Source organism: Nonlabens tegetincola, from assembly GCF_002954355.1.
In the GTDB taxonomy this organism is placed as follows: Bacteria; Bacteroidota; Bacteroidia; order Flavobacteriales; family Flavobacteriaceae; genus Nonlabens; species Nonlabens tegetincola.
In genome coordinates this window covers 173,015-288,357 of sequence record NZ_MQVV01000010.1, presented here as the reverse complement: position 1 = coordinate 288,357, position 115,343 = coordinate 173,015, and the positions used below count along the sequence as shown (strand labels likewise).

The following is a 115,343-nucleotide window of genomic DNA, read 5'->3' as shown; positions in this document are numbered from 1 at the left end:
TAAAGATCTCTTCGGTCAGAAATCAACGCTACTGTATAAAATTTCAGAGGCTAGAGAAGACAAGTACAAGTTTGCCAAAACCGTAAATGTATTATCACAATACGTTACTAAAGGATCGGTAGAGAAGAAGCATTACAAGATCAAATTGGCCTTTATCTTTCTAGGTTGCGGTATGCTACTAGCCTTAATTCCTTTATTGTGGAGTTATCTTAACAGGTTAGAGTCGCAACGAAAATGATAGTAAAAGAAACGTCATTAAAGGATTGTAAAGTTATCGAGCCAGCTGTGTATGGTGACCAGCGTGGTAAATTTGTTGTTGCTTTTGATAGTCTCGCTTTCGCGAAAGCGTTACCTCAATCCAACCCGTTTATTGTAATTAATGAGAGTACCTCAACCTATGGCGTTATTCGAGGTTTACACTTACAAAAAGGAGATGCTGCACAGGCAAAACTAGTACGTTGTGTGCAAGGTGAGATATTAGACGTTGCTGTAGATTTTAGGGTAGATTCTCCAACCTATTTGAAACATTTTGCAATCAAATTGAGTGCAGAAAACAACAAGCAATTATATGTCCCTAGAGGCTTTTTACATGGTTTCTCGGTACTTTCATCAACTGCGATTGTGAACTATCAAATTGACAATACTTATCAACCTGAAACCGAACTTGCAGTAAGATACGATGATCCACAGCTTGCTATTGATTGGCAAATACCAGAAAAGGATGTCGTCCTTTCTGAAAAAGATAGTGCTGCTCCATATCTATCTCAATTATGATAAAAGTTCTAATCACTGGTGCAAATGGGATGTTGGGAACAGCCATAAGTAAGCGGTTGACCAGTGTTGAATTGTTCACTTTCACAAGCAAAGAACTAAATATAACTTGTGCACACAAAGTACAAGAAAAGGTTGCAACCCTAAGACCTGACTATATTATTAACTGTGCTGCCTACACAGCTGTAGATCTAGCTGAAGAACAACGGGAAAAAGCCTTCAAAATAAACGCAACTGCAGTAGAAAAATTAGCCCAAATCGCAGCCCAGTATGATGCTACATTAATTCATTTTTCTACTGATTATGTTTTTGATGGGACCTCTAATATTCCTTATCAACCACATGATATCACAAACCCGATCAATGAATATGGTGCTAGTAAGCTCGCTGGTGAAAAAGCGATTGAAATGCTAGCTTCTAAGTATTATATATTTAGAATTTCATGGTTGTATGCGCCTTTTGGTAAAAACTTTTTTACATGGCTTACGACTACCGATCAACAGCAATTAAATATCGTAACTAGTCAAGTAGGATCACCTACAAGTGCCTTGAGTGTTGCCAATTTTATACATCATGTTATTAAACAAGATCCTTTACAGTATGGCTTGTATCATTATGTGGATCAAGGAAAGGTGAGTTGGTATGAGTTTGCTTTAAAAATAAATGAACTGGCAGAACTTAAAAAAGGTATTCATGCCGTAGACCACTACCCTACTGCTGCGCGACGACCTGCATTTAGCGTGATGGACACCTCAAAGACAGAAGAGGTATTCAAATACCTACTATCTCCTTATCAAATCGAATTAGAAAAGGTAATTGAACGCCTATAACGCAGTTATAGCAGTTAGATACTTATTGCCTATTCGTTCTAATGAAAAGTCCTGTGCTCTTTTAATAATTAAGTCTGAATCATAATTCTGTGGCGAGTTTACGACCTTAATTATTGAATCGGCCATTGATCGTGGATTTTTTATAGCACAAAGTTCTCCAATAGAATCGTTATTTATAATAAATTCTGGGCCAGCACACCTAGTGCTGATTACAGGCTTCCCATAGGACATTGCTTCTATAATTACATTCCCAAAAGCTTCATTATGCGAACTCAAAACTAACGCAATACAATTTGCGTAGTAATCATCTAGATCCTCAAGAAAACCTAAAAATTCGACGCTATAGCTAATTTTTAATTCATTTGTTAATTGAATAAGTTCATCCTTTAATATACCATCGCCTGCAATTTTAAGCTTCACATTCAAATCGTCTTTAATAAGCGCAAATGACTTGAGTAAAGTGGGATAATCTTTTTGAGACTCTAGTCGTCCTACGGCTAGTAAGTAACGTTCACCTGCGGAATTGTTAATTTTTACTGTTTTTGATTCATAAATCGGGTTTCCAATGACTTCAATTTTTGAACTTATAGTTTTATGAAAATTAATCATTGAAGTTTTAGTGCCATCTGAGTTTGCAATGAGCAAGTGACTTCTATTAAAAGCCCATTTGAGCAGAATACTTAATTTTCCAGGATGCGTCTCATTAGCAAGTTCTCCTGCTTGCCTGATGATCAACTTACTTTTTGACTGGCAAATAAAGTGAGAAATATTACCAAAAACATTGGCCTCTAGAACAGCGGTAATAAAATAATGAGGCTTAAACCTTATCAATTCAAAACATATAATGAATGGCATTATACACAATCTTAAAAAGAGATTCAGCAGCTTTGATTGAGATGGCTTTTTATTGAACATTCTAATAACTGTCAAATGTTCATTTTGAATATCTTGGTAAGCAGTTCCATAAGCGGTAATTAAACGTACGTCGTAATTATTTTCAATCAAATAAGACGCTAATTTTATAAAAACCTTTTCGGCACCGCCGCCTTCAAGTGTAGGAGTATAAAGCAAAAATTTATTCTTCATATAAATTTGAAGGGTTCAGAATAATTCAAATATAACTTCATAAAAGATAGATTAAAGACTGAAGTACTGCTATTTTTGTTTGAATAAGTTCTATTAAGATAATGAAACAGCTTATCAATCGGTTTATTGCCTCTAACCAAATTACTCTAATTGTTTTGAGATTAGCTGGTGTAAGTCTTTTGTTTCTGGCGACATTAATAATGACCAATTACTATCCTCAGAATTTAGTTGGTGAATTTGAGTTATCTAGAACTATTTTGCTGTTAACAGGAGCAATTGTTGTTGCGGGAACAGATCGATCTATAATCCAGTTTGCTGGTAGGTTAGAAAGTGCTGGCAGGTTTGATACTTTTCTGGGTGTTTATTTAAATAGCCTTAAATTAATAGGTCTTCTCTGTTTGCTTATTCTACTAGTTTATGTCTTAATTCCAGTTGAATACTATCAAAATTTCTTTTCAGATTCTATCATCTTTAAAATTATCATAAGCCTGTTTTTCTATGCTGGAGCCACCTTAAACACTGAAGTGTTTAGAGTTTTTGAGTTAAACATGTGGGCAGAATTGTATCGTGGTATCTTTAAATACATACTATTATTTTGTGCTGCTATATATTTGATGAATAGTTCAAATCAAGCATTTATTATAGATGTCTTTTTATTTTCGTTTGTGATTTTATTTATTGTTTCTACCTTTCAAATAGTACCTAAAATTAAAAATCAATCTTGGAAAACATCCTTTAAGACTCTAGATATTTATAAAGTTTCAATGCCCATGGCCCTTACAGGATTGGGGTTCTTTTTATTACTGTCGATTGATGTTATCTTATTAAAATATTTTGAAGGTAATGAAGCCGTCGCGGTTTATGCACAACCTGTTAAGATTATCAGCTTAATAGCGATGATTCAAACTACTCTACAAGCTTCTATTTCAAAACAACTAGCCACATGTTTTTTTAAAAAAGACTATAGAGCTTTAGACCAATTAATTAAAAAAACAACTCGAACCATTGCGATTATAAGTTTGCCATTAGTAATCGTTCTACTATTCATACCAAAGTTTCTTCTATCTTTATTCGGGTCAGATTATATTGAAGGTTCATATGCATTAATGATTTTATTAGTTGGTTGTATCGTAAATGCATTATGTGGTTGTACCAGTATTTATATGAATATGACTAATAAGCAGTCTCAATTTAGAAATATTATATTTATTACCATTTTTATAAATATTATCCTTAACCTCATACTTATACCAATTTATGGTATTATTGGTGCCGCAATCGCTAGCTCTATCTGCTTAATTTTTTGGAATTTGGTTATTGTATTTTATGTTTATAAGCGAGATAATATAGTTCTTGCAATTCATTAATCATCTAGTTTGAAAAGAAGTAAGCTTACCTTTTTATTTATTGCTATCGTTACAATTTTAGTTGGAATGATTGCTAGCTTCATTCTACCTGATAGATTTATGTTTGATGCTTATACCATAGGCTTAGATAGGTATAATGAAAAAGGATGGTTGGGTAGCTATCCTTTTTCTATGATGATTTATCATATAACAGGTGTAGGTAGACTACCATTTCCTATGGTTGCTTTAATTCAATTGCCTATCATTTTTTTGATGTTTAAACATTTGAAAATACCCAGAAGCTTTCATCAATTCAATTTAAAAAACGCGATTATTTGGCTGGGTTTACTTATGTTCGGTATATATGTAGGTTTCCCTTCTAAAGAATTTATTACTGCTATCTACATCTATTTATTGAGTCTTGTTCTTATCTCAAGACTCAACCTATTTTTAAAAATCGCTTTAACATTTTTACTTCTTGCGTTTTTTGGTTGGTTTTACAGACAATACTTTTTGCTCATACCGTTTCTAGCATTAGTCATTTACGGCCTGAGCTATATAAAAATTAAAAATAGAGTTCTTACTGTGCTTGTAGTAGGTATTTTAACTGCCTGTTTTATGTCCTTAAGTTATGGACTCGTTAAGGGTGAGTTTATGTCGCAAGGCTCTAGAGAAGCTCTTAATAAACGAAGAGTTGAAAGAGGTGATTCAAATGCTGCCACAATGATTGTTTCACCTGTAGAAACAGATACCTTTCATGGTGAAGCATTTGGAATAGTCTATGGTTTTTTCACAGTAAACCTTCCTGTCACCGGACTTAGATTCATTTTAAAACCTCATGTAATTGCATTTGTAATATGGCAATTAGGCCTATTTATTTACTTATTATATCTGTACAGTATTGTTTTAAAAAACAAGGAGAAATACCTTCACGAGCAATGGGTTTTTCACTTACTATTCGCTTATTTTGTTATACAAGGTGTATTTGAACCCGATTTAGGAAGTGCTGTAAAACATAAACTTGGCGTTTTTCCATGGATATGGCTAGCGTTTTATTATAACAAAGGACTTATAAAACGACCTACAAAAATTAAACGATATGTTTTCAAATTGGCTAAAAACAACTAGGTCTTGGTATCTTAATAATTATGAGTTATTAATAGGAATTCTAGCTAGTATACTAGTGTTTAGGAAACCTGGGACTATTGCTATCATTCTTTTTATAGTAAGTCACCTGTTAATCGCAAGATCTTTTAAATTTTCTAAAAATTCATTTTGGAAAATTGGTTTGATCGCCTTACCATTTCTACTGGATGTACTATTCCTGTGGAACAATGTTGAACTATCAGAAGGATTTAAACACATGGAAAAACGAATGAGTATGTTGTTATTTCCTGTTGTTCTTATAGGGTCACCTATTAAAATCAATTTTAAAAAAGTACTTACCTACTACTCCATATTATTCACATGTTTACTAGTCGTTCTATTAATAAGATTCCTAATTATTGAGCCCGAACTCGTTTCAAAATATTTGAAAGGTATTCACCTATGGGAAATGGGTTATTCTTTTGCAAATAGCACCGGTGTTCATGCGCCAGCTCTCAACTTGCATGTGGCTTTTCTAGTAGTTGTAAACACCTATCTCGCTATAAGATACTTGATCGAATCTAGCTGGAAAATCCTTAATTATAGGACTCTATTATTTTTAATTTCTGTATTTCTGCTTCTTATTATCAATACTAGGCTTGCCGTCGCAAATGCATTTATCGGTATATTTTTAGTTTTGTTTTTAGAATTGTTTAAAAAGGTATCACGCAAGAAACTGGTAACTGTCACAGCCAGTACACTGGCAGTATTGATTTTAATGGTGTTCGCTTTCGCGAAAGCGTTTCCTTACATCACAAAAAAGTATACCACCGTCACCTTTGCTCACATGGATAAAGTAGGTAAACTTGATGATTTTGAAAACCCAGAAGGTGAGGTATTCAATAGTTTTGTAACTCGTGTAAGTATTTGGAAAACAGCCTGGGAAAGAGCTCAACAAGATATTTGGATAGGTGTAGGCGCTGCAGATGGCAAGGACGAGCTTAATCAGGCCTACCTGGATACTAATCAGCAGTTTCTAGCCAAGTATAAATTTCCTACTCACAACCAGTACTTAGATTTCTTACTCAAATTTGGTTTATTAGGATTGCTTGCGGTGCTTCTTTATGTACTTAATATTTTGTGGCTAGGCTGGAGATTACAGCACAGCGTTGTTCTGTTTTTCTTTGTATTGTTCTTCACCTCAAATCTTACCGATGATTTTTTAATCCGTTATGATGGTATCACCTTCAGCGCCTTGTGGATAAGTATTTTTAGTGCGCTGTTTATTAAGAACGACTGTAGTACAAGTCAATCAATTGAGAAAAGTTCTTAGTTGAATTGAAAACCTCATCAACGCGTTTACTACCATTTTTCCCCATTTGCAACCTCAAATCTTTGTCAAATAGCTGTGTAATAGCTTGAACGGCTTGTGCAGCGTCATCAATTAAAAACCCTGTTTGAGATGGTAGTACTATGTCTCTATTTCCTATCACATTGGTAGCCACCACGGGCTTTTCAAAAACCATAGCCTCAAGTACAGCAATAGGTAATCCTTCCCAAAGTGAGGTTTGTAAATAAACATCCAATCTATTAAGATGCTCTAGACCTTCTTTCCTATTCATGAACCAACCTGTTACTGTGATATTGGGAGCTGTAATTTGATCCTTGAGAATACCATCTCCTATCCAGACGAATTGTACATCGGGTAATTGAATAGCAATTTCATTAAACAATTTAGGATTGCGAGCGTGTGTAATCCTACCTAAAATACCTACAGTAAACTTTGAGGTTGGTTGGGTATTCAAAAAGGTTTTTATCTTGTTGTATGGGACACCATTTCTAATAAGCTCTACCCTATCATGTAGTTTTTTTGCTTCATCAAATTCTGTATCACCACAAGCTATGGTTGTAAAGCCATAAAAGGAAGCCATTCTTTTTTCAATAGCCTTAAAAACCGCAGCTTTACTGCTTGAAATATCCTTGCGTAAAAAACTATAACCATGTGGCGTGTAAAATAGTTGACCTTGAGAACTCGCGATTTTTGCTGCAACCTTACCTAGAACACCAGCTTTTGAGCTATGAAGATGAATAACATCTGGTTGTTCCTTTTTAAAAATTCTAGAAAGCGCCATTATACTTTTATAGTCGTTAATCGGCGAGATATTTTCATTCATGGGAACTTTAAGAAGCCTGACATTGGAATGAAAATCTTTTTGGACATTTTCAGGGATTATTTCTGCACGTTGATCATTATAAATAATAGTAGTTTGTACTCGATCACTAGGACCAAAAACCTGAGTCAAATCACAGAAATAGCTATAAACTCCACCACCTAAGGCTTCAATTACGTGAAAAACTTTAAGTTTCCTATTGTTCATAGGTTACAAAGGTAAGAGGTAATCTTGCTTGTAGTATCTTTTTTGTTCATATTCGCAATAAAGTAAACACATTGAAAACCTATCCCAATAAAAGTATTTTACAACGTATACATTTACTTTTTACCTATACTTTATTTGCTCTTCCTATTTTACCAAAAATCGTGAGTAATATAACCATAGGGATATTTGTAGGTTTATCATTATTAATAAGCTTAACTAACAAGCAAAAGGTTTTTCGAGTTAATTACTTTATAGCAACTGCTGCTATATATTTTGTTTTGTTGACTAGTCTTTTTTATAGCTCAAACAGCGAGTATGCCCTTAAAAAATTAGGGACGCTTACGCCTTTATTATTACTTCCTTTAAGCTTTGCTGTTGTCCCTTCTGTGGTGATTGAATACTTACGTAATCACCTGAAAGACTTTTTGAAAGTTTATGTAGCTTCCATAATCGTACTAGTTCTTATAAGCTTGTTCATGATGCTCTCCAATTATGATCTTGATATAATTTTACAGGGAAAAAGATCCTTTCTACATCAACTAGGGTTGTGGAATAATATTGATAGTTTGTACTTATCCTATCACCTATCCATAGCAACGCTTGTCACAGGTTATTTGTTTTTTATATCTAAAAAAAGCTGGAAAGCACTAGGTGGTTCACTAGTATTTATATTCTTATTCAGCGTTTTGCTTTACTTTTCCTTTAAAGCTAGTATCATGGCGTTTTTACTAGGTATTGCCATGTTAACGATTCTTATAAATCAACGCAAGTTGTGGATTCTTTTTAGCGGATTATTCGTCTGTATTTTAGGACTCATCGTCTTTGTACCTTCTATAAATAGCAGGTTCTCTGAACTGCTCATAGTAAAAAACCCTGAACATAAAACCCTAGAATCTGTTACTATTAGAAATACGATTAATGAATGTAGTTTTGAAATAATGCCGCATGCTAGTTTATTTGGTTATGGAATTGGTGATAGCAAGCAGGAATTATTGGATTGTTTTGCCAGTAAGGAAAGTGCCTTGTTTGATCTCTCTTATAACACACATAATCAATATTTAAGCTTAATACTAGCAGTAGGTTTCATAGGTCTATTGGTCTTCTTTTTATCCTATGGCTATTTAGGGATTCAATCGTTGAATAAAAAGAATTATCTAGCTGTTGCCCTATTATTCTTATTTGCCGTGTGGATGCTGGCAGAAAATATTCTAGAACGACAAGAAGGAGTTTTTTACTTTTCTTTATTCCTTAATTTTTTATTTGTCTTAAATTTCAATGCGTCAACATCGGCAGGCTCCTTAGTATTGTCACATGAAAAAGTGATTGATACCTTTGAGAAGGATAATAGATAAGTTCGCTTTCGCGAAAGCGTAATCACTAACAAACCATGCAAGAACAAGAATTACTAGCCTTACTAGCCCTTAAAAAAGCTCCACTTGTAGGAGATATAATGGCTAAAAAACTGCTAAGGGAATTTGGTAGTGCTCAGGATGTATTTGCACAAAAAGTTAAGGATATTGCTGCCATTGATGGTCTAGGAGATAAAAAGGCCAGTTTTATAAAACATAAAGAGACTTTATTTGATAAAGCAAAAAAGGAATTAGAATTTATCCATGCCAATCAAATCAAATGCAAAGTATACAATCAGGATGATTATCCAGAACGTTTGAAATACTGTATTGATAGCCCGATTGTTTTTTTTGAAAAAGGTACTATTGATTATTCAAATCCCTATTTTCTAAGCATTGTAGGTACTAGACAAATTACCACAACTGGTGCTGCTTTTTTGGAAAAATTCATGAATGAAATTGCGCCACTTAATCCAGTAATAGTAAGTGGTTATGCCTATGGAGTTGACATTCTAGCACATAAAATGGCTATAGAATTAGGTTTACAAACCATCGCAGTTATGGCTCATGGTCTCAATCAAACCTACCCTAAGAATCACAGTGCGCACAATGAGGACCTCATGAAAAATGGCGGATTTATTACCGATTTTTGGCATACTGATACTTTTGATCGTAAAAACTTTTTAGGACGTAATAGAATTATCGCTGGTATGAGCGAGGCCACAGTTGTTATTGAAAGTGCCTCAAAAGGTGGTTCACTAGTAACAGCAGATCTTGCAAATGGTTACAACCGCGAGGTTTTTGCAGTACCTGGTAGAGTCAACGACAAATACAGTATAGGTTGCAATGAACTTATCAAACAAGCTAAAGCACACATGCTTACTAAAACTGCCGATATTCCTTACATTTTAGGATGGAAGGAACGTGACATCGCGGTACAAAAGCAATTGTTTGTAGAGCTTAACGAGATTGAAAAAAGAGTCTTTCAATTTCTTAAAAAACGAGATAAGGAATTACTAGATATCATTGCGCTAGAAATGGAACTACCCGTTCACCAATTAGCCTCAGTTCTTATGTCTATGGAACTTAAAGGTGTGGTGCAACCATTACCTGGTAAACTGTTTACCCTAGCCTAAGGAAAAATATACCTATCTAGGTGATAAAAGTCACATAGTTCAAGGTGCGTACTAGATTACTTTTGTAATATGAATTTAGCAGAAATTATTAAGCAAGCCGCGTCAAACGCCATTTCCTACTTAGAGTATCGCAAACTTGTCGAAGACCACGTAATTAATCAAACTAATACAGGAGATCAAATAACTGAAGCTCTTGCGGAGTATACGAGATTGAATCATCAAAGAATGCGACGACTGGATAAAACCTTGAAACTGTTACCAGAAAGTCAAGAATTTCTTGAAAATTTTGATAAAGACGTGTACTTCCTTGTTATTACAGAAAGCTGGTGTGGTGATGCTGCTCATGCCATGCCCATGATAAATAAAGTTGCAGTAGCTGCACAAATCAATTACAAGGTTGTTTTAAGAGATAAAAATCCAAAATTGATGGATGAGTTCCTTACTAATGGGAATCGAGCAATTGCCAAGCTTATTTTAATTGATGCCAAAACAAATTTGCCAGTAGCAACTTGGGGTCCACGACCTACAAAAGCCACAGCACTGGTTGCTGCAGAAAAAGCTGCAAAAGGTTCATTATCACCAGAATTTAAGCAAGAACTACAAACCTGGTACAACAAAGACAAAGGAAAAGATATCGAGAATGATCTCGTGGAGATGTTGCGAATGGTTTGAATTACTTATTCAAACCATTCCTCAGCACCTCTTTAATCCCTTCTAAATTATCGGTAAATTCCATCATTTGAGATAGGATTTGAGCCATGGATTGGTCATTCCCTAGTCCCTTAAGTTTGTTGTTCTTTAAAAAGGTTTCCTTAATGCTATTCCATCGATCATGCTCTTCACTAGAAAGGGTACTTGTAAGTTCTTTATACTTTAACAAATTGGCCTCGGCGGCAGTAGTGAGTGTTTGGGATTCACTTTCATAATGTGACAGCAACAATGTGGTAAGTTCTTTATCATCCATGATAGGAACAATTTTGGCCACTAGTTTATTCATGTCTCTATAAGAACCTTGTAGTTTAAAACTAGGTTCTGTGCGGTAAGCATCGTCCATCGCAGCACTAGAAATGTAGGTTTCATTTACCTTGAGAACCGTATCTCTTATACGAACCACCTTTTCCAAAACAGCTTCATAATCGGCTAATTCTTGACTGCTGTGATTGCCTTTAAGTTCATTATCTGCCGCGCCATTCTCTACTCTATCTAATAAAGCATAAACATCATCAAAATGTTTGTTGCTTAATTGTTGTAGTACTGGATTACTAGTAAGCGCATTCTCAATCAATGATAATTCAAACAAATGAGCCGTATCTCCTATGATATCACCTAGGTTATAGATATCTGCACGGTTTGCGAGCATGTCTGGTATTTGGAATTTGTCACCACTCTCCGTATATGGGTTACCAGCCATAATCACACAAAACTTATTACTACTTAAGTCATAGGTTTTGGGTTTGCCGTTAAACACACCTTCTATTTTTCTTGTACCATCAGCCAGGCTTATGAATTTTTGCAGGAATTCTGGATTACAATGCTGGATATCGTCTAGGTATAACATCACATTATCGCCCATTTCAAAAGCTAGGTTAAGCTTTTTAAGTTCTTCTCTAGTTGCCGCATTGGTTGCCGCTTCTGGATCCACATTAGTTACTTCATGACCTATCGCTGGTCCATTAATTTTCATGAAAATTAATCCCAATCGATTTGCCACATATTCCATAAGTGTGGTTTTACCGTATCCTGGCGGCGATATGAGTAGCAGCATTCCCATGCGATCAGTACGTTTTGAATCACCTACTGTCCCTAATTGTTTGGATAAATTATCTCCTATTAATGGAAAATAAACCTGATTGATCAATTTATTACGCACAAAACTGCTAAGTACTCTTGGTTTAAATTCTTCTAGTCTTAGTTGGCTTTTTAGGTCCTCGGTTACTTGATGCTTTGTTTTTTTAAACATCTCATAAGCTGGTACTTTATACTTAACATAATCATCTAATAAGGCTACAAATCTGTGGTAATTAAACTCAAATTCTCCATCGATAATAGTACTATGCGTGCCTTTGAGATTAGTTATGGTTTGGGTAGCATTTATGCTGTTTACCACCTCAGCGCTTGACCCATAGAGCATGTGTGCCACACATTCTTCAATGTGGTATTGTAAAGATTGTGGTTGTTCCGCTTTCGCGAAAGCGGAAACCCAATGACGCACCGTGTCAACTTTATCCTTTTGAGTATCACACTCATCTAGCGCTCTATTGAATTGTGTGTAGGCATTTTGAGATTGCAGTGTTTTTTCAAATGAATTTTGTAGATCTATAGCATTTTGACTCACAACAAAATGATCATTGTCCTTGAGCTCATAAAATAAATAGGTCGCCATTTGCTTTATGTGCTCGTTAAAATCACTTTGCTTTTCGATAATTGTTATAGCCGTTTGATTGCTATTTGTAATTTCAATTATGAGTTGATCTATAACAAAAATGTGGTTATCACTATTAGGAAATACTTGCAATACGTGACCAGCACGTTTAATAATCTGGTTGTATTTATTTTTAATCTCCTGACTTAGCTGCTGCCAGAAAAGTTGAGCATGAGCTCTTACTTTGGGCGTAAATCTTAACAACTCAAGATCATGATGTTTTTGAACCAAGACATTTAAAATGGCTGCGGCATCATGGTCGTGTACACCTTTTACATAACCACCTGCATAATTTTGACTAGCAATTTGTTGAACCTGTTGTAACAAATCGGCTTCACTAGACTGCGCAAGTTGTTCTGTATCTTGTGATTGAAATATGGTATAAGCTAGATAGCTGGATCTATAAACATCGTGGTTTTCTGAAACTAGTTCTTGATCCCATAGTGAACGAGATTGCTCTAGAATTTCGTTATTTAATTTTTGGTAAAAATCTGTTCCTGTAAGATGGTAATACAGTGAATCATTTTTATAAACTATGGTAAGGTCTAACTGTTGTTTGTTTACACCAAATTTATGTTGACCTAGTTTAATGATGTTCTCACCATCTTCATAAAGCTCCTGCTTGTCCTTGAGTTTTCTCAAGGCATCTTCTCTTGACGATTTTAATGCAGTTTCTAGTGATTCTGCTTTACCAGCATCATCTAGTTCTTGTAACTGTTTAATGATGTCACGAACTTTATTGATCATTAAATCACTAGCAAAGTATCCATTAATTTCAATCGTACTGGCTAGTGATTGTGCTCGTTTTTGAGCTCCTTTAATGATTCGATTTGCGGCATTTTGTAATGAAATTGCCTTTTTATTACGAGCTTCAACCAGACTGTTTTTACGTGAGTCAAAAGCTGCATAAACTTCTTCACGTTTTTCAATGATAGTAGTGATATACTCATCAAAGTCGGCAAATTTCCCTTCTAATTCCTCAAGAGTGATCGAAATTTTGGTTAGGAATTCATCACATTTCTCTGGAGTATCGGCAATATCAAGGTAGTTGATAATACTTTGATCTACTAACTTAAGTTGAGCAGCAAAGTCTGCCTGAGCTTCCTTCTTACCTACTGCTTTTATTTTGTTTTTAAGAGCAGCCTTAAGTTGGTTTATTGTAGCGAATATCAATGAAATATTTTCAATGATTTTAGTAGAATGTGAAGTGTCTTCTATTTTTAAATTAGAAACAATGTCAATGAGCAGTTCTAGATCTTCGGCAATTTGATTTACCTCTTTTTCCAGCTGTTTAATATCAATAACCTTGTCTACTTTTTCTAGCTGCTCCTGTTTTTCTTCAACCGCTTGGTGGTAGGGTGACAATGCTGTATCCTGCAGTAAAAAAGTAACCGCTCTACGTGAGATTAGTTCATTTTGTTCTACAATTTGCTGTTCCTTTTCCTCTATAAAAGCATCGTCGGTATACCTTATTTCATTAAGGCTTATGACTTCACCTCGTAAGGTTCTAAGTTGTGTAAGCAGGTGTACAAAGTCCTGAATACTTTTAAAAGAAGTGCTTTTAATTTTATTAAAAAGCTCTTCAGATTTTTTACTGATTGACTGGGTTTCCTTGGCAGCTTGCTTGCGCAATTGTTTAACCTTTTCAAATTCGTCAACAGCAGCATTGGCTGCTTTGTTAATTTCTTTAAGCGGTATTGAAAGCTGCTGGGTTTCTTCCTCATTTAACCAATAATAGGCGTCAATAACATCTTTTGATGCCCGTGCGATATCGTCATAAAGGCCTTCATAGCTATCCTCTTTATTGAGAAGAGTGATGAGCTCATTCGACTCGGCCATGGCCTTTACAATGTCTTTATTGCCTATTTTAAAGAGTAAGGTATCTTGATGTTCAGATGGCAGCACGTCACCTTTTAAAAAGGGTGTTTGCCATATTTGCATCATGTGATGTTTTGTTTGCTCATCCTCGGTTCTAAAATAAGCAAGTTCACCACCTTCTAACAATGTAAACCCATTACAAATAATAGGAGTTTGCACTTGTTGCTCTATGACATTATAGGCCATTAAAACATAAATACCTTTCTCCTGATTATAGAAAATATATAAGTGGTCTTCACCATTAGGTGACGCCACTCGTTGCTGAAATTTAAGGCTACCTACATCGCCTGGGAATACATTATACTCACCTGTTTGTAGGTAATAACCACTAGGGAAAATAATCCCTTGATCATCGGGTAGTAACACCGCAGCTTGTGAAATACTATCAATTTTCTCTACTGATTGTATTTTATGATTGTAAACGAAATATCTAGGTTGTTCTTGAAAGGGTTTTATTTCAAGAATAATGAGGTTTCCTAGGTCGGCAAATCTGTATTGTCCATCATCTAGTGTTTGATCACGATGTTCTACTGGCTCGTTATAAATCCCTAAACCATCGCTAGTGTTATCTTCTACTTTAATGGTTAAATCACCACCTATAGTTTCAACAAAAACCTTGTCTTTTATAGATACATGAGCATGCTCGCCATAACGTTGATCATCGCGACCTGCTTGTACCCATTGAAAACCGTATTGTGATGGAAATTTGTATTCATGCTCGCTACGGTTATCCACATATTCTAAATGTTCACCATTAATGAGCCATTTAAAGGTTTTAATATCTGTTACCGAATCACTAAGCTGAAAAACCATGTGCAAGTAGTTACCCATAATGGCAAACTTTGTAAACACGGTATTTCTATAATACTTGTATAGATTTTCAAAATCAGTCTTAAAAACAGCATCATCTAAAAGCTGCAGACCTATCTCGCTTGCGCGAAAACTCACCTCTCCATCTACCTTTTCAAAAGTATAAATACTAAATACATCACTCAACTGAATTTGAGTACGCAACCCAAAATGTACATTATATCCAAAAATACAAGTGTTACCTAATGCAATGATGTCCTGCGCAATACAGTTGTTTTCTGTATTAATGCGGTCGTTTGCTATAAGTCTGGTTTCTAGTGATCCAAAAACTTTTTTACGAGCTTCATTAAGTCGAGACAAACGTTGCTGCAAATCGGATTTTTGTTTTTGCAGCCTACTTTGAATAATCTCGTAGGTTCCTGAGTCTAGTTGTGTGGTATCTTTTGGTGTAGTCGCCATGAATGTTAAGTCTGTAGAATGGTAAAAATGAATATAGAGTGAAAAACTGCGCTAAGGATAGTAACGACATCCTTTTGACAACTCATAGGTATTATAACCTATGAGTTTTTCAAAAGATATAGTGGATAGCCTGCCGCTGCTCTTGCGAGCAGCGGAGCGCCCTATCACAACTTTTAAATATTCCCTAACTTCTTATTAGACAATCCCATCCCTTTTGCCAGGTTCATAAGGTTACCCAGCATGGTTTTTTCGTCGCCATCGTTTGACTTGCCTTGTAAGTTGCTCAACAAGTTTGCGATGGTGAGGTTCTTAATATCCTCTGAACTGATGTTGTATTTATCTGTAAACTCTTTAACCTTATCTAGTAGATTTCCTTTTACATCATCACTACCTAGAATCGCATCCTTAACTTCAGTTACGGTTTCGGAATGACTTACTAAACGGTCGTAACCTTTAGCCTTTGTAATCTGTCCAATGATTTGGTCAAAGAACATGGTTTCACCACCTACTATATCAATGTTTGCAGCCTTAAGGGCATCACCTATTACTTTGGCTTGAGCATCGGCAATATCTTTTTGAATATTGATTTGCGCTAGGTCTACTTGAAGTTCTTTATCTAGTCGTAGTTTGAACTCTTCGTGTTCTTTACCTACACCATCTAATTTCTTCATAGCTTCTGCTTTTTCTTCTATTCCAGCAGCATCAGCAAGGGCTTTTTCTTTAATCACCTCAGCTTCGGCAAGACCGTCTTTACGTTTTGCTTCAGCCTTGGCCTGGATTCCAGCGGCTTCGGCAAGAGCTTTTTTCTCGATTACCACTGCATCAACAATACCTTGTCGCTCACTCGCATCAGCTTTAGCATGCATTACTTGTGCTTCAGAAAGGCCTACTGTTGCTTCTTCTTTAGCTTGAGCTTCGGCAAGTATTTTACGTGCTTGTGCTTCTTTCTCACTAGCTTCTTTATGAGCTTGTGCCTCGATATTGATTTCTTCGGCTTTTTGTTTTGCTGCTTCTTTTTGAGCTTCGGCAGCTTTTATTGTTTTAATGAGATCTTCTTGAGCGGCAGCCTCGGCATTAGTGATGGTTACTTGTTTGATACGGTCTGCAGTTTTGAAAGCTTCAATGTCTTTCATGTTTTCCTGCTCTTCAACCACGCCTTTTTCAAGCATAACGCGGTCGCGTATTACATCCTGAATGTTCTTTTTCTCTACCTCAACTACTTTTTCTTTTTCGATTTGGGCTAGCGTCACAACTCTTTCACGCTCTGTAGCCTCAAGTAAGCGATCTTTTTCTACACGTTCTGCCTCTACAGCATCGGTACGTTGCTTGTTCTTCTCTGCAACGATGATCTGGCGTTGCATGTTTTCTTCGGCAACTTTTACTTTCTCTTCTGTAGCAATGCGAGCTGTTTCTGATTTCAGACGTTCTTCTTCTGCTACTTTTAATGTTTCTGCTTCTTCACGAGATTTGATATTTGCTATCTCACGCTTTTGTTGCTCTTCTTTTTCAGCTAATTGCTTATCCAACTCAAGAATTGCTTCACGAGCCTCTACATCTTGCTTACGGATGGTTTTTTCTTCATCACGTTTGATGAGGTTAGCCTTGATGTTTTGCGCAGCCGTTAAGTCGGTAATTTTCTTAATCCCTTCTGCGTCTAAAATATTGTCTGGCTTTAAATGGCTGACAGCGGTTTGTTCTAGATAATCAATAGCACAATCTTCTAGTGTATACCCATTTAAATCTGTACCGATAATGTCTACAATCTCATCGCGAAATTCTCTACGAGCTTCATATAGCTGGATAAAATCAAACTTTTTACCGACTGTTTTAAGCGCTTCAGAAAATTTTGCTTCAAAAAGATCTTCTAAGGTTTCAATGCGTGATGCACGTTGAACACCTATGGTTTGAGCTACTTTTTTAATGTAGTCCACTTCATTGTTTACACGTACAAAGAATGCTACCTTAATATCGGCACGTAGGTTGTCTTTACAGATAAGTCCTTCTACATTCATACGCTCGATCTGGATTTTCTTTACCGAAATGTCCATGACCTCTACACGGTGAAATACTGGGACAACAAAAAGACCTTTGTCTGTTGCTACTTTGGTACCACCGAAACCGGTGCGCACTAGCGCCTCACCTTGATGTACCTTTTTGTAAAAAAGGGCTATGATTAAAAAATAAATTACAATAATGGCTACTATGCCTACCACTACTGCAATTGCTATGGCTCCTGTATTCATGCGTTTTTAAATTTTTAGTTAGTTAAATTAATTGTTATTGAAGGTTTATTAAAGAGTACCTAAGTGTAACTGTCACTTTTGATACGTTTGTTATTCTTTACTCACGTAATAGTAATTTTTATCCTGGGATTGCTTGATTATGAGCACGCTTTCGCGAAAGCTTAATAGCGAACCATCTAAAGATTTCACATAGATACTCATTGGGTTTCCATCTACGACCACCTCAGCATTACCTAATTTTTCACCTGAAATACTGCTAAGTAAAGTTGCAGTACGTCCCAAAAAATCTACTGGTACGTCACCATTTTTATTAAGTTTTGCAAAGAAGCTTTTAAATGGTGTAGTAAATAATTTATTAAGGAATAAGCTAGGAATAAGTAAGGCTAGCATAAATAAGAAACCAATCGTATTATTTTCAGTACCTGTAATATCTGTTGCTAGTAGGGTACATATCCACCATACAAATATCCATGAGGTGAAAGTGAACATAAATGGTAATCCTACAAAATTGAAATAAATCAAAACAATTTGCCACCATTTAAGACGTCTGGTTCCTTTGTTAACGACGTGTTCCTTTTGCACCTCGGAACTTGCAACATCACCAAACTCGATATTTCCTGGATCTACAGTATCAATATCTAGATCCATATCAGCATCCACATCTATGTCAATATCTACGTCTAAATCAAAGTCTACACCGCTTATTGCAGTAAGAATCCAATAGATAGCTAGTAGTATAATTAAAACCGTAAGGATGCTGTTTACATCGGAAAATATGAGATCTAGGAAATTATTCAAGTTATTGGTTTTTGTTGGTTACAATTTTTAATTAGTTAGAAAATCAAAGATGTTACTTAATGCTCCTGTACTGGCTTTATAAAACTCAGTATACTTGCAGCGTTTACACGCTACATAACTGAATTTTTTATTTTGAACGTCAAAGATTTTGGACAAGGTACCACCTGTAGCGCGCATTTCACCTGTTTCATATTGATGATGACCGCACTTTGCACAGCTATAATTCAAATTTTTCATAATGGAATTCTGATTGAAGTGACTAAGGATATAGCCACTCATTCATTTTAAGAATTAAGTTGCTTTTTAAGACGCTCTAATTCATCATCTATTTGCGCATCGGTAGAGCTAGCTGCCTCATCAAGTTCTTGATCGATACTTTTACCTTGATCTGCCATTTCACCATAAGCTTCAGCTAGTGCCTCTTCTTGAGCGACTTTTTCTTTCATGCGTTCTAGCATACTTACTGTACCAGCACTATCAAGCTCGGCCATTTGCTTGTTCACATTTTTTGTGGCGTCACTTACTTTTACTCTTGCTTTAAGAGTTTTGAGTTCATTTTCCCATTTTGTAATGTTACCCTTAATCGTGTCGATAGAAGATTTAAGCTTTTCAACATTTTTCTCATACTTTTCAGTTTCCTCCTGAGTTTGATTGATTTTTGCTTGAGTCTCTTCCTTTTTAAGTAGGGCTTCTTTGGCCAATCGATCCGCTTCATCTGTAGAGATGTCTCCTTTTTGAGCTTTTTTAAGGATTAAAACCGCTTTTTGCTCATAGTCTTTAGCCTTTTCTTGATAAGCATTTAAATCATTTTTTGATCTTATTGCCAATGCTTTAACTTGTGCCATAGCTTCGACACTTTTATTAAGATCTTCTTTCATATCCCTGATCCCTTGTTCGGTCATGGTAATAGGATCCTCAAGATTATCAACGGCTTTATTTGCGTGTGCTTCTCCTATTTTAAATAGTCTTCTAAAAATATTCATAACAATGTTTTTTAATACTTTGAAAAAGTAATTATCTGGTCGCTGTATTCACTTAACAGTAAGCTGAGTGAGTTAAGCGATCCTTCTAACTCATTCAGGTCTAAATTTTCAATTTGTAAGGTGTCTCTAAAAATCACCTTGGTACCAGTTTCGTCTAGCACAAAAGCACCATGAATAATATCGCGATTTTTTTGTAGTAAACTTTTAAAAACCTCATCTCTATGGTTATTTATTTTAAAAATGTATTGCTCCATTATAAGAATAGGTGGTGCAATACCCATGATAAGATTTTTGATACCTACATCTTCTTTTTCAATTACAAGAATTCCAGAAGATGGATTCTCTCGAGTAATATCAAAATCTAGTTGTTGAAGGTATTCTTTGATTTTTTGGTAATGGTCGTTCATTTTTCTTTTGGTCTATTTTAATTTAAAGTAATTCTTCTTTTAATTACCGCATAAAAAAACACTGTTTTGAATAACGATAATATTACAAAAAAAGACCTTGTCATGCTAGAAAAATTCTAGCGGCCAGTTCGATTACAAATACTACTAGGTTAATCATGGTTATAGTTTTTGGTTAAACAATTTTTAAAGAAAGGAACTGGGCTGGTTAGACCCTTAATAATTCCTTTCATAGCAATTTTTACTCAAAATATTAGCTTAATTGATTGGTAATTGCTAATTTTGATAGCGTAAAGATACAATAAAAATTTAATCTTGCAAATAAAATTAGCAATTTATGTCTTTTTTCGGTAAAAACATTAAAAAAATTAGAGGAGTCAAGAGCTTAAGTCAACAAGCATTTGCAGACCTATTTAACTTAAAAAGAGGCACTTTAGGTGCCTATGAAGAAGGTAGAAGCGAACCGAAAATTGAAACAATAATTAAGGTTGCTAATTATTTTAGCATTTCTATAGATGATTTACTTACCTCAGAATTAACAGTGAATCAATTATTAAGATTCAATGACAATATTACTCTAGACCCAGAAGATCTAGAAAAGGAACACTTTGCCACTGTACCTTGTATTACCGCAAAAAACTATCAGGATTACATAGCTCATTTTGATAATGAGTTTTTTGTAAAAGACATGCCTAGTTTATCTCTTCCTATAAATACTGAAAAAACATTTAGAGGCTTTACTGTAAACAATCTAGAAATGACCAGTCATGATAAGGGATTTTATCCAAAGGATATTGTAATTGGTGAATTAGTACCCCATAAGGTGATCCAGAAACTAAATAACGGTACTGTTGTTTTTGCCTTGATCAATGATCACATTATCTTACGTAGACTATACACAACTGAAAACGGAATAGTTTTAAGAGCAGATCATAAAAATATTGATGATATTAAAGTTACCATGAAAGAAATTAAACAATTGTGGCGAGTGCGTTATGTATTTTTTAGACGTGTGCCTGAATTAACCGATAGTTTTGAGGATAAACTTGCCTTAATTGAAGCTCAATTAAAAGCCATTAAAAATCATGATTCTCTTTAAATGAGAAGGGTTTAACACTTAATCTTTAAACTATAACAGTATAAAAGCGTCTATAACCACGTAGAATTGTATCTTTGTATTTTAAAATTAAAAGCAATGTTAGCTAGTATTTTCTTAGGAATGTTTGGACCATGGCAGTTCGTATTAATTGCGCTGGTTGTTTTATTAATTTTTGGTGGTAAAAAAATACCTGAATTAATGAGAGGTCTAGGTGGTGGAATTAAGGAGTTTAAAGACGCTACAAAAGATGATGAAAAAAAAGAAGATAATAATAACAGCCTTAACAGCTAGTTCTATCCTTCTTATAAAATAAAAAAACCGCTTAGAAAGTTTCTAAGCGGTTTTTTTAATCTTTACCATTAGTGCCTATTCGCTAGGAGCGGCTACAAAACTAGCACTCCTTAAAATAGCTTCTATCTCAAAAAGGTAATTGCGCTTATCTGCATTTGGTGCGCTCACATAACCTTCTAAAATAAGCCAGTTGTCACGTTCTTTATTATACACTGCGTAGTTTATGAACGGTCCTGCCATAAACATATTTTTCACTTCCCAAGTACCTCTAGTTTCAAAGGCAAAAGCACCAGCCACCTCGCTTTCAAATAACGACGGAGTGAATATAGGTTCCGTTTGAAAAACACCACCTTCATCCACTGGAATTTTTAAACCGCCTATACTGTCACGAACCTTTATAATTTGTGATACAGTATTTGAATCACGAGTGATTAATGATCGGTCAACCTCGTAAATCATAAGGTCCATTGTGCCTTCGGGAATATTACGACGCAACCATACAAAATCAGGGTCATTTACCGCTGCATATCTATAAGCTCTAGGCACAGTAAGATCAATACCAAAACGCTTTTTAATTCGGTCTACATTAAGCGCTACCTTATCCATTAAACCTTTTTTGTAGCTAACCTCACTTTTAGTAAATAGTTTAATGATATCATTTTGATTATCGTAAACAGCTTGTGCCACAGCATCAGGATTTGGACCACTTACAATAATTCCCAATTGAGGATTTGCATACGGGTTTTCCTTAACACTTACTTTTACACTATCGGATTTCTTGATCTGTAAAAAATTACGTGATTTTTGAATAGCGCCTTTAAAACTCCTAGGTTTTACGTGATTCAAAGTAAATAGAGGTTCATCTCTTACAATACCTACGACAGATTGTGCTAGCACATTGCGTATTGTATCACCTACTTGTCCATCCCAATCTTCATTTTCAATAACAACCATTATTTTATTGAGTTGGCCCATACTATCTTGAACAGTAACAGGTTGATCGTCACAAGACAGTAGTAATAATGCAGTACATATAGTGAATATAAATTTTTTCATCGGGAGTAGGTTTTTGATTATTTCAACTTAAGAACCATACCTGGTTTTAAGTTCTCGGTTTTATCTGGATTAAGCTTCTTCAAATTGCGTACCGAAGTACCATATTTTCTAGCAATTGTCCACAAACTATCTCCACTTTTCACTTTATGAGTAGTCGAGGTATTGTTCTGAGAGACCGGTATAGTAGCAACTGGTCGTCTAGGATGGATATATAATTTTTGTCCTATCCGTAATTTAGAAGATCTTAAATTATTCCATCTTTTCAATTTACTCACACTCACACCATACTTATTGGCAATTTTACCTAGGTAATCGCCACTTTTGACTCGATAAACCACACGACTTTCTGCCTTTAGTAATTCAGGTAATGGTTTTTCTCTTTTATCAAATTCCGCTTTCGCGAAAGCGTAAACACTATCCTCATTACTCACAAATTTAGACATCGCTTTAAGTGGTAATCTTAAATAATACTTACGTCCTTCAACCACGGGAATGAGATCCAATTTATAGCTAGGATTGTGAAATTGAACTACTTCAATATCTTGATCTGTGAACTGTGCCACGTGTTCTAGAGCAATCATCTTTTTAACCTGAACAGAATCTGTAACTATAGATCTGTGTTCATTTTGTAATGGTTTAAAACCGTGCTCGCTGGCATAGGTAAACAGATATAACATCGCTTGAAATGCTGGAACATATCCAGCTGTTTCACGTGGAAGATAGGGACGTAAATTCCAGTAATTTCTATATCCGCCGCTACGTCTTATTGCCTTGTTAACATTACCTGGTCCAGAATTATAGGCAGCCAAAGCTAAGTCCCAGTCACCATAGATATTATACAAGCTACGTAAAAATTTACAAGCTGCAACGGTAGCTTTTTCTGGATCCATGCGCTCATCAACGTAACTATTTACCTCAAGTCCATAATTGCGCCCTGTAGCAAACATAAATTGCCACATTCCAGTAGCTCCTACTCTACTTTTTGCCTTGGCATCTAGTGCACTTTCTACCACTGCAAGGTACTTCATCTCCAATGGTATGTCATATTGATCCAGCTGCTCCTCAAACATAGGAAAGTAATAGTCGCTTAAAGTCATTAATCGCTCCAGATAAACTCGTCTATAACTAAGCTTTTTATTGATAAGCTTTTCCAGTATAGGATTATATTCTATGTTAAAAGGTGTTGTAGCATTAATGCGTTTTAATCTTGCTTTTAGAGTGTCGGTAGGTACTACTTGTTTAACGATAGCTGCATCATCCAGATTTACAAAATCATCATACATATAATCGTACAAATCATTGTTGTACAATTCTTCTAATAAATTCTCATCAAACTCATCTACCTCAGGATATTCCTTTAATCCAGATCCATCTTCTACCTCAAGAATAGGAATAACAGTATTGGTTACTGTGGTTGATTCTACTTTAAGAGAGTCTGTTTTAAGGGAATCTTTTACGCTTTGTTTTTGTTTGTATTCTTCATAGGTAAACACCTTGCTTTTCACAGCAACCGAATCTGGTTGCTGTGCATGTAAAATAACCATCCCTATGATGGATAAACAAGTTCCTAATATTCTAGATCGCATATAGATTTTAATTCAAGATTCTTGCCACAGTCACTAGTCTACTATAGCAGCGATACCAGGTAATGTTTTACCTTCTAGTAATTCTAACATAGCGCCACCACCTGTTGATACATAACTCACCTTATCGGCATAGCCAAATTGTTTAACTGCAGCAACAGAATCACCACCACCAACAAGAGAAAATGCACCGTTTTTAGTAGCTACTGCAATAGCATCACCTAGTGCTTTGGTCCCTTGAGCAAAGGCTTGCATTTCAAATACTCCAGCAGGACCGTTCCACAATATAGTTTGTGCTTTCTGTATTAAATCATGGAATTGCTGTTGTGTTTTTTCACCTATGTCTAATCCCATCCAACCATCGGGTATTTGATCAATGGCAGCCTCTTTTCTATTAGCTGTTTCACTGAAATCGTCAGCCATTAAAACATCCACTGGTAAATGAATTTGTGTATTGTGTTCTTGTGCTTTTTTAAGAATTTCAAGAGCTAGTTCTTGCTTATCGTCCTCAACCAATGAATTTCCAATTTTTCCTCCTTGGGCTTTTATAAAGGTATAAGCCATTCCACCAGCGATTATCAAATGATCTACTTTTTGTAAAATATTTTCTATCACTGTAATTTTTGAAGACACCTTGGCACCGCCTAATATTGCTAGCAATGGTCTTTCTGGGGTTTCTAATACTTTATTGAGGTTTTCAATTTCACGATTCATTAAAAAACCAAAGCATTTCTCCTCAAAAAACTGTGCAATTATAGCGGTACTAGCATGTGCTCTATGAGCTGTTCCAAATGCATCGTTAATGTACACATCGCCTAATTGAGATAGCGCTTTCGCGAAAGCGGAATCACCAGCTTTCTCCTCGTCATGATATCTCAAATTTTCTAATAAAAGAACCTCGCCGCTTTGAAGGTCTTGAGCAGCTTGAATAGCACTTTGCCCTACACAATCCTCGGCAAATTTGACCTGGACTCCCAAAATGTCGCTAGCTTTTTCTACAACATGTTTTAAAGAAAATTCATTCTCATTATTTTTAGGACGTCCTAGGTGTGACATTAAAATCACAGCACCGTCATTTTCTAGCACATGAATAATAGTGTCTTTTGCTGCCTCAATACGAGTGGTATCGGTTACATTAAGATTGTCGTCTAACGGAACATTGAAATCTACTCTTACTAGAGCCTTTTTGTCTTTGAAATTGATATCGTTAATTGTCATATTCGATGGTAAGTATGTTGTAAAAAAACAAATATAAAGGGATAATCTGAGAGATAAATTTATAGATGCCGTTAAACTTTATATTTGCATTATGAGGAAGGAATCTATCCTAGGACTAGAGCACATTAAAAAGCATTTATTAAGTACTGTTGAAAACGGGCGTATTGCTCATGCACAGTTATTTGTAGGGCCATCAGGCAGCGGTACCCTACCACTAGCGATCTTTTATGCTAGAGCCATATTATGTCAAAAAAATCCTGATAGTTGCCATATTCAAATGGATCAACTAGCTCATCCAGATTTGCATTTTTCATTTCCTAGCGCAAGTACCAAAGAAACTGGTAGTAAGGCCACTAGTGATGATTATTTAAAATCATTTAGATCATTTGTAAAAGAACATCCTTATGGCAATATAAGTGCCTGGGCAAAATACGTTGATCTTGAGAAGAAAAATATTGAGATTAAGGTAGGTGAAGGCGAACTTATAATGAAAAAGTTGAGTCTTAAATCCTATGAAGGTGGTTATAAGGTGTTAATCATGTGGCAAGCAGACAGAATGAATTCTGAAGCTGCAAATAAATTATTGAAGCTAATAGAGGAACCTCCTAAAAATACAGTAATCCTGCTGGTTGCAGAAAATACTGATCGCATGCTTAACACTATAATAAGCAGGTGTCAGGTAATTGAAGTTCCAAAATTGCCAGTATCTGTAATCACTACTGGCTTACAACTACAGAATTCTTTAAACGAAAATGAATCTACAGCTATTGCTAGACAAGCAAATGGTGATTTCTTTAAAGCACTTGAATTAGCATCTAATATTTCAGAGGACAATGAATTTGAAGAGCTTTTGATTAAATGGGTAAGAACCGCTTACCAAGCAAAGACCAAACCTAGCGCTATCACAGAACTGATAAATTGGGCTACTGCAATTTCCTCTTTAAATAGAGAAAAGCAACAACGCTTTTTAAATTATGCTATTGAATTTTTTAGACAAGCGATGCTTTTAAATTATAAGGCAGATCGTATCGTGTATTTGAATCCAAAAACTGGATTTGACCTTAAGAAATTTGCTCCTTTTATTACTGGAAACAGAATGATTGCGGTCCAAGAACAAATTGAAACTTCACTTTATCATATTCAAAGAAATGGAAATGGAAAGGTTATTCTTACGGATCTTGCTATAGGTATGACGCGTATTTTACACGGCCCTTCTTAATATTTTGTTAACGACACAGTTTAAGTCTTTTGTTTTCACAAGATTAAAATTACTTATACTTGCAAAAAGAATATTATTTGATTGGACAACACAGGAATAGTTTTACTACTGATTTTTATACTCGTAACTTTTTGTATTTCTGCATATGAAAAAGTCTACAGATGGGAAGAAACTTTGCTTGACTTTCTCAATATGTACTCTAAATATTTTGGAGAACTATTAGTAAAGGTAATTACCATCTTTATATTACTGGCCGAGGTGTTAATTGCTACCTTAGCCCTATTTGCTCTTTATAAAATTTACTCTTCTGGTACTCTAGATTTTGCAAAATATACTTTCATAGGATCATCATTAGTATTTATTATCCTACTAATAGGATTAAGAATCATTAGAGATTACGAAGGCGCTTCTAGAACAGCCATTTACTTTGGGATAACGAGTTTAGGCCTATTATGGGTTTCATTAGCATAAACTATGCTAAAATTAAAAATCATAAATAGACTTTATTGAAAACGGCTTTGAATTAAGCGATTTAAGAAACTTTATTTCCTTCACATGCCATGGGTAAGGTAACTTAAAAAAGGCTCTGTAAAATGTGCTTATTTGAATTTTTTAAGTATAAATTGATGTGAAGAGGCTTGCTTTGTAATTAAACAGGACAAATTAGAAATAAATCCTACCAGTGTACCTGAAATAAAAGGTATAGGCCATTTTTTATATCTAGCAGATAATATTGAAACGTAAAAACTATCCCACCACATAGGAATTGTATTTACTAATCGGAATTTGCTTTTAAATAATATTTCTACAGAATGTTTTGAAAAATGGAAAGTGTGACGAGGAACATCGTAAGCTGCCCAATGTTCCTTAAAAACCCTAGCATCTAAACATTGATAATTAGGTAAAGCCAAAATTAAAATTCCATCAGGTTTTAATAATCTTACTAATTCTAATATCTGTTGTGACAAATTGGGAACATGTTCTAGAACATGATACATGGTAATTACATCAAAATAATTTTCTTCATAAATTGAACTATCAGGTTGTAATTCTAAACTAAAATTTTGTTTCGCAAAATCTCTAGCCTTTTTAGAAGGTTCAACGCCACAAGCAGAGATGTTATTATCAATTAATGATTGAACCAATTCACCAGAGCCTGCACCTACATCACAAACTTTAATGTTTGTAGAAGAGCCAAAATGTTCATTAATAACGTTGGTTATTAATCGAGTTTTTGTTTGAATATTTCTTCTCTTAACGACATTATAAATCTTGGAAAAAAAGGATTCTTTATTATTACCATGAGAATAATAATCTTCAGATTCATAATATTTCGACAACTCTTTAGGTTGAGGTACCGTTTTTAAAATACCAGTGGTATCATCTTTAAAAAGTTCAAATTTTTCTTTAGAAAAGAAATAATCCTTAGTTCTTAAAACTGATTTATTGAAGTTAAAATCTATCATGTTTCACGTGAAACTATCTTCCCATATGTACTAACAGCACAGAAATATCACTAGGTGATACACCCGAAATACGAGAAGCCTGGGATACAGTAACAGGTTTAATTTTAGTCAATTTCTCTTTAGCCTCGTAACTCAAAGATTTAATTTGAGAGTAATCATAGTTTTCAGGAATTCTTATATTTTCCAATCTATGAAGCTTGTCTGCATTGTTTTTTTCCTTCTCTATGTAACCAGCATATTTAACGTGAACTTCCACTTGTTCAAGAACATCCTTATTAATATCGTTTTTTTCAATAAAGCTAGCAACCTCATTAACACGCAACATATCACTTAAATCAATTTGAGGTCTAGAAAAAACTTTATATAACTTCCCATTTTGCTTCACTGGCGCAGAACCTTTCTCCACCAGAATTTCGTTCATTTCTTGAAAGTTATAACTGGTGTTTTCAAGAAAATCAATCATTTGTTTAGACTTCGCTTGCTTCTCTTCTACCCTACGCATTGCATCGTCCTTAACTATTCCAAGTTTATAAGCAAGAGGAGTTAAACGTAAATCTGCATTATCCTGGCGTAATAGTGTTCTATATTCAGCTCTTGAAGTAAACATCCTATAAGGTTCTTCAGTTCCTTTTGTGATCAGATCATCTACTAAAACACCTATATACGCCTCGTCACGATTAAGCACAAACGCCTCTTCCTCACGAATCTTTAAAACCGCATTAATACCAGCCATTAATCCTTGGCTTGCAGCTTCTTCATAACCGGTGGTTCCATTAATTTGACCAGCAAAGTATAGATTATTTACGATTTTGGTTTCCAAGGTATGTTTTAATTGAGTAGGTGGAAAGTAATCATACTCAATTGCATATCCTGGTCTAAAGAACTTAACATTTTCAAAACCTGCAACTGAACGCAGCGCTTTAAACTGAACATCTTCAGGTAAACTGGTACTGAAACCATTTACATAGACCTCAACCGTATCCCAACCTTCTGGCTCAACAAAAATTTGATGTCTGTCCTTATCGGCAAAACGATCAATTTTATCTTCAATAGATGGACAATAACGAGGACCTATACTTTGAATTCTACCATTGAACATAGGACTACGATCAAAACCTTCACGTAACAAATTATGAACCTCTGGACTTGTATAAGTCATATAACAATCCCTTTGTTTAGTCAAAGGTGTAGTCTTATCTGAGTAACTAAAAGTACCTGTAATGTCATCACCTGGATGAACTATCATTTTTGAGTAATCCAGACTACGCCCATCAACACGAGGTGGAGTTCCTGTTTTCATCCTACCTGCTTCAAAACCTAGATCAACCAAATCCTGTGTTATTCCAGTAGCAGCCCGTTCACCTGCACGACCACCTCCAAATTGTTTTTCACCTATATGAATTAAACCATTTAAAAAGGTTCCATTAGTTAATACCACACTTTTTGATCGCAACTCGAGACCTAAAGAGGTTCTAACACCAACCACTTTATCTCCTTCTATAATAAGACCCGATACCATTTCTTGGTAAAAGTCTAGATTAGGAATAGCTTCCAATTGTAATCTCCATTCTTCTGCAAAACGCATTCTATCGTTCTGAGTTCTCGGCGACCACATTGCAGGTCCTTTAGATTGATTAAGCATTTTAAACTGTATAGCACTTTTATCGCTAACGATACCACTTAAACCACCTAAAGCATCAATTTCTCTAACAATTTGACCTTTTGCGATACCACCCATAGCAGGGTTGCAAGACATCTGCCCTATTGTTTGAAGATTCATGGTTACAAGTAAAGTACTTGCTCCCATATTTGCGGCAGCAGCTGCGGCCTCGCTTCCAGCGTGTCCAGCACCTACAACTATTACATCATATTCTTGTCCTAACATAACATCAATGTTTCACGTGAAACATATTCATTTTTTCTTCTTCTTTTGAACGCATCAAATCAATTTCCTGCGGTGACTTATCCTTGTAACCACATAAATGCAGAATTCCATGAACCAAAACGCGGTGCAATTCTTGCTCAAAGTTCACATTAAAAACTTGAGCATTATCGGCAACTCGATCAGTGCTTATGTATATTTCACCTGATAATCTATTTTCCTCACAATAATCAAAAGTTATTATATCGGTAAAAGTATCATGATCCAGGTATTGCTTGTTCATTTCATGCAGATAATCATCGCTACAAAAAACAAAATCAATTTTATCTAACGCTTTGTTTTCAGAAGCGATAACGGCTGAGAGCCATTTATTATACACTACGTTATTCAAAGGTTCAAAATCATTCTGATAGTGAAAACTAATCATTCTTAAAATACTCTTTAACTCGGTTCTTAAAAAGCGGCTGCAAAGGTAATACTTGTCTGTTTAATATCTCCTTATTATTGAAATAGTTGCTGGCATCTGGAAGCTTATTATTAGTCTCATTATTAAAACTATTACGATTTGTAGTACTCTTACGTTCTTCTTGTTTTCCTTGTAATAATCCAGCATCCTTTAATTTTAATAAGTCGTGCTGAATTCGTAGCATAAGATCCTCGACCTCTCTATCAAAACCCTGATCCAACAGCTTACGCTCGACCGCTTTCATATTATCGGTAATGGATTCTACCTTGGATTTAATACCACTATTTTCAATCATGTTTTCTAATTGATCCCTAAGCTCCTTTTGCTTTTTATATATGTCATAAATGCGTTCTGCTTCAGACTCAGACTCCCGATAACCAGATTCGCCCGTATTTGAATCTTTACCAGATTGACCGGAAGCACCACCAGATCCATTACCTGACGAACCACCTGTTCCGCCAGATTCACCACTTTGACCGTCCTCACCACCATTACCAGACTGACCATTTTCACCTTGCTCACCACCACTACCAGATTGACCGCTTTGACCGCTTTGACCATTTTCACCAGCATTGCCCGATTGACCTTGCTGACCTTGTTGTCCTTGTTGACCTTGTTTTCCTAATTTATCTCCTTTACCTTTTCTACTTAAGCTTTCTTGTTTCTGTATAATGTCCTGAAGTTGAAAACCAGCACCGCCTTCACCAGGACTTGGTTGTCCAGGACCACTTGATCCAGAAGCATTCATATTATCCATGGCATCACTTAACATAGCGCTTAATTTATTGGCACCTGAAAACGCCTCTTGTTGCGCCATTAAACTGCGCTCTATTTTGAACTCTGCCAATTGCTCCATACTTGTATCTATACCATAATGAATATCGGTGATAACAGAATTTATTTCTTCACCAACCTTCGGATTACGGCTACTTAAAGCAAACAAAGAATCATCTACATGCTCAAAGGTGTATTCTAACTTTTTTTGCATGATTAATTTTTTTCCAAAGCTTGGGCTATTTCTATTTATCAATGAAACTTGGTCCATTAAAGCTTCCTGCTCCAGACTATAACCTATCAAATTATCTAGAATTTGTCTTAAGGTTTCCGCATCCTCCATCATTTGATCCTTTTCCATGCTGCGCATTTGATTGCCCATTTGTTGAGATAGTCGTTTCATCTTATCTGCAGCACTACGTTGTTTGGATGATGCCTTTTGAGACTCTTTAGATTCAATATTTTCTTTAGCATCGTTTTGATCCTGCTCGATCTCATCAGCTTGTGGTGGATCAAACTCTAACTTATGTGGACGTTTAAGATTAGTATTTTCCTTCTCAAGTTCCTCGAGTTCCTTTCTCCATTCTTGGAATTCTTTATTTAAACTATCTTGTTCTTGTTCTGAAGATTCAACATCTGCAGCCTTCTTCTGCTTTAAGGCTATTTGAGATAAATCTTTGGCTAATTGCTTGAATTTCTCCTTGACATAAAATCTTTTAGTTAACTCTAATAATTGTTCAAGACTACGTTGCTGTTGTTTTGAGTTGCGTTGTGCCTTATCTAATTGTTCCTTTAGCTCAGCAGGCGGCATCTTGTCCTTGTACTCTTGGATCTTTTTTAAGAGTTCTTCATTCTTCTTAATTTGATCGGCACTTTGTTCCATTCTTTCTTTTAGCGCCTCCTTTTCTTCTGATTCTTCTCTTATGGATTTTTCCAAATTGTTTTTTAATCGATCCAACTGTCTATTCATTAACTGTTCCTGCTTCTGCTGCTTATCTAAGACCTGTTCTAGTTTTTTGCGGTCATTGAAATCTAGATCTTTCTTTTCAACCGCTTCACGACTTAATTCCTTGAGTTTTTCCTGCTGTTTTTCCTGATCCATTAAGGATTTCTCTATACTTTCTAACGATTCCTTTTGCTCTTGTAATTCACGTTGTTCCTGTTCATTATTGGTTATTTTTCGATAACCATAGACCTGAGACTTAACGCTTTTAAAGTTATTTACCACGTCATTATCAAAAGCTTCAAAATAATATTCATAACGTTTACCTTCTAATAGTTCAAGACCTTGAGGAAAGGTATATAAAAACGTTTCATAGGATCCTCTATCTTTACTTATCACTAATTTCTTAACGGTTGCGGGATCATCTTGAATATAGTAGTTCAATACTATCTTTTTAATGCCGTAGTCGTCCACAACCTGACCTTTATAATATCTTATTTGTTCATTTAAAGAATCGACCTTTTCTTCCACCTTCAATTCAGGATATTCATCCTTTACAACATCGATTTTAAAATTGAGTGTTTCGTAATTTTTAGTATTAGAATTAGAGGTGGAAATAGCATATGAAGTAGGTTGTGATATCGCTTTCGCGAAAGCGAACTGATTATCCTGCTTTTTAAAACTATAAGTATCATCACCATTAATGAAGTCTACTACTTGAGTATTACTGGTATTCAAGATCCATTGCACGCGAGTACCTTCTGGTAAAAGAGCGTTTCCTGTACCCTTAATAGTTTCAGAAGTGCGACCTATGTGTGAAGGAAACCTGCACACCATATTGAATTGATCTATAGATGGTACAGCACCTACCTTGAGTTGATAACTAGGGCTTGCAACCTCATTTGCATTAAAGAAAAAATCAATGTCACTACTAGGTCTTTTAAAAACGTAACTGTAGTTACCGTTTTTATCTTGATTCATAAAATAATTTTGACCCTTATAGCTTATGGAAACAGATTCAGGTAATTTCTTACCTACAACTTGAACATTAATTTTATAATCTTGATTTTGTAATGTACTTAAATCATCATTAAGTAATTTAAATGAATAAGGAGCAGGTGGAATATATTCGTTATTAAAATCGGCTACACGTGATGCGCTTTTTGTAATCACCTCATCATTACCGGTAAAGAAAAGTCCTACAATTATAACAAGCGGAATAGCTAAATATTTTAAATACTTGGAGTTCTTTTTATAATCAATGGCAAGTGAAAAAGGTATAGGTTTAAGTTCTTCACTTTTTTGATTAATACTTGCCCACGTCAATTCATCGTCACCTCCATTTTTATGTAATTGTAAAACATTTACAAGTTTATCAGATACCTCAGGGAAATGAGTTCCTATAATGGTACTTGCATCCCTAAAATCAATTCCTTTAAAAAGCTTGAATAAACGAGCTAAAGGAATACCTACAAACTTGAACAATAAAAAAGATTGTACAATTACAAATAGAATAAACAATATGGTGCGTCCTACAGTACTAAGCCATAAAAAATGCTCGATTACCACAGTAAATAGAAAATACAACAAACTAAGAGCAGCAAAAAGAATGACTCCTCTAATCAATTCATTACGATAGTACTTACTAATAAATTGAGTTAATTTCTTTTGTATTATTTGAAAGTTAGTCATAGCACCTTTTCATCATCTAGACTTGTAAAGATAGGAATAAGCCTTAAATTGTTCATATCCATTTAATAAGTGGACTTACTAGCGTATTTCATACATAAATAGTGCCCAAATATTGACCTATTGTAAAAATTAAAGTTTGTTATAACTTTAGGCAAACTCAACCCTACTAGAATGAAAGACTTAAAATACCTAGCTGCCTATCTAATTCCTGTTTTCTGTGTGCTAGGAATATTTCTAAAAGGATATTGGTTATTTGTAACACCGATTGTTGTTTTTGGAATAGTGCCTTTGCTGGAATTATGGATGCCATCATTAAAAAATAATTTATCAGACAGTGAAAAAGAATCTAAAACTGCTAATAGGTTTTTTGATTTGTTATTATGGCTTAATGTTCCTATCGTATTTGGTACGCTAGTGTATGCTTTTTATACCTTCAATAATTCTTTTTTAACTACTTATGAGGTAGTTGGATTAATATTATCTTGTGGTATTGTAGCAGGAAGTAATGGGATTAATGTTGCTCATGAATTAGGTCATAGACAAGAAAGTTGGGAACGCTTTCTAGGTAAGATATTGCTGTTACCTAGTCTTTATATGCATTTTTATATAGAGCACAATCATCACCATCATTTGCAAGCTGCTACACCCGAAGATCCTGCAACAGCTAGATATAATGAAAATTTATACAAATTTTGGTTGAGATCGGTAACTCAACAATATATAAGTGCATGGCGCATACAACGTAAACTAAGGCAGGTAAATAATTACTCCATTTTTTCAGTAAAAAACGATATGCTATGGTATACCTTAATTCAAATGAGTTATTTGGTAACTGTAGGTATTGTATTTTCCTGGTCCACTACCCTACTAGCAATTGCAATTGCAATAGTAGGTTTTTCATTATTGGAAATAATAAATTATCTAGAACATTATGGATTAAGAAGAGTAAGAAAAAAATCAGGAAGGTATGAGGTTGTTAGAGAGATACATAGTTGGAATAGCAATCACGCATTAGGTAGAATATTACTATACGAATTAACAAGACATAGTGATCATCATTATAGAGCGAGTAAAAAGTATCAAGTATTAGATTATCACGATATAAGTCCACAATTACCTTATGGATATCCTACTATGATGGTAATAGCAACAATTCCACCGTTATGGTTTTCTATAGTTAATAAACATGTTCCACATGAAATGGTTAAACTGGCCACACAGTAATTTACCTAAAACCTAACTATTTACTCTCTTTAGACTAACTATCTTTGCAGCCTATAAAACTGCATACAAAATGAGTCAAGAAGTTAGAGTAAGATTTGCCCCTAGCCCGACTGGACCACTTCACATAGGTGGAGTGAGAACCGCATTATTCAATTACTTATTTGCAAAAAAACATAAAGGAACATTTATCCTAAGGATTGAGGATACCGATCAAAACAGATATGTTCCAGGAGCAGAACAGTACATCATAGATGCTTTAAACTGGTGTGGGATTCCATTTGATGAAGGAATAGGAAAAGAAGGTAACTTTGGTCCATATAGACAAAGTGAAAGAAAAGAATCCTATAAACAATACGCTCTAGAACTTATTGAAAAAGGAGCTGCTTATTATGCATTTGACACAGCGCAAGAATTGAATGAAGCACGCGCTACCGCAGAGTCTCAAAAGAAGAACTTCATCTACAATCACAGAACTCGAGATCAATTTACCAACTCACTTACACTTACACCAGAAGAAGTACAACAACGACTAGATAACGGTGAGGACTATGTAATAAGGTTTAAACCACAAATAAAAAACCTTGGTTTATTTGATGAGATACGTAAAGGAATCCAAATAGATACCAGTCTATTAGACGATAAAATTTTATTTAAAAGTGATGGTATGCCTACTTATCACCTAGCCAATGTTGTGGATGATCACAACATGCAAATCACACATGTGATACGCGGTGAAGAATGGTTACCTAGTATGGCATTACACGTATTGCTGTATGAAAGCTTTGGATGGCAAATTCCATCTTTTGCTCATTTACCTCTCATACTTAAACCAACTGGTAAAGGGAAGTTAAGTAAACGAGATGGAGCAAAATTCGGTTTTCCTGTATTTCCTTTAGAATGGCATGATGATAAGGAAAATGAAACTTTCAATGGATACCGAGAAGATGGTTACCTGCCTAGCGCGGTTATAAATATGCTAGCCTTTTTAGGTTGGAATCCTGGAACCGAACAAGAATTATTTAAGCTAGATGAACTTATAGAACAATTTGATCTTTCTCAAGTAAATAGTTCAGGCGCCAAGTTTGATCCAGATAAGGCTAAATGGTTCCAGCAACAATATTTTGTTGAACAAGATGATGCTGTTATAGGTGCCGCTTTCGCGAAAGCGTTACAATCAAAAAATATTAACTATGGATCACAGGATTACGTTAATCTAGTAGTTGGTCTAGTGAAAGAAAGAGCAGTGTTTTTAGATGATCTATTTGAACTTGCAGGGTTCTTTTTTGAAGCGCCGAAAGAATTTGATGAGAAAAATGCTAGAAAAGCTTGGAAAGAATCTACTAGCGATTTAATGAATCAGTTAATTGAGGTCATTGAAAAAACTGATGATGATACCGCATCTGGATTGAGTGATTCAATTAAAGGATGGATGAAGAGCAACGAACTAGGATTTGGTAAAATAATGATGCCTATGCGACTTTCTTTAGTAGGTAGTCTAATGGGTCCAGATGTTTTTGAAATAGCCTCTATGATAGGTAAAAATGAAACAATTTCTAGGCTAAAAACTGCTATATCTATATTAGAATAAAAAAGATAAATAATATTTATTATTGATTAAAACGATACTTATTTAAATAAGTATCGTTTTTTCTTATAAATAATTTTAAAAGTAAAATCGCAGTCCAAAAGTGTAAAAACGGGCCTTACCTTCTAAATCATTACCAAGATTATCTTGTCCTGATAAATTGTTGAGAAAACCATAATGATAATGTGCCATTAATCTAACATGGGTAACTCCAGTAGAAAATCCAATTACTCCATTAATGTTAAATGGATTATTTTTTTGAAATTCAGACACGGTGATGGTATTAGATAAAGATCCTATCTGGGAATTTTCAAAAGCAGATTCATCTTTCAATTTATAATCGCCATTAAATAGTAACGATGGACCTAATTCAATAGAAAAATGATTGCTCTGTGCTATTTTCCAGGCAAAAAGAAAATTAAGCTCTGCTCCTAATTGAGAAAATTCAATTTCTTGATTCGTCAAAAGTTCTTTAGTTGAAAAGTTATGATTGTAAACACCTAATGAATAAATAAAATCAAAATCATCTCTTATTTGACCACGTGTTTCAAGAACGAATTTGTATCCTAAATTACTATCTACCGATAGATCATCAATGTCCAAACGGTAAGAAGTAGCCTCTACTCCTATCCCTAGATAATTTATAGGTGTGTATCGCTGTGCTTGAATGTAATATCCAGATATAAAAACCAAAAAAAGGAGAATGTATTTCATAATTGTAACAAAGAACATAAACATACTACCTATAATATAGATATGTTACTATTTGAGTAATTTTTATAAGGCAATTGCCCTTTAAAATTCTCAAGATAAGCACTTACCTTTACATAACCATTTACTTTATACAAAATGATAACACTACCATTAATTCCCATTGTTCCTATCGTTATAGGAGTTATCGCTCTTATTATTTTATTGAGCGCTTTTTTTACAGTTAAACAACAAACAGCAGCCGTAATTGAACGTTTTGGTAAATTTACTAGCATGCGTCATTCTGGATTACAATTAAAAATTCCAGTGATCGATCGTGTAGCTGGAAGGATTAATTTACGTATTCAACAACTAGATGTAGTTGTCGAAACCAAAACCAAAGATGATGTTTTTGTTAGACTAAAAGTATCAGTTCAATTTCAAGTAATTAGAGATAAGGTTTATGATGCGTTTTATAGACTTCAAAATCCTCATGATCAAATTACATCATACGTTTTTGACGTGGTACGTGCCGAAGTTCCAAAAATGAAATTAGACTACGTTTTTGAAAAGAAGGATGATATAGCAATTGCGGTAAAAAGAGAACTTAATGAGGCTATGCTGGATTATGGATACGACATTATTAAAACACTTGTAACTGATATCGATCCAGATATTCAAGTTAAAGCCGCTATGAACCGTATTAATGCCTCGGAACGTGAAAAGGTAGCTGCCGAATACGAAGCGGAAGCAGAGCGTATTAAAATCGTTGCTAAAGCACGTGCGGAAGCTGAATCAAAAAGATTACAAGGTCAAGGTATCGCAGATCAACGAAGAGAAATCGCTAGAGGACTTGAAGAATCTGTTGATGTATTGAATAACGTAGGGATTAATTCACAAGAAGCCAGTGCGTTAATAGTCGTAACTCAACATTATGATACGTTACAATCTATAGGTGAAGAGACAAATTCTAATCTTATTTTGTTACCTAATTCACCACAGGCAGGAAGCGACATGCTTAACAACATGATTGCTAGCTTTACTGCAAGCGCCCAAATTGGTGAGCAAATGAAAAAACAAAGCTCTAAAAAAAATAAAGACTCTAAAGAAACAGACTCTTTAGAATAGAGTTATTGGATTGAAAAATAAAAGCGAGACTACTTAGTCTCGCTTTTTTCTTTTCTTGTTATTTCTCTTATCCATAAAAAAAGACAAAAGAAAAATAGTATGACATTAAAAATTCCACTTACTAGATATATATTTTCTGATTCATGATGTCTCACGTAGATCAGATAAAAATAGTAAGAGGAACTTATAAGTGTTATTAGTGTAAGAATGAAGTAAATGATACTTCCTATTTTCATTTAACGACTTAAAAATTTATTTACAATTTTTAAAACTACCGCTTTTTTTGCAATTGACGATATCATATTAGTAACAATTGAAACTGCACTCAATTCTTCCTTAACTTCATTTATTTTTAACTTCATCGTTTCTTCATGAATTTGTTTTTGTAACGATAGAACGTTAAGCTCCTTATTTATCTCGTCAAAATTATTGTAAACCTTCATGAATATTTAATTAAAAAATTTCTTACTTGTACGTTGTATAACATTAGTTTCAATTTTCTTCTTAGTTAACAATAGAACTAATAAAAAGATGATGAAGTAGAAGATTCCTACAGCAAAAAAGCCCATTGCGTAACTTTCCCATATTTCACCTAGTAAAAAGGCTACTGCTGTGCTTAAAAAGATCGCTGATAATGTTATAAATAGAATACTTAAAAGCTTGTGAACACTGCTACTTAAAAACAACGTAAGACCTTTGAATAATCGTAAACGATGAAATTCAATTGTAGTTTCAATATAGCTTTTACTGGCCTCTTGAAATTCCTGTATTTGGTCTGTAATAGAACTCAAAATCTAGTTTTTATACAGTCGCTTTAGCTTTTTTTACCGCTCCGCTTACCGATTTAGGTTTTTGTAATTTGGCGTTTTGTGTACGCAGTTGTTCTAGTTTTTCTTCTAGTGCGACAATAGCATCATCTGCTTTATAACTAGCTGTAGATAGTGCTTCTTCTATCCTTTCACCTACTGTTCCACGAACTTCTGAAGTTTTTGCTGCTACTTGTTCATAGGTTCTTTGAGCACTTTCTGTAAAAGTATCTTTTGCTTTAATAGCTTCTTTTTTAATTTTTTACGTGTTTTTTTACCGCTTTCTGGTGCGTATAAAATTCCTGCGATTGCTCCTAGAGCAGCTCCTGCTGCAAGTGCTATAATCGTATTTCCTGTCTTTGCCATAGTAATATTTTTTTTGATTTGTTTGTTATTACAAATGTACCTTACTCCTACAGCTTACAGCGTTAATAGATATATAAGCATTTTGATTAATTCAATGAAAAAGCATAAAATCTATATAATATTTATCAATTTTTGTTAAAATCATACAATTTATAACCAAAAAAGCCATCCATTACTGAATGACTTTTTAGCGATTATGCTTTTATGTTGTATGTTTTCGCGACTGCAGACATGAATCATGAAGTTCATGTCAAAGGAAGCAAATTATAAGAAAAACTATTGATCAATTTTTGCCCATGTATCTCTTAGAGTTACTGTTCTATTGAAAATTCGATTCTCTGAAGTACTATCCCTATCAACTGAGAAATAACCCATACGCTGGAATTGTACCGTTTTCCCTACTTCTAAGTCTTTTAAAGCTGGTTCACCAAACGCTGTGATAGTTTTTAATGATTCTTTATTTACGAATTGCATGAAATCCACATCCTTATCTGCGTCTGGCTGTGCAACATTAAACAGTCTATCGTATAATCTTACCTCAACTGGTACAGCATGGGCTGCACTTACCCAATGTAAGGTTCCTTTAACGCGACGCATACTGGCCTCAGTGCCACTACCACTTTTTGATTCTGGATCGTAGGTTGCATGTATTTCAGTGATGACACCATTTTCATCTTTTACACAACCTTCACCCTTAATAATATAGGCATTTTTAAGTCTTACTTCTTTTCCATTCTTTAATCTAAAGAATTTCTTATTAGCTTCTTCCCTATAATCTTCACGTTCTATATAAAGTACTTTTGAGAAAGGTACTTCTCTATATCCTCTAGATGCATCTTCCTGACTATTTTCGGCTTGTAAGATTTCTTCTTTACCTTCAGGATAATTAGTAATTACTAATTTAACTGGATCTAGAACTGCCATCACTCGGTCAGCTTCTTTATTTAGATAATCTCTTACGAAATACTCTAAATGGTTCATGTCAACTAGATTATCACGTTTTGCAATACCTATAGAATCTGCAAAATTACGGATTGCTTGAGCAGGATAACCTCTTCTTCTCATTCCAGAAATGGTGGTCATTCTAGGATCATCCCAACCTGAAACAATTCCATCATCAACGAGTTTTTGAAGTTTGCGTTTTGAAGTTACTGTATGAGAGACGTTACGACGGGCAAATTCACGTTGTTTAGGGCGTATCTTATCCTTATCTACTATTTGGTCAAGAAACCAATTATAAAGCTCTCTATGAGGTAAAAATTCAAGAGTACAGAATGAGTGAGTTATTTGTTCTAAATAATCACTTTCTCCATGTGTCCAATCATACATGGGATAAATTTTCCAATCATTACCTGTTCTATGATGTGGTTTGTTCACAACGCGATACATGATAGGATCTCTCATAAGCATGTTTGAAGATGCCATATCAATCTTAGCTCTTAGTACATGCTCAGACTCGCCAAATTCACCATTTTTCATAGATTCAAATAACTTCAGATTATCATCTATACTACGGTTTCTATAAGGACTATTAGTTCCAGGTTGTGTAGGTGTACCTTTTTGTTCAGCAATTTGTTCACTTGATTGAGAATCAACATAAGCTTTACCTTCCTTTATAAGCTGTATAGCCCAATCATAAAGTTGTTGGAAGTAGTCAGATGCGTAACATAGGTTATCCCATTTATAACCTAACCATTCAATATCCTTTTGAATAGCTTCAACAAACTTAGATTCTTCTTTAGCAGGATTTGTATCATCAAATCTTAAGTTTACTGGTTTGTTATACTTCTCTCCTAACCCAAAATTTAAGCAAATTGCACTAGCATGTCCTATGTGCAAGAATCCATTAGGCTCTGGTGGAAATCTAAATCTTAAATGATCTGGATTTAATCCGTTTTCAAGATCTGCTTCAATTATCTCTTCTATAAAGTTAGCTGGCTTTTTATCGCTCATCCCTATGTTATTTTATAAGCAAAGTTAAGATTTATAGATAAGTAATGGTATGTATCTTTGCCCTATGCATAAAATTAAATTGAATAACGTTAGAGTTTTTACTAACCATGGCTGTCTAGACGAGGAAGAACGTATAGGTAGCGATTATAGAGTGGATCTAGAAATAAGTGCCGATTTAACTAAAAGTGCGCAAACCGATCACCTTAAAGATACAGTAGATTATGTTTCCCTTAATAGAATTATTAAGGAGGAAATGGCAATAAGATCTAAATTACTGGAGCAAGTTGCAAAACGTATACTAGATAGAATTTTTAAAGAAGAACCACTAGTTCAACAAGCTACTGTACAAGTAGCTAAAATAAATCCTCCTATAGGTGGAGACGTTGAAAGTGTAATCATTGAAATGTCAGAAAGTAGATAAAGAATAACAGCTTTTTAGATTTTATCGATTGATATCCTAAAAACTGTTCTTTTTTACTATTTTTGCCGTCCACAAGGTGCCATGGCCGAGTGGCTAGGCTTGGGTCTGCAAAACCTACTACAGCGGTTCGAATCCGCTTGGCACCTCAAAAATCCTCAGTAATTACTGGGGATTTTTTTATTGAATACGTTTTGCGATAAAGTGACCTAATGCCAGTCCGATTACTATCGTTAATACAATATTTAAAACATTTGGAGTTGGATGAACACCTTCATAACAGTATTTAATTAAAAAGGGTCTTTCGTCCGATTGTGTGTGGTACACACAAGAGTCAGGAACAAAAATTATAAATAAAATAAATTGTAAAAAACCAATTGCAAGAACTCCTAATACGTAAGCAATCCATCTCATTTTAATGTGGTAATTCTGGTAATTGATTTTCTATTATAACTGTGGTTTGAGGAAATACACCTTTAATAATCAATACTGCTCCACATATTAACATGACAATAGCGATTAGTCTTTTTAACCAAAATATTCTAAGTGGAGTTAAGTATCTATTTAAACTTTTTGCTAATACTATCTTACATAAATCTACAATGAAATAAGTAAGTAAAACAGTACTGAAAAATACCAGTATACGATTTTCATCATTCTCTAGTTGAGGACTAAATACTACAATCAATCCCAACCAGAAACCTAAAACGCCAATATTGATAAAATTGAGTAAAAATCCTTTGATAAACAGGGAATAATAATTGTTCTTCTGTACGATTAAAACTCCTTTATCTACTTCTTTAAGGTATGTTTTCTTGGTTTTTATAAAGGAAATTACTCCATAAATGCATAAAATACTACCACCAAAAATGTATAATGCAGGATCATCCTTTAATTTTTCTAAAATACTAGAGGTCATAAAATAGGCGACTAGAAGAAAAATGATATCCGCTAGTATGACTCCTATATCAAGAGCTAGAGCAGCTCTAAAACCCTTTATGGCGCTTGTTTCTAATAAGGCAAAAAACACTGGCCCTATTAAAAAAGCCATACCAAAACCTAATGGGATAGCACTATATATATCTTCTAGCATATAACAAATCAGTTATAGCTCAAAAATAATAGATAACCTAAGGCTTATCAAATGATAGTTAAGAAAACTAAAGTTTAATGAACGATATAACGTCGTTATTCCACAATTTCAATACGACCTCCAAATACAGTTTTCTTATTAATATTATTTGGATTACCGTATATCATTACATCGCCACCGGCATTAATTCTAATTTTCACGTAATTACTCGCATACACTTCAACCTCACCACCAGCTTGTATTTTAACTCGAGAATCATCAGTTTTTAAACCTGCATTTTCAACTATTCCACCTGTATTAACAACAATATTTTGGTTTTTTGCTGCTCCTGTTAAAGAAACAATACCACCAGTTACTGCTCTTATATCCAAATGCTCAATCGCAACACCAGCTTCTACCCTAGCTCCTTCTTGCACTTTGATTTCAAGATTGTTTTGAGTCATTAATTCATTAACTACGATGACTGATCCTTCATTACCATCAATAGTTTGTAGATCTTTATAATAAACGTGTATAAAGGTATTTTGACCATCAAAAATTCGTTCCGTTTTCATTCTGATTTTAAGAGTTTTATTTTTTAAAACAAACTCTACGTCCTGGGCATCCTCGCCTGTTATGACTAGTTTATTAACATCAGATTTCACTAAATTGACTTTGACTAAGTCAAATGTTTTTATTGTATCAAAATTTCCCATGTCTTCCTCAATAGGATTTTGGGCTACTATTATTACCGAGAAGAGTACAATTAAACTGCTTACTATAAATTTCATGATTGTTATTTTATATACAGACAATCAAAAAATAAATATGTTACAGTTTGTATAAATAGAAACAGCAGCCTAAAAGACTGCTGTTTCATTAACCAACCAAAAAACTTATGAAAATTACTCTTAATAACCTTCAACTATATCTTTCCAAAACCCGTGCCAAACTATTATGCGTGCATAATTAATTTTAAAAGAAAATCCCGCATCCTGAAGAGGATAACGGGATTTTACTAACCAACCAAAAAACTTTCTTAATTGAAAATATTCTATTTCATAAAACCATGAAAATGTTGTAACTAAGTAACCACTCTCAATTACAATACAAATATCTACCAGTTCCAGATTACTTTTAAAATTGAATTATACTGACTAGTAATATTAGATTAAATACAATTAATATCGATTAAATACATAATTAAATGCATTTTAATTAATGACGGTTGCCTTTCCAGGTGCCTCCATAACGGTAATTAATATCAGATTGATGATGTTGTGTACAAGACTTACAACAAAAAACCCATTGATTACTTCCTGAAAATTGAATACGATACATCACATTGTCATCTTTTTGACAAGTATGACAAATTTTCGTTTTCATTAGGATTCTACCTGTTCTTTACTGCCAACCATCCAAAAATCTAATTGTTTCTTGACTAAATCGGCGTTTTTGACTTTAACATAAACCTCGTCACCTAGTGTATAGGTATTTTTAGTACGTCTACCTACAACAGCAAAATCTTCCTCAACAAATTCATAACTATCGTCGTCTAGATCACCTAACCTAATCATACCTTCACACTTGTTTTCAATAATCTCCACATATATACCCCAATCGGTCACACCAGAAATAACTCCTAAAAACTCTTCATCTTCATGGTTTTTCATGTATTTGACCTGCATGTATTTGATACTATCTCTTTCTGCTTTTGAAGCAAGCATTTCCATGTTAGAAGAATGATCACATTTTACTTCATACACTTCTTCATCGGCACTTTTTCCACCATCTAGATAATGTTGTAAAAGTCTGTGAACCATAACATCTGGATAACGTCTTATAGGACTCGTAAAATGAGAATAATAATCAAAGGCTAGTCCATAGTGACCAATATTATCAGTAGAGTAAACAGCTTTTGACATAGACCGTATAGCTAGGGTATCAACCATGTTTTGCTCCTTAGCACCTTTAACATCATGTAATAGTTTATTAAGTGATGAGGTTACTCTATTACGATCTCTTAAGTCTAATTGATGACCAAATTTCTTTACTACGCCTGCAAGGGCATTAAGCTTTTCATCATTAGGTTCATCATGTATTCTATAAACAAAGGTCTTTTTATCGCCGTTTTTTGCGGTACGCTTTCCTACAAATTCTGCTACCTTTTTATTGGCTAATAACATAAATTCTTCAATTAATTTATTAGCGTCTTTAGAGGTTTTAAAAAACACACCTACTGGCTCATCGTTTTCATTGAGATCAAATTTAACCTCAGTCTTATCAAAACTCAATGCTCCAGATTGCATGCGCTTTGCTCGCATGATTTTAGCAAGTTCATCAAGTTTAAGAGTGGCTTGAACAATAAGAGTAGGTATTTTTGTACGCTTTCGCGAAAGCGAGATATCTTCAGGTATTTCATCCTGTTGCGTTTCAATGATATGTTGCGCTTCTTCATAAGCAAATCGCTGATCGCTGTGAATAACTGTTCTACCGAACCATTGATTGTGGATAACTGCTTTATCGTCTAATTCAAATACTGCAGAAAAACATAGTTTGTCCTCATGAGGATTTAAGGAACACACACCATTTGATAATACTTCAGGTAACATGGGTACTACTCTATCTACTAGATATACTGATGTGGCACGTTCATAGGCTTCATCATCGAGAACAGTTCCTGGTTTAACGTAGTGAGAAACATCGGCAATATGGATTCCTATTTCATAATTACCGTTTTCTAAGACTTTAAATGATAAGGCATCGTCAAAATCCTTTGCATCTTTAGGGTCTATCGTAAAGGTGAGATCCTCGCGCATGTCACGACGCTTGTTAATTTCTTGCTTACTTATGGTTTTATCCAACTGTTCAGTGAACTTTTCAACCTCGATAGGAAACTCATAAGGAAGACCGTATTGCGCTAGAATGGCATGAATCTCAGTATCATGCTCACCTGGATCACCTAGAATATCCTTTACTTTACCATTAGGTGAATCTTGTTTATCGTTCCATTCTAAGAACTCGACTAGTACAACTTGACCATCCTTGGCACCATTAATATTGCTTTTAGAAATAAAGAAGTCTGTAGTTATTTTTGGGTTTGCAATATTTACAAATGCAAATTTTTCATGAACTTCAATAGTTCCCACAAATTCTGTTTTATTGCGCTGTAGTACCTTAGTAACCTCACCTTCTGGTTGTTGTCCTCGTCTACGGTGATAGACATAGACTTCAACTTGATCACCATCAAGTGCCTGACCGATGGATCTTTTAGGAATCATTATGTCTTCTTGTAATTCTTCGGTTATAACATAACCGGTGCCGCGAGAGCTTACATCGAGAATTCCCGTGTAATAATCAATTGCTTTAATGATCTTGAATTTACCACGATCAACTTCTTCAATCTTGTCTTTAGCTTTTAATTGATGTAGTTTTTTAATTACCTGATTGCGGCCACTAGAATCTTTTATTCCTAGTTTGGCGCATATCTGTTTGTAATTAAATAGTTTATTGGGTTCGTTTTTTAAAATATTGAGAACACTTTGACTTAAGTTTTGAAACTTGGTCTTTGATTTTCGTGATTTCTTTTTCTTCATATATAAACAAAGTTACTCTTTATACAACTCAATCATAATTGCTTTACAAATAATTAATATTGAACAAATTATAAATAAATCTTAAAAATTCCTTAATAAAAGTGTAACTTTAAATGAATTTAGACGTTATATAAACATAGTTTAAACCAAACAATGTCTCTCAAACATAAGAAGTTTACGATCTATTTTTTTCTAGGAATATTACTAGTAGCTGCTATAGTATGTGCTATTCTCATTTTTATTGCTCTTGATGCTAGTAATGCCACTACGGCATTTTAAGAGATACCTTTCTTTTTTTCTGCTTTCTTAAATTTTTAAAGTTTTACTTCTTCTAGTTGTTATTAACATATATTATATCATAGATTTTTCTTTTAAAATTTTTAAATAAAAAATAGTGATTAATATAGCTTGTGAATAGCGGTAAAATTTAGGTAATCGTTTTTTGTTATTTCAAAAAAGAAGAAACTTTCAGCAGTTATAAACAAGTTATAAGAGAATTAAATTTCTATTTTTAAACCAATTAAACTGTTTTACTCACAGTTGTTCACAACCATTATTCACAATGAATTGTATATTATTTACATTAAATTAATCTGTTAATAACGTCAATTTTACATTTAACAACTAAATTGAAAAAACTAATAAGAAAATGATGTTGTTTCAGTATCCTGTATATATGCACAAGCATTTGACAAATCCTAAATAATTTCATTAAAAACTATTAACAGGTTATTATTGATTTATAAAAGTCAAAAATTACTAGGTGTTAATAACCTCATTTAACTTACTGCTTTTTTACCTTTGTTACTTAATATTTAGTCACATGAACATCTCTATAGGAAACGATCACGCAGGACCTGCATATAAAAATGCCATAGTAGGTTACTTAAAAGAAAATGGTTATGAAATCACTAATCATGGTACTGATAGTTTTGATAGTGTTGATTATCCAGATTTTGCCCATAAAGTAGCGCAAGATATCGTATCTGGTAAAGCCTCAAAAGGAATAGTTATTTGTGGTAGTGCACAAGGTGTATCAATGACTGTTAATAAGTATAAAGAAGTACGTGGCGCTGTGTGCTGGAGTAAAGAAATTGCTCAATTATCACGAGAGCACAACGATGCAAATATCATCTGTATTCCAGCTCGTTTCACTTCAATACCACAAGCAATAGCCTTAGTAAAGACGTTTCTTGAAACTGATTTTGAAGGTGGACGTCACAAACGTAGGGTTGATAAAATAGCTTGTTCATAACCTATTTTATCATCGGCTATATTTAAATTATCTACTACGAGAAGGAAGGTTGATTGGTATGAGTAGAATAAATAGTAAACTTTATTTTGAATTAGGTGAACAGTTACCTAAACAATATCCAGAACTTAATTTTGATAACCATTGTTACTGGCGTATTGCATTAGACAATGTTTTACAAGGAAAATGGCGTGATAAAATACCAGCACCTGCTTATAAACATCTCACTGACGATCAATTCGATTACGTAATTCATTTATTGAAAAGTTATAGTAGGGATCAACGACTACTTTTACAACATAACGAAAACTCGTTACGTTACAGAGGTAAAATCAAATAATGATTAAGAATTAAATTTCTCTTGTATACAATACTAGGGATACTGTAGAAATATGAAAAAAGAAGCTACTATTATAATTCACCAACTGCGCACGGCAGTACATCCAGAGAAAAAACTCATGGAAATATGGAGAGAGCTAGACAGTTATGAAGATAAGGAGAAAGAACAAGTATTAAATGATCTGGATAGTCATCGACAAGAAATAATGGCAAATGGTGATGAATCATTTGGTGAAATGCTAGAGAAAATAATTACCGATATCAGGATAGGTGTAAAACCACCTAAACCTAAAATTGTACCTAAACAATTTTAAAAAACATGCAAGTACGTATAAAAACCTTTGATGAATTAAATACGATAGAACTGTACCAAATTTTACGGTTACGTTCTCAGGTTTTTGTTGTAGAACAGGATTGTGTTTATCAAGATATCGACAATAAGGATCAACTTGCAATTCACGTTATAGGTTATCATGATGAATCAATTGTAGCTTATACTAGAATTTTTAAACCAGGTGATTATTTTAAACAATCAAGCATTGGTAGAGTAGTTGTTAATCCAGAATTTAGAGGTAAATCTTATGGGAAATTAATAATGAAAGCAAGTATGGATTATATTCATAAAAAATCCTGGTCTACCATTATAATAAGCGCTCAATGCTATCTAGATAAATTTTATAAAGAATTAGGTTTTGAATCCACTGGTGAAGAATATTTAGAGGATGGAATTCCACATCAAAAAATGAAAATAATCTTGTAGAAGTAAATAAAAAAAGCCCTTTTTTAAAAAGGGCTTTTTATGTTAGTGATCATCATGATCATCGTGGTGTTCCATAGTTCCAAAAGGTTTTAAAATAACACCTATACTAAAAATAAAACCATCAGTAGGAGCATAGATTTCATTAAAGCTAGGGATACCGTTTGAATTCACATTTAAAGTAGGAGTAAAACGAGATTGTCTACGATCCGTAAAGTTTTCAAAATTGGTAAATAAATGACCCCATTTGAAGTTTTTCATAACCAGAAGTCCCATTGTAACATAATCAGTAGTTTCAAACCCATTAGAAAGTAATTGATTACCTGTGTAATAAGCTTCATAACCTATACGCCATTCTTCATTTTCATACATTAAAACTGTACCAGCATTATGTCTTGCAGTAAGTGGTTTTTGAGGATTGCCATCAAGAAAATTAAGCTGTGTATCTATGAATGCATAATTTAAAAACCATTTAAAATCTTTATAAGTAAACTTCATATTTGTTTCTGCTCCACGACTTAACGTTATATCATCTGCATTTTGATAAGAATAAGTATCCATACCTGTTGAGGTTAATAACAATCCGTTGTCAATAGCAGTAGCATAAAACAATTGATTTATAGAAAAATTAATCTGTTCAGTAATAGGAGTGGTATAATTAAAATCCAGATTAATTCCGTAAGATGTTTCTGCATCTAATTCATCTTTGTTAATACCTGAGATACCGCTAAAATTAAGCATCTCACCTTCTTCTGTAAATAAATCTGGAATTTTATAACCCAATCCACCACCTAAACGACTGGTAAAAGTTCCTGGGCCTTTATATAGAAGGGAAACTCTAGGTAAAGCAAATAAACCCCAATCCATTGCATAGTCTGTTCTTAATCCTGTTTCTAATATCCATCTATCACTTAAGTCTGTTACATTGTTGATAAATGCACCTACTGTAGTATCCTTTTGATCTCTATCATTTATACTGGTTTCATCAAAATTGGTGGTATATAAATTTGCTCCTAGAACCCAATCTGACTTTAAGCCTGAACGCTTGTAATTAACTTCTGTAAATGAGTTTACTTGTTCACCGGTAAAAAGAATATTAGGAGTTTGAAGTTCCCTATTAAAATATGAAATGCTGTTTTTAAATTGTAAGCTACTATTTTCATTTAATTGCTGATCATAGCTTATTTGAGAGCTTATCCTGCTCGATGTATTTACTTGGGTGTACCTATTACTTTTTTTATCGATAGCGTCCAGAAATCCACCTGTACGATCGTCAAACGTGGTATTGATTCCTACCCATAAGGTACTGCTCTCACTTGGATAGTAAAAAAGTCTAGGGTTTAAGGTTATGGACTTAGTTTCTGGTAGGTTTGAGAATTCATCTCCATCTGGATCATATGCTTCTTGCAAATTAGCCGAGGCATACAAGGTAGTTCCCCATTTTTCATTACGATCACTATAAAAAACATTGGCAGTTGCACCAAGAGCTTGGGTACCTTGAATCATGATGTCCATATCCTTTTCCTCACCTGGAGTTTTTGATTGAATATTGACTAGACCTGCAATAGCTCCTGCACCGTATAAAGTAGACGAACTACCTTTAATAATCTCAAATTGTTTGATATCAACTGGCGGTATTTGCATAATACTTAAACCACCAGCAAATCCATTGTATAGGGGAAAACCATCCTTTAAAAGCTGCGTGTACCTACCATCTAGACCTTGAATTCTTATAGATTGATTTGCACTACTTTGAGAGGTTTGTTGCATTTGGATACCTGTACTTTCTCTTAATACCATTGAAATATTAGTACTGTTCATCGCATTTTTTTCTACTAATTCCTCACCACCTATAAATTCGATTCTAGTAGGAGTACGTTTAAAGGTTCGCGTACTACGTGTAGACTGAATAACCACCTCGTTTAATTGAGCTTTACTTTCTTCTAGAACTACACGATATTCTAATTGAGATGGTAAATTAATTGTGATAATTTGCGTTTTATGCCCTACGTAACTTATGCTTAATTCATAGGTTCCATCTTCTAAATTTTCCAGGGTTGCAACACCATTTATATCTGTCATAGAACCTTTTTTAAGACTTTTGATAAAAATATTGGCACCTAATAAAGGTTCTTGATCCAATTGGGATACAACGGTTACGGTAATTGTGTTTTGAGAATTTTGTGATTGCGCTTTCGCGAAAGCGTAAACACCTAATAGCAGTATAATACTGCACAAATATTTATTCATGTTTATGAGTGTATTTAAGTTAAAATAAAGGCGATTTATAGCCTGAAGTTGGATTTAACTTAATACTCTTGGAGGATCAATTTCTGAATCTGGATAAATAATAGAATAAGGTGATTTGTAGTGATTATCACCTAAAATAGTTTTATCCGAAAATAGAAACTGGGTTATATAAGGTAATTCAAATACTAATTGAACAGAACAACAATTACAAATACAAAAAGGGGAACACAAATCTTCATGATTATCCTCGCAGCCATCGTCGTCACTAGCAATTTCAATGTGGTCATCATGTTCTACACCATCACCACAAGGCATTATATTTAATGCTAGGAAGTACATGGAAAATAGAATAAAAAACCACTTCATTTGTCAAAGGTAAGCATTACTTTGTTGCTCTAGTCAATCTATCGTTTAGAGATTTCCCTATTCCTGAATCAGGGAATTTTTGGGCAACAATGATATCTAGATTTAATGCATCTAATTCATGAAGGCTGGCATACAATAAACTAGCAGCTTCTTTAATATCGCTGGTTGAGGTAAGGTATTTAACGGTATGGGCAAGTTGCTCATCATCGATTTTCTCGTGTAATAAAATACCTATTTTTAAATTCCTATTTGCTTGAAGGTAGTCTGATACATTTTCTACTAGCACTGTTTTGGTCCTAGGAGCGTAATGTTTTTCTACCATACCAGGAGCAATAGGTGTATTTTTTTCCTGATTATTAATGTTCACCTTACCAATAACCTCTTCTATTTCTTCTTGAGAAATAGAACCTAATCTATAGATGACTGGTTCCTCATTTTCAAAACCTACTATTGTCGATTCTATACCATTTTTACAAGGTCCACCATCTAGTACTAGCTCTAGTTTATCATTAAAATAATCCTTCACATGTTGGGCAGTGGTAGGACTTATTCTACTAAAAGGATTTGCACTAGGCGCTGCAAGTGGAAATTCTAATTGTGCTAGCAATTCTAGAGTCACTGAATGATCTGGCATCCTAATTCCTACACTGTTTTTATTTGCGGTTATTAGATTAGGGACTTTCTCATTTTTTGGTAAAATGAGAGTAAGTGATCCAGGCCAGAATTTCTGAGCAAGTTTTTGAGCTTTTTCTGGAAAATCAGTAGTAAGTTCTCTTACTTGTCTAACATCGTAAATATGCACAATTAAGGGATTGAATAAAGGTCGTTGCTTCATTTCAAAAATTCCCTTTATGGCTTTTTCACTATATATATTACCTGCCAGACCGTAAACAGTTTCAGTTGGAATGGCGACTAGTTTATCTTGATTAAGTAGGTCTACTGCCCTTGATATATTTGAAGACACTTCGGTCATTGGATTCTTTTACAAATTTTAGGCAAATATCGGAGTAAAAACCTCAAGTAAAAATTAATATTTAAGCCTAACAGCATTCCGTATCTAACGTACTAGAATTCAAGAAAGGTTCAATATATTCTGTGATTTCTAGCCACTTTGATTTGTCAATACAATAACAAACGCTTGTCCCAGTAACGGTTCCCTGAATAATCCCTACATTTTTTAACACTACAAGATGTTGTGAGATGGTAGCTTGGGCCAGACCTATTTCATCAACTATATCACCGCACACACAAGATTCTACTTTAAATAAATATTCTAAAATACTTACTCTAGCAGGATGTCCCAGTGCTTTAAACACCGCAGCAAGATTAACTTGTTTATCTGTATATAATTCAGTTTTGGTAATACCCATGTTTACTTGTTAATTTTTGTAATATAAAGCTCGACACGACGATCGTTTTTATCGGGTCCACCTAGAGGTTTGGTTCTACCGAATCCTTTAAATTTCATCCTTCTAGGATCAATTCCTCGTTCTCTTAATTTTTTAAAAATGGTCTTTGCTCTATCAACAGATAAATTGGTTTTTTTAGTATCTCTATTGTAAGCATCTTTATACGCGGGATTTATACAACATACGTGACCGTGAATTTCAAATTCGATATCTTCCCTGGCGAGTAATATCTCGGCGATACGTTCTAGAATAGGCTGTGATTCTTCTATAAGTTTTGAACGACCTTTATAAAACAGTACGTTTTCTAATCTAATTATTTCGCCTTTTTTAATATTCTTACGTAGTAAACTTTTGAAAGGCTCTTTAGTATTATCAATAGGTGGATCAAGTTTTGTAGGAATATCTAGGTATTCATCTTGCTCTTCTGGTGTATTTGCAGCAGTGGTTGCTGCTTTAGTATTCTTATTAACCTTTACTGCTGTTATTTCATCTTCCTTGTCTATAGAATTGTTAAGAGGCAATACGGGAATAGATTCTTTACTATCTGGTTCATTAATAATTTTATCGACTACTTTTTCTTCATATTCATCGATGAATTCTTTTTGTTTTTGAGTGAGTTTGCTGCGTTCTAACTGCTTAATTTCAATACGATCAACATATTCCTTGCGCAAGGTAAAGGTGAGGTCTACACGCCTATTTTGTGCCCGTTCATTTTCCAGTGATTCTTGTGAATTCTTTTCTAGTGCAACTTCACCACGGCCTTCTATAATTTTAGAAATATGATCCGTTTGAATATCATGATTTTTCAGCCAGTTTGCTACAGTTTCTACCCTTCTATTGGATAAATCCATATTGTACTCATAACTACCACGATCGTCACAGTAACCAAGAATTTTTACATCTAGAATAGGTTTGTACAGTAAATTGTCAAAAAAAGCATTGAGTTGTCTTCCTTCACTAAAACTGAATTCATCTTTATCTACATCAAAATAAACGCTGTGTTGTTCTTGAATTTGTGAAAAAGAAAACAGACTTGTCAATAGGAATAATAGGGTGCAATAACGGTTTATCATTTTAATATATTGTTGTAGCGATTCTCGTCTTCAAGCACTTCTATAGCAGTTTTTATTTCTGGGCTGTATTTTATTTGATACTGGTATAATCCTTCTTTGTAAAAATATCTCTTTACAATTTCATCAGTTAGCAAACTCATGATTTCAGGTTTTTTATCTAATATATCTTTCTTTTTTGCTTGTTTGATAGCTTGTTTCATTGCTTTGTAAGTGGTTGCAATGTCGTCGTCCAGTTCTTCTTTGACTGCTGTTTTATATGCTTTCGCGAAAGCGGATTCAGTATCAGTATCAAAATCAAATCCTCTTTTTTCTAACCAAGCAACAAAATCATTAAAATCCTTATCAGTTAGTTTGATCTCATTCATATCAGAGAACTGATGTTGGTAATAGTAGTCCGTAGCATAATCAAAAATCGCATTTTCTTTAAGAAGGGTAGTGGTAACGGGTGAATAGGCCGAGCTAGCAAGCTTTATATCTGGATCAACGCCACCACCATCATACACTGTACGACCACTGTTTACAGTCTTAAAGGCATTGTAATCTTCTTTTTTGGTACGTACGGCGTTTCCATCTTCATCTCGATTCCAATAATCTAGTGCTTGTATACATCTACCACTAGGTGTATAATATCTAGAAATGGTAATTTTAATTTGTGTTCCATAACTCAGCTTTTTTGGGCGTTGCACAAGACCTTTACCAAAACTACGTGCACCTACTATTACTCCACGATCATAATCTTGTATACTACCACTTACAATTTCACTTGCACTCGCGCTGCGACCATTAATAAGCACAGCAATTGGCATACCTTCAAATGTCTCATTACGTTTGGTCAGGTACGTTTTGTTGTATTCTGGAACAACAGATTTAGTACTGGTAATTAATTTATCTTTTGGAATGAAAAGGTTGGACACATTTACAGCCTCACTTAATAAACCACCTGGATTACCTCGTAGGTCTAGGATTATTTTTTGAGCACCTTTTTCTTGAAGTTCTTTAATAGCAGCTTTTGTCTCTCTGCTAGCTTTTTCATTGAATTTAGAGAGTACAACGTAACCTATTTCAGGAGTAGCCATATCATAAAAAGGGACAGCATGTATATCTACCGCAGCTCTTTTAAGTGTCGCATTCAGTAAATTGCCTTGTCTTCTGTAAACTACTTTGAGCTCACTTCCAGGAGATCCTTTTAATAAATCACCGGCGTTGTCCTTATAATCAGAAATTTGAACCGCATCTATACTTATAATTTCATCTCCTGCTTTTAGACCAGCCTTGTCTGCTGGATAATCTTTCCACGGTTCTACTATTATGATTTTATCATCTTTAGTTAATACACTAGCACCTATACCGGTATAAGCTCCACGTCTATTAATTTTTGATTTTTCAACTTCTTGTTCTGTCCAGTACTTTGTATAGGGATCTAGCTCATCCATCATGCCTTCAATAGCATTATCCATAAGATCGCCTGGATTAGTCTCGTCAACATAGTTCATGTTGATCTGTTTATACATTTCGTTGAAAATTTCTATTTGCTTAGCAATTTCAAAAAAGTCATTTTGAAAACTAACTAGTGAGAAAACTCCTATAACAGCAATTATAGGAATGATTATTTTACGTTTTAATAATTTCATTACTTGTTAATTCTTATCCTTACTCAATAGGGTAACGCATAAAGATAGGTTAATTACAATTAACCACGATAAATCAAATAGCATTCCACAGTTTGTAATTAGAAGTCCTTCTTATTTTTATTTAGAATTTGTATTTAAAAGATGGTACTTCTTGATTAGTTTTTTCATTTGATTTTCTAAAAAGGTGTATTCTGGCATACGATTAGAATGGTAGATGAACATACCTGCGATAGGCTGTTTATCAAATGGAAAATCATGTTGTGATAGTCTATACGCCTCACGCAATAATCGTTTTAATCTATTGCGGTCAACAGCCCTTTTAAAGTATCTTTTTGAGACACTTACACCTATTTGAGTTTCTTTCTCTACGGGAAGATAAACCAGACGTAATGGACCTGATTTAATTGATTTACCATCTTTAAAAAGTTGCTCAATAAGTTTGCGACTTTTTAATTTTTGATTTTTTGAAAAGGTAAATCTAATCATCAGATAATTATTCTTGGGAGCAAATTTAGGTATATCTAGGTTCTATAAATAAAAAAACGCCATTTCATAGTTACATGAAATGGCGTTTTAATAATAATTAAAGCTCGATTACATCTCTAGACTCCAACTATTATTTTCTTTATCGATATCAGCCATTTGGTTTAATGGATCTATAGTTACAGATTTAACATCGTTCATATTGATCCCATCCAATATTAGATTATAAGTAGGATTTGCCCACGACCAATCAGCCAGTTTTGTCCAATTAGAAGGAATTTCCTTTTCACCTCTCATTTCTTGTAATGGTATGTAAAACATTTTCTTCGTTCCATCTGTCATTGTCACTTCTATATCCAACGGCATGCCCATTTGACCCTTACGTTCTAGCTCGATTACATTTACACCATCTAAGCTATTCATATCGTTAACTGCATAGTCAATTGTCTTAGTCGTCATGGTCCAATCGCGCAAGTACCATTCAAGATCAAAACCGCTTACACGCTCTGCTACTCTTTTAAAGTCATTAGGGTCTGGGTGTTTGAATTTCCAAGTGTTGTAATATTCTTTAATGATTTGATCACGTACATCGTTACCTACTATGTATCCTAATTGAGCTAGGAAAGTAGCTCCTTTATTATAAGCGCTTACACCATAGGCTAGGTTAGTATGATAATGATCGGCATGAGTAGTTTGTGGTTCTTCCTTACCAGACGTTGCCAGGTAAATATAACCGCGGTAAGAGCTTTGATTTGCTTTTGACATGTCACCACCGCTCACATACGCTTCTGCTAGATTTGATATATAGGTAGTAAATCCTTCATCCATCCATTCGTGTTTAGATTCGTCTGTAGCTAGTATGTGATTAAACCATGAGTGTGCAAACTCATGAGCAGTAACTCCTGCAAGACTGTTGAATTTTCTCTCACCTGTAATTAGGGTACACATTGCGTACTCCATTCCTCCGTCACCACCTTGGATTACAGAGTATTGCTTGTATGGATATTCACCGATATTTTTATTGAAAAATTTCAAAAATTCATTTGTTACTGGTTGTAACTTCTTCCAATTATCCTTGATAGATGCTTTATTCTTATAGAAGAAATGAAGATCTACACCATTTGCTCCTTTGTAAATATCATGAACAAAATCAGGATCTGCACCCCATGCAAAATCATGAACCTGTGGAGCCACAAAATGCCACGTTAATTTGCCGTCCTTTCCTTTTCCGGGACCAGAATTTGCTTTGTCATATCCATGGCCTATCTCCTTAGGGTTTTGTAAATAACCTGTTCCACCAACTGTATAAGTACGATCCATTGTTAATTTAACGTCAAAATCTCCCCATACACCATGAAATTCACGACCTATGTAAGGACTAGTGTTCCAACCGGTTTTGTCAAATTCGGCCATTTTAGGATACCACTGTGTCATTGAAAGCGCCACACCTTCAGCATTATTGCGACCACTACGACGTATTTGAACAGGAACTTGCCCATCAAAATCTAATTTAAGAGTTGTAGAAGCTCCTGGAGCAAGAGGTTTAGCTAGTGGTACTACCAGTATTGTTCCTTCACGTTGTGGATTTAACGCAGTCCCATCCTGCGTCATATTATCCACGTACAGATAACCTATCTCATTTTGATCCAGTCCAGCAATACGAGATCCAACTCTTCTATCAGGATCTTCGATACTGCGTGACCTTACATCCATATCACTACCTGGTTGAAAAGCATTAAAAAATAAATGATAATAAACACGGTCTAGCGTTTCTGGCGAATTGTTGGTGTACACCAAAGTTTGTTTTCCTGTATACTGATATCGGTCCACGTCCATATCAACATCCATGGTATAATCAACATGTTGTTGCCAGTAAGTAGTTTCATCACTTGATGATACCACCGAACTAGTTGATGAGGTTGATCCACAGCTCACTATAAATGCTGCGAGTAATAATAATGCAATTTTTTTCATGTGTAATTATGGTTAATTCCTAGTGATTACAAGTTCAAATCAATCGATTTTTTCTTATAACCTCTGTTTTTATGATGCTAAGATAAGAATTATGACCTACTGCGACTATTTGAATGCAATTGGTAATTAAGCAAGCGACAGTTCTTATTTTTACATTTTTAAAATTACAACATGGTTTTTCATAAACTCACTATAAAACAAGTAACTAGAGTAACTCCACAAGCTGTGGAGATTGTATTTCAGATTCCAGATAATTTAAAATCGGAATTTGAATATGAATCTGGACAATATCTTACGTTAAAATCTAAGATAAACGATCAGGATGTACGTAGAGCTTACTCCTTATCTAGTGCTCCATTTGAGGACTCAATAAGTGTTGTGGTTAAAGCTGTTCCTAATGGTTTGTTTTCTAACTATGCATTAAGCTTAAAAGCAGGTGATACTCTTGAAGTAGCTGCGCCACAAGGTCTTTTTGTTCATAACATTGACAACGGTAACACCTACCTTGCCATTGCTGCCGGTAGTGGAATCACACCTATAATTTCAATGATTAAAACCGTTCTTTCACAAGAATTAGATAGCAAGTTTGCCTTGTTATACGGTAATCAATCTCTATCTCAAACTATTTATTTTGAGCAACTTAACGATTTGAAAGATCAATACGGCGATAGATTCATTTTGAAGTATTCTTTCTCACGTGAAGAACGAGATGAAGCTCTTTTTGGTCGTATTTCAAAAGGAAATTTGAATTACTTTTTGAAAAATGATTGTAAAGATCTCGCTTTCGCGAAAGCGTACTTATGTGGACCAGAGGATATGATTAAAATGGCCAGCGACAATCTAAAGGAAAAAGGGTATTTGGACAAAGAAAACATTTTGTTTGAACTGTTTACAACTCAAGAGAACGATATTGAAATCACTGAAGATTCACATTTAACAGAGGTAAAAGTTATTCTAGATGATGAAGAGCATTCCTTTACCATGACTAGAGATCAAAATTTACTAGATGTAATTCTCAAAAACGATATAGATGCACCATATTCTTGCCAAGGTGGAATATGCAGTTCTTGTATTTGTTTAATTGAAGAAGGAACTGCCCAAATGGCTAAGAATGCTATACTTACTGATCAAGAAGTAAGCGATGGATTATACTTATCCTGTCAAGCTTATCCAACTAGTTCAAAAGTAGTTGTAAATTTTGATGAGGTATAGCCCTACCAGCTTTCATTGTCTTATAATTATTGTATTTTCATACCGATAATAAAAACACATTATGATCAATAGAACAGTTGCTAATGTAGAGAAAGCTCTCGAAGGAGTTAAAAGTGGTATGACGCTGATGGTAGGTGGTTTTGGCCTGTCTGGAATTCCAGAAAACAGTATCGCTCAATTAGTAAAGCTAGAAGTAAAGGACCTTACTTGTATCTCTAATAATGCTGGTGTAGATGATTTTGGTTTAGGATTACTTTTACAAGGTAAGCAGGTAAAAAAAATGATCTCTTCCTATGTAGGTGAAAATGACGAGTTTGAAAGACAAATGTTAAGTGGCGAATTAGAGGTTGATTTAATTCCTCAAGGAACACTTGCTGAGCGTTGTAGGGCTGCACAAGCAGGAATTCCAGCGTTTTATACTCCAGCTGGATATGGTACTGAAGTAGCAGAAGGAAAGGAAGTAAGAGAATTTAATGGGAAACCACATATCCTAGAGCATGCCTTTAAGGCAGACTTTGCATTTGTAAAAGCTTGGAAAGGAGATGAAGCTGGTAATCTAATTTTTAAAGGAACTGCTCGTAATTTTAATCCTTGTATGTGTGGTGCTGCAACTATTACTGTTGCTGAGGTGGAAGAACTTGTGCCTGCAGGACAATTGGATCCCAATGAAATTCATATACCAGGCATTTTTGTTAAGCGTATTTTCCAAGGAGATAAATATGAGAAACGTATAGAGCAGCGTACTACTAGACCTAGAGAGTAAAAACTTGATAGTATAAAGAATATAAAGAAGGAGCATTTTACAAAGTGCTCCTTCTTTATTTATTGACTATTAATTGAATGACTTTTTTGATAGGGATGGTGTTGATAGCATTTTCATAACCGTCAGGCCATTTATTACCATAAACGGAAGTAGGAATCAAAGGAAAACGATCTCTATTAACCGTCACTTGGTTTTTTATAGGTTGTCCAAATGGTGCAAACCCTGCGTAGGGATGTGTGCATCCCCAAACAGTGATCGTATCAACACCATACATTGCTGCAAGGTGTCCATTACCACTGTCCATGGCTATCATGTGATCCAATTTTGAAATGATCGCTAGTTCTTCCTTAAAAGAGAATTTACCGGCAAGATTGATGACGTTGTTATAGGAGTCTGCTAGCTTATCTAAAACTATTACTTCCTTTTTACCACCACCAAATAAAAAAACATTAACATTTTCCAGACCACTTAACTCTTTTAAATATTCATCTATTCTTTCTACACTTAACCCTTTAGAAGGATGTGCTGCAAATGGGGCAAATCCTATCCATTTATAAGTGTTAGTAGGTAAAAAATCTTGTAGGCGTGTTGATAGAGGTAAGGATGTAAGAAATTCATCACCATGCAAGTTAATTTCAAAACCTAAATTTCTTAAAACTTGCGTGTAGCGCTCGTGAGTAGTGATTAATGGCTTAAAAAAGTTAGGGTCATTAATTAAACGTTTTTTCTCTAGTCTACCCTTGTCTATCACAGCTTTTTTTCCTGTGAGAAATAATCTTAATGCTTTAGTACGTAATACGTTATGAAAGTCGGCAATAGCATCAAACGAATAGTGTTGCAATTCTTGTGACAACTTATAAATTCCTAGAGCGCCACTATGTTTCTCTTGAACTTGTGCCTCAATAAATTGAACGTCTGGGACTTGTTCTATAATATCCTTGAATCGCTTGCGCGATAATACGGTTACCTTTACTTCTGGATATTTCTTTTTAAATCCAATAAGTACTGGAACCATCATAGCAACATCACCCATCGCACTTAGGCGCGTTACTAAGATGTTTTTAGGTGAATTAGGCATTTTTATTTATTTGCCGCGCGCAGTACAGGATTAAGCTCGTCGTCATTGTACATCTTCATTTGCTTGTACACTTTCATATACTTATCACCAGAAGCAATATCAGACAAAAGTTGATCAAGAGCAGTTGACAAATCAATACGTTGTTCAAGAAGAACATCTAATTTTTTTTGGCAAGCATTACGATGATCTTGTGAAGCTTCTTCTCTAGTAGCCTCTTCATGCATATGAAATATTTTAAGAGCCAAAATAGAAAGTCTATCTATAGCCCATGCAGGACTTTCTGTGTTAATAGTCGCATTATTGTGTGGTACAACCTCCTTGTATTTTTCAAGGAAATAACTGTCAATATACTCAACCATATCGGTACGATCCTGGTTACTGGCATCAATTTGTCTTTTAAGAGTTAGAGCAGCAACAGGTTCAATATTAGGGTCGCGTATGATATCTTCATAATGCCATTGGACAGTATCTATCCAGCATTTGCGATATAGTAAATGTTCAATAAGGTGTGAATTACGATCATATGGGTTTTCAAAAGATTGATCCACAGTATTTATCACGTGATACTTCTCTATAACTTCTTGAAATAACTTATTTGCCTTATCTGAAAACATGTACTTAATTTTAATGCAAATATAATTCATAACAAGCTGCTTTTATAAGCTACAAGAGTAATGAGTAGCCATCAATATCCAGATTATCGGGATTAGACCATATCTTTATACTGTAACAAATTTTTATCAAGGTCTACATATACATCAACCACAATATAAAATCTTATGCTTAAGTACTTTTTGAGTTTAGAATGGAAGAGTTTTTTAAGAAGCGCCGCCTTTAAACAAAATCTAGCAATCAAGATAATATTAGGATTCTTTGCCTTTATCATTTTACTTGAATTTATAGGATTAGGAGCTGGTAGTTACTTTATCCTAGAAGAATTCATTGAGGATGGTAAAATCAATGCCGGAAATCCTTTTGAAGTAATAAACAAGTTTTTGATTTTTTGGTTCGTAGTAGATTTAGTTTTTAGATATGCTATGCAAAAGATGCCAGTGGCTAATATTAAACCTTTACTTTATTTACCATTTACAAAGGGAAAGATTGTAAAATATGCCTTAGGTAAAACTGTTTTTTCGTTCTTTACTTTACTACCGGCCATGTTTTTTATTCCATTTAGTATCGTATTACTTGTTAAGGGTTATGACGTAGCTGGAGTAATTAGCTGGCATTTAGCGATGTTAGGAATAACACTTTCGCTCAATTTCTTAAACATTTTCATCAATAATAAAGACGTTGTTTTTTATCCAGTTGCAGCCATAATGGGAGTTTTTGCCATTACTCAATACTACGGCATATTTGACATCACTATCTATACTCAACCTGTTTTTGAGTTCTTTTACAACAATGCCTGGTCATTTGTATTACCAATAGGATCAGCAGTATTTTTTGGCTGGTACGCCTATAAATATTTTAAAGGACAACTTTATTTAGATGCTGGACTAAAATCAAAGGTAAAAGAAGCCAAGACAGAAGATCTAAGCTTTCTCGATAGATTCGGTAAAATATCAACCTATTTAAAAAACGACATTAAACTTATAAAACGTAACAAACGTGCAAGAACAACCTTTATCATGGGCTTTCTGTTTGTGTTCTATGGATTCTTCTTTATGAATGATATCTATGAGCAAATAAACGGTATGAAAATTTTTGCAGGATTATTTTGTACCGGTGGATTCCTATTCAGCTTTGGTGGATTAGTACCTTCATGGGACAGTAGCTATTACAAATTAATGATGTCTCAAAATATTCCATACAGAGAGTTTCTATTAAGCAAATGGTGGCTTATGGTAATATGTACCGCTGTAAGTTTCTTAATATGTACGTTCTATTTATACTTTGGACTGGACTGGTGGTTAGCCATGGTTTGTGGAGCTATCTATAATATAGGCTTTAATTCTTCTGTAGTTTTATGGGGTGGCGCCTATGTTAAAACACCTATTGATTTAACCTCAAACAAAAAAGCATTTGGAGATAGCAAGGCTTTCAATGCAAAGACTTTACTCATGCTTATCCCAAAACTTATTCTACCTATAGTAATTTATTATGCATTTGGACTTACGATAAGTGAATCTGCTGGATTTATCGCTATTGCAGTGACAGGTATACTAGGATTGCTATTTAGAAATAAAATTTTTGAGATAATTGAAGGTCTATATAAGGAAGAAAAGTACGACACTATTGCTGCCTATGCGCAAAAAAACTAACTTCAATAATAATACAATTAAAAGTAGGGTAGGAGTGAGATTTAAATAGTCCGCTTTCGCGAAAGCGAAACCCTAAAAAACCAATAATATTTACACATCATGATAAGTATTCAAAATCTTTCAAAACAATATAATGGAGTTTCAGTTCTGGATATAGAACACTTAGAAATTCCACAAGGTCAAGCAATAGGACTGGTTGGAAACAATGGTGCAGGAAAAACGACATTATTTTCATTATTACTAGACTTGATCCAGGCAAATAGCGGACACATTGAATCAAATGGCGTACGCGTGGATAAGAGTGAAGAGTGGAAACCTTTTACAAGCGCTTTTGTTGATGAGAGTTTTCTTATAGGATATCTTACTCCCGAAGAGTACTTTTATTTTATAGGTGAGCTACGAGGATTAAATAAAGCCGATGTAGATGCTGTGATGGCCAAATACATGGACTTTTTTAATGGCGAAGCTATCGGCCAGAAAAAATATTTAAGAGATCTTTCTAAAGGAAACCAGAAAAAAGTAGGGATTGTTGCTTCTCTTATAGGCAACCCTAAAGTTATCATTCTAGATGAACCGTTTGCAAATCTTGATCCAAGTACTCAAATACGTTTAAAGAATATCATCAAGGATCTAGCCAACGATCCTGAGGTCACTGTGCTAGTGTCTAGTCATGATTTAATACACGTTACTGAGGTAGCACAACGTGTCGTTTTACTTGAAAAAGGTAAGGTGGTAAAGGACATTGTAAAAACGGCTGGTACATTCCACGAATTAGAGTCATATTTTAAAGGAATATCTGAAAATTATCAAGAAGAAGAATAATTATGAGCCCTAAGATTAAAACGTATTTAGTGTATTCAATTAGTTTTCTTGTTTTATTTATGGGAACTTTTTTTATAACCAAGGCAATTACTAATAAGACATCTGTTTTTACTACGATGTTACCCATAATTGTAGCAGTAGTGGTGGCACCAAAACCACACGTAGCGCAATACCAAAGTGGAAAGCGCTACGGTTTAAAATGGATTTTTAAAAAAGATGTGTGGTGGTTTTAATACCTACCACCTATTCTAGGTACACGACCACGTGTAAGGTGCTTTAATTTTTTAGTAACCTTTTTAATAATATCCTCTTCATCTCGAGTAGGTGTTATAGAAATACCATTACTTGAGGATTCATCATAGGTTTCTGTTTTATACTCACGATCTTTTTCAGGCAAGTAGGCCGCGTACATGACATACTCCTTGTCTTTGTAGGTGTTCTCTTTTATCAACTTGAAAAAGTACACACTTACTTCCTCATCAAGATCAGTTTTAATAATTTCCTTTTTAAGGAAGAACATGGAATCCTTTTTCTTTTCAATGTTAATTCGACCTAATAAAGTAGCTCTTGCTATTTCTTGATCATTTAGGTTGTTATAAGGTTTTACTCCATATCGTGCTCCTTTTCTTATGATTACTGCTTCAAAGTCGGCATCGGTATTTTTGTATTCATCCAGTTCAGCTGGTATTGATTCATTGTTTTTGAGCAGCTCTAGGTAATAATAAGACAAAACCTTATCGTTTTTACTTTTTATTAATTTCTCAAAGAAAATCTTAGCATTGCGCTCCTCTCTAAATGGAAATATAAGTTTTGCATAGGGAAGAAGATTACTGGTAGAACCATAGGAACTACTAGCACTTAAATTACGTTTAATATCAATCTTCCCGTCGGTGATTATTTGATCTCTATATCGCTTATACTGCTTTACTTTCATAAGGCCGCTATCTTTCAGTTTAGCTAGCAATTCATAAACAGGCTCCTTATATTCTGAGATAGATGCGTATTTAAACAGTTCAGGGAATAGTTCTTTTCTTAGAACAAGGTTGCGATCATTCCTTCTTAAAAAGTTGTCCTGATAACTGGTACTCAATGGTAGATCTTTTTCTAAAAGGCCCAATAATATTTTTTGACCTTTGCGAGTATCAGTTCGCATGAGTTCGTTCAGGATAAGGCTTTGTACATCAGGTTGATCATAAGAGAGTTCATACAAATATTCAATAAATGGTAACACTCTATCATCTTCTTCTTGTAACGCCATTAATTGTTTTATAGCATCATTACGTTCACTTTTGAAATTCTTCTCATCGGCTTTTACGGTTGGTATCCATTCAATGAGTTGGTCAATGTGTTTCTTATTAAATCGTAGTAATTCGTTTGAAATAAAAGCTAGTGTATCTCTATTTTTAACTGCATTAAAGAAAATATCAACCTTATCCACAAACACATCTTTACCTAGTAAAGTATCTTTTGGAGCAAAAGTTTCAAAGAAATTAGATATAAATTCAGAAGGTTCTTGGATAGTATCATACACTGTCTTTATTTCATAAATACGCCCTTTGTAATATATATTCTTGAACTTTAAAATCTTGGCACTTGAACTATCTGTATAAGTCCTAGAATAGGTGTATAAGTCATTATTTTGTGAAGTTATACTATCTTTAAGAGTAGCACCTAACTCCTCAAAACTATAATTATCAGCTAGGTCATTGTTATAATCTTCCCACATTTCTTGTGCATCCTTATACATTTGAAGATCATGAAATTTTTCCATTTTTACTCTGATAAACTCGTTTGCAGGAGTATAGTAAGTGGTAGATTTTTCTAGACTTTCATGTGCCTTTGGTCTGTCATAAGAATTGCTTTTTCTATAAGGTGCGTCCACTGGACTTTTTACAGTGAAATACAATGCGGTGTCAACAACGGTTTCAAACTTTTCATACTTAGGAGTATTGAATTCAAGCGAATTGAAATACGCATCAGCAGTTTTTTTATCAGTTGTAGTTGCTCCTAGAAGATAGTATTTATTATTACGCATAACACTATGCAAGTACATAGCAGTGTTATTAATTGTGTCTTGTGCTAGGGCAGTGTATGATTGGTAAGGGTTTTTTGATAAATAACCGTCTTTTAATTGAAGTTTCTGATTTTGTGCAAATTCCTCGACAATGAACTGTGCTTCAAATTTATCGTCTTCAATATAGTTAGTACTATTAACAACAGTTTCCTGTAGAAAATAAGTAATACCATCACTCTTACCCTGCAGTAATTTTTTACCAGCTAAGGAAACGTTTGTAGCAGTGCGGTACTTAGGAAACATTACTTTAAAACCTTTATTAGGAGAATTAAACTCTTCCATTCCAGTAGTTACCTGTTTAATTTCTAACGTATTAAAAATCGAATCGCCATATTGTTTAACATAGCCTTGTTTACCACCTAATTTTATAATCAGTAGTTCCAATGGTGTTTCATAAATACGGTATCGTTGATAATCACCTTTTTTGGTTTTATTCAAGATATCAAAACCAGGATAGGGACGGGTTATTGTTTCCTTACTTACAATTTCACCTGGAATATCCTCGTACAGAAAATTCTCTATATAATCCAGATTGATTTCTTCTGTTTCCTCTGGAGTAATTGGTAAATAAGGGAATGTATTTATACGATACATCATTAAATAAGCACCATTTGTCATTTCTGGCACCATTATAAAAGTTTGATTACTAGCAGAAAAACCTCTTAATTCATCAAAACTTTCAATGGAAATAAAGTCGTCATCGGTACGCTTTCGCGAAAGCGTAGGAGCCACAAACGTATCGTCCAGTAATTCTTTTTGTGCACTTGCGTATTCAGTTTGTTCACTCGTATAGGGTACGACCGTATAACCTACCTTTTCAAGTAAGTGAATCATACCTTTTTCCCCAGGTAGATGTGCTGCTCCTACACCTGCAAAAATGCTTTTGTCACCCATGGATTTTATAAGTTCATCAACCATATTTTGATTACGCTTGTAAAGCATATATTCCCTATAGTATTCGGTATCGGTTGCTTGCCCTATGCTGTCTAGTAATGAGATGTTTCTATCGCGATAAACATCTTCCATTAAGGTATATCGATTTTTATTTTCTAAACGTTCTTGTAACCATTTATCGACCTCTTTTTTTGGCTCGCTATTTCCTGCTACGGTAGTTAAATATTGAGATTCTTTAAAATCCTCAAGACTTATAATGGGCTTATTATTCTTTTTACCAGCTTGATAAATAAATAAATCCAGGTAGGTTTCCTCTTCAAAATTATCGCCGCCATTTGATTTCCTATAAAGAAAACCGTTTAAAGCCTCGTCACCTAATCTTAAACTGTATCTTACTAGTTGAGGTTCGGGATGACCTAGTTTAAACATGCCTTCATAAAAATCATCATCATATCCACCACGAGTAAGATTCTTAGGATCATTTTTTTCCTCTTCATAATACTCACCCATCCAGAAGGTTGGATCTGATTCTAGGGCAATAGCATCACTTTCATTTAGAGCTTTATAAAAAACATCGTCCAGTCTAAAAGCCACCTTTTTGCTCACGTGCATGGTTCCGTATAAGTAGGATGGTTTTTCTAGACCATTACCGGTAATTTTCCATAACAAGCTGTTCTCTTCTTGTTGAGCAGTCATTAGTAGGCACCACAAACAAGCACCTATCCATAAATAGTTTTTCATGCAATCATTTAATTATCGTTTAAAAATAGGTACAAAAGGATGAAATAAAAAAGGTATTTAGTTAATGACCAATATGATTGAGTGAGTTGGACAAACTAGTACTAATAGTATTATAACCGTAAAGAATACTTACTGGTTGATTCTTTAGATTAGGATAGACGTCTACAGTTTTCTTATTTTTACCGACTTATTACAATAACTATAAGGCTTTGTAGTTATGTAAGGTAGACTTAAAAAGAGCTCTTTTGAATAAATATTTATCACAGTTTTTATTAATACTTGTAGTCGTTTTAGGACTTGTAGGATGTAGTCGTAAGAAAAACTCCTTTATAAGTCGCAACCTACATGCCGTAGGAACAGAATACAATGTATTGTATAACGGCGACCTTGCTTTACAAGCAGGACTGGATCAACTAGAGCAAAATTATAAAGACAACTATTGGGAAGTTCTACCAGTTGAAAGAATGTCCGTTAAGGACGAGGTTTTTTTACCAGGACAGCGAGCGCTAGATCCCAATTTTGAACGAGCTGAAGAAAAAGCGGTTAAAGCTGTACAAAAACACAGCATGCTTATCAATGAGGTAGAATATAATCCTCAAATCGATGAGGCATACATGCTTTTAGGAAAAGCTCGCTATTATGACCAGCGATTTGTTCCTGCCCTTGAAGCATTTAATTACATTTTACAGTTCATGCCAGAAAGTGATGAGCTCAATAGAGCAAAAATCTGGCGAGAAAAAACAAATATGCGATTAGATAATAATGAAATCGCAATTAAGAACTTGAGAAAATTACTTTCTCAGGACGAAGAAAAGTTTGAACAAGAAGATCTAGCACTGGCAAATGCCATTTTTGCACAAGCTTTTTTAAACTTAGAAGAAGTTGATAGCGCGTTAGTCTACATGAATAAAGCAGCTCAACAAACTAAAAATAGAGAGACACAAGCAAGGTATAATTTTATTGCAGGGCAATTATTTGCAAAATCGGGTCAACGCGACAGTGCTTTTGCACATTACGATCAACTTATTGAATGGCATCGTAAAATACCTAGACGTTATTATATAAATGCTTTTATAGAAAAAATAAAACTGTACGATCCAGCCGTTGATAGTGATACCGAGCTTATTGAAACCATCACCGATCTTGAGGAAAACAGAGAAAATAGACCGTGGTTAGATGCTATTTATTCTCGTAAGGCTATTTACTTTCATGACAAGGACAGTTTAAATCTTGCTAAAGAATACTTTAATAAATCGCTAAGAGCCAAAGGTGGTACTGATAAATATCTAAGAGGTAATAATTACAGTGCACTTGCAAAAATTAGTTTTGATCAGGCAGAATATGTCAATGCTGGGAAATACTATGATAGCGCAGTTGCGCAATATAAGGAACGCACGCCAGAACATAGATTGGTACGTAAAAAGCGAGACAATTTAGAAGGCGTTATAGTTTATGAAGGATGGCGTAGTAGTGCCGATAGTATTTTTAAAGTACTAGCAATGTCTCCTCAAGAACAAGAACAATATTATCAAGTATATATTGACAGTTTAAAAGCTCAAGAAGAAAGAGAAGCTCGAGCTGCCGAAGTTGCCGCAGCAAAAGAAGCACAACAGCAAACGGCCTTTTCCAAAATTCAAAATAACAAAACTTCTAGAAGAGGTAATATAGGACCAACCTTTGGTGGAGCAACGCCACCAGGACCTACAGGACCTTCTTTAGGTAACTCATCTTTCTACTTTTACAACACGCAAACTGTTGCTCGTGGTAAACAAGATTTTAGATCAAAATGGGGTAAACGCAAATTAGAGGATAACTGGCGACGTAAAAACAAAAAGTCTACCCTGGATGGTGAGATAGAAGATGAAATTGTAAATGAAGAAGAGGAATTACGACCAGAGTTTACAACCTCCTTTTATATTGAACAACTACCAAAAGGCAGATTTGTGTTAGACAGCATTGCCGACTCTAGAGACTTTGCCTACTATCAGTTAGGTGTAATCTATAAAGAGAAATTTAAAAGAAACGATCTGGCTATTGATCGATTCACTAGACTTCTGGATTTTGAACCAGTAGAAAAACTAGAATTACCTGCCCTTTACAACCTATACCTTATTTATAAGGAAGACAGTAAAACACCAAATGCACAAAAGGCCAGTCTCTATAAAAACAAAATAATCTCTGAGTATCCAGATTCTAGATATGCCGAGTTATTGCGTAATCCAGAATCAAAATTAGATAATAGTGAAACACCGCTTGCAGTTTATAATAGACTGTATAAAATGTATGAGGCTGAGCAGTACGATCAAGTAATAGCTTTTGTTCCAGAATATGTCAAAATATTCAATGGAGATGATATAGTACCTAGATTAGAACTACTTAAAGCATTTGCATCAGGTAGATTATACGGTTTTCAAGCTTATAAGCGAGGAATAGATTATGTAGCACTTAATTATCCAAACAGTGAGATAGGTAAAAGCGCACAGGATTTAGTAAAAAAAGCAGAATCTCTCAAAATACCAGAAGTTTACCTTCCAGAAGATGGGCTTACAGATTTTAAACTGGTTTATAGGTTTAATAAAAGTGAGCAATCTGCAATTGATAACCTGACTGCTGCTCTTGATGACGCTTTCGCGAAAGCGGAATACTCATTCACCTACTCAACCGACGTGTACAATGAAAACGAAAAACTGTTAGTAATTCACGGTTTCAATACTAAATTAGGAGCCAAAGGATTGGGTGAATTACTACAGAAACCAGAAAATGGTTATAATATTTCAAGACCTTATATTGCAATAGCAACAGAAAACTATAAAATCATTCAAGTGTATAAATCATTGGATAAGTACACCGCCGAAATGAAGTAAATAACCCTTAAAGAAAATGTTTAGCGATAAAAAATCAGGTAAAGGAACTATGGAGTCAGGAAAATCTCAAAACCGAATAGGACAAGGAACTGTTATTGAAGGAGATATTAAAAGCACAGGTGGCTTTAGAATAGATGGTACAATTATAGGTTCATTGGAAACTACAGCCAAAGTAGTAATAGGGAAAGAAGGTAAAATAGACGGCTCCATGCGTTGTCAAAATGCCGACGTTGAGGGAACCATTAAAGGAAAATTAGTAGTGGATAATCTTTTAACGCTCAAAGCAACTGCTCGTATCGATGGTGAAGTGACAACAGGTAAACTAGCTGTAGAACCAGGCGCAGAGTTCAACGCTACTTGTAGCATGCAATCTGGTGTTAAAAACATTAATGACTCAAGTAAAAAAGGTAAAACTGCCTGATGAATTTTTATGTAAAGTCCCTTGCAGCATTAACAGTAATTACCCTTTTACTGTATGCTGCGCACTTTTTTCTTATCCCAGCAGGAGAGATCAGTTTAGTAAAAATCTATTTGTTTTTAGGTATAGCAGGATATTTTACAGTTGCTGCCTTAAACTACGTGCACACGATTGCTAGTGAAAAACTAGGATTCGTATTCATTGCTATATTAATGGTAAAGATAGGAGCAGCACTTTTAATATTCCCAGAATTGCTAGCAGAAAATGAGTCATTATCTCGTGTTGATAAGTTACACTTACTTGTTCCTTACTTCATTTATCTCATGATTGAATCTGCCATTGTAATTAAGTGGCTTAATGATAAATAATTACCGTTTACAACCGGTTTAAAAAATTAATAAAATAATAGCCTAGTTTTTAAGGTTATTTCAAATGTTTTTTGTCGTACATTTGCACCCGAATTTGAGAACCTAACTATTTAAGGTGTAATACATGTACAGAGCTTATATTAAAACAGCTTTTTTTGCTTTACTTTTTACTGTCTTTTCAGGAACAGTTAATGCTCAAGAAGATCATGGTCACGACAACCATACTACTGAGGCCGATGGCGGTAGAGTAAATTCTAAAGAAGAAATTAACGCTTACATTAAGCATCACTTGAAGGATGCTCACGATTTTCACCTGTTTTCGTATACAAACGATGCTGGTGAACGCAAGCATGTAGGATTTCCACTTCCTGTAATTGTTTGGACTAGTGAAGGTTTAAGAACTTTCATGTCTTCTGAATTTCATCATGATGATGATGGTAAGGTGCTTGTTCAAAAAGATGGAGTTACCTTAACTAAACTTCATAGTAAAATCTATGAGTTAGATAATGGAGCTACTACTGTAGCTTTTGATGAAGAGCATCACCCAACTAATGCACACAAGGTACTTGACTTTTCAATCACAAAATCTGTATTCGGAATTTTAGTTACTGGTTTGATATTACTTTTATTGTTTGGTGGACTAGCTAAGCAGTATAAAAAGAAAAACATCCCAACTGGATTTGGTAGAGTACTAGAGCCTCTAGTAATCTATGTGCGTGATGAAATCGCTCGTCCTAACATAGGAGAGAAAAAGTATAGAAGATTTATGCCTTATTTATTAACGGTATTTTTCTTCATCTGGATTTTGAATTTATTAGGACTTACTCCTATAGGATTTAATGTAACAGGTCAAATTGCAGTTACAGCATGTCTTGCAATATTCACTGCAATTATTTACCTATTTAGTGGTACAAAAGAATTTTGGGGTCACACTTTATGGATGCCAGGTGTTCCAGTTATACTTAGACCGATTCTTGCCGTTATAGAATTAGTAGGATACGTGCTTATTAAGCCGTTCTCACTTTTAGTGCGTTTGTTTGCAAATATTACAGCTGGTCACTTTGTGGTGATGAGTCTTATAGCCCTTATGATAACCTTGAAGGAAAGTTTTGGACCAGTAGGTTCGACAGGACTTTCATTAGTTCTAGCGTTATTCATTATGGTAATAGAATTATTAGTGGCTTTCTTACAGGCCTTCATTTTTACAATGTTAAGTTCGTTATTCATCGGTATGGCCGTTGAAGAACACGATCATCATCATGATGAAGAACATGAGGATGAGATCTTAACTCAAGGTGAGGTTGAGGAAACCAGAGAACGTTTTGTTTAATTTTTAATTTAATAACAATGACTGGAACTCTAAATTTAATTGGAGCAGGATTAATCGTAATCGGTGGTGGTATCGGTTTAGGTCAAATCGGTGGAAAAGCGATGGAAGCTATCGCTCGTCAACCTGAGGCTGCTGGTAAAATCCAAACTGCGATGATCATCATCGGTGCACTTCTAGAAGGACTTGCATTTGGTGCGTTAATCTTAGGAAGCTAATTCCTTAAAAAAACTAAAACACATTCCTGTAACGGTTGGTTACAGGATGTGTTTTAAAATTAGAATTAAACTCAAATTTTAGAATAACTATAAATGGAAACTCTTTTAAACGACTTTTCTCCAGGCTTGTTTATCATGCAGGCGATAATCCTTATCATATTAGTAGTATTATTAGGGAAATTTGCATGGAAACCTATCATCAATTCATTAGATGATCGTGAGCAAGGAATCAGTGAGGCACTTGCTGCTGCAGAAAACGCAAAGCTTGAAATGAAAAAGCTTGAGGCTTCAAATGAAGCTGCTGCTGCCGAGGCTCGTGCTCAAAGAGATACTATGCTTAAAGAAGCTCGTGAGATCAAAGAAAAAATGATTGCCGAGGCAAGCACTGAAGCTCAAGAAAAAGCTGATAAAATTATCGCACAAGCACAAGAAACTATTGAAGCTGAAAAGAAAGCTGCACTTGCTGATATTAAAACACAAGTAGCTGAACTTTCTGTTGATATCGCCGAAAAGGTAACTCGTAAAGAATTATCTGAAAAAGATGCGCAACTAGCTTTAATTGATAAAATGCTTACTGAAGCTAATATCTAGGAATTATGAAATTATCAAGAGCTGCATCACGATACGCTAAAGCTATTCTTAATCTCGCGGTTGAGAAGAACGAGGCGGCTGCTGTGAATGATGACATGAAAACCATACTAGCCACGCTAGCAAACAATAAGGAGCTCAGCCAGTTTCTATCTAGTCCTTTAATTAAGATGGAGCAAAAACGTAATGCATTACGTCAAGTTTTTAAGGATTCGGGAGCGATAACTATGGGGTCATTTGATCTATTAGTGGACAATAAAAGAGCTGATATCCTTGCCGATGTTGCTACACGTTACATCTTCTTATTTGAAGAGATGAACAAGCGCGAGATTGCTACAGTCACGACTGCCGTAGAAATTACAGCAGACTTAGAAGCAAAAATACTTGCTAAGGCAACCGAACTTGCTGGTAAAGAGGTAACTTTAGAGAAAAAAATAGATTCATCTATACTAGGTGGTTTCATTTTAAGAGTAGGTGATAAGGAAATTAACGCTAGTGTTACAAACAAATTCAGTGCGTTAAAAAGAGAGTTTGCTCAATAAATAATAATATCTGTGGTTAGTTTGCTTTCGCAAAAGCGTACTTACTACAACTTAATAGAAAAGTAAAAACCGCAAGGTTTAAACATAGAATAAAAACAATAACATGGCAGAAGTAAATCCAGCAGAAGTATCTGCAATACTTAAGCAACAATTATCAGGATTTGATGCAACTGCATCTCTTGATGAAGTGGGAACTGTTCTTACTGTAGGTGACGGTATCGCACGTGTTTATGGTCTTTCAAACGCTCAATATGGAGAACTTGTTTCTTTTGAAACAGGAATGGAAGGAATCGTATTAAACCTTGAAGAGGATAACGTAGGTGTGGTACTTTTAGGCCCATCACAGGAAATCAAAGAAGGTGATACGGTAAAAAGAACACAACGTATTGCATCTATCAAAGTAGGTGAAGGTATTGTAGGTCGTGTGGTAAACACACTAGGTGAGCCTATAGATGGTAAAGGAGCTATTGAAGGAGACCTTTATGAAATGCCACTTGAGCGTAAAGCTCCTGGGGTTATCTATCGTCAACCTGTAAACGAACCAATGCAAACAGGTATTAAGTCAATTGATGCCATGATTCCTGTAGGTCGTGGACAGCGTGAGCTTGTAATTGGTGACCGTCAGACTGGTAAATCAACAGTATGTATTGATACAATCCTTAACCAAAAGGAGTTTTACGATGCTGGTGAGCCAGTATATTGTATTTATGTAGCTGTTGGTCAAAAGGCTTCTACAGTAGCTAACATTGCTAAGGTACTAGAAGATGCTGGTGCCCTAGCTTATACTACCATCGTTGCTGCAAATGCTTCTGATCCTGCTCCAATGCAGGTATATGCTCCATTTGCTGGTGCAGCAATAGGTGAGTACTTCCGTGATACAGGTCGTCCTGCTCTTATTGTATATGATGATTTATCTAAACAAGCTGTTGCATATCGTGAGGTATCTCTTTTATTACGTCGTCCACCAGGACGTGAGGCGTATCCAGGAGACGTTTTCTACCTACACTCTAGATTATTAGAGCGTGCTGCAAAAGTTATTGCAGATGATGATATCGCAAAAAATATGAATGACTTACCAGAAAGTCTTAAGCCTATCGTAAAAGGTGGTGGTTCTCTTACTGCACTTCCTATTATTGAAACTCAGGCTGGTGACGTTTCTGCTTATATTCCTACAAACGTAATTTCGATTACTGACGGTCAGATTTTCTTAGAATCAGATTTATTTAACTCTGGTGTGCGTCCAGCAATTAACGTAGGTATTTCGGTATCTCGTGTAGGTGGTAGTGCACAAATTAAGTCTATGAAAAAAGTGTCGGGTACTCTTAAGCTTGACCAAGCACAGTTCCGTGAACTAGAAGCATTTGCTAAGTTTGGTTCTGATCTTGATGCTGCTACACTTAACGTAATTGAAAAGGGTAGACGTAACGTAGAGATCTTAAAGCAAGCTCAAAACTCACCTTACACGGTAGAAGATCAGGTTGCAATTATCTATGCTGGTTCAAAGAACTTGTTAAGAAATGTACCTGTAGAGAAAGTAAAAGAATTTGAAAGAGATTATTTAGAATTACTTAATGCAAAGCATAGAGATACTCTAGATACTCTTAAGGCTGGAAAATTAACTGATGAAGCTATTGACGTATTAACAGCAGTAGCAAAAGATCTTTCAGCACGTTACTAATAGAATAAAGAAAAAGAAACAAGAGAATCTCTCTTGTTTCTTTTCTCCTTATCTCTTTTCTTAATAAACTATGGCAAACCTAAAAGAAATAAGAAACAGAATATCCTCGGTATCTTCAACCATGCAAATTACTAGTGCAATGAAGATGGTGAGTGCAGCAAAGCTTAAAAAGGCCCAAGATGCCATTACAGCAATGCGTCCTTATTCTGATAAACTTACTGAAATGCTACAAAATTTAAGCGCTACGCTAGAAGGTGATTCTGCGAGTGCTTATTCTATTCAACGACCAGTTGAAAAGGCTTTAGTAGTAGCTATTACTTCTAATCGTGGTCTGGCTGGTGCTTTTAATTCAAACATTATCAAAGAATTGGTGCGTTTGAATAAAGAAGAGCTTAATGGTGTGGCAGTTTCATACATGACGATAGGTAAGAAAGCAAACGACTTTGTTAGTAAGAACGACACAGTTCAATCAAACAAAAGTGATTTGTTTGACAACATTTCTTTTGAAAATGTCGCTGCAATTGCAGAAGAATTGATGGAGTTGTTCAAGAACGGAGACTTTGATAAAATCATCCTAGTTTATAACAGCTTTAAAAATGCGGCAACACAAATAGTAAGAACTGAAGATTTCTTACCACTTGCACCAGTAGCCAAAGACGAAGAAGCTATCGCTGCTCAAAAAGAGATGGATTACATCTTTGAGCCTTCTAAAGAAGAAATCATTGAGGAACTTATACCTAAATCACTAAAAACACAGCTTTATAAAGCAGTACGTGATTCATGGGCAAGTGAGCATGGTGCGCGTATGACTGCAATGCACAAAGCTACAGATAACGCTACTGAACTTAGAGATCAGTTGAAATTAACTTATAACAAAGCTAGACAAGCGGCTATTACTAATGAGATTCTTGAAATCGTTGGTGGTGCAGAGGCATTGAATAACTAGTAAGTTTTTCTTTCATAATACAACTTAAGACCGCTCCCAATTTGGGAGCGGTTTCATTTTATTAAGGCTTAAATAGTCCAAATACGTGCATGAGTTTAAGAAACCTTATCTTTATGCCTATGGGATTTAAAAGATTGTTGCTTACGTTCAGCCTATGTTTGTTTTTCACCTTTAAACTTAGTTTTGCACAAATACAAGTAGGTGAGGATATCGTTGGACTGAGTTATAGTGAATCTTGTGGAAATGCTGTTAGTTTATCTTCTAATGGAAAGATTATTGCTGTTGGATCTCCTGGAAATAGTGATAATGGAGATGTCTCTGGAATGGTAAGAATTTTTGAAAACAAATCTGGAAATTGGATTCAAATGGGGCAGACTATTTACGGTGAGTTTCCAAACGAATTAAGCGGTACTAATCTTTCTCTTTCTTCAGATGGTACTACCTTAGCAATAAGTAGCCATGGCCTCCGTCAGTTTATTTTTAATGCTGGAGCCGTAAGGGTTTTTAAATATATTCAAAATAGTTGGGTTCAGTATGGAAATACTATTTACGGTGAAAATAGAGGGTTTTTAAGTGGTTGGTCACTAGAACTTAATGATGACGGAACTATCGTTGCGATTGGAGCCCCATATAGTAATTATAATGGCACTAGTTCTGGGCATGTGACTGTTTATAAAATTGAATCTAATGTTTGGAGGAATATGGGTGAAAGAATTGTTGGATCACAAGCATTTGATCAGTCAGGTGTAAGTCTAAGTTTATCCTCAGATGGAAATATCATCGCTATAGGCAGCGAATTAAATGATGCGTCTGGAAGCGCATCTGGACATGTTAGGGTATTTCACTACTTAAACAATATTTGGGTTCCTTATGGCGAAGAAATTAAAGGGAACTATCCAGGAGACTACTTTGGAACAAGTGTTTCATTGTCTTCAGACGGTAATATATTGGCAGTAGGAGCACGAACCGCTACTGTTGACGGAGAAAGCACGGGTCAAACTAGGGTTTTTAGGAAAAACATGAGTGAATGGATACAAGTTGGTCAAAGCATTAATGGAAGCCATTCTGAATCTGGAAACGGTGGTAGTGTAAACTTATCTGATAATGGAAATTTTTTGGTAATAGGAGAAGCTGGGAATCAAGATTTTGCTTTTCTTGCAGGACTAGTAAAGCTATATCGTTTGGAGAATGATAATTGGGTTCAAGTAGGAAATAATATTTACGGTAAATTCCCTAATGATAATAACGGGTGGAGTACAAGCTTATCTTCAGATGGCTTGACTGTAGCGATTGGATCGCCATCTCGCAATTCAATTTCAAATCCTAGGGATTATGGCTATGCTAGAGTTTTCAAATTTAAAAGTTCAGCCGAAAACACTACGAGCTTTGATGTGATAGTAGATAATGATGGAGATGAATTATATCTTACATTTGACAATGATACTACGTTTAAAGAGTTACGATTGTTTGAAATGTCAGGAAAACTTGTTTACGAATCATTTGATCCTAGAATTACAACTACAAATTTGTCAACCGGAGTTTACATTCTACAAGCCGTTTTGAATACTGGAACTAAATCTAAAAAAATTATAATAGAATAAGTTCTTATAAAATAGAATGATATTAATTAACTGCGATAAATGTTGTTCAAAGAACTCTTTTTACTATTATTTACTGGTTCTCCTATAAATAGGAAAAGTAGTTTTGATCTATCAGATAAAACGATAAGCGACCACATTAATTCCTTGTGTTCACAAAATGAAAGTTTTAAGAAGATGTTTACCACTCATCAACCCTTTACGGGTTTTATTCACGGCTATTATGGTAGGGAATTTACGTTGAGGCCAAAATCATCTGTTTTTAAAGAGAATTCCATAGGAGATTATGTGTTTGCATTGGGTAGAATTGAACCTGTCCATGACTATAAGTCAATTGTACAAGTGTCTTACCACAGAACTCGAAAAATTAGAGTTTCTTTTTATGCCATTTCTACATTCTTTTTGCTGCTCCTAGTTTATTGCGCTGTAAATTTCGAAATTGATGACACATTTGTTTATTTGGTATTGGCATTAATTGGATTATATGTGTTTTTCTTGCTGGTACTATTTGTTGGAATTTATAAACAAGTGACGTATATAAAAAAGCACTTAATGAATGGTTTGGATAGAATTAACTAGCAAGTAATAATGAAGATATTCAGCTGTATTTTGTGGATCGCATTTTCGGTTTTTTATAACACCAGTGCTCAAAGCCATATAGGAATTATCAAAGATGTAGATGGTTATACTCTTGTCCGAGAATCAGCTGGATTACAAACGAAAGTAAAAGACACACTTTATAATGGAGACTTCTTTGAGTTCTATGCGACTGACACAACAAATTGGTTTTATGTACAAACCTGGAAAAACAAAAACATATCAGGATTTGTTCATAAAAACCGTATACAACCAGTTGAAGAACTTAGTGAACAATATCAAAAGGACCTTATCGAAAAGACTCTTAAAAACTACAAAGACCTTCGAGAAAAAGCAAACAAATCTTTAGCAACAAAAAACCAAATTCTCATTAAGGAATCATTTCAAAAAACCGCTTTTTACAGCGACTCTAGATATAATTATGTTTTAGAATTTATACCTGAATACTTTAAGAACACTAAAGACATAGAGCTTCTTCATTTATTTATACAAACCATGATTGCAGACTCAAGTTCCGCTAACGAGTTAACTAGCGATGCCATCGCAATGTGTTTTATACACAATCCAAATATGGTGTATAAATCGGTTATGCGTATACAAGCAGTTGAGCATAAAAAGCAAATCGTTGATCATATACTTTTCGGCTTATCTAATTATTCAGCTTTAACTGTAACAGATTCTATTTCCAAAAAGGAGTTAGTTAAGTATAAAAATCTTTTGAATAGGTTATAGAGTTTTCGGATTTGTATACAGGGTTAATAATAAAATGATTATTCATTTGCTTTTATTTTAGTACGCTTTCGCGAAAGCGGAGTATCTAAAACATAAATTTTTAAAATAGTCATGTAACATTTTAAAGAAGTTGCATCATAAGGGTGAATAACAATTAAAAACATCATTATGAAACGCATTATTCTTTTCGCTATAGCATTATTTATTTTTTCTCACAGCGATGCCCAAAACGCTATCAAAACGACCGTAAAAGGCTCTGGAAAACCTGTTCTACTTTTACCTGGGTTTGCAAGTGATCACACAGTTTGGGATTCTGTAATAACCGAATTCATAGACCATAACGAATTACACTTAGTAGATTATGCTGGTTTTGGTCAGATTCAAGCTGTTGACTCGTTGTGGTTACCTAGGGTTTTAAAGGAAATTAAATCCTACATAGCTCACAACAACACTGAAGAATGGACGGTTGTAGGTCATAGCATGGGTGGTACTATTGCCACTTGGTTAGCCGCTCAAGAAAACCTGAACATCAAACAAGTAGTGGTTATTGATGGATTGCCTGGCACCGCAGCGCTCATGTTCCCTGGCGTGGACCCTAGTACACTTATTTATGACAGCCCTTATAACAATCAAATGCTCGCTATGAGTGATCAACAGTTTAGTCAAATGGCAGTGATGATGGCCCAAGGAATGGCTGGCTCACCAGAACATCAAAACCTTATTGCCGAATCCATCACTAAGTGTGATCGTAAAACCTATGTTCATGGATATACCGATTATTTAAAGCTAGACGTACGTCCTTTACTCAAACAAATAACAGTTCCTGTGACTATTATTGCAGCAGGATTACCTTATGGAGTTGATGCGGCAACCCAAACTTATAAAAAACAGTACAGCAATCTAAAGAATTATGATTTTCACATTAAGGCAGATTCTAAGCATTTTATCATGTACGATGCTCCAGATTGGTTGAATGAGAAATTACACGCTATTTTAGACTTATGATAACCGACCAGCAAAGAGCATTTGAACAACTTTATCACAATAATGTAGACAAGGTTCACCGACTCTGTTTAGGTTACGTAAAAGGAAATCAACCACTAGCTACGGACTTACAACAAGAGGTTTTTATGAAAGTCTGGCAACACTGGAGCTCTTTCAAAGGAACAGCAAAACGTTCTACTTGGTTGTACCGTATTGCAGTAAATACCTGCTTGCAGTTTTTACGAGATAATAAAAATAAACTAACAGAGAGTTTAGATAATAAGATAGAACAAACAGTAGAAACTGCAGTAGATAAGGAACTTCAATATGCAACGCTTTACGCATGCATGAACAAGTTGAATAAGGTCAATAAATCCATTCTTTTATTAGAATTAGAAGAAGTGCCACAGCAGGAAATTGCAGCTATCGTAGGAATTAATCACAATGCTGTGCGCACTAGAATTAATAGAATTAAACAACAACTTACTAAATGTGTCAATCATGAAAACATTTGAAGAGATAACTAAAACCTGGCCGGATCAAAAATCCCAGCCTGATTCAAATATTACCACAAAAGCAACAAACACGCTAGCACAAATAAAACGAGGTCAACTCATCACCATTGCTGTACTTAGTATCACAGCTCTAACTTTAGTGGCGTATTTTGTTTATACAGCCACATCAAACGAGCCTTTATTTACTTCAGGACTTTTACTTATGATAGGTGTTATTTCAGTACGTATTGCGTTAGAGCTTAAATCTTCTAGACAATTTAAGCCTATTCATCCAACATTGAGCGCTCAAGAGTACACTCAATTGAATCGGGACCGACATCAATTGAGATTACAAATCCACCAGGTATGGACACCGGTACTACTTACACTGTACTGGGCAGGATTTGTTATGCTTATTCCTACTTTTAAAAAGTATTTAAGTGATTTTTGGTTTCAATATACCTGGATTTCAAGCATTCCTATTGCAATTGCAATGATTGTATTTATCGCTTACCAGATTAAAAAAGAAAAGCAAATGTTGAAAACGCTTCAAAGAGATTTAAAAGAGTTCTAATATTAATTCTTTATAAATGTTTTTAGTTTACAAACTAATAAAACAAGTTTTTAATATTAACTGTGGTTCAATAGAATTACGCGGCAATTACTTGTGGAGTATTTACTGGCATTTCTATTAAGGTTGCTGTGTTCAAATTGAAGCCTGAATTTACAGCGAATTGTGGCTGAGCAAACGAATTCACAACATTATACTGGTAGAATATTTGAGTAAGTTGAAGAGGTATGTTTAAAGCATCTTTTAATCCTAACTTTGAATCGTCAACGTGAACCCATCTATCTAATGCTTGTTCGTGCATTTTATTCATGACATGATTTCCATAGTATTTCTTAAGTCTCAAAAAGATCTCGACATCAAATAACCATCTTGTCAAGAATGCTTGTTGATAGGCTAAAGGAATGATATCTCTTTTAAACACTTTGGCTCCGCATTGTGTGTCCTCTATTGATAAACCTAAAATAAAGAAGATGAACATTTTCACGATTTTAGAAAACAGTAATCTCAACGGGTTACGCTCGATAGTACCATTTCCTTTACCTCTGGAACCGTAAACCATTGTAAGCTCATCATTATTATGCAACGTATCTACCAACTTTTTAAAGTCTTTAAAGTCGGTAGATAAATCTGCATCAATGAAACCTATATAGTCAATATCCTCTCTGTTGTATAAGTATCTAGCACCTGAACGAACTGCAGCTGCTTTTCCTGCGTTCTTTTTAACATCAACAACACTTACTCGTTGAGGGCTGTTTTTACGAATACTATTCAAAACCTCTAGAGTGTTATCTTTACTTCCATCATTTACAAAGCATAAATGATAGTTTTCATGAGCTTGAATAAATTCAATAAAGGCTTGAACATCTAGTCTTTTTTCTTCATTGTAACACGGTATGATAATTCCAGTTTTCATAATATTTGAGCTTTAATTACGACCCAAAATTATCGGTGTAAGACACCTAATTTCGTTGAAATTCGCTGGTTGTCATTTAACTATAGACGAGTGGCAGTCGAGCGAGGATAAATGCCGATGGTTGGATAAATTCCTTGTTATATCTTTAGCATGTATAAAATGCAACCATTGAAATCATCTAAAAAGACCAATAAAATATTGATAGTAGCTTTATTCGTAGGGCTATTGTTTCATGGTGCTACGATATTTTATACTCTGGAAACTACCTATGATGCTCTTATTCATTTGTTTTTTGCAGAACACTACGCTAGTAATTGGTTTGAACCGTGGAACTTTAAGTGGTATACTGGTTTTACAGTAATGAGTTATCCACCATTGGTGCATCAATCTATAGCCTTGTTAAGTAGTATAGGTGGATTAAAGTTTGGTATGTTCACTATTGCTATAGTAGGAGTTATCTTATTTATTACCGGTGTTTATCGATTCACCCTATTACTTACTTCAAACAGAAATTGTGCAGGTTACGCCGCGCTCCTAGCTGTTTTTTCTTCTTCATTTGTCGAAACACTACACATATTCGGTCAATTGCCTAGTATAGTTGGAATATCGGTACTTATGCATGCCCTACCAGAAATTTATTTATGGTTGAAAAATGGTAAAATCAAATATTTAATAACGAGCTTATCCTTAATCGCGGTTACCGTTACCTCACATCATGTCACACCGATTTTTGGGATGGTATTTTTTATTTTTCCATTAATCGGAATGGTCATTATGGACCATTCAAGAGATCGTGTTTCTACGTACAGACAAATCACTTTTAAGGTATTCCTAGTTAGCTTTTTTAAATTGTTTAAAAGGATAGTAGTATTTGGAGCTTGTTCTTTAGTAATTATAATAGGTTGTATTTTACCATATTGGATTAACACTAAAAATAATCCAATAACACAGGTTCCTATACCACATGGATCACGAGATAATTTTATAGAAATCACTTCTTCAGGACTTGTTTTCTTTTTAATTCCATGGGGTATTCTTCTGTTAATTCTACCTTATATATTCTATAGGTATTATAGTAAGCGCTATTTGTTTTTTGGTTTGTCTATTACTTTACTTACCATATTAGGAACAGGAGGAACTACTCCTATACCAAGAACGATATTGGGAGAAAACGCCTTTAATATTCTTACCTTAGATAGATTTACGTTATGGGCTTCCATAATGTCGTTGCCTATGTTGGGTGAGTTTGCCTATAGATTTATAAATGGTGATTTAAAAGAGTTGATCCAAAGTAAATTAGGTGCCGTTTATCATAGATTGAGCGGTGGTGTATTAGCTGGTTTAATCATTTTTTTCAGCATTTTTACAATAACTCTAGGAAACTTTAGGCCGTCGCAGCCGCCTAAAATTAAAATGCTTCCCATAGTCAACTTTCTTGATCAAGATCAACACCATGAATGGAGGTATTTAACATTAGGATTTGGAGATCAAATGGCATGGCTATCTGCTCAAACAAATGCACTAACGGTTGATGGTAATTATCATTCTGCTCGCAGATTACCAGAGTTGACAACAAGACCGATAGAACGATTAGAAAATTCAAAGTTTAAAGGTGTAGAAGGTTTAGGCTCCTTACAACAATTTTTAACCGCTCCAGAAAAGTATCATTTGAAATACATTTTTTCTAATGATAAATTTTATGATCCAATGCTATATTTCAGTGGATGGCAAAGATTACAACAACTGGAAAACGGAATTATGGTTTGGGAAAAACTAAATGTTGCTCCATTACCAAAAATTTTACCTTTTCAAGATGTCGCACAATGGCAAAAATTGCTTTGGGGAATCATGCCTATATTGACAGTGCTTATTGCATTTGTGCTCAATTTTCACTTGCTTTTATTAAGATTGTTGAAATATAAAGAGGTTAGATTACCGGATTATTTAAAAGTACCTTTTACAATCAAAAACATACCTTGGAGTTTAATTGTACTACTACATATATGGTCAATAATTTTAGTAATCATCTCAATTATTGGTCTTTATTTATTATACATTAAAAATGATGCCCATCATAGTCCAGAGAATGTAAGTATAGCTTATTATGACGCTCTTGATTTCAAGGAATTTAAAAAGGCACATAGCTATATTGACGTAAAAAGTAAACTTTCCCTTGATCAATATATGCTAGAGGTTTCAGTATCTGACGGATTATTAAGTTCTTATGGTAAGCTAGACGAAATAGACACTCAAATTGTATCATCTACTGATAGCACAGCTATAGTTCAAGTCTTTACAAAATGGATCACTCCATTGAAGAAATTAGAAAAAGCCACGATTATTTCTACAGTAAAACGTGATGGAAATTGGTACATTCAATTACAGGAAAAAGATCCAGACCTTCCTCCAGATCAATTTATAAGTGTTAATCAAACAGATTTTTATAATCAAGGAAGGCGCAAGGCAACGGTAGAAAAAACGTTTCACGAGGACGTACTTAAACAACCAGAACTTCAACTACTCAATAGCAAACTTGTTAAAAATGAAGGACAGTATTATTTACTTGGAGAGGTACAAAATATAGATAATGTTCCTGCAGATGTTGTTATAAATGGTACTATTTATGATAACAGCAATAAAGAGCTAGCTAGTTATAATGCTCAATACGATTTAAAACACAAACTGTTACCAAAAGAGATCAGTAGTTTCAAAATCAAGTTTGAAGGTATCGCCTGGCAAAATACCAAAGACAGTATTCCGTCAGGATTTGATCCAGACCATTATACACCTATTAATTTTGAAAGTGAACCGCAGGTTTTTAATCTTCAAGCTGCTGGTAATGTAGCGATAACTGATTTGTATAAAGCATTAACTATTAATGAGCTTCATATAAAGGGAGATAAATTGTCAGGCTCCTTATTCAATGCGGGCAATCAACAAGTAACAGTACCTCAACTACTATTATCCTATTATGATCAACATTCAAATCTAGTTTGGGTAGAACATCATTTTATTACTGATGCGATAAGACCGCAGCGCAAGTCAAATTTTGAAATTAAACTTACTGATCTCAAAGAATTAAAAACCATCAATTCAAACATGTCAAATTGCTATGTGAATGGATTACCCAATCCTAATTACCATACTAGTTATGATGACAAAGTTGAACATGAATTAATACCTACAAGCAATAGTGAAATCCCATATATTAAAATAGAGTTGAACAGTTATATAGGTAATCCTAATTAATGATTTTAAGAAACTCACATATCCTGATTATGATAGTGACTTTGCTCATGTCAAGCAAAGAACACCCGTATGTGGATCCTACATATCGATTGATAAACACAACTACTGAATATCTTGCTGGAGATAACATTGTCCTAGAAATAAGCGCCACCACTGATGACATTCCTTTACTTAAAATAATGGGGAATCAAGGCATTATTCTAATTAAGCCTTTAAAGAACGACGCCCATTTAAAATATCCAATACCTCAATTTATCTCAAGTGAAGCTGGTGTATTATATTGGAAATTACTTCAAACTAATCTGGAAGGTAAACTTAAAATTCTACCTAAAAACATACATCACATTGAGAGTTATGTTGGTCCACCTACTTTAGAAGCTAGTAAGGATGATTTTACTATGATCACTATTCTTCCGGTTGATGAATTTGATAATCCTCAGTTGGACAATACTACAGTTACTCTTAAAAACTTTATGGACTTCAAAAAAGAGGAAAAAGATCTTATGATTAATAACCTTTTTACCTTTGATATTCTCAATGCTCATACATCTACTGGTAAATTAATTACGACGGTCACATCGGGAAATGTATCCAGTAAGGAACACACGATTGATATAATGGCTGGTAGGGCTGTGGATTTTACGCTTTCGCGAAAGCGTAATCACCCATATGCAGATGGTAATCAAACACTACAACTCATTACCTCATCAATTACCGACCGTTATGGAAATACAGTTTCTGATGGAACGCTTGTTACTTTTTATATTCAAACAGAGCACGGAGCAACTAGACAAACCACTGCAACAACTATTAACGGAGTAGCAACAGCAAACCTACTTCATCCAGAAAAAGCCGAGTCATGGGAAGTACGTGCCCTAATCCCTAATATGGCCGTAAGCAATTATATGAAAATTGAATTTTTACCAGCTATCAAAGATTTTGATATTCAGATTACGGGTAGAAGTATAAGGGTCACCTCACTTACTAGTTTCCTAGGCCAAATCATTCCAGATGGATTTACAGTCGAGGCAATTATAGTTGGAAATGATAGTGACCATAACTTAAATAAAGGAACCTTAAATGGTGATGTTACATTTTATCTAGACCCAAATGTGTTTGAAAAAGGAGACTATGATATTAAAATTACAGCTGGTGGAATCGTTAAACATCTTAAAAACGTAGCTATTGAATAACTTTAGCGTAAATATATTACGATCTGGACTGGTTTTACTTTACCTAGGACTTATAGCCTGTGTAATCCTAGCGATAGGAAGCGTATACAGTTATTTAAATACTGGGGCAGATCGCAGTAAAATGCTACATACTGAACAGTTAGAACAACGCACTTATCGACCTATAATAACCTGGGATACAACAGCAGTAAAAGGTAGATCTGTAAATAAAACCATGCTTGCCACCATAGAGAAAGATTATTTAAACGCATGGCGTGTAAAAGCAAATGCTCTTAAAAATAACGACATTAACGGTGTTTCAGATTTTTACACAAAGCGCTCATTGGGCAAACTAAAATCTATTATCGACTATAATATTAAAAACGGAACAACCGTTGAGATGACCACGCTAGAGCATCATCCTAAAATCGAGTTTATGAGCGAGGATGGTCAAATTGTGGTTATATCAGATACCGAAGTTCTTCAATATCAAAAAACGTATCAAGATAATCAGATAATCGATGAGCAAAACACATCAAATGACTATAAGGTTGTGTTACTACTACAGGATGGTCACTGGCACATTAGGCATTTAGTTTCAACAGGCGTGCGTTCGATAACCTCAAATTTTGAAACCTTACCACTGCACAGTAAAGTAAGAGGAATTAATTATTACCCTCAAAAATTTCCTTGGGATACCTTTAATGATAGTATTACCAAGGCCACTTTTGATTCAGATTTTAATCTGCTTAAAAATCAAGGCATCAATACGATTAGAATTTTTATTGGGTATGAGGATTTTGGAAAAGAATACGTGCAAAGTAAGAAAGTTAATAAACTGCTCGAGCTATTAGATAGCGCTCATTCCAATGATCTAGACGTATTGGTAACTCTATTTGACTTTTATGGTAATTATGATGTCGAAGACTGGACAATGACCACACAGCACTTAAATCAATTGATTCCACAAATAATGAATCACCCAGCTTTATTAGGTTATGATTTAAAAAACGAGCCAGATCTCGATTACGAAAACCGAAGTCCTTCCATGGTAGATTCGTGGCTTGAACAAATGATTTATCGTTTAAAATTATTAGACCAGGATCATCCAGTCACTATAGGTTGGTCAAATGCACAAGCTGCGACAGGATTAAGTGAAGATGTAGACTTTGTATCTTTTCATTATTATGAAGACCTAGATGAATTATCAAATAAATGGGAAAAACTTCGTTCTCAACTCTCTGAAAAAGAAATTGTTATTACCGAATATGGATGGAGTTCTTATACGGGAATACTGGGTTTGAGTTCTAGTGAAAAAGAACAAGCAGAGTATCATAAAAAAGCCAACTCAATCCTGAAAGAGAAGAAAATTCCTGCTATGTCCTGGACTTTATATGATTTTAACCAAGTACCTGATAAGGTAACAGGAATATTGCCATGGCGTAGAAATCCTCAAAAATTCTATGGATTTATCGACGTCCATGGCAATAAGAAACCAACCTTTAAACATTTATCTAATTAACAACCTGTAAATGGTTAACAGACTTAGATTCAGTCTGTAATTCATCAAAAACATCAACATATAATTGTGCAATTTTACTCATAGGATAAGCAGTTGCAGCCTCAAAATTTGAACGAGCTATAGCGCGACGGTGAGCATCGTTTGTAAGTAATACTTCAATAGCATCTGCCAAACTAGTAATACTAGTAGGCTCAAAAAACTCACCTCTATAACCTTCTTCTTTAGTAAGTAGAGCTAGGTCTCCTAGATCAGGCATTACTACAGCCTTACCATAACTTCCTGCTTGATGCAGTACTCCAGAACTACCAGTAGTAGATGTATATGGGAATATAACGATATCGCTTTCGCGAAAGATTACAGGCACCTCATCCTCTTCTACATATCCAGTAAACGTTACCTTTTCAACGCTACTGTATTTCTTTTTAACACCTTCTAAATATCCAGGAACGTTTGGGTTATCAGTTCCTGCAACTATTATCTCAATATCTAAGTGAGTTCTTTTACGTACTAACTCTACAGCCTCGATCATATTCTCTACCTTTTTATAAGTTCCAAATTTCCCAAAGGTCATTACCTTCAACGCGCCAGTATTTGCATCGTAGCTAGGTTCTTGTTGAGGAGTTTCAAAAGTTCCATGAGGTATAAGCCTTACATTACTTGCGTTGTATTTCTCTTGTAAAATGGTTACATATTTCTGCATGGTTACGGCTACAACATCTGCTTGTAATATGAGTCTAGTAAGTAAAGAGCCTATTAAGTTATAAGCTTTCGTAAGGATAATGTTATTTGTAAAACCGGCACTAGATAAGTCTACTTCCTCAAGAATGTTATGCAGCAAGACAACTGTAGGTATTTTTTTTAGTTTACATATTAAGGGTAACATTAAACCTAATGCAGCAGCTACTTTTTTGTCTCCGAATTTCATGAATTGTAGGTTGAATAAAACCTGATCTGGATTAGTCTCGTTAATTGCTTTAGTAACCGATTTTAAGTTCCAGTAGCTATTGAATGACCAACATTCTTTGACAGTTATGATGCAATCATCATTTTTAAAACTTAAATCTTTTTCTTCAACCGTATGATCAGTTAATAATACAATCTCTGAAATTTTTTCGTGATCACTTAAGCTTTTTACCAAATGGAAAGCATACTCATTTAGTGTGATTTTACTAGGAGGAAACGATGTTACGACTGCGATTTTCATTGATCTTTGTTTTTAATTTCTATACAAATATGCCTAGTTTTAAACGTGTTAATCAGTCAAAAACGATTATACACTTATATGTGTAGACTAAATGCCAGTTGGTGTAGATGAATGGTTTTGATCTGTTTTTGATTGGTAGAAGTATAATACTTGTCCAGTAAGAAGCACAACCATAGCTATTATTTGAACTAGAACAACTGTGTGAAGAGAATCATGAAACAAGTAAATCATTGCCACCTGCATCATTCCCATAATCCCAGAAATAATTACAGGAATATAGTTTCCTAAGGATAAGAAGTAATACGAGAATATATTGGCGATTGCAAACAATGAGGTTGCCACAGCGTATTTCCACAACAATGGTGCTATTTCTAAATACTCATTACCAAACAGTAAGCTTACTATGGTTTCTGGTGAAAGGATAGTTCCAATTACAATTACCATACACAATAAGGTGATATAACTTACATATTTAGATAAAATCTGAGTTGTGTTTTTATTGTTTTTTTTCAGTTCGATTACCTTAGGAAGTAAGAGCATTACAAACATCCATGCCATGAAGTAAACTACTCGACCTATTAAAGCAAGGGAAGCATATAATCCAGCATCATAACTGTTGAAAAAATGCTTCACTAATAAAATGTCGCTATTATTTATAATGATTTGAGTAAGTTCATAGAATAGAGTAACAATAAAAAAGTGTTTCACAGGTCGACTTAAAATCAGACTGGATTTAATTGACATTCTTTCAATGAAAGGCGTCAATTTGAAGGGGAAGAAACCTGCGATTAATGAAATCACTATACCTATGGAAACACTTATTATGGGTTCTAATTTTGGTATGAATAAAAGAAAACTGACAGTTAAAACTAACCTAGTTACCATTTCCAATTGATAGGTAATGGATAAAGGTTTGAATTGATTATTTCCTTGAAGAAAACCCCTATTTACACTTAATATAAAGTAAACAGGAACCGCTGTTCCAAAAATCACAAACATCATAGAATTTTGAGTTTGTAATGATTGTTGAAGCCACTTTGATAAGGCAATAATTATGGCACCGATGATAACACCGGTAATCACAGACAGTTTAAATATTGAATTGATGAATGAGGATAAATCAAAATATTCTAATAAGGCGCTAAATTTTGTGGTAACCAGCTGAAATGTCATGGCCAAAAAAGAAAGCACTAATAAAAAAGTAACGAGTACTGCTGCATCTGCAAATTGCGATGGCCCCAATAGCCTTCCCAGAATTAAATTATAAAAATAATTACCACCGTTCACCAAAAGAACACTTAACATAAATAATTGTTCTGAGGTAATTTTTTTTGATTTAAGGAAGGTACTGGCTAACATTTTATTTTTTTTAAATTATTGTTTTAAGCAGCTTGATTATCTCTATACTCGTTATAAATATCTTTGTAACCCCTACCAGAAATAGTGATATTACAATCAGTTCTTAGAGACAAAGAAAGTATAGTAAGTAGTGCAGCAACACCTGTTCTGTCAATCAGTGAGAGGTTATCTATATTGATATCAATAGATTTCTCAAACCCTTGCAATAATTTTATATGATTTAATAATGGTTTTGCAGTGGTTAAATCAAGCACTCCAGTTAATTCATAAATCCCGTTTAATTTGTTAATTTGTAAAGACATAATATTGATATTTAAATGATTTTTATTTTTTATTCTCTACAAAGATGCTCTAGCTTAAAGGCTTAGATTGGTTATTTTCGTTTAATCGCATTTTACTGTAGACCAGTGGTAATTATCTTTAGTCTAACCCGATTTACCTATGATTTTATGAAAACGTATGTTTTAATTTCCTTTATAATAACATTGTTTTGTTGTAATAGACTCTATTCACAGGAAATGTCAGAAGGGTTTAAAATGCTAGAGAAAGGTCAATTTAGAGAAGCCCAAGTTTTTTTTAATCAGGTTTTACAGGATTTTCCTAACAACAAAACAGCAAAGCTTTGTTACGCTCGAGCTACCGGCCTCAATGATAACCCTAGGTTAGCAAAGAATATGTTCGTTGATTTACTGGATGAATATCCCAATGATTTTGAAATTAAACTTAATTATGCCGAGTCTCTTCTTTGGAACAAAGAGTTTCAACAAGCGAAAGAATACTACGAGAAATTACTAGGATCCCAACCGAATAGTTTTCCAGCTGTATTAGGATATTCAAATACTCTTTCAAATCTAAAATTATATGATCAAGCTATTATTTATATCAATAAAGCACTTGAATTAGAACCCAATAATGCCAATGCTCTTACCTCTAAAAAGTACATACATTTAGGATATTCAGATTTTCTAGTAAAAAACCAAAAAACTCAAGCAGCTATAAATACCTTGAATGAAGTAAATAAATTAATAAAGGAGGATGCTGAATTACTCCAGGTGCTAGCTAATACCTACTTGATCTCAGAAAAAATAGATAGTGCATTTATTACTTACAAGAGAATAAATAAAACAAGAACTGACAGTATTATTTCATTAAACGGTATTGCCCTAGTACAACATCTAAAGAATCAGGATAAAAAAGCTTTAAAAACAGCTTCAAAATCATTAAGCCTGGTTACATTAAATATTGAACCCAACACAGTTGCAAGAACACATGAACGGTATGTGCAAGCTCTTATATGGAACTCCAAGTATAAAAAAGCAAGTGATAAAATTGAAATGCTTTTAAACGATTATGGTAATGAAAACTGGATACTAGCATTAAGAGCTACTAACAATGTTTATACAAGCAATTTTAAATCAAGTATCAAAGACTACGATAAAATTTTAAATAATGATTCGTTATCCTTTGACGGTAATCTAGGTAAAGCAAACTCATTAAAAGCTTTAGGCCTTTACCAACAAGCCTACCTTAAAGGAATTCAAACATTAGACATTTTTAATCAACAAAAAGACGTTACTAAGTTTCTAAAAAATATAGATCAAAGTTTTACTCCATACTTAAATATCAAACCTAGCTATAGCTTTGATAATGGTGAAAATGAGGCGTATAGTTCACAACTCACACTAAAAGTTCCTATGAGTGTAAAATGGGAATTACTAGCAGATTATACTTATAGAAATACAAATAATGATTTGTTATCTACTACAGCAACCGCACACTCATTCCAAATAGGATCTAAATACACGATAATTCCAAAAATTGATTTAAAAGGGTTGTTGGGTGTCATTAACACTAATAGTGAGAATACTAACCAAAGTCAGGTTGTCACAAACCTCTCACTCAATATTAACGCATTCAAATTACAATCCTTATCATTAGGTTATCAACGCACTCTGGAAAGTTTCAATGCAGCTTTACTAGATAGACAATTGATTCAAAACAACTATTATGTAAACTATAATCTAAGTACCAATTTCAACTTAGGATGGTTTACTCAATATTATTATACCTCGCAGAACGATAATAATACTCGTAATTTGCTTTTTACCTCATTATATTATAACATTTTCAAAAAACCTGTTCTTAAAGCAGGTGTAAACTACCAATATATAAGCTTTAAAAATCAAGTGCCTACCACATATTTTAGCCCTAGCAGTTTTAATGCTGTAGAAATTTTCTTAAACCTTAATAGAGATCTTAATTCGATTAAGATTAATCAATGGTATTACGATATTAATCTTGCTACAGGTTTACAAGTCATAGAAGACAATCCTAGTCAATCTACCTATCGTGTACAGGCCAAGTTGGGTTACAAATTGTCAGATCGAGCTTTTATTGATTTATACGGATTGCAAAGTAATATTGCGTCAACAACTATTGCTGGTTTTACGTTTACTGAATTTGGTTTGAACCTTAAATGGTACATTACAAAAAGACCTCTATTTAATTTTTCAGAAGCAAAAAAAATGGACTAAAAAAAGGCTCAGATTACTCCAAGCCTTTTTTCTGTCTTCCCTCGCTTTGCTCGGTCGCGAAAACATAACTAACCACAATTCCTTATACCTATTGTTTCACGAGTTTCCCCATAAAAGATTCGTTGTTTGCTGTAAGAATTTTATAAACATAATAGCCTTTTTTAAGCGAAGTCACATCATATTTAAAGCTATTCTCAGTTTCTAACAAAGATTCAGTTTTACGATCTATCAATCTTCCATTCATATCATATATGTGTAGTTCAATTGAACTTGTAGATTCTGGCAACTTAAAGTAGGCAGTTGTACTAGCCGGATTAGGATACACCATAACCTGTGCAATAGCATCGTAATTTTGGTTCAACGACAACGTTGAAAATTGACCGATTTTTAAATCATTAATACTTATTGAAAATGGAATAGTTGTGGAATAATCACTTATAACTGAAAAAACAATAGTTTTAATGTCTGAATAAGAGAATGGAACTCCTGATCTATTTTCAAATTCATTTATTCTTATCGTATGAGTAGTAGTAGTATTTCCCTGATTAGCCGGAATGGTAAAGGTATACCTGTCAGTCCAGGCGATATCTGCATTTGGAACCAGAACAACCTCTACATCTCGGTCATTGCTTAAATCAAATTGAATGGTGTCATAATTTGTTATATCCAGACTTTGATCACCAGGTAATAGGTGTCTAAAAAGGTTGATATTACCCTTTACATTACCAGTTACAATAGGATTACGTTCCACATGATAAACGTTTGGTAAAACCGATGTATTACCCGCATTAATATCAAACTGTGATACAGTTGCATAGGTGTCTAGATAGTCCAGTCCCCATGGTCCATCAGCTAGATATAGAGTGTCTTGCTGTGAAGATCCTGTGTTGATAGAAAATCCAATATCAAATAATCCACCAGTTGGAATTATTATATCTTCTTGATAAGCGCCTGAAAGATTAATGGACTGCGTGATGTTTTGTCTTCCAGATTGTTCTGTTACAGACAAATTCCCAGAAAAATTCATATTAAGGACACCAGTTTTATTTGTAATAGTAAGGTGTAGCGCTCCATTTTTATAGTAACCAGAATTTACGAACACCTCTGGTACTGTAGCTGTAATGGTAGTATTAACTACAGATTGTGATTGGTTAAAGTTGCTTAGGATACCATTAGTAATTGCAAAAACCTGTGAAAAAGAACTTCCCCATACTTGAAAATTGTAATAATCCCCTGTAGGATACTGGCCTATTTCCCACAAACTATAGAGTTCATTTTGGGCACCGTCGTGTTTAATGGAAAAACCCAATGCGTACTCTACCTCACCATTGGCTCGAGTTATTTTTGAACTTATCATGGGATACCCATTTACGGTTACTACACGTACGTCGTCCAGTGAGGAATTATTTAATCGGTCGCAAATAACTTTGGAATGATCGTATATAGACCCTGTTGTACTAGTTGCTAGAACAGCCGCTACGCGATTACTTTGTTCATAATAATCTACTGATAAAACTTCATTTGCATTGGTAATACCTATAAGGTCTTGCGGTGTAGATACTTGTGCCACTTCAGTTCCATACATTCCTGTATTAGGAATGTAAGTATCTAGAGTCGTTTGAGTTCCGCCGTTTTTTGAAATATATGAAGTAAAACTCTCTTGATTTTTCTTATTTGATTGATGGTTTTCTTTAGATCGTTTAAAATTTCTAACTGCAACTAGGCTAGCTAGCTTACCATCACTTTCTAAACCACCTGTATTTCCCGATGTTACAGTTGCCAACTTGCTTACATCGGCATAATTTGTTGTTCTCAATGCAGTGTATGGATTTGCGGAAATATAAAATACAGCATCATTAAAATCATTATCGCACGAGCCGTAATCTCTTCTTACATCTTCAAATCCTAAAATGATTCTTTCGTTTTCGGCATCTTGTAGCAAGACATTATGATGCTGTAGTTCGGGTAGGGCTTCTGGGTTAAAGTCTGGGTTTGAGTGTACAGCCCAAAGTGGATTACCTATAGAAGATGTAGAACTATTCCATGCATTTGCTAAAAGAACCCATCCAATTCCCGTTCCTGCAGGAAAAGTTCCTATTTTAACTTTATCACCAGCTAATAATCCGCCACCACTGTATAGTGCAGATACGTTAGGAAAAATAATCGTTATGTCTGATGGAGTAGGAGCTGTAACTGGAGGATTATTAACATCATAGGTGTAAAAACCTAAAACATTCTTATAACCTGCACCTTCACTTACGAAGGTTACCCAAACGTCTGCTAGACTATCAATAATAAGATCGGTATCGTATCCAGCTGTTATATAGTGAGGATTGTAGATGGGAACAGGATAACCTTCTGGCAAAGAATAACCCACCATATCCATAGTGTCGCTACCTACCACATCACCTGGGTTTTCTAAATATAAAGGTGTACCCATGGAATCATAGGCTCCTAGATATTGATAACCTTGAGCCCATATTACTTGAGATACGAATAACAAAAGGAGTAGTTTTTTCTTCATCTTGACTTTGTTTATATGTGTCAAAATTAGAAGTATAAACAACCTTGTTAGGTGTATTTTCGCTAGACAGGCGTTAAGTGTAGTTGAATGGTTTGATCAACTAGATTACTGGATTCTTTTATAGGTGGTTAACACGCTTTCGCGAAAGCGTAATATATACATCTACTACAATAAATTTAATCTTTTCATTAAGATAGGGCGATTGGACCTGCTTACTGGAACGATGTCCTTTTTAATCAACACACAATTGTCTTCAATATCAATGATCTTTTGAACGTTGATGATGTAAGAACGGTGTACCTTAAGAAAGGTATGATCAGGTAATTTCTCCTCAATTTTCTTTAATGTACTGTGTACGATATAGTTTTTTGTTTCAGTTTTAATCATTATGTAATCGCCTTTGGCTTCAACTAAATAAATAGAAGGCATATCAATTTTAATGAGTCTTCTGTCAATGTTTACATATAGAATATCATCTTCGTTAAGGCTTACATCGGCTTTTTGATTTTCAACTTTTTTAGACTTAAACTGTGTAACGGCTTTTTGAACAGCTTTATTAAACTTATTAAGGTCAATGGGTTTAATTAGATAGCCTACAATACACTCATATTCAAAAGCTTCAATAGCAAAATTAGGATCTGACGTGGTGAGTATTACATTAGGTGGATTTTTAATGGTTTGAATAAAATCCATACCATTAAAATTAGGCATGTGAATATCTAGAAAGATTAAATCAACAGTGTGTTGATTAAGGTATTTCATGGCGTCGATAGCATTTGAAAACTGCTCGATAATTTGTAAACCTTTTATATCACTACAGTAATTTTCAATGATTAATCTTGCCGTAGCTTCATCATCTATGATAATACATTTCATTTTGCTGGCTATTCTAGTGTTTTTAAGTAGGTAGACATGCTGTTAAGAATAGCTTCAAACTCTTTATGCAAGTCGTAATTACCTTCTCTTATTTCATCCTCATATTTAACGGCTGTTTGATAACCGTTTTCTAGCCCTAAGATACTTATTTTATGTTTGAGTTTGTGAACAGCCTCTGCAGTTTTGGTTTGTTTTTTTTCATTAAAGGCTTCATGATAGACCTTTACCTCATTGGGAAATTCTAATTTGATGACCTTGATTAATTTTTCTTCAAATACTTTATCGCCTCGACAAAGTGCATCTATATAGGAGCGGTTGGGTTGTTCTGTCATGTTTTAGGTAATGTAAAAAAGAATGTGGTTCCTATTCCAGGCTCAGATTCTATCCAGATTTGTCCGTTATAATACTCAATAATTTTATTTACTATTGAAAGGCCTATTCCCGAAGAACCTTTTTTATTCTCGAGCTTTTCAAATGTTTTGAATATTTTTTGATGGTATTTTTTATCGATTCCTATACCGTTATCTTTTATGTAAAACATACCTTTTTCACTATTGTTGTAACCTATTTCAATATAACCTTGTTCTTTGTCATTATAGGTTATAGCATTGGTAATCAGGTTTTGGAATAGTTGTCGTACTCTGTAAGTATCACCTTTAATAACTGGTAATTCATTAACTACAAGTTTTATATTTTCAGGAACAACTATGGAATTTATGATTTCAGAAATTATCTTGTTAGGATGGACATCATAAAAATCGGAATTGTGTTTATCGATACTAGAATATTGTAGAATACCATCAATAAGGTTATCCATTTTGAGAACATTTTCCCTTACTGTATCAAGATGTTGTTGCCCAGTAGCATCTAGTGAGTTTTTATAATCTTCTTGAAGCCAGGAAGATAATGTGTCAATACTGCGTAAAGGGGATTTTAAGTCATGGGAAACCATATGAGCATAATCACTTAACTCTTGATTTCTGGCTTCTAAATTATTTAATAAATTTTGTTGTTCTTCAAATGCTGTACTCGCACGCAAGCTAGTTGTAAACTTTTCAATTACCGGTTTTAATTGAACTAATTCCTTTTGATTTAAATTATTTTTTTGGTGTACAGAAATAAAAACCCAATAGTTTTTAAATTATACACAGCAACATGACCTTCTTTAAAAGAAATCGGAGATAGTTGATTTAAAATCTCATGTTTTTCAACATCGAGCAGTATGTATTCATTATCAATTATGGATAATGGAGTTTCTGATCTTTTGATTCTTAAACTTGTTCCTTTAGGTAACGAATAAACAGTTTCAAAATAATTTTCTTTTTCTTTAAGTACCCAAGCTGCATTCAAATTTTGGCGCTTGAGCAGCAATTTTATAAATGACTCACAATTATCTTTAAAATCCAAAGATTTCCCAATAGCCATTGCGTATTCATATAACTGTAAAACCTCAAGTATGTGATTTTGTATTTGCATTATTCAAATAATCCTACTACAACTGTTTTATTATAGAATTCAAGAAATCCTTCACCGTATGACGATATTTCACCCAACGTGAGTGCCCCACTTATTGAAATATGTGGATATTTTTCTTTTAGTGTTCCTGTTATTGAGCGAAGTTCTTTATCAAAATCTGTTTCTAGAAACAGTACCCTAGAAATACAGTCAATTATTATTGCCTTTCTCGGTTTGCTAGCGTGTAACAGACTTTCTTGAGCAGCTTGTTCAGCTGCTTTTATTAGTGAGTTGTTGTCTCCGTTCAAAATATCAACCAGTGCGTTGTCCTCTAATTCGGCGATACAAATTATCTCTCCTTTCTCATTAGTCATTAAAGGATCTCTTACAATGCACTCACCATCGTTTTTAACAATGCCAAAAGGGTAGCCCTTTGCAATATCAAAAAAGTTGTCATCACTGAATTTTTTGTTAGAGTGCTTTTCTACAACAGTTTTATAGATTTCAAACGGGTTTTGCCAGTTTATCTCTTGAATGACATCACCATCTGCTTTGGTAACGATATAAGGGCCGTCAACTTTACTCCATCCATGTTTTACTCCAATATGGGATGACATTTTAACAATACTGTAGACCGCTGCGTCCTCAAAAAATCCTTCATTAGTAAATACACATGGTTTTTGTTGAAGTGACAAACTGCCTGCGCCACCGCCAAAATAATTCGTTTGCATTCCATAATTTTCATACAATTTACTCATGTAATGAGAAATATTTGAAGTCAAACCGTCAACGTAGGTGATTATACTGTAGGAACCATCTTGAAATTCAAATTTTGGAATAGTGTAATTGGTTGAACTTAATTCTTTTATCAAACAAATCTTTTCTAAATTTTGTAAGGTGTTGATTACAATACCTTTTTCAATAACCTGATTGTTATGAATGACTTTTGGAAAAATCCCACCCATAAAAGTGACTCCAATCTCATTGAGATCATTAACTAATGCTGGAATATCCAATTCTGTATGTTCTGCAACTGCAATTAAAGCACCGTGAGCACCTACGTGACCTTTAATATCTAGAGCAATTTCTTTGCTAGTGTTAGACGTGATTAACATAGTTATTTCTTTAAGGTAAAATAAAAAGTGGTTCCTTGATTAGGAATACTATCTAGCCATATTTCTCCACCATGTAAATTGACTATTTTTTTTACAATCGAAAGACCAATCCCTGACGAGTCTTTAGAGTGATGAAGAGCATGAAAAATTTTGAAGATTTTTTGATGATACTGCTCTTCAATTCCTATTCCATTATCCTTAACCGCAAACTCGTAAAAACTACCTTGATCTTTACAGCTAAGGGTAATAGTACCAAGATCTTTATCATTGTATTTAATGGCATTAGCAATTAAATTTTGGAATAATTGCTGTAGTTTAATTTTATCACCATTAATAATAGGGAATTTATTATTAATCTTGATTTGAATATGATCTGGAACGTAAATCATTTCGATTACCTCGCTTATTAAGCTTTCCAGATTCACTTTTTTAAAAGCTTCTACGTTTTTGTCTAAAACGCTATACTCGAGAATTCCACTAATTAATGATTCCATTTTTTCCAGAGTAGACTCAATCAACTCAATATTTTGAATGCTGGAATCATTTAAAATACCTTTATTGTCTTCTCTTAACCAAGATACCAATGCGTTAATACTACGCAATGGTGATTTTAAGTCATGAGAAACTATGTGAGCATATTCTTTTAACTCATTATTACTTTTTTCTAGACTTTTAACTAGATCTTCCTTTTGTAATTGAAGGTTCTTAAAATCTGTAATATCAAGATGAATTCTTATTGATCCTAATTGATTTCCTTTTACATCAACGTTTTTAATACCACTGGATAACCAATATTTAGTTTCTTGATTCTTGTTTTTAATTTTTAGTTCATAAGTATAAGATCCGTCATCAATAAGTTCTGTTTCATCGGGATTAAAAATTTTCTTTTCTGCATCAATTAAAAGAAAGTCTTTTCCATTTCTTCCGATAAGCTCTTCTTCTTGATAGCCAGTCATTTCAATGAATCTCCTATTTACTAGTTGAATTTCGTCGTTTGAGTTTACTTCAACTAGACCGATATTCATATTATCAATGATAGACCTATATTTTATTCTTTCAGCCTCAACAGCCTTTTGATAGGCCGCATCTAACGTAATATCGCGCACTATACCTTGTGCTGCAACAGGTTTACCTTCTTCGTTTTTGATAATACTAGCATTGATATGGACTAACCTAGTTTTTCCTGATTTAGTGTGGACGTGAATTTGAAAATTAGTAATAGAACCTTTGGTGATTAATTTGTTAAAGCCATTAGCAACATGGTCAAGATCATTGTCTTTTACTAACTCTAATAAACTAAATTCTTTTTCTTCATTATTCTGTTCCAATAACTCTATCGCAGAATCGTTCATTTTAAGGACCTTACCTTGTAGGTCCATAATAACATAAGCATCTACTATGTTTTCAAAAACGCCTTGTAACTGCGAGTTTTTTTCATAAATAAGCTTTTCAAGCTGTTGGTTACTACTCTTAAGTTCTTGAGTTAACTTATATAAATCTGCAGACTTTTCTTCTAGAATTTTTTCAGCTTGTTTACGGGCCATTTTTTCTCTAGATAAAGCCCTTTTTAATATGTCTATTTCGTTTTGTGACATTTAAGCATAGCTTATATCAAATCTTACTTCAGTTCCTAATTCATTGAGTTTATAGAACTCAATATTTACAGGAGTTTTAAACAGCTTGAATGTTTCTGTCATCAATCCTTTACAAAGCATATAGAGAGCCTTATCTGATTTGTAAATTATCTTCATTGAATCAGAATTTTTCTCTTGTATTTCAAAAGTAGGTAGTTGAGCTTCGGGATATATTTTTTTTACTTCAACATGAATGTGATTTTCGATAGAGGCTACGAGATCCATGGGGTCTTTATAGTGCTCTACGATATTGGGATGCATATTGATTAAGGCAGCAAACAAATGTTCTGCATAAACAAGTAGCAAATCATCTACAGAAATATTAGTGTTTTTACTTAAATGGGTAATGAGTTGTAACATTTCTGAAAACTCATAGGTCCCAACCGAGGTATATATACCTTGAGATTCCAATTCAGATTCATTGATAATGGTATCAACCATCGAGAGTCCGAATTTTTCTTCTACTAGTTCTAAAAATTCTGTGAATATGATTCCTTTCATTCTTATAAGGTGATTAGTTCATTTATACTCCAGTAAGATAAGAGTTTTTCCATTTTAAAAACGTAATCTTCATATTTTAAAGGTTTAAGAACATATCCTGCCACACCTATTTTATAACATTCCAATAGGTCACGATGATTACCCGATGTTGTAAGAACAATTACAGGAATGTAGCGCAATCTGTCATCGTTCTTTAACTTTTCTAAAAACTCAATACCATTAATTTTTGGCATATTTAGGTCTAATAAAATAATATCTGGTAAACTATCTTTTTTATTTAGAATATCTAAAGCTTCTTCACCATTACTGGCTTCTATGAGTTGATGTTTTATTTCTTGAGAGTTAATAACACGATTGACCTTCATCACTTCAATAGTATCATCTTCTAAAAGTAAAATTTTAAGGGAACGACCTTTCATAACGGTAAAATTGTGCAGCAAATTAGCATGTATGCTCAAAATCTCAGCTCTATTATCGATGACTACACTTTTAAGTGTCGACGGATGGCAGTTAAGTGTCGACGAATGGTTTTTCTCTTTGTGTAATGCATTAAGTCACCTTTTGTCTTTTACTAAATAGTACAGACGTAACGAGGTATAAACTAATTACATAAAGTATTGTAAAGCAAAAAAGCCACTCAGTAAACTGAATGGCTTTTCAAGTTGTGGGCCCACCTGGGCTCGAACCAGGGACTTTCTGATTATGAGTCAGATACTCTAACCAACTGAGTTATAGGCCCGAAAGAAGTTGTTTTATTTCTTTCTTCCTTTAAAAGGACTGCAAATTTAATCTATTTGTCGGTTGTAGCAAATTATTCTGTTATTTCTTGACATAATTCTACTAGAACACCATTACTGTCTTTTGGATGCAAAAACGCAATAAGCTTATTATCAGCACCTTTCTTAGGTTCTGCATTTAAAATAGTGAACCCTTCTTTTTTAAGCCTTTCTAGTTCTTCATAGATGTTTTCAACAGCAAAAGCCACATGATGTATTCCTTCTCCTCGTTTTGCAATGTATTTTGAAATAGCGCTGTCTTCATGCGTAGCGGCCAAAAGCTCAATTTTATTCTCACCGCTCATGAAAAAGCTAGTCATAACGTGCTCACTAGCTACTTCTTCTTGTTTATAAGGTTTTCTCCCTAATAACTTGGTATAGGTTTCGTTTGCTTTATCGAGATCCTTCACGGCTATACCTAAATGTTCAATTTTACCTAGCATAAAAGTTTTTTTCAAAAATAGTACATAAGTATTATTGACAATTTTTAAGCTGTTCAATAGTCCCTTCTTTTCCCCATCTAGGTGCATAACCATCTGGAGTTTCTTTTTCAAATAACTCAAGTGCGGTATCAAGTTGACTGCAGTAAGGTGTTATGTCTTTACCAAAAAACTTGGCACTACCTATTAACCATTGTGCCCTGCTAGTCACTACTCGTGGATTATTAGGTGTTAATTTCATAGCTTTCTCATAGATCGCTGTTACTTTAGGTGATAACTTCATACCATAAGTGCTACTATCCATGGTTATATAAGCAGTATAAAGTAGTGCTTGTAAAACCATAACCTCTGCATTATCCGGAGAAATTAATAAGGCATTATCAATTTGTTCTTGCGCTTTTTTCAAGTACAGTGCAGTTTGATCTTTTGGGTTTTGTCCCCAAGAACTATTTAAATAGCAAAATGCAGCATAATATGTTGGTAACCAATTTTCTTTTTCTACTCTCGCGATTTGTTCAAATTGTGGTGCGGCTTCAATCAAGTCTGTTTTCATCGAGGTGAATGCTTTGTTCATGGCTTTTTCATAAGGTGATTGAGCAATGACTTGTTGACTGATACATATTACTAGTAGTAAATAAAGAGTTTTCATAATGTTTTGTTTTTAAATATGATACAAGTTTATGTGTGAGTTCGCTTTCGCGAAAGCGTAATAAACCCAACTGTTATTTAACAGTACTGAGTTGTTGCTCTTATAAATTATCCAATTGATTATCGTTACCACCTATCGTCCAGAAAAATCCAAGGAAAATAAACCTATCCGCAGCTTGCCCTATGGTTCTACGGTCAAATTGCGCATTTGAGTTTTGTGTATTACTATATTGATAACCAAATACATTATCACGACCTAAAACGTTGCTTACAGATAGATATAAGATTTTTTGATCATCGATGAGGTAAGCCCAGCTCATATCTAAAGATTGAAATGATTTTGCCTTGCTGTTTTGAAATCCACTACTGTTGGGATCGGTATAAGGCCTACCACTTGCTAGATTGTAAGTAAGACCTAATTGAGACTTCCAATCTTCTACCCAATATTTAGTTACGATACTCAAATTATGATCGGTAGCAAAATTGGGAGTTGCCTGTTCAGGAAAGTTTCTAAATTGTCTTTCAGTGTCTAAATAACTATAACTTACCCAGTACTCAAGATTTTTCAAGCTTTTGTCATCTCTCCAAAATACGTCTAACCCTTGCGCATATCCATCACCAGTTGTATTAAATGAACTATTGATCTCTGGCATGCTCGTATCGTATCGTAATAACTGGTTATAGTTTTTACGATAAGCTTCAATACGTAGCATGCGGCCATTTTTCTTATATAAATAATTAGCTATAAAATGGGTTGCTCTTTGGTTATCTAGCCTTGGCTCATATTGCAAAGCTTGATCTGTTTGCGGTTGGTAAAAATCACCATAAGCGAGAGAGACCTGACTGTGATCAGTTAAACTGAGTGCTGCGCTCAATCTAGGTGAGACATTAACTTTTTGTAGGTGGTCATAATAATCGGCACGTACGCCTATCTTAAAGGCCAGGCTTTTATTGGCAAATATTTCAGATTCAGCATAGGCAGCAGTATTGGAAAAAGTGATCCCTGATTTAAAGCTTTCATTTGTTAATGCAACGTCTTGATTGGTGTTAATAGAAAACTGTTCTATACCATAACTCATATTAAAGTAATTGCTATACCGTTTATTTGTTTTTACTTTTAAATGGGTAGCATTTTGCTGTGTTCTAATTCTAGTTTCTGATATCTTTAATTGGTTGCGGTCATGGGATAAACTTGCTCCTGATTCTAATGACCACTCGTTACCTAATTCAACTTCATAATTTAAATTACCATAAAGATTGTTATTATTAAGGCCAAAGAAAATTCCATCTGGTAAATTAATGTCTTCTTGAATGAGACTAAAATCGGAATAGGAATAGGCTCCATAGGCTTTGAACAGGCCTTTGTTAGTTTTTTTACGATACACAGCTTCACCTGCGAGAGATTGATATGGGTCTTCAAACTGATTGTTTTGAGGGATGAGCTCGTTGTAAGGGCCTAGATTAAAGTAGGATGCGTTTACAGTAATACTTTCGTTATTCCAAATTTCTGTTCTACTAGCTGATGCTCCTACGGTCATGACAGATAAATCTGTGCGTTCCTCGAGCGGTAGATCGGTTGAGTTTAGAAGTAAAACTCCGCTCAGTGCATTACCAAATTCGGCACTGTAACCACCAGTGGAAAAAGAAATACCATCAAATAAGAAAGGGGAAAATCTACCACGAGTAGCAATGTTTCCTGTAACGGGTAAGAAAGGTTGAAAAACTCTACTACCATCGATGAAAATTTGTGTTTCATCAGCCTGGCCACCTCTTATGAATAAGCGTCCGTCATCTGGATTTGCGCTGGTTCCAGGAAGTGTTTGAAAAGCGCCTATAACATCTCCTAGCGCACCTGCAGTAGTAACAATGTCTAAGGGTTTTAAAGCGTTGGTTTTTGAATTATCTCCAGCACTAAAGCTGCCTGCACTAATCACAACCGTGTTAAGTGAATTCATGCTTTCGCGTAAGCGTACTTTGATTTCTTGCATTTGGCTTACGCTTGCGTTATGCCTAAACTCATCATATCCTATAAAAGTAATTACCAGGGTATGAGCACCTGTTTGGGTAGTGGTAAAGTTAAATACTCCATCCATGTTTGTAGTCGTTCCATCATAGGTGCCTTCTAAATAAACATTGGCACCTAGAACTGGTGTGCCATCTGGTTCTACAACTGTTCCTGTAATGCTGGTTTGGGATATTGATGATATACTAATAAAGAAAATGAGGTAATTAAGGATTTTCATGGTTTCAGTTTTTATTCTGATACAAAAGTGTGATTACCTTATGTGCACAAAGAATTGAGTTACCTGAAATGTGAAATCACATACCTCAACTGTCATTTTCTATTTTACTAGATGAAAGGGAAGATCTTTTCCAAACCTTTTTATCGGGAATGGCAAAACTTTATCTTTACCATATCCTTATTTAGTAGGATAATAGCTTTAATTATCCATTATATAGAATTTGAAAAAGGAAGTTTAAAACAAATTAAATGAAGACAGCTTTAATTACCGGTGCCACTAGTGGAATAGGACTAGCAACCGCCATTACGCTAGCAGAAAATGGTTTTTCACTTGTTCTATGTGGACGTAACACCCAAAAGTTAAATGAACTAGAGAAGGAATTAGGAGATCTCGTTCCAGTTACAACATTAAGTTTTGACGTACGAGATCAGGTGGCTGTCAACAAGGCAATAGCTAGTTTGACAAACGAGCCATTTGATTTTATTGATATTTTAATCAATAACGCTGGTAACGCTCATGGTCTTGATGCGATTGATCAAGGTTCAACTGAAGATTGGGACGCCATGCTGGATATTAACGTAAAGGGATTGCTCTATGTAAGCAAGGCTATTATACCACAAATGAGAGACGCAGGCCGTGGTCATATAATAAACATAGGATCTACCGCTGGTAAAGAGGTTTATCCAAAAGGGAATGTTTACTGTGGTAGTAAACATGCGGTTGATGCAATTACAACAGGAATGAGATTGGATTTAAATCCTTACGGTATTAGAGTAGGAGCTGTGAACCCAGGATTAGTAGAAACAAATTTTAGCAAGGTGAGGTTTAAAGGCGATACTAATCGAGCCGATCAGGTCTATAAAGGTTACATGCCTTTACAACCAGAAGACGTGGCAGATGCTATTTTGTTTGCAATCACAAGACCACCACATGTAAATATTGCCGATCTTACCATGATGTGCACAGCGCAGGCCAGCAGTACCATAGTGAAAAAAGAAATATAGTTTTATGAACCCTACACACGGTTCTTTTACTGTTGAAGAGGCAAAACGCACTCTAGAACGATACTGTGCTTATCAGGAACGTTGTCACAAGGAAGTAGTTGAAAAGTTAAGAAAAATGAACATGATTCAACTCGCAATCGATGAGGTGGTTGGTCATTTGATAGAACACGATTTTTTGAATGAAACTAGGTTTGCAAGTGCTTTTGCCAGAGGCAAGTTCAGAATTAAAAGTTGGGGAAAACAACGAATTATCAGAGAGCTCAAAATGCGAGGTCTTAATGATAGAACCATAAAGGTTGGACTCCAAGAGATTGAACCAGAGGATTATTACCATGTATTTGATACGCTTTCGCGAAAGCGTAATAACCAACTTAAAGAGAAGGATAAATATAAAAGACGTAAAAAACTTGCTGATTACCTACTTTACCGAGGATGGGAAAGTAATTTGGTATATGAGAAAATTCAAGAACTTATACCTTGATCCCTAATTTTTTATGAGTACGTACGATGGCTTGCTCGTTTTTATAATCTATCCATTCTTGACCTTTACGCCTGCGCATGAAGTTGTCATAGTGTCTCATGATAAGCAGATTATAAAGAGCTTTTCCTAGATTTTTAATTTTTCTAGGGTAACTGCGCAAGCTTATTGAAAACCCTGGTGTTAAATAGTGCATGTAATGCCAGTAACCTTCTGGCATATATAACATTTCACCATGATTGAGCTCACATACATACCCTTGTGCTTGCTTAAGCGCTGGCCACTTATCAAAATCAGGATTTGTAAAATCGATATCTTCTCTAGAAATTAAAGAATGAGGAACTCTATATAAATACTTTGATTGATCAGGTGGTAGAATTATACAACGTTTTTTACCGTGAAAATGAAAGTGTAAAATGTTTGTAAAGTCTATATCAAAATGCATAAACACTTTTGAATCGGTCCCACCAAAGAACATCATGGGTAGACCTTTAATCAACTTTAAGCCAATGTCTGGAAATTTAAAGTCTTTTTGTAAGGCAGGTACTTCTTTAAGAATGTTATAAAGAAATATTCTGAAATTGGTAGGTTTTTCAAGTAACAGATCTATATAATCTGTCATTTTCATTTCTGCATGAGCTTGATTAAAACCTTCATCATGTCGTACAGGTCTGTCATCGTAAAGTGGCACAGTCTGATCGCCAGCCATTTTACGTATGTATTCTAGATTCCACTTTTCATATGCAGGCCAGTCCTCTGTAAGTTGTTCAATTACAACTGGTTTTTGAGGTTTTAAATAATACTTTATAAAATCTGCTTTACTAAGTGTTTTTACTCTCGGTATTTGTTCTAGATTAAGTCCCATAGCAACGGACAAAAGTAAGAAATAACATTGAATAAAAAGGACAGGCTAAATACTGTGAACGTTGCTTATAAATTGTTTTAATTTTCCTCGTGTACTACGATCTAGAAATTCTTTTTTTGTGAAAATTACAGATAAACCAGGTTCTAAATATTCATCCATAGAGCGCTGAATGTTACTTTTCAATGAATCAGACAATTCGTTTTTACTCACATATTGGATCTCAAATTCACTAGGAGTTGTTTGAATTACAATAAATTCTAGAATATCAGAATCTGTATTAATAATACTTTTTGTAACGTAGTAAAAGGTAAGGCCTGGCACAACCTTGCCGCTTGGTAACCTAGCTACATCGCTTGTTCTACCTTGTAATTGTTTTAAAATTAACTTACCACTAGAATGGGTTTCAATACTACCTATATCGCCTATTTCATAGCGTATCATAGGATGTGCCTTGTTATATAAATCGGTGATTAATATACGTCCAGTTTGACCTGGTAGAACTGATTTGTTGTTATCGTCAACTACTTCAATAAATAGATTGTTATTATTAAGTACAAACAGGTTGTTTGAATTCTCCATAGCAATCAATCCAACTTCACTAGCGCCATACTCATTAATAATAGGAATACCTAAACCCTTTTCTAGCGTTATTCGATCATCAGGAAACAACATTTCACTAGTAACAATACACGCTTTTAGAGTAGGGCATATATTTTTTAATACCTGATTGTTATTGATACAATATTGTGCAAGTAATAAAATGCTACTCGTATAACCATTGATGTATTGAAAGGGAGATTTTTTGAATCTATCTATAAAATACTCAAGGACCTCTTCATTAAGATTGAAAATAGGAAATCGCTTGCGCTGGCTTACATAGTCTTTTAATAGTTCAATATACCTAGACTTGCCACTTAAAGGTATCCCATAAAACCTAGCTTGATAATCTTTATCTAGGTTTATATCATGTTCATTATAAGCATTAAAAAAAGCTGCCCAAGTGATGGCATGGGCATATTTGTCCTTGGCAAAATAAAAAGGATGACCACTGCTACCGCTAGTTTTTCCTTTAAATAGTTTTTTGTATCCTGGTGTTATTCTTTTTTCAAGCGGTTGTTGTAGATCTCTTTTAGTGAGAATAGGTAATGAATCCCATTCATTACTTTGAGTTATAGAAGAATAAAATGGATTATGTGTAATATGGTGCGCTACTATTGCTGCTTTTCTATCCTCAATTTCTTGAACTGTACTTTTTAATAATAGAGCATACTCTAGCTTAGCTTGTTCTATATCATATCCTTGTAAGCTTAAGGTTTTAGAGAATAAGGGTAACGGCAAAATATGATTTTTTAGAAACTGCGTTCTACTATTTCAAGAAAACGCTGTTCATACGGTTCCTTACCTGACCAATTGTTATAATCTGGTTTAACCATAGTATTAATAAATTGTAAGGCTTGATCATAACTAGGAATCGTATTCAATTGAGAGACCACACGATTAAAATCTTGATCACTTCCACCAAATAAATGTTTAACAAATCCTAACCTATCGTTCATCCCTATTTTCATTCCAGCATTTAATCGCTCATTTAATGACTTGGGTTTATCTTCATTAGTGTCGTTGACCTTACGCTCAAATACTGGCATTTCTTTAAAGTCTGCAGTGATTTCTTCAAAATCATTCTTCATGTATTTTTGAGTGTCTGGCAGCTCTATTTCTACTTCAGGAACTTCATCGGGCATTTCTTCTACCATTTTATGGATAGTTTTAATACCAGGTAAATCCATCTCTTCACGGGTGTCTTCATCAACAGGAACAAATAAATCACTCAAATCATTACTGGCAAATACATGATCTTCATTCTCATCGGCATAGTTATCAATAACAGCATCCTCTTCAACTTCATTTTGTAGGTTAGATGTAGAATCCTGATCATTAATAACAGCGACTGTATTTTCTTCAACAAAATTTTCACTATTACTAGATAGGTTTACAGTTTCTTCATCCGTAGTAACACTATCTGTAGGTGAGGCAGCTTTGATTTTTTCAGAAGAATTATTACCAGATAAAGAACCAGCATCTAAATTCTCTTGTACAAATGCTAGTACACTTAATTTTTCATACAATTCTCTCGCTTCACTTTTAAGCTGGAGCACATCTTCTTTATTCTTCATTTGTAAAATGCGGTGCGCAATACTTGTAAGTTGTGCTACTATTTTCTTTTCCATGCTATCTTCTGCCTGTAGTTTATTTGTATTTTTGGGCATGAGCAAGTATCTTGACAAGCTCACTTTTTTAACGCCTGTAAATTACAAAATGTTTCTAGAAAATACGGTAAATCATAAAGAACAGTTTGGCTGGATTGAAGTCATTTGTGGCTCAATGTTTTCTGGAAAAACAGAAGAGCTTATTAGAAGACTTAAAAGGGCTCAATTTGCTAAACAGAAAGTAGAAATCTTTAAACCGGCAGTTGATGTACGCTATGATGAAGAAATGGTCGTTTCACATGATGCCAATGAAATTCAAAGCACACCGGTTCCTGCTGCCGCAAATATTCCTTTACTAGCTATGAATTGCGATGTTGTAGGGATCGATGAAGCGCAATTCTTTGATAACGAGATTGTAAAAGTATGCAATGATCTAGCTAATAGTGGAATAAGAGTTATTGTTGCAGGATTAGACATGGATTTCAAAGGCAATCCATTTGGTCCCATGCCAGCTCTTATGGCAACCGCCGAATACGTGACTAAAGTACACGCAGTTTGTACTCGCACGGGTAATCTTGCTCAATACAGCTATCGTAAAACTGCCGATGATGACGTAGTCCTTTTAGGGGAACATCAAGAATATGAGCCTTTAAGTCGCGCGGCTTATTACAAAGCAATGCTCGAGGATAAAGTAAAACGCATACCAGTCAAAGATCCAGAATCAATCTCTTCAAAATCAACCAATGATTCATAGAGGAACAAGACTTGTTGTAAACCTTGCTGCACTTGAGCACAACTACAAGTACTTACGTAGTAAAACAAGTGACAGCACCTTGTTTATGGCTGTAGTGAAAGCACAGGCCTATGGTCACGGTCTAGTCCCAGTGGCTCAAAAATTACAAGAATGTGGTGTGAACTATTTTGCTGTTGCCTATGTTGACGAGGCAGTTGAATTGCGCAACAACGGAATCACAACACCTATTTTAGTATTACACGCGCAGCAACACAACCTACCAGATTGTATAGATAGGTGCATAGAACCTGTGATTTACAGCAAGGAAATGTTGGAGGATTTTTACGCTTTCGCGAAAGCGAAACACCAGACCAACTATCCTGTTCACCTTGAATTTAATACGGGTCTAAATCGTATAGGAATTGATGCTGAGGAACTTGATGCTATTCTAGGAATGCTTAATAAGCAGGATCACTTAAAAGTTAAAGGATTGATGTCTCATCTAGCAGCTAGTGAAGATTTAGAGGAAATTACCTTCACTCAAAAGCAAATAGATACATTTACTGAATTAGCTAAAAAGGCTGAATCGGTATTGGGGTATGATTGTGTAAAACATCAATGTAATACTAGTGGCATATTAAATTTTCCAAATGCCCATTTTGACATGGTGCGATCTGGAATAGGTTTGTATGGTTACGGTAACGATAAGAAGTATCAAGACAATTTTAAACCTGTAGGAACCCTTAAATCGGTGGTCTCACAGGTGAGGTCTATTAAAAAAGGCGAGAGTATAAGTTATAATAGATCCCACCATGCTTCAAAGGACATGACATACGCCGTAATACCTCTAGGTCACGGTGATGGTATGAAAAGAGTTTACGGCTATGGTGGCGCTTTTGTCTACATAAATGGAAAGCCAGCACGCACTCTAGGTATAATTTGTATGGACATGTTCATGGTAGATGTAACGGATATTCCTTGTAAACGAGGTGATGAGGTTATTATCTATGATAACGAACATAATGCCCAAGAAATGGCCGAAGAAGTAGGGATTATTTCTTATGAATTAATAACAGGTATTCAGGCACGTGTTCCAAGAGTCTACATTGAGGAAGGTGTTTAAGCGGTATATATTGTATTTTATCGATAAAATGTAACATCGGTTACTTTTTTTTCTTAAAAAAACCTTAATTCTAAGACTAATGCTAATTTTGCGGTAGTTAACCTTAAAAATATAAAACAATGCTTAAAGAGTTTAGAGATTTTATTATGACAGGTAATGTCATAGATCTTGCAGTAGCGGTAATTTTAGCTGGTGCAATGGGACTAGTAATCAATGGTTTTGTAAGTGATATTATGATGCCAGTTGTAGGTCACTTTGCTGGTGGTCAAGATTTTTCAGAGTTCAAAGTAGTTCTTGCAGATGCTGTTGTAGCAGCCGATGGAACTGTTGAAAAACCAGAAAACGCTATCCTTTATGGAAAGTGGATCAACGCTATCATTAATTTGATTACTGTAGGTTTTGTTCTTTTCCTAATCGTAAAAGCTTATAACAAAACTAAAAAGCCGAAAGAAGAGGCTCCAGCTGCTCCAGCAGGTCCTACGCAAGAAGAATTACTTGCTGAAATACGTGATGTATTAAAGTCAAAGAACTAGATTCTTTAATCGTAAAATAGGAAAGCCGCTATCTAAACAGATAGCGGCTTTTTTTATTTGGTTTTACTCTAAATATTAGGATAATAAACGCACTACATCTTTTGCAAAGTAACTTGCGATTAAATCTGCACCTGCTCTTTTAATTGCGGTAACTTGTTCCATCATAACAGCATCATGATCTAACCAGCCTTGTGCTACAGCAGCTTTGAGCATTGAATATTCACCACTCACTTGATAGACACTTATAGGTACTTCGATTTCATTTTTCAGGTCACGCACGATATCTAAATAGCACAAACCTGGTTTAACCATAACGATATCTGCTCCTTCATCAATATCCATTAGTGTTTCTCTAATCGCTTCGGTTCTGTTAGCTGGATCCATTTGATAGGTTTTTTTATCACCAAAACCAGGAGCACTATCAAGAGCATCTCTAAAAGGACCATAAAACGCACTAGCATATTTTGCAGAATAACTCATTATACCTGTGTTTTTATAACCTTCTTCTTCCAGTGCTTCACGCAAATAGAGAATACGACCATCCATCATGTCGCTAGGAGCAACCATATCGGCACCAGCTGCGGCATGTGAAACAGCCATTTGGGCAAGAACATCACAGGTCTCATCATTTATCACGTACTGATCCTTTACAATACCATCATGCCCGTAACTAGAATAAGGATCAAGAGCTACATCTGTCATTACGTACATATCAGGAACAGCGTTTTTAACGGTTTTGATAGCTCGCTGCATTAATCCATCTTTATTTATGGCCTCGGTACCTTTATTGTCTTTGAGATTGTCGGGTACTTTTACAAAAAGAAGCACCGATTTTAATCCCATTTCCCACAACGATTTTACTTCATTTTCTAGTAAATCAAGACTATAACGGTAATAATCTGGCATTGATGCAATTTCCTCTTTAACACCACTACCTTCAACAACGAAAAGAGGAACGATAAAATCGTTTGGTGAAATGAGAGTCTCGCGAACTAAGGATCGTACTGCATGATTAAAGCGTAATCTCCTGTTTCTTCTTAATGGGTACATACAAAACGTTTAATGTCATTGCAAAGATAGGCTAGATAATTACAGCGGTAAAGTCATTTATAATTCATTAAAAGATTGAATGGTCTGTGTATTCTGCAAGGTGAAATCTAGTGATTAAACGTTTACAAACGTAAATAAACGAAAGCAATCATTTAAAATACTTATAGACTTTCGTTATCATCTCATATTTGCATCGTCAACAGTTCACAAGGTTACTGCAATGACAACAAGATTTTTTTTAAACCATACAAACTAATTTATTATGAGTAATTTATCAAACAAAGTACAACTTATCGGAAACCTAGGTCAAGATCCAGAAATCATTAACTTAGAAAGTGGTTCGCAAATCGCAAAATTCTCTTTGGCAACTACAGATCGCTACACTAACAAAATAGGCGAGAAAGTAACTGATACACAATGGCATCGCATTGTCGCTTATAACGGGACTGCCAAAATTATTAATGAATACGTAAAAAAAGGAAACCGAATAGGAATAGAAGGTAAGCTGACTACTCGTGCTTGGGAAGACAAAGACGGTATTAAACGATATACAACTGAGGTTGTTTGTAACGAGGTATTGCTTTTAGGAAGTAAGAACTAGTCGTTATATGGAGTACCGTCAGGGAATGAGGTATTTTCAAAGGGTCTTACTTTTTCAGTAAGGCCTTTTATTTATTTACGTAATTAAAAACCCCATGCTATTACTTTTAATAGCATGGGGTTTTAAAATTACATCTATGTTTTACTTGGCTATCTTGGCAGCTGCTTTTGCTTGTTCATTTCGGTCGATTTTATGACCAGGACGAGACCATTTAGGCTTTTCACCTAGATCTTTATATCGTGAATATTGAGCCTCAACTGTTTCAGGTTGTGCTTTTTTCACAAAAGGTTTCATAGGTTGTAATCCTAGCATTTCAAACATCTTCATGTCTTCATTCACATCTGGGTTAGGTGTGGTTAACAGTTTATCACCAGCAAAAATTGAATTAGCACCAGCAAAGAAACACATAGCTTGTCCTTCACGGCTCATACTTGTTCTACCAGCACTCAATCTTACTTGTGTTTGTGGCATAACTATACGAGTAGTAGCAACCATTCGAATCATTTCCCAGATAGAAACAGGTTCCTGCTCTTCAAGCGGTGTTCCTTCAACAGCTACAAGGGCATTGATAGGTACACTTTCCGGTTGCGGACTTAACGTTGCAAGTGCTACAAGCATTCCTGCTCGATCTTCTATGGATTCACCCATTCCTATAATTCCACCACTACAAACAGTTACGTTAGTTTTACGCACGTTGTCAATAGTGTCCAGTCGATCTTGGTAGCCTCTTGTACTTATTACCTCTTCATAATATTCTTCACTACTATCAAG

110 protein-coding genes and 2 tRNA genes (2 of these 112 running past the window's edge) are annotated in these 115,343 nt (G+C 34.6%); 53 read left to right on the top strand and 59 right to left on the bottom strand.

The window, feature by feature from the left end; genetic code table 11:
- The 3 genes in view from BST93_RS01830 to rfbD are tightly spaced (each overlapping or abutting the next) and all read left to right on the top strand, a layout consistent with a single transcriptional unit that may run on beyond the window.
- Positions 1 to 238: the 3' end of a hypothetical protein gene (locus BST93_RS01830; RefSeq protein ID WP_105017873.1), read on the top strand. It extends 803 nt beyond the left edge of the window; the window shows 238 of its 1,041 coding nt (coding positions 804-1,041); its start codon lies beyond the left edge, outside the window; the stop codon is at positions 236 to 238.
- The gene (gene rfbC, locus BST93_RS01825; protein ID WP_105017872.1) at positions 235 to 774 is read left to right on the top strand and encodes a dTDP-4-dehydrorhamnose 3,5-epimerase; all 540 of its coding nucleotides are present in this window, start codon (positions 235 to 237) and stop codon (positions 772 to 774) included. The genes BST93_RS01830 and rfbC overlap by 4 nt, the downstream gene beginning before the upstream one ends.
- The gene (rfbD, locus tag BST93_RS01820; protein WP_105017871.1) at positions 771 to 1,601 is read left to right on the top strand and encodes a dTDP-4-dehydrorhamnose reductase; all 831 of its coding nucleotides are present in this window, start codon (positions 771 to 773) and stop codon (positions 1,599 to 1,601) included. The genes rfbC and rfbD overlap by 4 nt, the downstream gene beginning before the upstream one ends.
- Here rfbD and BST93_RS01815 read toward each other — a convergent pair.
- Entirely contained in the window at positions 1,596 to 2,687 is a 1,092-nt protein-coding gene (locus tag BST93_RS01815; RefSeq protein WP_105017870.1) for a glycosyltransferase, read from the bottom strand. The two genes, rfbD and BST93_RS01815, sit on opposite strands and share 6 nt — an antisense overlap.
- Before the next feature lie 101 nt (positions 2,688 to 2,788).
- Between BST93_RS01815 and BST93_RS01810 the strand changes: the two genes are divergently transcribed.
- Genes BST93_RS01810 through BST93_RS01800 form a run of 3 tightly spaced genes read left to right on the top strand, consistent with a single transcriptional unit; the run spans position 2,789 to position 6,452 of the window.
- The gene (locus BST93_RS01810; RefSeq protein ID WP_105017869.1) at positions 2,789 to 4,054 is read left to right on the top strand and encodes an MATE family efflux transporter; all 1,266 of its coding nucleotides are present in this window, start codon (positions 2,789 to 2,791) and stop codon (positions 4,052 to 4,054) included.
- Between the two features lie 9 nt (positions 4,055 to 4,063).
- Positions 4,064 to 5,161, top strand: a complete 1,098-nt coding sequence (locus BST93_RS01805) for a hypothetical protein (RefSeq protein WP_085775430.1) — start codon at positions 4,064 to 4,066, stop codon at positions 5,159 to 5,161.
- Complete coding sequence (locus BST93_RS01800; RefSeq protein WP_105017868.1) at positions 5,133 to 6,452, top strand: O-antigen ligase family protein; 1,320 nt, start codon at positions 5,133 to 5,135, stop codon at positions 6,450 to 6,452. Before BST93_RS01805 ends, BST93_RS01800 begins: the two co-directional genes overlap by 29 nt.
- Here the strand turns inward: BST93_RS01800 and BST93_RS01795 are convergent.
- The gene (locus tag BST93_RS01795) at positions 6,406 to 7,497 is read right to left on the bottom strand and encodes a glycosyltransferase (protein WP_105017867.1); all 1,092 of its coding nucleotides are present in this window, start codon (positions 7,495 to 7,497) and stop codon (positions 6,406 to 6,408) included. The two genes, BST93_RS01800 and BST93_RS01795, sit on opposite strands and share 47 nt — an antisense overlap.
- Positions 7,498 to 7,568: 71 nt before the next feature.
- Here BST93_RS01795 and BST93_RS01790 point away from each other — a divergent pair, with 71 nt between their 5' ends.
- The 3 genes from BST93_RS01790 (at position 7,569) to BST93_RS01780 (ending at position 10,654) form a co-directional block, all read left to right on the top strand.
- Complete coding sequence (locus BST93_RS01790) at positions 7,569 to 8,849, top strand: O-antigen ligase family protein (RefSeq protein WP_105017866.1); 1,281 nt, start codon at positions 7,569 to 7,571, stop codon at positions 8,847 to 8,849.
- Between the two features lie 35 nt (positions 8,850 to 8,884).
- Positions 8,885 to 9,982, top strand: a complete 1,098-nt coding sequence (dprA, locus tag BST93_RS01785; RefSeq protein ID WP_105017865.1) for a DNA-processing protein DprA — start codon at positions 8,885 to 8,887, stop codon at positions 9,980 to 9,982.
- Between the two features lie 69 nt (positions 9,983 to 10,051).
- Positions 10,052 to 10,654, top strand: coding sequence for a thioredoxin family protein (locus BST93_RS01780; protein WP_105017864.1), 603 nt, complete (start codon positions 10,052 to 10,054; stop codon positions 10,652 to 10,654).
- Position 10,655: 1 nt separating this feature from the next.
- On the opposite strand, the gene BST93_RS01775 is transcribed toward BST93_RS01780, so the two are convergent.
- From BST93_RS01775 to BST93_RS01750, 6 genes are all read right to left on the bottom strand, one after another.
- Entirely contained in the window at positions 10,656 to 15,551 is a 4,896-nt protein-coding gene (locus tag BST93_RS01775; RefSeq protein ID WP_105017863.1) for a DNA repair ATPase, read from the bottom strand.
- Between the two features lie 173 nt (positions 15,552 to 15,724).
- Positions 15,725 to 17,794, bottom strand: coding sequence for a flotillin family protein (locus BST93_RS01770; RefSeq protein WP_042276768.1), 2,070 nt, complete (start codon positions 17,792 to 17,794; stop codon positions 15,725 to 15,727).
- A gap of 90 nt (positions 17,795 to 17,884) precedes the next feature.
- The gene (locus tag BST93_RS01765; protein ID WP_105017862.1) at positions 17,885 to 18,592 is read right to left on the bottom strand and encodes a hypothetical protein; all 708 of its coding nucleotides are present in this window, start codon (positions 18,590 to 18,592) and stop codon (positions 17,885 to 17,887) included.
- Between the two features lie 27 nt (positions 18,593 to 18,619).
- Positions 18,620 to 18,829, bottom strand: a complete 210-nt coding sequence (locus BST93_RS01760) for a zinc ribbon domain-containing protein (RefSeq protein ID WP_085775437.1) — start codon at positions 18,827 to 18,829, stop codon at positions 18,620 to 18,622.
- Between the two features lie 47 nt (positions 18,830 to 18,876).
- Complete coding sequence (locus BST93_RS01755; protein ID WP_060523499.1) at positions 18,877 to 19,575, bottom strand: PspA/IM30 family protein; 699 nt, start codon at positions 19,573 to 19,575, stop codon at positions 18,877 to 18,879.
- An 11-nt stretch (positions 19,576 to 19,586) separates the two neighbouring features.
- On the bottom strand, positions 19,587 to 19,982 hold the full coding sequence (locus tag BST93_RS01750; RefSeq protein WP_060523498.1) for a type III secretion system chaperone family protein: 396 nt from the start codon (positions 19,980 to 19,982) through the stop codon (positions 19,587 to 19,589).
- Between the two features lie 334 nt (positions 19,983 to 20,316).
- On the opposite strand from BST93_RS01750, the gene BST93_RS01745 reads away from it, so the two are divergent.
- Positions 20,317 to 21,078 carry a helix-turn-helix domain-containing protein gene (locus BST93_RS01745; protein WP_105017861.1) on the top strand — a complete coding sequence of 254 codons (762 nt, stop codon included), beginning with the start codon at positions 20,317 to 20,319 and terminating at the stop codon, positions 21,076 to 21,078.
- A gap of 96 nt (positions 21,079 to 21,174) precedes the next feature.
- On the top strand, positions 21,175 to 21,369 hold the full coding sequence (locus BST93_RS01740; RefSeq protein ID WP_042276756.1) for a Sec-independent protein translocase subunit TatA/TatB: 195 nt from the start codon (positions 21,175 to 21,177) through the stop codon (positions 21,367 to 21,369).
- Between the two features lie 75 nt (positions 21,370 to 21,444).
- Here BST93_RS01740 and BST93_RS01735 read toward each other — a convergent pair whose 3' ends face one another.
- The 3 genes from BST93_RS01735 to BST93_RS01725 are packed head-to-tail and all read right to left on the bottom strand — an operon-like array spanning position 21,445 to position 25,226.
- Entirely contained in the window at positions 21,445 to 22,425 is a 981-nt protein-coding gene (locus BST93_RS01735; protein WP_085775438.1) for a DUF4837 family protein, read from the bottom strand.
- A 17-nt stretch (positions 22,426 to 22,442) separates the two neighbouring features.
- Positions 22,443 to 24,011 carry a LysM peptidoglycan-binding domain-containing protein gene (locus BST93_RS01730; RefSeq protein WP_258150462.1) on the bottom strand — a complete coding sequence of 523 codons (1,569 nt, stop codon included), beginning with the start codon at positions 24,009 to 24,011 and terminating at the stop codon, positions 22,443 to 22,445.
- A gap of 33 nt (positions 24,012 to 24,044) precedes the next feature.
- Positions 24,045 to 25,226: a phosphoglycerate kinase gene (locus tag BST93_RS01725; RefSeq protein ID WP_105017859.1), complete on the bottom strand. Its 1,182-nt coding sequence runs from the start codon at positions 25,224 to 25,226 to the stop codon at positions 24,045 to 24,047.
- Positions 25,227 to 25,317: 91 nt separating this feature from the next.
- Here BST93_RS01725 and BST93_RS01720 point away from each other — a divergent pair, with 91 nt between their 5' ends.
- Together BST93_RS01720 and BST93_RS01715 are read left to right on the top strand one after the other, a co-directional pair.
- Positions 25,318 to 26,445: a DNA polymerase III subunit gene (locus BST93_RS01720; protein ID WP_105017858.1), complete on the top strand. Its 1,128-nt coding sequence runs from the start codon at positions 25,318 to 25,320 to the stop codon at positions 26,443 to 26,445.
- A gap of 192 nt (positions 26,446 to 26,637) precedes the next feature.
- The gene (locus BST93_RS01715; protein ID WP_105017857.1) at positions 26,638 to 26,916 is read left to right on the top strand and encodes a hypothetical protein; all 279 of its coding nucleotides are present in this window, start codon (positions 26,638 to 26,640) and stop codon (positions 26,914 to 26,916) included.
- A 128-nt stretch (positions 26,917 to 27,044) separates the two neighbouring features.
- On the opposite strand, the gene BST93_RS01710 is transcribed toward BST93_RS01715, so the two are convergent.
- From BST93_RS01710 to BST93_RS01695, 4 genes are read right to left on the bottom strand one after another with little or no spacing between them, the layout of a single operon-like run.
- Positions 27,045 to 27,911, bottom strand: a complete 867-nt coding sequence (locus tag BST93_RS01710) for a class I SAM-dependent methyltransferase (RefSeq protein ID WP_105017856.1) — start codon at positions 27,909 to 27,911, stop codon at positions 27,045 to 27,047.
- A 13-nt stretch (positions 27,912 to 27,924) separates the two neighbouring features.
- On the bottom strand, positions 27,925 to 29,796 hold the full coding sequence (gene mnmG / locus BST93_RS01705; RefSeq protein WP_105017855.1) for a tRNA uridine-5-carboxymethylaminomethyl(34) synthesis enzyme MnmG: 1,872 nt from the start codon (positions 29,794 to 29,796) through the stop codon (positions 27,925 to 27,927).
- Between the two features lie 4 nt (positions 29,797 to 29,800).
- Positions 29,801 to 30,220 (bottom strand): rRNA maturation RNase YbeY, encoded by a 420-nt coding sequence (gene ybeY / locus BST93_RS01700; protein WP_105017854.1) that lies wholly within the window; start codon positions 30,218 to 30,220, stop codon positions 29,801 to 29,803.
- Positions 30,213 to 33,668, bottom strand: a complete 3,456-nt coding sequence (locus tag BST93_RS01695; RefSeq protein ID WP_105017853.1) for a coiled-coil domain-containing protein — start codon at positions 33,666 to 33,668, stop codon at positions 30,213 to 30,215. Before BST93_RS01695 ends, ybeY begins: the two co-directional genes overlap by 8 nt.
- A 171-nt stretch (positions 33,669 to 33,839) precedes the next feature.
- Between BST93_RS01695 and BST93_RS01690 the strand changes: the two genes are divergently transcribed.
- Together BST93_RS01690 and gltX are read left to right on the top strand one after the other, a co-directional pair.
- Positions 33,840 to 34,892 carry an alkane 1-monooxygenase gene (locus BST93_RS01690; RefSeq protein WP_105017852.1) on the top strand — a complete coding sequence of 351 codons (1,053 nt, stop codon included), beginning with the start codon at positions 33,840 to 33,842 and terminating at the stop codon, positions 34,890 to 34,892.
- 70 nt (positions 34,893 to 34,962) lie between these two features.
- On the top strand, positions 34,963 to 36,480 hold the full coding sequence (gene gltX / locus BST93_RS01685; RefSeq protein WP_105017851.1) for a glutamate--tRNA ligase: 1,518 nt from the start codon (positions 34,963 to 34,965) through the stop codon (positions 36,478 to 36,480).
- A 75-nt stretch (positions 36,481 to 36,555) separates the two neighbouring features.
- Here gltX and BST93_RS01680 read toward each other — a convergent pair whose 3' ends face one another.
- The gene (locus BST93_RS01680) at positions 36,556 to 37,191 is read right to left on the bottom strand and encodes a hypothetical protein (protein ID WP_105017850.1); all 636 of its coding nucleotides are present in this window, start codon (positions 37,189 to 37,191) and stop codon (positions 36,556 to 36,558) included.
- 135 nt (positions 37,192 to 37,326) lie between these two features.
- On the opposite strand from BST93_RS01680, the gene BST93_RS01675 reads away from it, so the two are divergent.
- A complete protein-coding gene (locus tag BST93_RS01675; protein WP_105017849.1) occupies positions 37,327 to 38,295 on the top strand; it encodes an SPFH domain-containing protein in 969 nt (322 codons plus the stop codon).
- Positions 38,296 to 38,531: 236 nt separating this feature from the next.
- Here the strand turns inward: BST93_RS01675 and BST93_RS01670 are convergent, their stop codons facing one another.
- The 4 genes from BST93_RS01670 to BST93_RS01655 all read right to left on the bottom strand — a co-directional run bounded on the left by BST93_RS01670 (position 38,532) and on the right by BST93_RS01655 (position 41,420).
- Positions 38,532 to 38,738: a DUF6327 family protein gene (locus tag BST93_RS01670; RefSeq protein ID WP_060523484.1), complete on the bottom strand. Its 207-nt coding sequence runs from the start codon at positions 38,736 to 38,738 to the stop codon at positions 38,532 to 38,534.
- 6 nt (positions 38,739 to 38,744) lie between these two features.
- Positions 38,745 to 39,086, bottom strand: a complete 342-nt coding sequence (locus tag BST93_RS01665; protein ID WP_105017848.1) for a hypothetical protein — start codon at positions 39,084 to 39,086, stop codon at positions 38,745 to 38,747.
- A 204-nt stretch (positions 39,087 to 39,290) separates the two neighbouring features.
- The gene (locus BST93_RS14600; protein WP_308736846.1) at positions 39,291 to 39,467 is read right to left on the bottom strand and encodes a YtxH domain-containing protein; all 177 of its coding nucleotides are present in this window, start codon (positions 39,465 to 39,467) and stop codon (positions 39,291 to 39,293) included.
- A 276-nt stretch (positions 39,468 to 39,743) separates the two neighbouring features.
- Positions 39,744 to 41,420: a glutamine--tRNA ligase/YqeY domain fusion protein gene (locus BST93_RS01655; RefSeq protein WP_105017847.1), complete on the bottom strand. Its 1,677-nt coding sequence runs from the start codon at positions 41,418 to 41,420 to the stop codon at positions 39,744 to 39,746.
- Between the two features lie 64 nt (positions 41,421 to 41,484).
- Here BST93_RS01655 and folB point away from each other — a divergent pair, with 64 nt between their 5' ends.
- Together folB and BST93_RS01645 are read left to right on the top strand one after the other, a co-directional pair.
- On the top strand, positions 41,485 to 41,841 hold the full coding sequence (gene folB / locus BST93_RS01650; protein ID WP_042276724.1) for a dihydroneopterin aldolase: 357 nt from the start codon (positions 41,485 to 41,487) through the stop codon (positions 41,839 to 41,841).
- A 75-nt stretch (positions 41,842 to 41,916) separates the two neighbouring features.
- Positions 41,917 to 41,987, top strand: a tRNA-Cys gene (locus BST93_RS01645).
- Positions 41,988 to 42,018: 31 nt separating this feature from the next.
- On the opposite strand, the gene BST93_RS01640 is transcribed toward BST93_RS01645, so the two are convergent.
- The 5 genes from BST93_RS01640 to rnr all read right to left on the bottom strand — a co-directional run bounded on the left by BST93_RS01640 (position 42,019) and on the right by rnr (position 46,506).
- Positions 42,019 to 42,252, bottom strand: a complete 234-nt coding sequence (locus tag BST93_RS01640) for a hypothetical protein (protein ID WP_105017846.1) — start codon at positions 42,250 to 42,252, stop codon at positions 42,019 to 42,021.
- A gap of 1 nt (position 42,253) precedes the next feature.
- A complete protein-coding gene (locus BST93_RS01635; protein ID WP_105017845.1) occupies positions 42,254 to 42,931 on the bottom strand; it encodes a LysE family translocator in 678 nt (225 codons plus the stop codon).
- A 95-nt stretch (positions 42,932 to 43,026) separates the two neighbouring features.
- Entirely contained in the window at positions 43,027 to 43,701 is a 675-nt protein-coding gene (locus tag BST93_RS01630; protein WP_105017844.1) for a head GIN domain-containing protein, read from the bottom strand.
- 427 nt (positions 43,702 to 44,128) lie between these two features.
- Positions 44,129 to 44,296 carry a DUF8622 domain-containing protein gene (locus tag BST93_RS14915; RefSeq protein ID WP_490036448.1) on the bottom strand — a complete coding sequence of 56 codons (168 nt, stop codon included), beginning with the start codon at positions 44,294 to 44,296 and terminating at the stop codon, positions 44,129 to 44,131.
- The gene (gene rnr / locus BST93_RS01625) at positions 44,296 to 46,506 is read right to left on the bottom strand and encodes a ribonuclease R (protein ID WP_105017843.1); all 2,211 of its coding nucleotides are present in this window, start codon (positions 46,504 to 46,506) and stop codon (positions 44,296 to 44,298) included. Before rnr ends, BST93_RS14915 begins: the two co-directional genes overlap by 1 nt.
- Before the next feature lie 153 nt (positions 46,507 to 46,659).
- Here rnr and BST93_RS14440 point away from each other — a divergent pair, with 153 nt between their 5' ends.
- The 5 genes from BST93_RS14440 to BST93_RS01605 all read left to right on the top strand — a co-directional run bounded on the left by BST93_RS14440 (position 46,660) and on the right by BST93_RS01605 (position 48,857).
- Positions 46,660 to 46,785: a hypothetical protein gene (locus tag BST93_RS14440; protein ID WP_258150461.1), complete on the top strand. Its 126-nt coding sequence runs from the start codon at positions 46,660 to 46,662 to the stop codon at positions 46,783 to 46,785.
- 544 nt (positions 46,786 to 47,329) lie between these two features.
- Positions 47,330 to 47,761, top strand: a complete 432-nt coding sequence (gene rpiB / locus BST93_RS01620; protein WP_042276713.1) for a ribose 5-phosphate isomerase B — start codon at positions 47,330 to 47,332, stop codon at positions 47,759 to 47,761.
- A gap of 58 nt (positions 47,762 to 47,819) precedes the next feature.
- Positions 47,820 to 48,098, top strand: a complete 279-nt coding sequence (locus BST93_RS01615; protein WP_105017842.1) for an acetyltransferase — start codon at positions 47,820 to 47,822, stop codon at positions 48,096 to 48,098.
- Positions 48,099 to 48,150: 52 nt separating this feature from the next.
- A complete protein-coding gene (locus BST93_RS01610) occupies positions 48,151 to 48,411 on the top strand; it encodes a hypothetical protein (protein ID WP_105017841.1) in 261 nt (86 codons plus the stop codon).
- A 5-nt stretch (positions 48,412 to 48,416) separates the two neighbouring features.
- Positions 48,417 to 48,857 (top strand): GNAT family N-acetyltransferase, encoded by a 441-nt coding sequence (locus BST93_RS01605; RefSeq protein ID WP_105017840.1) that lies wholly within the window; start codon positions 48,417 to 48,419, stop codon positions 48,855 to 48,857.
- A gap of 42 nt (positions 48,858 to 48,899) precedes the next feature.
- Here BST93_RS01605 and BST93_RS01600 read toward each other — a convergent pair whose 3' ends face one another.
- The 8 genes from BST93_RS01600 to BST93_RS01565 all read right to left on the bottom strand — a co-directional run bounded on the left by BST93_RS01600 (position 48,900) and on the right by BST93_RS01565 (position 58,040).
- Positions 48,900 to 51,104, bottom strand: a complete 2,205-nt coding sequence (locus BST93_RS01600; RefSeq protein ID WP_105017839.1) for a TonB-dependent receptor — start codon at positions 51,102 to 51,104, stop codon at positions 48,900 to 48,902.
- A 54-nt stretch (positions 51,105 to 51,158) separates the two neighbouring features.
- On the bottom strand, positions 51,159 to 51,470 hold the full coding sequence (locus tag BST93_RS01595) for a DUF6660 family protein (protein ID WP_085775456.1): 312 nt from the start codon (positions 51,468 to 51,470) through the stop codon (positions 51,159 to 51,161).
- A gap of 16 nt (positions 51,471 to 51,486) precedes the next feature.
- Positions 51,487 to 52,443, bottom strand: a complete 957-nt coding sequence (locus tag BST93_RS01590) for an L-threonylcarbamoyladenylate synthase (protein ID WP_105017837.1) — start codon at positions 52,441 to 52,443, stop codon at positions 51,487 to 51,489.
- 67 nt (positions 52,444 to 52,510) lie between these two features.
- A complete protein-coding gene (locus tag BST93_RS01585) occupies positions 52,511 to 52,840 on the bottom strand; it encodes an ArsR/SmtB family transcription factor (protein WP_105017836.1) in 330 nt (109 codons plus the stop codon).
- A gap of 2 nt (positions 52,841 to 52,842) precedes the next feature.
- Positions 52,843 to 53,952 (bottom strand): OmpA family protein, encoded by a 1,110-nt coding sequence (locus tag BST93_RS01580; RefSeq protein ID WP_105017835.1) that lies wholly within the window; start codon positions 53,950 to 53,952, stop codon positions 52,843 to 52,845.
- Complete coding sequence (locus tag BST93_RS01575) at positions 53,949 to 55,583, bottom strand: S41 family peptidase (RefSeq protein WP_105017834.1); 1,635 nt, start codon at positions 55,581 to 55,583, stop codon at positions 53,949 to 53,951. The genes BST93_RS01580 and BST93_RS01575 overlap by 4 nt, the downstream gene beginning before the upstream one ends.
- A gap of 117 nt (positions 55,584 to 55,700) precedes the next feature.
- On the bottom strand, positions 55,701 to 56,069 hold the full coding sequence (gene rnpA / locus BST93_RS01570) for a ribonuclease P protein component (protein WP_258150460.1): 369 nt from the start codon (positions 56,067 to 56,069) through the stop codon (positions 55,701 to 55,703).
- Positions 56,070 to 56,177: 108 nt separating this feature from the next.
- The gene (locus tag BST93_RS01565) at positions 56,178 to 58,040 is read right to left on the bottom strand and encodes a M1 family metallopeptidase (protein WP_105017833.1); all 1,863 of its coding nucleotides are present in this window, start codon (positions 58,038 to 58,040) and stop codon (positions 56,178 to 56,180) included.
- A 171-nt stretch (positions 58,041 to 58,211) separates the two neighbouring features.
- Here BST93_RS01565 and BST93_RS01560 point away from each other — a divergent pair, with 171 nt between their 5' ends.
- Together BST93_RS01560 and BST93_RS01555 are read left to right on the top strand one after the other, a co-directional pair.
- Positions 58,212 to 59,252 carry a ferredoxin--NADP reductase gene (locus BST93_RS01560; RefSeq protein ID WP_105017832.1) on the top strand — a complete coding sequence of 347 codons (1,041 nt, stop codon included), beginning with the start codon at positions 58,212 to 58,214 and terminating at the stop codon, positions 59,250 to 59,252.
- 61 nt (positions 59,253 to 59,313) lie between these two features.
- Positions 59,314 to 60,015 (top strand): CoA transferase subunit A, encoded by a 702-nt coding sequence (locus tag BST93_RS01555; protein WP_105017831.1) that lies wholly within the window; start codon positions 59,314 to 59,316, stop codon positions 60,013 to 60,015.
- A 55-nt stretch (positions 60,016 to 60,070) separates the two neighbouring features.
- Here BST93_RS01555 and BST93_RS01550 read toward each other — a convergent pair whose 3' ends face one another.
- Both BST93_RS01550 and BST93_RS01545 read right to left on the bottom strand, forming a co-directional pair.
- Positions 60,071 to 61,093, bottom strand: a complete 1,023-nt coding sequence (locus BST93_RS01550; protein WP_105017830.1) for a glycosyltransferase family 9 protein — start codon at positions 61,091 to 61,093, stop codon at positions 60,071 to 60,073.
- Positions 61,094 to 61,095: 2 nt separating this feature from the next.
- Complete coding sequence (locus BST93_RS01545) at positions 61,096 to 61,707, bottom strand: DUF4254 domain-containing protein (RefSeq protein WP_042276684.1); 612 nt, start codon at positions 61,705 to 61,707, stop codon at positions 61,096 to 61,098.
- Between the two features lie 165 nt (positions 61,708 to 61,872).
- Here BST93_RS01545 and BST93_RS01540 point away from each other — a divergent pair, with 165 nt between their 5' ends.
- The 3 genes from BST93_RS01540 to BST93_RS14025 all read left to right on the top strand — a co-directional run bounded on the left by BST93_RS01540 (position 61,873) and on the right by BST93_RS14025 (position 64,412).
- Positions 61,873 to 63,357, top strand: a complete 1,485-nt coding sequence (locus BST93_RS01540; protein WP_105017829.1) for a DUF5687 family protein — start codon at positions 61,873 to 61,875, stop codon at positions 63,355 to 63,357.
- 99 nt (positions 63,358 to 63,456) lie between these two features.
- Positions 63,457 to 64,179 (top strand): ABC transporter ATP-binding protein, encoded by a 723-nt coding sequence (locus tag BST93_RS01535; protein ID WP_105017828.1) that lies wholly within the window; start codon positions 63,457 to 63,459, stop codon positions 64,177 to 64,179.
- 29 nt (positions 64,180 to 64,208) lie between these two features.
- Positions 64,209 to 64,412: a hypothetical protein gene (locus tag BST93_RS14025; RefSeq protein ID WP_146104962.1), complete on the top strand. Its 204-nt coding sequence runs from the start codon at positions 64,209 to 64,211 to the stop codon at positions 64,410 to 64,412.
- Here the strand turns inward: BST93_RS14025 and BST93_RS01530 are convergent.
- Positions 64,409 to 67,888: a TraB/GumN family protein gene (locus BST93_RS01530; protein WP_105017827.1), complete on the bottom strand. Its 3,480-nt coding sequence runs from the start codon at positions 67,886 to 67,888 to the stop codon at positions 64,409 to 64,411. The genes BST93_RS14025 and BST93_RS01530 overlap by 4 nt on opposite strands.
- Before the next feature lie 245 nt (positions 67,889 to 68,133).
- Between BST93_RS01530 and porW the strand changes: the two genes are divergently transcribed.
- The 12 genes from porW (at position 68,134) to BST93_RS01470 (ending at position 79,764) form a co-directional block, all read left to right on the top strand.
- Positions 68,134 to 70,752, top strand: coding sequence for a type IX secretion system periplasmic lipoprotein PorW/SprE (gene porW, locus BST93_RS01525; RefSeq protein ID WP_105017826.1), 2,619 nt, complete (start codon positions 68,134 to 68,136; stop codon positions 70,750 to 70,752).
- A 16-nt stretch (positions 70,753 to 70,768) separates the two neighbouring features.
- Positions 70,769 to 71,173, top strand: coding sequence for a bactofilin family protein (locus tag BST93_RS01520; RefSeq protein WP_105017825.1), 405 nt, complete (start codon positions 70,769 to 70,771; stop codon positions 71,171 to 71,173).
- The gene (locus BST93_RS01515) at positions 71,173 to 71,538 is read left to right on the top strand and encodes a DUF6168 family protein (RefSeq protein WP_105017824.1); all 366 of its coding nucleotides are present in this window, start codon (positions 71,173 to 71,175) and stop codon (positions 71,536 to 71,538) included. Before BST93_RS01520 ends, BST93_RS01515 begins: the two co-directional genes overlap by 1 nt.
- A 124-nt stretch (positions 71,539 to 71,662) precedes the next feature.
- On the top strand, positions 71,663 to 72,868 hold the full coding sequence (gene atpB, locus BST93_RS01510) for a F0F1 ATP synthase subunit A (protein ID WP_060523461.1): 1,206 nt from the start codon (positions 71,663 to 71,665) through the stop codon (positions 72,866 to 72,868).
- A gap of 17 nt (positions 72,869 to 72,885) precedes the next feature.
- On the top strand, positions 72,886 to 73,083 hold the full coding sequence (gene atpE / locus BST93_RS01505) for an ATP synthase F0 subunit C (RefSeq protein ID WP_042276670.1): 198 nt from the start codon (positions 72,886 to 72,888) through the stop codon (positions 73,081 to 73,083).
- 93 nt (positions 73,084 to 73,176) lie between these two features.
- A complete protein-coding gene (locus BST93_RS01500) occupies positions 73,177 to 73,674 on the top strand; it encodes a F0F1 ATP synthase subunit B (RefSeq protein WP_042276668.1) in 498 nt (165 codons plus the stop codon).
- Between the two features lie 5 nt (positions 73,675 to 73,679).
- Positions 73,680 to 74,213: an ATP synthase F1 subunit delta gene (gene atpH, locus BST93_RS01495; protein ID WP_105017823.1), complete on the top strand. Its 534-nt coding sequence runs from the start codon at positions 73,680 to 73,682 to the stop codon at positions 74,211 to 74,213.
- A 103-nt stretch (positions 74,214 to 74,316) separates the two neighbouring features.
- Positions 74,317 to 75,891 (top strand): F0F1 ATP synthase subunit alpha, encoded by a 1,575-nt coding sequence (gene atpA, locus BST93_RS01490; protein ID WP_042276664.1) that lies wholly within the window; start codon positions 74,317 to 74,319, stop codon positions 75,889 to 75,891.
- 70 nt (positions 75,892 to 75,961) lie between these two features.
- Positions 75,962 to 76,837 (top strand): ATP synthase F1 subunit gamma, encoded by an 876-nt coding sequence (atpG, locus tag BST93_RS01485; protein WP_042276663.1) that lies wholly within the window; start codon positions 75,962 to 75,964, stop codon positions 76,835 to 76,837.
- Positions 76,838 to 76,926: 89 nt separating this feature from the next.
- Complete coding sequence (locus BST93_RS01480; RefSeq protein ID WP_105017822.1) at positions 76,927 to 78,438, top strand: T9SS type A sorting domain-containing protein; 1,512 nt, start codon at positions 76,927 to 76,929, stop codon at positions 78,436 to 78,438.
- 39 nt (positions 78,439 to 78,477) lie between these two features.
- Positions 78,478 to 79,014 (top strand): hypothetical protein, encoded by a 537-nt coding sequence (locus BST93_RS01475; protein ID WP_105017821.1) that lies wholly within the window; start codon positions 78,478 to 78,480, stop codon positions 79,012 to 79,014.
- Positions 79,015 to 79,023: 9 nt separating this feature from the next.
- The gene (locus BST93_RS01470) at positions 79,024 to 79,764 is read left to right on the top strand and encodes an SH3 domain-containing protein (RefSeq protein WP_105017820.1); all 741 of its coding nucleotides are present in this window, start codon (positions 79,024 to 79,026) and stop codon (positions 79,762 to 79,764) included.
- Between the two features lie 38 nt (positions 79,765 to 79,802).
- Here the strand turns inward: BST93_RS01470 and BST93_RS14435 are convergent, their stop codons facing one another.
- A complete protein-coding gene (locus tag BST93_RS14435; RefSeq protein ID WP_258150459.1) occupies positions 79,803 to 79,931 on the bottom strand; it encodes a hypothetical protein in 129 nt (42 codons plus the stop codon).
- A gap of 1 nt (position 79,932) precedes the next feature.
- On the opposite strand from BST93_RS14435, the gene BST93_RS01465 reads away from it, so the two are divergent.
- The 3 genes from BST93_RS01465 to BST93_RS01455 are packed head-to-tail and all read left to right on the top strand — an operon-like array spanning position 79,933 to position 81,816.
- Complete coding sequence (locus BST93_RS01465; protein WP_105017819.1) at positions 79,933 to 80,769, top strand: alpha/beta fold hydrolase; 837 nt, start codon at positions 79,933 to 79,935, stop codon at positions 80,767 to 80,769.
- Complete coding sequence (locus tag BST93_RS01460; RefSeq protein WP_105017818.1) at positions 80,766 to 81,263, top strand: RNA polymerase sigma factor; 498 nt, start codon at positions 80,766 to 80,768, stop codon at positions 81,261 to 81,263. The genes BST93_RS01465 and BST93_RS01460 overlap by 4 nt, the downstream gene beginning before the upstream one ends.
- Positions 81,250 to 81,816 carry a hypothetical protein gene (locus tag BST93_RS01455; protein ID WP_105017817.1) on the top strand — a complete coding sequence of 189 codons (567 nt, stop codon included), beginning with the start codon at positions 81,250 to 81,252 and terminating at the stop codon, positions 81,814 to 81,816. The genes BST93_RS01460 and BST93_RS01455 overlap by 14 nt, the downstream gene beginning before the upstream one ends.
- 76 nt (positions 81,817 to 81,892) lie before the next feature.
- On the opposite strand, the gene BST93_RS01450 is transcribed toward BST93_RS01455, so the two are convergent.
- Entirely contained in the window at positions 81,893 to 82,726 is an 834-nt protein-coding gene (locus BST93_RS01450) for a dolichyl-phosphate beta-glucosyltransferase (RefSeq protein WP_105017816.1), read from the bottom strand.
- 159 nt (positions 82,727 to 82,885) lie between these two features.
- Here BST93_RS01450 and BST93_RS01445 point away from each other — a divergent pair, with 159 nt between their 5' ends.
- From BST93_RS01445 to BST93_RS01435, 3 genes are read left to right on the top strand one after another with little or no spacing between them, the layout of a single operon-like run.
- Entirely contained in the window at positions 82,886 to 85,975 is a 3,090-nt protein-coding gene (locus tag BST93_RS01445; RefSeq protein ID WP_105017815.1) for a putative glycosyltransferase family protein, read from the top strand.
- 47 nt (positions 85,976 to 86,022) lie between these two features.
- Complete coding sequence (locus tag BST93_RS01440) at positions 86,023 to 87,168, top strand: hypothetical protein (protein ID WP_105017814.1); 1,146 nt, start codon at positions 86,023 to 86,025, stop codon at positions 87,166 to 87,168.
- Positions 87,161 to 88,669: a glycosyl hydrolase gene (locus BST93_RS01435; protein ID WP_105017813.1), complete on the top strand. Its 1,509-nt coding sequence runs from the start codon at positions 87,161 to 87,163 to the stop codon at positions 88,667 to 88,669. The genes BST93_RS01440 and BST93_RS01435 overlap by 8 nt, the downstream gene beginning before the upstream one ends.
- Here BST93_RS01435 and BST93_RS01430 read toward each other — a convergent pair.
- The 3 genes from BST93_RS01430 to BST93_RS01420 all read right to left on the bottom strand — a co-directional run bounded on the left by BST93_RS01430 (position 88,662) and on the right by BST93_RS01420 (position 91,534).
- A complete protein-coding gene (locus BST93_RS01430) occupies positions 88,662 to 89,873 on the bottom strand; it encodes a glycosyltransferase (RefSeq protein ID WP_105017812.1) in 1,212 nt (403 codons plus the stop codon). The two genes, BST93_RS01435 and BST93_RS01430, sit on opposite strands and share 8 nt — an antisense overlap.
- 87 nt (positions 89,874 to 89,960) lie before the next feature.
- Positions 89,961 to 91,232, bottom strand: a complete 1,272-nt coding sequence (locus BST93_RS01425) for an oligosaccharide flippase family protein (protein WP_258150457.1) — start codon at positions 91,230 to 91,232, stop codon at positions 89,961 to 89,963.
- Positions 91,233 to 91,255: 23 nt separating this feature from the next.
- Complete coding sequence (locus BST93_RS01420; protein WP_105017811.1) at positions 91,256 to 91,534, bottom strand: hypothetical protein; 279 nt, start codon at positions 91,532 to 91,534, stop codon at positions 91,256 to 91,258.
- A gap of 147 nt (positions 91,535 to 91,681) precedes the next feature.
- Here BST93_RS01420 and BST93_RS01415 point away from each other — a divergent pair, with 147 nt between their 5' ends.
- A complete protein-coding gene (locus BST93_RS01415) occupies positions 91,682 to 93,766 on the top strand; it encodes a tetratricopeptide repeat protein (protein ID WP_258150456.1) in 2,085 nt (694 codons plus the stop codon).
- Positions 93,767 to 93,854: 88 nt separating this feature from the next.
- Here BST93_RS01415 and BST93_RS01410 read toward each other — a convergent pair whose 3' ends face one another.
- The 13 genes from BST93_RS01410 to BST93_RS01350 form a co-directional block, all read right to left on the bottom strand.
- On the bottom strand, positions 93,855 to 96,290 hold the full coding sequence (locus BST93_RS01410) for a DUF4114 domain-containing protein (RefSeq protein ID WP_105017809.1): 2,436 nt from the start codon (positions 96,288 to 96,290) through the stop codon (positions 93,855 to 93,857).
- Positions 96,291 to 96,455: 165 nt separating this feature from the next.
- Positions 96,456 to 97,166 (bottom strand): LytR/AlgR family response regulator transcription factor, encoded by a 711-nt coding sequence (locus BST93_RS01405; protein ID WP_105017808.1) that lies wholly within the window; start codon positions 97,164 to 97,166, stop codon positions 96,456 to 96,458.
- Positions 97,167 to 97,174: 8 nt separating this feature from the next.
- The gene (locus tag BST93_RS01400; protein ID WP_042276627.1) at positions 97,175 to 97,498 is read right to left on the bottom strand and encodes a hypothetical protein; all 324 of its coding nucleotides are present in this window, start codon (positions 97,496 to 97,498) and stop codon (positions 97,175 to 97,177) included.
- Positions 97,495 to 98,205 carry a sensor histidine kinase gene (locus BST93_RS01395; protein ID WP_219843730.1) on the bottom strand — a complete coding sequence of 237 codons (711 nt, stop codon included), beginning with the start codon at positions 98,203 to 98,205 and terminating at the stop codon, positions 97,495 to 97,497. Before BST93_RS01395 ends, BST93_RS01400 begins: the two co-directional genes overlap by 4 nt.
- A 53-nt stretch (positions 98,206 to 98,258) precedes the next feature.
- Positions 98,259 to 98,642: a hypothetical protein gene (locus BST93_RS01390; RefSeq protein WP_105017807.1), complete on the bottom strand. Its 384-nt coding sequence runs from the start codon at positions 98,640 to 98,642 to the stop codon at positions 98,259 to 98,261.
- The gene (locus tag BST93_RS01385; RefSeq protein WP_105017806.1) at positions 98,642 to 99,736 is read right to left on the bottom strand and encodes an FIST signal transduction protein; all 1,095 of its coding nucleotides are present in this window, start codon (positions 99,734 to 99,736) and stop codon (positions 98,642 to 98,644) included. The genes BST93_RS01390 and BST93_RS01385 overlap by 1 nt, the downstream gene beginning before the upstream one ends.
- 2 nt (positions 99,737 to 99,738) lie before the next feature.
- A complete protein-coding gene (locus tag BST93_RS01380) occupies positions 99,739 to 101,331 on the bottom strand; it encodes a PAS domain-containing sensor histidine kinase (protein WP_105017805.1) in 1,593 nt (530 codons plus the stop codon).
- Complete coding sequence (locus BST93_RS01375; RefSeq protein ID WP_042276621.1) at positions 101,332 to 101,871, bottom strand: heme NO-binding domain-containing protein; 540 nt, start codon at positions 101,869 to 101,871, stop codon at positions 101,332 to 101,334.
- Between the two features lie 2 nt (positions 101,872 to 101,873).
- Complete coding sequence (locus tag BST93_RS01370; protein WP_042276618.1) at positions 101,874 to 102,290, bottom strand: response regulator; 417 nt, start codon at positions 102,288 to 102,290, stop codon at positions 101,874 to 101,876.
- 246 nt (positions 102,291 to 102,536) lie between these two features.
- Positions 102,537 to 102,610, bottom strand: a tRNA-Ile gene (locus BST93_RS01365).
- A gap of 72 nt (positions 102,611 to 102,682) precedes the next feature.
- Complete coding sequence (mce, locus tag BST93_RS01360) at positions 102,683 to 103,090, bottom strand: methylmalonyl-CoA epimerase (RefSeq protein WP_105017804.1); 408 nt, start codon at positions 103,088 to 103,090, stop codon at positions 102,683 to 102,685.
- A gap of 31 nt (positions 103,091 to 103,121) precedes the next feature.
- Positions 103,122 to 103,736, bottom strand: a complete 615-nt coding sequence (locus BST93_RS01355) for a tetratricopeptide repeat protein (RefSeq protein ID WP_105017803.1) — start codon at positions 103,734 to 103,736, stop codon at positions 103,122 to 103,124.
- 100 nt (positions 103,737 to 103,836) lie between these two features.
- Positions 103,837 to 105,978: a TonB-dependent receptor gene (locus BST93_RS01350; protein WP_105017802.1), complete on the bottom strand. Its 2,142-nt coding sequence runs from the start codon at positions 105,976 to 105,978 to the stop codon at positions 103,837 to 103,839.
- A 248-nt stretch (positions 105,979 to 106,226) separates the two neighbouring features.
- On the opposite strand from BST93_RS01350, the gene BST93_RS01345 reads away from it, so the two are divergent.
- Both BST93_RS01345 and BST93_RS01340 read left to right on the top strand, forming a co-directional pair.
- On the top strand, positions 106,227 to 106,982 hold the full coding sequence (locus tag BST93_RS01345) for an SDR family NAD(P)-dependent oxidoreductase (RefSeq protein WP_042276612.1): 756 nt from the start codon (positions 106,227 to 106,229) through the stop codon (positions 106,980 to 106,982).
- A 4-nt stretch (positions 106,983 to 106,986) separates the two neighbouring features.
- Positions 106,987 to 107,463 carry a regulatory protein RecX gene (locus BST93_RS01340; RefSeq protein ID WP_105017801.1) on the top strand — a complete coding sequence of 159 codons (477 nt, stop codon included), beginning with the start codon at positions 106,987 to 106,989 and terminating at the stop codon, positions 107,461 to 107,463.
- On the opposite strand, the gene BST93_RS01335 is transcribed toward BST93_RS01340, so the two are convergent.
- From BST93_RS01335 to BST93_RS01325, 3 genes are read right to left on the bottom strand one after another with little or no spacing between them, the layout of a single operon-like run.
- Entirely contained in the window at positions 107,453 to 108,325 is an 873-nt protein-coding gene (locus BST93_RS01335; RefSeq protein ID WP_042276609.1) for a cupin-like domain-containing protein, read from the bottom strand. The genes BST93_RS01340 and BST93_RS01335 overlap by 11 nt on opposite strands.
- A gap of 45 nt (positions 108,326 to 108,370) precedes the next feature.
- Positions 108,371 to 109,663 (bottom strand): phenylacetate--CoA ligase family protein, encoded by a 1,293-nt coding sequence (locus BST93_RS01330; protein WP_105017800.1) that lies wholly within the window; start codon positions 109,661 to 109,663, stop codon positions 108,371 to 108,373.
- An 11-nt stretch (positions 109,664 to 109,674) separates the two neighbouring features.
- On the bottom strand, positions 109,675 to 110,592 hold the full coding sequence (locus BST93_RS01325; protein WP_258150455.1) for a DUF8457 domain-containing protein: 918 nt from the start codon (positions 110,590 to 110,592) through the stop codon (positions 109,675 to 109,677).
- A 49-nt stretch (positions 110,593 to 110,641) separates the two neighbouring features.
- Here BST93_RS01325 and BST93_RS01320 point away from each other — a divergent pair, with 49 nt between their 5' ends.
- From BST93_RS01320 to mscL, 3 genes are all read left to right on the top strand, one after another.
- A complete protein-coding gene (locus BST93_RS01320) occupies positions 110,642 to 111,286 on the top strand; it encodes a thymidine kinase (RefSeq protein ID WP_060525037.1) in 645 nt (214 codons plus the stop codon).
- Positions 111,276 to 112,388, top strand: coding sequence for an alanine racemase (gene alr, locus BST93_RS01315; protein ID WP_105017799.1), 1,113 nt, complete (start codon positions 111,276 to 111,278; stop codon positions 112,386 to 112,388). The genes BST93_RS01320 and alr overlap by 11 nt, the downstream gene beginning before the upstream one ends.
- A gap of 119 nt (positions 112,389 to 112,507) precedes the next feature.
- Positions 112,508 to 112,921: a large conductance mechanosensitive channel protein MscL gene (gene mscL, locus BST93_RS01310; protein WP_042276603.1), complete on the top strand. Its 414-nt coding sequence runs from the start codon at positions 112,508 to 112,510 to the stop codon at positions 112,919 to 112,921.
- Between the two features lie 75 nt (positions 112,922 to 112,996).
- Here mscL and hemB read toward each other — a convergent pair whose 3' ends face one another.
- Entirely contained in the window at positions 112,997 to 113,971 is a 975-nt protein-coding gene (gene hemB / locus BST93_RS01305) for a porphobilinogen synthase (protein WP_105017798.1), read from the bottom strand.
- Between the two features lie 262 nt (positions 113,972 to 114,233).
- Here hemB and BST93_RS01300 point away from each other — a divergent pair, with 262 nt between their 5' ends.
- On the top strand, positions 114,234 to 114,572 hold the full coding sequence (locus BST93_RS01300; protein ID WP_042276599.1) for a single-stranded DNA-binding protein: 339 nt from the start codon (positions 114,234 to 114,236) through the stop codon (positions 114,570 to 114,572).
- A 141-nt stretch (positions 114,573 to 114,713) separates the two neighbouring features.
- Here the strand turns inward: BST93_RS01300 and bioB are convergent, their stop codons facing one another.
- A protein-coding gene (bioB, locus tag BST93_RS01295) for a biotin synthase BioB (RefSeq protein WP_105017797.1) crosses the window boundary here: on the bottom strand, positions 114,714 to 115,343 show its 3' portion. Its footprint extends 465 nt past the window's final position; only the last 630 of its 1,095 coding nucleotides appear in the window; its start codon lies off the right edge, out of view — the gene reads right to left on this strand; the stop codon is at positions 114,714 to 114,716.

Coding starts and splice junctions, on each gene's coding strand:
- BST93_RS01815 (WP_105017870.1), bottom strand. CDS start 2,687: ATGAAGAATAAATTTTTGCTTTATACTCCTACACTTGAAGGCGGCGGT.
- BST93_RS01465 (WP_105017819.1), top strand. CDS start 79,933: ATGAAACGCATTATTCTTTTCGCTATAGCATTATTTATTTTTTCTCAC.
- BST93_RS01795 (WP_105017867.1), bottom strand. CDS start 7,497: ATGAACAATAGGAAACTTAAAGTTTTTCACGTAATTGAAGCCTTAGGT.
- dprA (WP_105017865.1), top strand. CDS start 8,885: ATGCAAGAACAAGAATTACTAGCCTTACTAGCCCTTAAAAAAGCTCCA.
- BST93_RS01615 (WP_105017842.1), top strand. CDS start 47,820: ATGAGTAGAATAAATAGTAAACTTTATTTTGAATTAGGTGAACAGTTA.
- BST93_RS01760 (WP_085775437.1), bottom strand. CDS start 18,829: ATGAAAAATTTGAATTATAGCTGTGCAAAGTGCGGTCATCATCAATAT.
- atpG (WP_042276663.1), top strand. CDS start 75,962: ATGGCAAACCTAAAAGAAATAAGAAACAGAATATCCTCGGTATCTTCA.
- BST93_RS01455 (WP_105017817.1), top strand. CDS start 81,250: ATGAAAACATTTGAAGAGATAACTAAAACCTGGCCGGATCAAAAATCC.
- BST93_RS14435 (WP_258150459.1), bottom strand. CDS start 79,931: ATGATGTTTTTAATTGTTATTCACCCTTATGATGCAACTTCTTTAAAA.
- BST93_RS01740 (WP_042276756.1), top strand. CDS start 21,175: ATGTTAGCTAGTATTTTCTTAGGAATGTTTGGACCATGGCAGTTCGTA.
- rfbD (WP_105017871.1), top strand. CDS start 771: ATGATAAAAGTTCTAATCACTGGTGCAAATGGGATGTTGGGAACAGCC.
- hemB (WP_105017798.1), bottom strand. CDS start 113,971: ATGTACCCATTAAGAAGAAACAGGAGATTACGCTTTAATCATGCAGTA.
- BST93_RS01725 (WP_105017859.1), bottom strand. CDS start 25,226: ATGACAATTAACGATATCAATTTCAAAGACAAAAAGGCTCTAGTAAGA.
- BST93_RS01410 (WP_105017809.1), bottom strand. CDS start 96,290: ATGAAGAAAAAACTACTCCTTTTGTTATTCGTATCTCAAGTAATATGG.
- BST93_RS01355 (WP_105017803.1), bottom strand. CDS start 103,736: ATGAAAACTCTTTATTTACTACTAGTAATATGTATCAGTCAACAAGTC.
- folB (WP_042276724.1), top strand. CDS start 41,485: ATGCATAAAATTAAATTGAATAACGTTAGAGTTTTTACTAACCATGGC.
- BST93_RS01780 (WP_105017864.1), top strand. CDS start 10,052: ATGAATTTAGCAGAAATTATTAAGCAAGCCGCGTCAAACGCCATTTCC.
- BST93_RS01545 (WP_042276684.1), bottom strand. CDS start 61,707: ATGTTTTCAGATAAGGCAAATAAGTTATTTCAAGAAGTTATAGAGAAG.
- BST93_RS01585 (WP_105017836.1), bottom strand. CDS start 52,840: ATGGGTATTACCAAAACTGAATTATATACAGATAAACAAGTTAATCTT.
- BST93_RS01775 (WP_105017863.1), bottom strand. CDS start 15,551: ATGGCGACTACACCAAAAGATACCACACAACTAGACTCAGGAACCTAC.
- BST93_RS01370 (WP_042276618.1), bottom strand. CDS start 102,290: ATGAAAGGTCGTTCCCTTAAAATTTTACTTTTAGAAGATGATACTATT.
- BST93_RS14915 (WP_490036448.1), bottom strand. CDS start 44,296: ATGAAAACGAAAATTTGTCATACTTGTCAAAAAGATGACAATGTGATG.
- gltX (WP_105017851.1), top strand. CDS start 34,963: ATGAGTCAAGAAGTTAGAGTAAGATTTGCCCCTAGCCCGACTGGACCA.
- BST93_RS01690 (WP_105017852.1), top strand. CDS start 33,840: ATGAAAGACTTAAAATACCTAGCTGCCTATCTAATTCCTGTTTTCTGT.
- BST93_RS01325 (WP_258150455.1), bottom strand. CDS start 110,592: ATGCCCAAAAATACAAATAAACTACAGGCAGAAGATAGCATGGAAAAG.
- mnmG (WP_105017855.1), bottom strand. CDS start 29,796: ATGTTAGGACAAGAATATGATGTAATAGTTGTAGGTGCTGGACACGCT.
- BST93_RS01670 (WP_060523484.1), bottom strand. CDS start 38,738: ATGAAGGTTTACAATAATTTTGACGAGATAAATAAGGAGCTTAACGTT.
- BST93_RS01610 (WP_105017841.1), top strand. CDS start 48,151: ATGAAAAAAGAAGCTACTATTATAATTCACCAACTGCGCACGGCAGTA.
- BST93_RS01560 (WP_105017832.1), top strand. CDS start 58,212: ATGGTTTTTCATAAACTCACTATAAAACAAGTAACTAGAGTAACTCCA.
- BST93_RS01350 (WP_105017802.1), bottom strand. CDS start 105,978: ATGAAAATCCTTAATTACCTCATTTTCTTTATTAGTATATCATCAATA.
- BST93_RS01390 (WP_105017807.1), bottom strand. CDS start 98,642: ATGCAAATACAAAATCACATACTTGAGGTTTTACAGTTATATGAATAC.
- BST93_RS01735 (WP_085775438.1), bottom strand. CDS start 22,425: ATGAAAAAATTTATATTCACTATATGTACTGCATTATTACTACTGTCT.
- BST93_RS01810 (WP_105017869.1), top strand. CDS start 2,789: ATGAAACAGCTTATCAATCGGTTTATTGCCTCTAACCAAATTACTCTA.
- atpB (WP_060523461.1), top strand. CDS start 71,663: ATGTACAGAGCTTATATTAAAACAGCTTTTTTTGCTTTACTTTTTACT.
- BST93_RS01750 (WP_060523498.1), bottom strand. CDS start 19,982: ATGAACGACCATTACCAAAAAATCAAAGAATACCTTCAACAACTAGAT.
- BST93_RS01320 (WP_060525037.1), top strand. CDS start 110,642: ATGTTTCTAGAAAATACGGTAAATCATAAAGAACAGTTTGGCTGGATT.
- mscL (WP_042276603.1), top strand. CDS start 112,508: ATGCTTAAAGAGTTTAGAGATTTTATTATGACAGGTAATGTCATAGAT.
- BST93_RS01380 (WP_105017805.1), bottom strand. CDS start 101,331: ATGTCACAAAACGAAATAGACATATTAAAAAGGGCTTTATCTAGAGAA.
- ybeY (WP_105017854.1), bottom strand. CDS start 30,220: ATGATTAGTTTTCACTATCAGAATGATTTTGAACCTTTGAATAACGTA.
- BST93_RS01595 (WP_085775456.1), bottom strand. CDS start 51,470: ATGAAGTGGTTTTTTATTCTATTTTCCATGTACTTCCTAGCATTAAAT.
- mce (WP_105017804.1), bottom strand. CDS start 103,090: ATGCTAGGTAAAATTGAACATTTAGGTATAGCCGTGAAGGATCTCGAT.
- BST93_RS01565 (WP_105017833.1), bottom strand. CDS start 58,040: ATGAAAAAAATTGCATTATTATTACTCGCAGCATTTATAGTGAGCTGT.
- BST93_RS01425 (WP_258150457.1), bottom strand. CDS start 91,232: ATGTTAGCCAGTACCTTCCTTAAATCAAAAAAAATTACCTCAGAACAA.
- BST93_RS01445 (WP_105017815.1), top strand. CDS start 82,886: ATGCAACCATTGAAATCATCTAAAAAGACCAATAAAATATTGATAGTA.
- BST93_RS01520 (WP_105017825.1), top strand. CDS start 70,769: ATGTTTAGCGATAAAAAATCAGGTAAAGGAACTATGGAGTCAGGAAAA.
- atpH (WP_105017823.1), top strand. CDS start 73,680: ATGAAATTATCAAGAGCTGCATCACGATACGCTAAAGCTATTCTTAAT.
- BST93_RS01375 (WP_042276621.1), bottom strand. CDS start 101,871: ATGAAAGGAATCATATTCACAGAATTTTTAGAACTAGTAGAAGAAAAA.
- BST93_RS01680 (WP_105017850.1), bottom strand. CDS start 37,191: ATGAAATACATTCTCCTTTTTTTGGTTTTTATATCTGGATATTACATT.
- BST93_RS01755 (WP_060523499.1), bottom strand. CDS start 19,575: ATGAATATTTTTAGAAGACTATTTAAAATAGGAGAAGCACACGCAAAT.
- BST93_RS01770 (WP_042276768.1), bottom strand. CDS start 17,794: ATGAATACAGGAGCCATAGCAATTGCAGTAGTGGTAGGCATAGTAGCC.
- BST93_RS01385 (WP_105017806.1), bottom strand. CDS start 99,736: ATGTTAATCACGTCTAACACTAGCAAAGAAATTGCTCTAGATATTAAA.
- BST93_RS01800 (WP_105017868.1), top strand. CDS start 5,133: ATGTTTTCAAATTGGCTAAAAACAACTAGGTCTTGGTATCTTAATAAT.
- BST93_RS01335 (WP_042276609.1), bottom strand. CDS start 108,325: ATGGGACTTAATCTAGAACAAATACCGAGAGTAAAAACACTTAGTAAA.
- BST93_RS01695 (WP_105017853.1), bottom strand. CDS start 33,668: ATGACTAACTTTCAAATAATACAAAAGAAATTAACTCAATTTATTAGT.
- BST93_RS01530 (WP_105017827.1), bottom strand. CDS start 67,888: ATGAAAAACTATTTATGGATAGGTGCTTGTTTGTGGTGCCTACTAATG.
- BST93_RS01640 (WP_105017846.1), bottom strand. CDS start 42,252: ATGAGATGGATTGCTTACGTATTAGGAGTTCTTGCAATTGGTTTTTTA.
- BST93_RS01475 (WP_105017821.1), top strand. CDS start 78,478: ATGTTGTTCAAAGAACTCTTTTTACTATTATTTACTGGTTCTCCTATA.
- atpE (WP_042276670.1), top strand. CDS start 72,886: ATGACTGGAACTCTAAATTTAATTGGAGCAGGATTAATCGTAATCGGT.
- BST93_RS01745 (WP_105017861.1), top strand. CDS start 20,317: ATGTCTTTTTTCGGTAAAAACATTAAAAAAATTAGAGGAGTCAAGAGC.
- rnpA (WP_258150460.1), bottom strand. CDS start 56,069: ATGATTAGATTTACCTTTTCAAAAAATCAAAAATTAAAAAGTCGCAAA.
- BST93_RS01345 (WP_042276612.1), top strand. CDS start 106,227: ATGAAGACAGCTTTAATTACCGGTGCCACTAGTGGAATAGGACTAGCA.
- BST93_RS01675 (WP_105017849.1), top strand. CDS start 37,327: ATGATAACACTACCATTAATTCCCATTGTTCCTATCGTTATAGGAGTT.
- BST93_RS01605 (WP_105017840.1), top strand. CDS start 48,417: ATGCAAGTACGTATAAAAACCTTTGATGAATTAAATACGATAGAACTG.
- BST93_RS01730 (WP_258150462.1), bottom strand. CDS start 24,011: ATGCGATCTAGAATATTAGGAACTTGTTTATCCATCATAGGGATGGTT.
- BST93_RS01655 (WP_105017847.1), bottom strand. CDS start 41,420: ATGAGCGATAAAAAGCCAGCTAACTTTATAGAAGAGATAATTGAAGCA.
- BST93_RS01480 (WP_105017822.1), top strand. CDS start 76,927: ATGAGTTTAAGAAACCTTATCTTTATGCCTATGGGATTTAAAAGATTG.
- BST93_RS01500 (WP_042276668.1), top strand. CDS start 73,177: ATGGAAACTCTTTTAAACGACTTTTCTCCAGGCTTGTTTATCATGCAG.
- alr (WP_105017799.1), top strand. CDS start 111,276: ATGATTCATAGAGGAACAAGACTTGTTGTAAACCTTGCTGCACTTGAG.
- atpA (WP_042276664.1), top strand. CDS start 74,317: ATGGCAGAAGTAAATCCAGCAGAAGTATCTGCAATACTTAAGCAACAA.
- BST93_RS01720 (WP_105017858.1), top strand. CDS start 25,318: ATGAGGAAGGAATCTATCCTAGGACTAGAGCACATTAAAAAGCATTTA.
- BST93_RS01450 (WP_105017816.1), bottom strand. CDS start 82,726: ATGAAAACTGGAATTATCATACCGTGTTACAATGAAGAAAAAAGACTA.
- BST93_RS01415 (WP_258150456.1), top strand. CDS start 91,682: ATGAAAACGTATGTTTTAATTTCCTTTATAATAACATTGTTTTGTTGT.
- BST93_RS01515 (WP_105017824.1), top strand. CDS start 71,173: ATGAATTTTTATGTAAAGTCCCTTGCAGCATTAACAGTAATTACCCTT.
- BST93_RS01590 (WP_105017837.1), bottom strand. CDS start 52,443: ATGACCGAAGTGTCTTCAAATATATCAAGGGCAGTAGACCTACTTAAT.
- rfbC (WP_105017872.1), top strand. CDS start 235: ATGATAGTAAAAGAAACGTCATTAAAGGATTGTAAAGTTATCGAGCCA.
- BST93_RS01550 (WP_105017830.1), bottom strand. CDS start 61,093: ATGCCTAATTCACCTAAAAACATCTTAGTAACGCGCCTAAGTGCGATG.
- BST93_RS01400 (WP_042276627.1), bottom strand. CDS start 97,498: ATGACAGAACAACCCAACCGCTCCTATATAGATGCACTTTGTCGAGGC.
- BST93_RS01635 (WP_105017845.1), bottom strand. CDS start 42,931: ATGCTAGAAGATATATATAGTGCTATCCCATTAGGTTTTGGTATGGCT.
- BST93_RS01715 (WP_105017857.1), top strand. CDS start 26,638: ATGTACTCTAAATATTTTGGAGAACTATTAGTAAAGGTAATTACCATC.
- BST93_RS01300 (WP_042276599.1), top strand. CDS start 114,234: ATGAGTAATTTATCAAACAAAGTACAACTTATCGGAAACCTAGGTCAA.
- BST93_RS01460 (WP_105017818.1), top strand. CDS start 80,766: ATGATAACCGACCAGCAAAGAGCATTTGAACAACTTTATCACAATAAT.
- rpiB (WP_042276713.1), top strand. CDS start 47,330: ATGAACATCTCTATAGGAAACGATCACGCAGGACCTGCATATAAAAAT.
- BST93_RS01630 (WP_105017844.1), bottom strand. CDS start 43,701: ATGAAATTTATAGTAAGCAGTTTAATTGTACTCTTCTCGGTAATAATA.
- BST93_RS01555 (WP_105017831.1), top strand. CDS start 59,314: ATGATCAATAGAACAGTTGCTAATGTAGAGAAAGCTCTCGAAGGAGTT.
- BST93_RS01420 (WP_105017811.1), bottom strand. CDS start 91,534: ATGTCTTTACAAATTAACAAATTAAACGGGATTTATGAATTAACTGGA.
- BST93_RS01600 (WP_105017839.1), bottom strand. CDS start 51,104: ATGAATAAATATTTGTGCAGTATTATACTGCTATTAGGTGTTTACGCT.
- BST93_RS01540 (WP_105017829.1), top strand. CDS start 61,873: ATGCTTAAGTACTTTTTGAGTTTAGAATGGAAGAGTTTTTTAAGAAGC.
- BST93_RS14600 (WP_308736846.1), bottom strand. CDS start 39,467: ATGGCAAAGACAGGAAATACGATTATAGCACTTGCAGCAGGAGCTGCT.
- BST93_RS01405 (WP_105017808.1), bottom strand. CDS start 97,166: ATGAAATGTATTATCATAGATGATGAAGCTACGGCAAGATTAATCATT.
- BST93_RS01575 (WP_105017834.1), bottom strand. CDS start 55,583: ATGAAATTATTAAAACGTAAAATAATCATTCCTATAATTGCTGTTATA.
- rnr (WP_105017843.1), bottom strand. CDS start 46,506: ATGAAGAAAAAGAAATCACGAAAATCAAAGACCAAGTTTCAAAACTTA.
- BST93_RS01470 (WP_105017820.1), top strand. CDS start 79,024: ATGAAGATATTCAGCTGTATTTTGTGGATCGCATTTTCGGTTTTTTAT.
- BST93_RS01440 (WP_105017814.1), top strand. CDS start 86,023: ATGTCAAGCAAAGAACACCCGTATGTGGATCCTACATATCGATTGATA.
- BST93_RS01430 (WP_105017812.1), bottom strand. CDS start 89,873: ATGAAAATCGCAGTCGTAACATCGTTTCCTCCTAGTAAAATCACACTA.
- BST93_RS01580 (WP_105017835.1), bottom strand. CDS start 53,952: ATGATAAACCGTTATTGCACCCTATTATTCCTATTGACAAGTCTGTTT.
- BST93_RS01535 (WP_105017828.1), top strand. CDS start 63,457: ATGATAAGTATTCAAAATCTTTCAAAACAATATAATGGAGTTTCAGTT.
- BST93_RS01710 (WP_105017856.1), bottom strand. CDS start 27,911: ATGATAGATTTTAACTTCAATAAATCAGTTTTAAGAACTAAGGATTAT.
- BST93_RS01340 (WP_105017801.1), top strand. CDS start 106,987: ATGAACCCTACACACGGTTCTTTTACTGTTGAAGAGGCAAAACGCACT.
- BST93_RS14440 (WP_258150461.1), top strand. CDS start 46,660: ATGTCTCTCAAACATAAGAAGTTTACGATCTATTTTTTTCTAGGAATA.